The organism is Streptomyces sp. NPDC046900 (genome assembly GCF_040644975.1).
In the GTDB taxonomy this organism is placed as follows: Bacteria; Actinomycetota; Actinomycetes; order Streptomycetales; family Streptomycetaceae; genus Streptomyces.
Genome location: NZ_JBEYXD010000015.1, coordinates 1 through 104,281, shown reverse-complemented (window position 1 = coordinate 104,281; position 104,281 = coordinate 1). Strand labels below are relative to the sequence as shown.

Below are 104,281 nucleotides of genomic sequence, written 5' to 3'. Positions count from 1 at the left end.
TGCGACGCTCCCGCCCGTCCACATGCCCTGCCGAGCCGCTTCGCCCCACCGGGCTGATCCCCTGGCCTGTCCAGGGCCAGGGGCCAGGCAAGAACCGCCTGGCAGCGACGCTCCCGCCCGTCCACATGCCCTGCCGAGCCGCTTCGCCCCACCGGGCTGATCCCCTGGCCTGTCCAGGGCCAGGGGCCAGGCAAGAACCCCTGCCAGCGACCCTCCCGCCCACGTACAGCCCTTCCCCGCCGCCTCGACCCCGGCGGACTCACCCCGTGGCCCTGCCAGGGCAACCGCCCCGGTGGCCCCGCCCGAGGCGAGGAGCCACGGCTCAGGCCAAGAAGCCCCTGACGGCGACGCTCCCGCCCGCGCACAAGCCCTCGTGCCCGGTCCGCCTCGACCTCTTCGGGCTCGCCCCGCGGCCCCGCACGGGCACCCCCCGGCCCCGTCGGGAGCCAGGAAGCCTCGGCCCAGGGCAGGAGATCCCTGACAGCGACGCTCCGTCGCGCACAAGCCCTGTCCGGGCCGCCACGGGTCGTGCAACGGGTGCGCCGGGCCCGCCGGACTGGCATGGCTTACGGGGGGTCCCCCAGGGGCCCCTGCGGCCCCGAAGCCCAGGCCGTGCCCTCCGCTAGACCTTCGGCTGTGCGCTCGTCGCCAGGGTGCCGCACAGGGCCGTGGCGCTGCCTGTCGCGTAGGGGTTGGTGCCGGGCGGGCCGCCCCCCTTGGCCGTCTGGCCCGCGAGCAGCGGCTGGAGGTGGTCGGCGGCGTCCTGGGCGCAGGCGAGCGGACCGGCCTGGACGTAGGAGACCACCAGCACCGCCTGGTGCATACGGAGGTCGTCGCGGTCGAAGCGGAAGGTCATCTCGCGCCGCACGGTGAACAGCGAGGCCCGAGCCTTCGCGTCACCGCCGGTGGGCTTCAGCGCGTACACCAGGGTGTGGTCGGCGCTGACCTCGATCGTGTCGGAGTTGATCTCCGCTGCCTGCATGGTGCCCTGGACGCGGATGTTGCGTCCCGCCAGCTGGGCATGGGTCGGGTCGAAGCGGATCAGCCAGCCGGTGGCCGCGTGCCGCCCGTCCGTCGCCGGGTGGACGAAACTCTGGTCGAACTGGTCGAGCTGCTGGGGGTCGAGCAGGACCCGGACGGAGCGCACGGCGCCACCGGTGAGGACGGCGGGGTCGAGCGAGGACTCGACGAGGTAGTCCTTCGCGGTGGTGAGCGCGGCCACGACCTGGCTCTCGGAGAAGTGCGCGGTGCGCCGGGCGGCGGGAAGGGTGATGCCCTCGGCGCCGACGCGGAACTGGGCGGCGGGGCTGTGCGCGAAGAGCCTCTCCGCGTCGGGGGAGCCGGGGACGGCGGACTGGGGGGCGAGCGGGATGACCGTCATGTGCAGCGGCTCGGCGGCCTGCACCCTGGGGGCCGGGTAAGGGTGGCGTACACCCATGTAGACGGCGGTGCCGAAGGCGACGGCTATCAGCAGGACGAGGAGCAGCGCCTGCCGGGACAGGCCCCGGTGCAGCGCCGGGCGGCGCCGTACGGCCGGGGCGTGGTCGGCCATCCGCTCCCGCGCCGAGTACTCCTGGAGGCGGGCAGCCCGCACAAACGATTCGTCGAACACGACGGATCGGTACTCGTCCTCTCCACCACCGGGAGCGCCCTCGGGTGTCCCCTCAGGTGGGTCTCCAGGCCCGCCCATATCTTCAGAGTAGGTCTCCGGGAGCTCAGGTAAACGCCCTGGTACACGACAAGTTCTGACAGGTTCTCACCAGGTTTTCGAACGAAAGTCGAACACCGTTGTCCGGGGCGTCAGGGCGTCCGGGGAACCGCCGAGAACGCCGGGGGCGAGGGGTCCACGGAGGCCGAGGGAGCCGTGGCGGCGCTCGACTCCTGGCCCTGCTTCACACCGGTGGTGGCAGGGGGCGGGATCTGCTCCTGGCGGCCCGAGGACGCGCCCCGGTACACCGCGGTGAAGGCCAGGGCGACCATGCCTATGCCCATCACGAGGGCGAGCATCCAGGCGACCGGGCGATGCCAGCGCGCACCCTTGCCGTATCGCCTGCCGTACAGCCCCAGCGCGCCGTGGCGGCCCTCGAGGATCTCCGCGTCGTCCAGGTCGTCCAGATCCGGGCCGTGGCCGAAGCCGTCGTCGGGGCCGAAGCCGTCCTCATGGCGCTCGTCGTCGCCGCGAGCGCCGCGGGCGTGCGTCCGACGTGCCTCGGCCTCCTGGGCCTCGGCGCGGGCCTGGGCGGCGGCGAGGAGTCTCTCCACGGCCGTGAGCTCGTGGACCGCGGCCGACCGTACGAAGGCCTCGTCGAAGACCACGGAGGCGAACTCTTCGTCCATACCTCCGCGGTCGCGGTCGTCGTCGGGCTCCCGGCCGTCGTCGAACGGCGTGCCCCCCACGTCCTCCGGCACGGCTCCAGAGTAGACCTGGGGGGGCAATTTGGGCAGACGGTAAGGAAATTCATCCGCCTGCTGAGACGCGTTCACAGGTGGGTGTCAGGGAACGCCGGCCGACGCAGGACTGAGCGCCCGCTCAGCGCCGTACGTGCCCGTCGCCGGTGACGATGTACTTGGTGCTGGTCAGCTCGGGCAGGCCCATCGGTCCCCGCGCGTGCAGCTTCTGGGTGGAGATGCCGATCTCCGCGCCGAAGCCGAACTGCCCGCCGTCCGTGAAGCGCGTCGAGGCGTTCACGGCGACCGTGGTCGAATCGACCAACTGGGTGAAACGACGAGCGGCCTGCTGCGAGGTGGTCACGATCGCCTCGGTGTGGCCGGAGCTCCACAGCCGGATGTGCTGCACGGCCCGGTCCAGGGAGTCCACGACCGCGGCGGCGATGTCGTACGAGAGGTACTCGGTGTCCCAGTCCTCGGGCGTGGCCTCCACCACCGTCGCCCGGGAGTCCTTGGCGTAGGCCATCACCCGCTCGTCGGCGTGCACGGTGACCCCGGCGTCCGCGAGGGCGTCCAGGGCGCGCGGCAGGAACTGGGCCGCGATGTCCTGGTGGACGAGGAGCGTCTCGGCGGAGTTGCACACGCTCACCCGCTGGGCCTTGGAGTTGATCAGGATGTCGATCGCCATGTCGATGTCGGCCCGGGCGTCGACGTAGACATGGCAGTTGCCGGTGCCGGTCTCGATCACCGGGACCGTGGACTCCTCCACGACCGTCCGGATCAGGGACGCGCCGCCACGCGGGATGAGCACGTCGACCAGACCGCGGGCGCGCATCAGTTCGCGCACCGACTCACGGCCCTCGCCGGGGACGAGCTGGACCGCGTCGGCGGGCAGCCCGGCGCCGCCCACGGCGTCACGCAGGACCCGTACCAGGGCGGTGTTCGACTCGTACGCGGAGGAGGAGCCGCGCAGCAGGACCGCGTTCCCGGACTTCAGGCACAGCGCGGCGGCGTCCACGGTCACGTTCGGCCGGGCCTCGTAGATGATCCCCACGACGCCGAGCGGCACCCGTACCTGGCGCAGGTCGATGCCGTTGGGGAGGGTCGAGCCGCGCACGACCTCGCCGACCGGGTCGGGCAGGGCGGCCACGTCCCGGACGTCGGAGGCGATGGCCCGGATCCGCTCGGGCGTGAGTGTGAGCCGGTCGACGATCGCCTCGCTGGTGCCGGCCTCACGGGCCTTGGCGATGTCCTCGGCGTTGGCCTCGACGATCTCGCTCGTACGGACCTCCAGCGCGTCCGCGACGGCGAGCAGCGCGTCGTCCTTCTCGGCCCGCGGCAACGGCGCGAGGTCGGCGGCGGCCGCCTGGGCCCGATAGGCCGCCCGGGCGACCGGGGACATGGAGTCGTACGGCGAGAGCGTGGTCATGAAGGAAGCGTAGTGCGCCGGACGTACCGTCCACGGCTCGTCCCACACACCGAGACACCCTCAAAACGGGTGAACACCGACCGGTGTCGCCGGTGGCGGTCCGTACCCTTCGGCGACGCGCTGGTGGTAGGTCTCACGGTCGATGACCTCGAGACCGACGATCTCCCAGGGAGGCAGCCCCGCACTCTGCCGGTGCTCGCCCCACAGGCGCAGGGCGACCGCGGCGGCGTCGTGCAGGTCCCGGGCCTCCTCCCAGTACCGGATCTCCGCGTGGTCGCCCGCGTAGCGGCTGGTCAGCAGGAACGGGTGGTCGTGGGCGAGTTGCTCGAGCGCGCGCCGGACCTCCTTCAGCGGGGCCTCCTCGCCCGAGACGCTGAGGGTGACGTGCCACAGCCGGGGCAGGTCGCCCGGCTCCTCGTAGGCGTCCTGGGCCCCGACACCGACCAGGGTCCGCTCCTCCCCGGTCGCGCGGGAAGCGGCGCCGTCATGAGAGCCACCGGAGGTGCCGCGACCGCGGAACGCCGCCACCCCAGGGCGCACTCGTCTCACGACGGCCTCCTTACGCAGTACTCGTGCGGAATGTGTCCCCAAAACGCATCCCCGAGACAAAGTGGAGCAGGCCGCACGGCTCCATGGGGCGGTTTTACGGAACGTCCCCCGCCGGAAGACCCCGTCGCTCGGGCCTTTTCGGCCCGTTACGGGTGCAGGACGACCAGGTCGTCCCGGTGCACGACCTCGCGTTCGTACGCGGGTCCCAGATCGCGCGCCAGTTCCCGTGTCGAGCGGCCGATCAGCCGGGGGATCTCCCTGGCGTCGAAGTTGACGAGCCCGCGTGCCACCGCCCGCCCCTCGCTGTCGCGCAGTTCCACGGGGTCCCCCGCGACGAAGTCGCCCTCGACGGCCGCGATCCCGGCGGGCAGCAGCGACTTGCGGCGTTCGACGACCGCGCGCACGGCCCCGTCGTCGAGGGTGAGCGAGCCCTGCGGGGTGGAGGCGTGCTGAAGCCACAGCAGCCGGTCGGCGGAGCGCTTGCCGGTGGGGTGGAAGTACGTGCCGGTGTCCCGGCCCGCGAGGGCGTCGGCGGCGTGCACGGCGGAGGTGAGCACCACGGGGATGCCGGCGGCGGCCGCGATCCGGGCCGCCTCGACCTTGGTGACCATGCCGCCGGTGCCGACGCCGGCCTTGCCCGCGCTGCCGATCTCCACGTGCGCGAGGTCCTCGGGGCCGCGCACCTCCGCTATCCGCGAGGTGCCGGGTCTGCTCGGGTCCCCGTCGTAGACCCCGTCCACGTCCGACAGCAGCACCAGCAGATCGGCGTGGACCAGGTGGGCGACAAGCGCGGCGAGGCGGTCGTTGTCGCCGAAGCGGATCTCGTCCGTGGCCACCGTGTCGTTCTCGTTGACGACGGGCAGCGCGCCCATCGCCAGGAGCTTGTCGAGGGTGCGGGAGGCGTTGCGGTGGTGGACGCGGCGACTGGTGTCGTCGGAGGTGAGCAGCACCTGTCCGACCCGGATGCCGTGGCGGGCGCAGGAGGCGGTGTAGCGGGCCACCAGCAGACCCTGGCCGACGCTGGCCGCGGCCTGCTGACGGGCCAGGTCACGGGGGCGGCGGCGCAGACCGAGGGGAGCGAGACCGGCGGCGATGGCACCGGAGGAGACGAGGACGATCTCCCTCTCTCCCCCGCTGCGGTGCTTGGCGAGCACATCGATGAGGGCGTCGACGCGGTCGGCGTCGAGCCCGCCCGTCGCCGTGGTCAGCGAGGAGGAGCCCACCTTGACGACGATCCGATGGGCCTGCGCCACGGCCTGCCTTGCCCCTGCCACCCGCTGTGCTTCCCCTCACACGTTCCGGCTCCCGCCCGCAATCTACGCGAAGGGGCACGGGTGCCGCGCACCGGTCCAGCAGGCGGACCGGCCTCCCGCGACGAGTGGTTCACGCTCCAGGCGCGGCAGAAACAGGTGCATTGTTCCGGGGGCGCGCCTGCGCGGGCGTGCCCCCGGCGTACGCCCCCTCAGGCCATCCGTCGCACCTTCAGCACCCGCCGGGCCGCCTTGCGCAGCCGGCGGAAGTGGACCGCCGGCGGCACCGGCTTGAAGGCCTCGACCGTGACCGTCTCGGTGGTCGTCGGCACGAACCAGTCGTCCGGGAGCTCCGCGGCACGGTCGCGGAAGTGCGGGTAGCCGAGGTAGGCCTTGCCGGCTCGCGGGTCCATGAAGACCGTGGGCGCCTTCTTGGACTTGACGAACTCCAGTACGTCGGCCAGCAGGTCCCCGCGGCCCAGCGCCACCAGGTGGAACCGCAGCCGTTCGTTGACCTTGAGCCGCCGGGCGACGCCCTCGTGCCAGTACGCGTCCATCATCGGTGCGGCGAGCTCCAGCTTGTGGGCGCGCACCTCCTCGCTGTCCCTGAGGAAGACGGGCCCGAACTGCGGGAGGAGGGTGATCAGGAACGGGCGGACCATCAGGGTGTCCCGGCGCGGGCCCGCGGGCACCTGCTCCGAGATCAGCTTCATCAGGGCGCGGGCCGAGTCGAAGCGGAGGGTGTAGCTGCCGCTCTTGGTCACGTGCTTGCCGTCGTCCCGGCCGACCAGGTAGTAGCAGGTGTAGTCGGAGATCACGGAGACACCGTCCGCGCGGAGGTAGGCCTCCATCGTGAACAGTGCGTCCTCGCCGGTCTTCAGCGACTCGTCGAAGCTCATGCCGTGCCGCGTGAGCAGCTCACGCCGGAAGAGCTTCTGCGCGCTCAGCGTGAACTTGATGTTCGAGGAGAAGACGTCGGTCCGGGGCAGGGTCTTGCCCCACATCGACTTGGGGGCCGTGCGGTTGACGCCGACGACCTTGCCGAGCACGACGTCGGTCTTGTGTTCGTCCGCCATGGCGACCATGCGCTCCAGCGCCTCGGTGCCGAGCCGGTCGTCCGCGTCGAGGAAGAAGACGTAGCGCCCCTGGGCCTGGGCGAGGGCGACGTTGCGCGGACCGCTCGGTCCGCCCGAGTTCTCCTGGTGGATGACCTTGACGGTCATGGGTGCCCGCTTGGCGAACTCCTCCAGGTGGTCACCCGTCCCGTCCGTCGAACCGTCGTCGACGGCGACCACCTCGATACGCGACGGGTCCAGGGTCTGTGACTCGACGGACTCGAGGCAGTCGACCAGGTACGGCATCGCCTCGTACGCCCCGATGATCACAGTCACATCAGGCTGCGCAGCGGACACGCTTCCCCCCTTGTCACGGGATTTACCCGTATCTCATCAACGATTACTCATAAGAGGGCTGACGAGGTACGAGGGTTGCCTCCGCCGAGCGTATCGTGGCGCAGGTCACACGACTAACAGATAGTGAACCAGGGTAGGCGCCCCCGGTAAGAGCAAGGAAAGGGCCCGGTTCGCCGAGGATTGCTCCTCGGGCGCCCGGGCCCCTTTCGTCTGTGTCGTCTGTGCTGCGGCTCAGCCCTTGACCACGTCGTTCGTCTCGTCCGCGGGCGTGGTGCGCTGGGACGGCACCCCGCTCGCCGACCCGGCGGCCAGTGCTTGGGCCACGGACTCCTGGCCGCGGTTGCGGATCTCCGCCTTCTCCGCCAGATCGCGCACGGCGTTGTTGAACTGCTCGATCGAGGTCGGCTCGTCCGGGCCGAGCAGATAGCGCCTCAGCTCCTGGCGTTCGGCGGTCAGCGTGTCGGCCTCGGGGTCCCGGACGGCGGCCACGAGCTCGTCGAGCTCGCGCGCCGAGTTCGACAGGATCACTGCCGCGCGCACCGCCGTGTTCTGCCGCTTGAACTCCTCGGCGCCGAGCTCGGCGGAGTCGGTGACGGCGTACGGCTTGCCGCTCGCGATGAAGTCGGAGACCACGCTGGAGATGTCGGAGACCATCGCGTCGGAGACGTTGAAGCAGTCGTACAGGCGCGGCTGCGCCGCCGTGATGACGCGGTGCTCCGCGGCACCGAAGGAGCGCCAGTAGGCGTCGTTCCACTCGGCGCGCAGCCGGGCGACCTCCTCGTGCCTGGCCATGTCGACCAGACCGTCGCGGGTCGCCTCGGCCTCGTCGCTCTTGTCGCCGACGGGGCCGGCCAGCTGGGCCAGCCGCCCCTCGATCCGGACCAGCTCCTCCTTGGCCTTGCGCTGCGCTGCGGCGTCGGCCTGGAAGCGCGGGTCGGCGGCACGTTCGGCGGCGGCCTTCTCGACCAGGGCGGTGATCCGCCGGTGTGCGGCGGCCGCCTTGGCGCTGCGGGTGCCGGTGAAGGGGTGCGGCTTGTAGAGGACGCGGACGGGCCGGTCGGCGGCGATCAGCTTCTTCACGATGTTCTCGCCGGCCAGCAGGAGCGAGGTATTGCCCGGGCTGTCGTCCCAGCCCTCCCAGGTGGGCGCGTAGAGGACCGTGGGGATGCGCCCCTCGGGCACGCCCTGCCAGGACTGGATGGGCGCGAGCTGCGGGCGGCCGACCTCGACGATGTCCTCGTCGCGGACGCCGACGTCGGCGATGGCGTAGCGGTCGCGGCCCGCACGGCCTGCGGTCCACACCTCGTCGTAGACCTTGCTGAACGGGTTGACGCTGGCGAGCTTGTCGCTGTCACCGTGGCCGATGAAGACGTGCTTCATGGTCGGGACGCGCAGCATGTGGATGTTCTTGCCGACGTTCGCCGCGTACAGCGTGACCCGCACGGTGGACAGGTCCATGTTCATCAGGTGCACCCCTCCGGGCACGCAGACGACCGGGACCGTGGTGGGCGCCAGGTTCTGCATGATGACGCGCTCGCGGAGGATGATCAGCGGCCGGCTCTCCAGCTGCTCCATCGTCTCCAGCCACATGTTGACCTGGTACGCCGAGTCCTTGGAGCCCGAGAAGTACAGCACCGTCTCGGGGCGGTACTCGCGCAGCCAGCCTCTGAGGGCCTTGAGCACCGTCTCCGCGTTCGGCGGGATCCTCCGGCCGCGGACGAACGGGGCGAGCGCGACCACGTAGAGGAAGGCCGGCACCAGGGTGAGGCCGACGCCCGTGAAGCCGTAGACGGCCTTGTGGGTGGCCGCCGTGAGGAGCAGGCCGACGACCGCAGGCAGGTCGAGGTGGAGCATCTTCTCCGCGGCGCGGTCCATCAGCCGGCGCGGCGGCGCGTCGGGGATGCGGATCCGCGAGGCGAGGTCCACGTTGCGGGTGGCGACCGGCATCCTGCGTCGGTTGCGGATCAGGGTGACCAGAGCGCCGTGCGGGGCCTGGAAGGCGTAGAAGGCGAGGAAGCAGGCCACCGCCGCGTAGAAGACCGGGTCACCGGAGAGGGCGGACCGGGCCAGGAGCAGGACCAGCAGCAGCTGCCGGATCAGGAACCGGATGGAGAGACCGGCCCGCACCTTGCCGAGGCGGTTGATCAGATAGCTGCCGCGCCGGTGCAGATAGTGGTCCGCCAGGTACGTCACTGCGGCCGCGGCCGCGAAGGCACCGACGCTCGGGAGGAGCGCGGCCAGCATCAGCGCGGGGAAGCCCAGCATCATGAGGGCCGCCGCGGCCAGCTCGGTCGCACTGCCCACCCGGGCAACGCGTATAGCGGTGGAAATCACGGGAGGAACCTGCTCTTGGAGGGGAGTGCCGGTGATGGTACGGAGAAAAGTTTCGGAAATTCTTTGAAAAAGCTGTGGAAACTGGTTGGTGGGCGGGTCCGGAATTTCAAGGAGTCAGGCCCCTGCGCCCGCGCATTCGTCGCGCAATCACAGAGGCCTGAATTCCGAGGACAAGGGAAAGTCCGCTTATGCCGCGCTGTCCTCGCGGTCAAGGACACCTGCCAGGGCCGCCTCGAAACCGGACGCCCTGCCCGCGTCCGCCGTCGGGTCCTGCTGGCGCACATCGATGACGTGGCCGGTGAGTTCGGAGACGAGGACGTCGAGCGAGGTGCGCGCCACGGCCTCGGAGGACAGCAGCGTGCCGGAGGGCTCCTGGCCGAAGGCCTTGGTGCGCATCGGGGTGGCGGTGCGCTCCGGGTTGATGCAGTTGACGCGGATGCCGTCGGCGGCCCACTCGTCGGACAGGGCCTGGGTGAGGTTCACCATGGCGGCCTTGGTCGAGGAGTAGAGGCTGTACTCGGCGCGGCCGCGGGTGTAGCTGCTGGAGGTGTAGAGCAGCAGCTGACCCTTGGTCTCGGCCAGGTACTTGTACGAGGACCTGGCGATCTGCACCGGCGCCAGGTAGTTGACCTTCAGCGCTTCCTCGATGGTCGCGTTGTCGGTCTCGGCGAGCTTGCCGATGCGCAGCACACCGGCGGTGTTGACGACGTAGTCGATGCGCCCGGTCTCGGCGTACGCCTTGGACAGCGCGTCGTCGACCTCCTCCGGGTTCTCGACGTGCGTGCCGGTGGTGGAGCGGCCCAGCGCGTACACCGTGGCCCCGTAGGACTCGGCGAGCACGGCGATGTCCTGGCCGATGCCGTACGAGCCGCCGAAGACGACGACGGTCCTGCCGGCGAGGAGCTCGCGGTAGGCCTCCTCGCCGTTCTGCGCGGGCGCGGCGGTGGAGGCGAGCTGGAACAGCTTGTCGGCGATGAACACGTCGACGGGCTGCGTGACCTTCATGTTGTACTCGTCGCCCGCGACCACGTGGATCGGCACGTCGGGCAGGTACTTGAGCACGACTGAACAGTCGTCCGTGGCCTGGAAGTTGGGGTCGCTCGAGGCGATCTCGTAGGCCCGGCGGATCGTGGAGAGCTTGAAGGCCTGCGGGGTCTGACCGCGGCGCAGCCGGGAGCGGTCCGGGATCTCGGTGATGAACTCGCCGTCCTCGCCGTGCGTGCGGGTCACGATGATGGTGTCCGCGGACGGGATGGCGACGTCGACGGCCTGGTAGCGCTCCAGGGCCACGACGCAGTCGTCGATGACGCGCTGCGACAGCAGAGGGCGCACGGCGTCGTGGAACAGGACGTTGCGGTCCTCGCCCGCCGCCAGGCCCTCGCCGAGCAGGGCGATGGCGCGCTCGGTGGTCTCGTTGCGCGTGGCGCCGCCCTCGATGATGTGCGTCACCTTGGTGAAGCCCGCCTTCGCGACGATCTTCTCCACGTCCGGCACATAGCCCTGCGCCATCAGCACGATCACGTCGTCGATGGAGTCCGCGTTCTCGAAGGTGGTCAGCGTGTGCTCGATCACCGCCTTTCCGGCGATCTTCAGCAGCTGCTTCGGAATCGACAGACCCACACGCTGACCGGTGCCACCAGCCAGGATCACTGCGGTGGTACGGGGCTTGGCTATGCGCTCAGACACAGGTGACCTACCTCGGGCTTCAGGGAACCTTCGGATGGTCCCACTTTCGGTAAGCGAAGTGCAAGGTGAGCGCCGTCTGATGCATATGTAAGCGCAACCTCCTATTTACCTGACACCCTCGACGATTACCCGAGTCGTGCCCGACTTGTCCGGATTTGCCGTGAGTAACTCCACACGTTTCTCACGCGTTATCCTCCCGCTTTCCCTCGCGTTGCGTTCCGGTGATGAGGGCAGACGGCCGAGAGGCGCTCACCGACGGCGCAACGGCCTGAGCACTCGGTGACGGAGACAGGGGTGCGCACCTGATGCCCGTGGCGCCCGGCCGTACGACTGCGCGCCACGGAGAGGTGCCTCACACCCGGCGCACACCCGGCTTCCCCGCCTCGACCCGCAGCCGGGCGAAGGTGCGGGAGGCGGACCGGGGCCGCAGCACCGTCGACGGCACCCGCACCTGGGCGTCGATGCCGTCGTGGCGGATGTCGAACAGGTGGTAGCCGCGGTGGGTGTCGATCAGCTTCCAGTGGGGGTTGTCCGCCTTCCGCGGGTCCCAGTCGCGGTGGAAGGCCTTCAGGTCCGGGTCGCCACCGCTGGAGACGGAGGTGCCGACGAACTCGGCACCGACCACGGCGGAGCGCGGGTCGGCGAAGTCCCGCCTGAGGTCGCTGACCATCGTCATATGGCGGTCGCCGGAGAGCACCACCGGGTTGCGGACCGTCGCGAGCTCCTTCAGGAACGCGTTGCGTTCCGCCTGGTAGCCGTCCCAGGCGTCGTAGTACCAGAGCTTGCCGGGGCCCACCTGGAGGTCTGTCTCGGCCATCATGATCTGCGACGCGATCAGGTTCCACTGGGCCGGCGACCGGTGCAACCCGTCCAGCAGCCAGCGCTTCTGCCGGGCCCCGAGCATGGTCGCGGAGGGGTTGCGGGCCCCCTTCTGGCTGGTCGCCTGGTCCGTGCGGAACTGCCGGGTGTCCAGCACGTTGAGCCGGGCCAGGCGCCCGAACTCCAGACGCCGGTACATCTGGATGTGCGGCCCGTTGGGGACGGCGCTCGTACGGACCGGCATGTGTTCGTAGTACGCCTGGTAGGCAGCGGTCAGCCGGGCCACGAACGCCCGGTGGGACTGCTTGTCGGGGTCCTGCGGGACCTCGCCCGCGAAATCGTTGTCGACCTCGTGGTCGTCGAAGGTGACCACCCAGGGCGCGGCGGCGTGCATGGCGACCAGGAGCGGGTCGGTTCGGTACTGGGCATGGCGGTTGCGGTACTGGACAAGGGTGTACGGTTCGTCAGCGCTCTCGTGGCGGCGCACCGCGGTGCTCGAGGGCCGGCCCTCGTAGATGTAGTCCCCGACGAACAGCACGACGTCGGGTCCTGGTGGAGCATGTCGGCGTACGGCGTGAAGTAGCCGTGCTGCCAGTTCTGGCAGGAGGCCAGCGCGACACGCAGCCGCCCCCCGGATCGTTGCGGGTCGGGAGCCGTGCGGGTGCGCCCGACCGGCGAGATCTGCCCGCCGGTCCGGAACCGGTACCAGTACGCGCGGTCGGGGCGCAGCCCGCGCACATCGACGTGGACGCTGTGCGCGAGCCCCGGCACGGCCCGGGCGGTGCCGCGCCGCACGATGCCCTTGAACCGCTCGTCCTCCGCGACCTCCCACTGCACCGTCACGGCGCGGTCGGGCATACCGCCACCGCTCAGCGGCTTGGGGGCGAGCCGGGTCCACAGCACGATGCCGTCGGGCAACGGGTCGCCGGACGCCACGCCGAGGCTGAAGACGCCGTGGGGCAGCGGAGGTTCGATGGTCTGCGCGACCTGTGGCAGCCACAGCTGGGCGGCGGCGGTGGCCCCGAGCACCGCGGCACCGGTGGTGAGAAATCGGCGTCGATCGGTGGAGTTTGTTCGCTCCATCCCCGAACTCCCTTGCGTCGCGAGTCTCTTCGACCTGACGAGACTCACACGCCGTGGCGACCCCACCACTGAACGGAATGGAGCACGAGCATGACAAACGCATGACCAGAAGCGGGGGGACCGGGGCCGGTGGGTAGTGATCCGCCTGGCGGCGGGGCCCGGGGCAAGGCCGGGGGCCGGGCCCGGGGTCACGGCCGGGGGCCGGGGGCCCGTTGGCAGCGATCAGCCTGCCTGCGGAGGCCGGGGCCAGGCCGGCGCCGAGGCCGGAGCCGGGGGCAGGACCGGGAACCGAGGCCGGTTGGCAGTGATCAGCCTGGCGGCGAGGGCGAGGCCGGGGGACAAACCGGGGCCGGGGACCGAGGCCGGAGCCAAGGTCGGGACCGGAGGCCGAGCCGAGGGCTGAGGCCGACGGCCCAAGGCCGGGACCGGGCCCGGGGGTGGGAGCGGAGGCCGGAGCCGGAGGGCCGAGCCGAGGGCTGAGGCCGACGGCCGGGGGACAAAACCGGGCCCGGGGCCCGGAGGCCAGGCCAGAGCCGGGAGCGGCGGCCGGCGTCGGGGGCCAAGGCCGGGTATGAGGGCCGGGGGATGAGGCTCATCGGCCGATCAGGCCCGTCCGAGGACGACGCTGTCCGGCCGATCACGAGCTGTCCGTGCAACGGGCTGTCCCTGCCGCGGGCCGTCCGTGCATGGGCCGTCCCTGCCGCGGGCCGTCCGTGCCGCGGGCCGTCCGTGCCGCGGGCCGGCTGTGCACGGGCCGGCCGTGCCAGCAGCTGTCCGTGCAATGCACCGTCCGCTGGGGGCGACCCCCCAGCGGACGTCACCCCGGCTCCGAGCCCCGGCAACCCCCGGTCGCTCAGAACGGCTCGAAGCCGTCGAATTCCTGGTCGGCCTCGTCTCGTTCGGCCTCGCGCTCCCGGCGGCGCTGGGCGGCGGGCCGGACCCCCTCCATCCGGTGGTCCTCGCCGCGCCGGCCGAGCATCTCCGCACCCGCCGTCACCGAAGGCTCCCAGTCGAAGACGACCGCGTTCTCCTCGGGCCCGATGGCCACGCCGTCACCGGCCCGGGCACCCGCCTTCATCAACTCCTTCTCGACACCGAGGCGGTTGAGCCGGTCGGCGAGATAGCCGACGGCCTCGTCGTTGGTGAAGTCGGTCTGGCGGACCCACCGCTCGGGCTTCTCGCCGCGCACACGGAACAGCCCGTCGTCCTCGCGGGTGACGGTGAAGCCGGCGTCGTCCACGGCCTTGGGCCGGATGACGATCCGCGTCGCCTCTTCCTTCGGCCTGGCGGCACGTGCCCGCGCGACGAGGTCGGCGAGCGCGTACGACAGCTCCTTGAGGCCCAGGTGGGCCACCGCGGACACCGCGAAGACGCGATAACCGCGCGCCTCCAGATCCGGCCTGACCATCTCGGCCAGGTCCTTGCCGTCCGGTACGTCGGTCTTGTTCAGGACAACAATGCGGGGGCGGTTGTCCAGGCCGCCGTACTCGCGCAGTTCGGCCTCGATGACGTCGAGGTCGGAGACGGGGTCGCGGTCGGACTCGAGGGTGGCCGTGTCCAGCACGTGCACCAGCACGCTGCACCGCTCGACGTGCCGCAGGAACTCCAGACCGAGCCCCCTGCCCTGGCTCGCGCCCGGGATCAGCCCCGGCACGTCCGCGATCGTGTAGACGGTGTCGCCCGTGGTGACCACCCCGAGGTTCGGCACAAGGGTGGTGAACGGGTAGTCGGCGATCTTCGGCTTGGCGGCGGACAGCACGGAGATCAGCGAGGACTTGCCCGCGCTCGGGTAGCCGACGAGGGCCACGTCCGCGACCGTCTTCAGTTCGAGGACGACGTCCTGCAGGTCACCCGGCTCGCCGAGCAGCGCGAAACCGGGCGCCTTGCGGCGGGCGGAGGCCAGCGCCGCGTTGCCGAGGCCGCCGCGGCCGCCCTGGGAGGCGACGTACGACGTCCCGTGCCCGACCAGGTCGGCGAGCACATTGCCCGCCTTGTCGAGCACGACCGTTCCGTCCGGCACCGGCAGGACCAGGTCCTGGCCGTCCTTGCCGGCCCGGAAGCCGCCCTCGCCGGGCTTGCCGTTGGTGGCCTTGCGGTGCGGGGAGTGGTGGTAGTCGAGAAGCGTCGTGACGGACTGGTCGACGGTGAGGATCACATCGCCGCCCCTCCCGCCGTTGCCGCCGTCCGGGCCGCCGAGCGGCTTGAACTTCTCGCGGTGCACGGAGGCGCAGCCGTGGCCTCCGTTACCCGCGGCGACGTGCAGTTCGACGCGGTCCACGAAGGTGGTCATGGTGCAGTGCCTCCAAAGACGTTACGGGTACTAACAAGGGGTCAACACGCGAAAGGCGGACCCGCCTTCCCACTCGGGAAGTGAGGTCCGCCTCGCGAAAGGTTCGAACGAAGCGCTCGGGTCAGGCGACCGGAACGACGTTCACGACCTTGCGGCCACGGTAGGTGCCGAACTCCACCGCACCGGGCTGCAGCGCGAACAGCGTGTCGTCGCCGCCACGGCCGACGCCGGCGCCCGGGTGGAAGTGGGTGCCGCGCTGGCGGACCAGGATCTCACCCGCGTTGACGACCTGACCGCCGAAGCGCTTCACGCCGAGCCGCTGGGCGTTGGAGTCGCGACCGTTCCGGGTGGACGATGCGCCCTTCTTGTGTGCCATTTCTCCTCAGTCCCTTACTTCGCAGCCGCGGGGATCTCAGTGACCTTGATCGCCGTGTACTGCTGGCGGTGGCCCTGACGACGACGGTAGCCGGTCTTGTTCTTGTAGCGCAGAATGTCGATCTTCTGGCCCTTGTGGTGGTCCACGATCTCGGCCTGGACCTTGATGCCGGCCAGCACCCACGGGTCGCTGGTCACGGTGTCGCCGTCGACAACGAGCAGGGTCGAGAGCTCGACCGTGTCGCCAACCTTGGCAGTGGAAATCTTGTCAACCTCAACGATGTCGCCGACAGCAACCTTGTGCTGGCGACCACCGCTGCGCACGATGGCGTACACGCGGATCTCACTCTCTCGCTCGGGAACGGCACCCCCGCAGTCCAGCCGCCCGGGCATGAACACGGACGGCCTCTCCCGGTCACGAAGCGTTCCCGGAAGGAAGAGGTTTACGGGGATGTGGCGGGTCAGTCGACACGCCGACGGTCAAGACTACGGGGCCCGGCGCGCAGGGGTCAAACCGGGGCAGTCGTGCGTCGAGGCACGCAGCCGGCCGGGACAAAGACCGGCGGCCCCCCGGGTCGCAGCCCTGGAGATCCGCGACCTCCCCTGCCGGCGGCCGGCCCCGCGCATCACTCGGCGGGAAGCTCCGTCAGCACGGTCGAGCCCTCGACGCCGTCCGCCGTGCGCTCCGCATAGCGGGCACCCGTCTGCGGGCACTCCCACACGCCCGGCTCGCCCTCCCGCTCGACGAGCCGCACCCCGGCCCGGCCGACCCAGCCGACACGGCGGGCGGGAACACCGGCCACCAGCGCGAAGTCCGGAACGTCCTTGGTGACGACGGCCCCCGCCGCCACCAGCGCCCAGCGGCCGATGCGGACCGGGGCGACGCAGACCGAACGGGCGCCGAGCGAGGCCCCCTCGGCCACCTTGACGCCGACGGCCTCCCAGTCGCCGCCGCGCTTGAGCTTGCCCTCGGGGTCGACGGAGCGGGGGTACTGGTCATTGGTGAGGACGACGGCGGGGCCGACGAAGACACCGTCGCCGAGCTCGGCCGGCTCGTAGACCAGGGCGTAGTTCTGCAGCTTGACGTTGTCGCCGATCCGCACGCCCGTGCCGACGTAGGCTCCGCGGCCGATGACGCAGCCCGCGCCGAGACGTGCCTTCTCGCGGATCTGCGCGAGTTCCCACACGGTGGTCCCGTCGCCCAGCTCGGCGCTCTCGTCCACCTGGGCGGTGGGCTTGATGGTGTAGCTCACTGTTGAACCTTCCTGTGGCCGCCGAGCGGCAGCCGGTCGAAAACGTCGCGGACGACGGTCCGGTCCCAGGCGGAGATGCGTTGCGGCGGCCGCCTGGCCCGCCTTCAGCCAGGTCGGCCCCCTGCGGAGGCGCCGGCACAGGGTATCCCCGGCCCCCGCACCGGACGCGTGGCCCAGTGGCGGTCGACGATCAGGGGCAGACCCAGGACGACGGGCATCCACATCAGGACTCCGAGACGGTCGGCTTCCTGCACGAGTGGATGGGCGGTGACCAGGCAGGCCCCCGTGAGCGAGGTCGCGAGGGCGAGCCAGCCGAGCCCGTCACCGTATGTGGCCAGGGCCCAGGCCGCAACGGCGGTGAGCAGGAGGAAGTAGGGCATGGAGGCCTGATCGGCGGCCCAGTCCCGCCAGAACCGCCCGGCGAGGCCGAGCAGCGCCCGCCAGGGATCGGAGACCTCCGGGCCCGCGAAGTGATGGGTGAAGGTGTCCTGCAGAGTGGTCCGCGAGGACGGCAGGCCGAGGATCCGCATCGCCACGACGACACCCCCGGCGGCCGCCGCGGACAGAGCCGCGAACGCGGCGGTGCCCCGGTGGCGCAGCCGGCCGGAGAAGCAGAGGGCGGCGAGGGTGGCGGCGGCCAGCAGCCCCGCGAGCACCAGCACCGACGAATAGCGGGTGACCGCCGCCGCCGTGTACGACAGGACCGTCAGCGCCGCCGCTGTCGGCACGGACCGGCGCCGGATCAGCAGGAGTCCGCCCCACAGCACACCGAGCGTGCAGACGGTGAACAGCCCCTCCCCCAGCGCCTGGGCGCTCCACCAGCCGAGGGGGGTGGCCAGGAACGTCACCTGGCCGGCCGCGGCGGCCCGCCGGGTGAGCCCCGCGCCACGCAGCAGACCGAACACGATCAGCGAGCCCGCCGCGGCCGTGATCAGTCCCAGCACCCGCATGCCGCCGAGTACGCCGAAGGCTCCGACGAAGGGCGCCGCGAGCAGGGGGTAGCCGGGCCGGGTGGAAAAGATGTCCTGGTAGCGCGGGTCATTGGTGGTGATGTCGGGCGCGTCGGCCCAGCGGTCGAGGCACGCCTTCTCCTCGGTCTCCACGATGGCGCGCTCGCTCCGCCGGACCAGTGGCTGGAGCCGCTGGTCGTGGGCCGAGCGTTCGGCACGGCTCTCGCAGTAGGCGGCGAGGGCCGTACGGTGCGCGTCCTGGCGCGAGGCGCCGAGGTACTGCTCGGCCGCCCGCGCATAGCGGTAGGAGTCGGGGAAGAGGGTCCACTGCGGCCCCGCCGCGAGCTGGAGTACGGCGTACAGGACGCAGACCAGCAGCGGCAGGGCAGCCTTGCGGCGCACTCGGGCGGTGGTCCGCGCCACGGCCGGTGCGGTGGGGGCGGTGCGGGCGAGGGGCACGTCCGGTTCCTGAGCGTGGGGCGGCCCCGGCAGGCCGGGGCCGCGACGTACGGTCGCCGCGTCAGCCGCCGATGACGACCCGTCGGACGCCCTTCCAGGCCTCCGGGTCGGTCGTGCGGCGCCCGTCGACCAGGACGGTGACGTCCGGGAGGTCGGTGGGGGTCAGCGAACGGTACTCGGTGTGGTCGGCCTGCAGGATCGCCGCGGTGACCTTCTCACCGGCGTGCGGCGCCAGACCGAGCGCGGACAGTTCCTCGGCCGTGTACATCGGGTCCGAGACGTAGGGGACGGCGCCGCGCGCCTTGAGCGCCTCCACGGTCGGGAAGACGCCCGAGAACGCGGTCTCCTTCACGCCACCGCGGTAGGCCGCGCCCAGCACGAGGACGTTCACCCCGGTCAGGTCGCCGTACGCGGCCGCCAGCAGGTCCACGGCGTACTCCGGCATCGCGGCGTTCGCCTCGCGCGCGGAGCGCACGACGGTGGCCTGCGGGTCGTTCCACAGGTACATCCGCGGGTAGATCGGGATGCAGTGGCCGCCGACCGCGATGCCCGGCTGGTGGATGTGGCTGTACGGCTGCGAGTTGCAGGCCTCGATGACCTTCTTGACGTCGATGCCGTTGCTGTCCGCGAAGCGGGCGAACTGGTTGGCCAGGCCGATGTTGACGTCGCGGTAGGTGGTCTCGGCGAGCTTGGCGAGCTCCGAGGCCTCAGCCGTGCCCAGGTCCCAGACCCCGTTGGGCCGGGGCAGGTCCTCGCGGGTGTCGAAGTCGAGGACCGACTCGTAGAACTCCACGCCCCGGCGAGTCGAGGCCTCGTCGATGCCGCCGACCAGCTTGGGGTAGCGGCGCAGGTCGGCGAAGACCCGGCCGGTGAGGACCCGCTCCGGCGAGAAGACCAGGTGGAAGTCCTTGCCCGGGGTCAGGCCCGAGCCCTCGGCGAGCATCGGCGCCCAGCGGGTGCGGGTGGTGCCGACCGGCAGCGTGGTCTCGTAGGAGACGAGGGTGCCCGGCTTGAGGCCCTTGGCGATCGCCCGGGTGGCTGCGTCCATCCAGCCGAAGTCCGGCACGCCCTCGGCGTCGACGAACAGCGGGACGACCACGACGACGGCCTCGGCCTCGGCCACCGCGGCCGCCGTGTCCGTCGTCGCGCTCAGCAGCCCGGCGCCGACCGCCTGCTTCAGCTTGACGTCCAGGTCGTGCTCACCGGGGAACGGCTCGGTGCCGGCGTTGACCAGCTCGACGACCTTCTCGTTGACGTCCGCGCCGATGACCCGGTGGCCCTTGGAGGCGAACTGCACGGCGAGCGGAAGCCCGATCTTGCCGAGCGCTACTACACAGATGTTCATGGACGGTCGCTACTTCCTTCTGGAACCGTTCGGCTTCTTGGCTTCGTTCGGCTTCGAGCCGACCGGTCCGGGCTTCAGGCGCCGGGCGAGGGTCGCCTTCATCCGGGAGACGAGTGGCTGCCTGGGCGGGAACATCTGCGCCGTGGCGATCACCACACGCCCCTTGTCGTTCACCAGAGCGGCCGCCCGGTAGGGGTCCTCATGGTCGCCCCAGCGCCGGGCCAGCGGCATGGGCCTGCCCTTGCCGCGCACGGGGATCTCGTACGTCGAGCCGGCCACGTCCAGGTAGACGCGGACGCCCAGTTTGGCGGTGCGCCGCTCCAGCGGGAGGCGGGCGTGCAGCACGGTGGCGGCGCCGTCCTGAGCGGGCTCGGCCGTGAGGTGGCCCACCGGGGCCGGAAGGCCGTGATCGGCCGGCAGTTTCCGGGCTCCGGGCTTGTCCGCCGTGGCCGGCATGGCCTTGTTCGCCAGGCGCAGGACGGCGCCGTGGACATCGCCGAGGACGGGCACCCGGACGGAGGCCGTGTAGGCGATCCGGTCCTCCTCCTGCTCCCAGGCGGAGGCGAGGAGTTCGGTGCCCTTGGCGAGGCGGCCGGGCACGGCCTCCCCGACGAGCTCGAAGCAGCGGTCGGGCAGATCCACGCGGGGGTCGCGGAAGCCCGGGTAGCGGGCGTAGGCGCGGTCGTCCTCGAGGACGAACGGAGGCGCGCCGTTCGCCTTCTCCGAGGTGATCGCCTCGCACAGCTCGTCGATCGCGCCGGCGCGGGCCAGGCAGATGCGCACCCGCCGCTTCACGTCCATGGCGTCGCGGATGGCGTCCGTGAAGTAGGTGTCGGCGAGCCGCGCGATGCCCGAGCAGATCTCGCGCTGGACGGCGCGGTCCAGGTCCGGGAAGTCGTCCTGGACGAGCTTGGCCAGTTCCCAGGTGAAGTGCCGGCGCAGGACCGCGTCGCGGCGGGGGGCCTCCTCGATGAGCCCGGCCGTGAAGTCCATGATCTCCGTCGTGCACCGCAGCCGGGCCAGGTGGTCGGCACGGTAGGTGATGTTGCTGGCGTCGCCGCGCTTGACCGCGTAGTAGCAGGTGTAGTCGGCCACCACCGAGATCTTGCGTGCGCGCACGCAGGCCTCGATGGTGAACGGCTGGTCGCTGCCCACGGGCAGGTGCTCGGGGAAGCGCAGTTTGTACTGTTCGACCAGTTCACGACGGAACAGCTTGGTGTTGGCGAGAGTGAACGGCAGGGCGGAGTCGTAGAGGCTGACGTCCGGGTCGTTCTTCTTGTAGAGCGCCTGGTGGACGTACCGGCCGTTCGTACCGACCATCTTGCCGACGACGACGTCCGAGCCGTGCTCGTCGGCGCAGGCCACCATGCGCTCCAGCGCCTCCGGGCCCAGGTAGTCGTCAGAGCCGATGAAGTACACATAGCGGCCCGTGGCGACCTCCAGCGCGCGGTTGCTGGGGGCGGCCGGGCCACCGGAGTTGGCCTGGTGGATCACCTTGACGGTGCCTGGGTACAGCTCCGCGAAGCGGTCGAGCTCCCGCCCGCTTTCGTCGGTGGAACCGTCGTCGACCGCGACGATCTCCAGCTGGTCCAGGCCGATGCTCTGCCCGATCAGGGAGTTCAGGCACTCCGTCAGATAGGGCATGGTGTTGTAGACGGCGACGACGACGCTGACAGCGGGAGTGGCTCTCATGCCCGTGCCTCCACCGGTCTGCGGTCGGCCGCCGGGCGGGACTTGGCGGTGGGGAGCAGCTCTGCGTAGACCGCGTCCAGCCGTTCGGCCTGCGCCTCCCAGGTCCACTGGTCGAGGAGCCCGGTCTCGTCGTAGACGCTCCGGTAGCGCTCGCTGTCGCCCAGCACCGACTTCACAGCACGCACGTAATCCTCCACGTCCTCGGCCCGGAACACCTCGCCCTGACCGGTCTGCTCGACCATCGCGCCCATCGTCTTCACATCGCTGACCACGAGGGGCAGCCGGGCGTGGGAGTACTCGAAGAACTTGGTGATGAGCGCGATCTCGTGGTTCGGCCAGTGGTGGATCGGGATGACCCCGAGATCCGCCGCCGACAGGAAGCGCACCACCTGGTAGTGCGGCACGTACGGCAGGATGTGCAGCCGCTCGGCGACCCCCAGCTCCTCCGCGCGCTCCCGCAGGTCCTTCATGTAGTCGGACTCGGTGTTCAGGACGACGAAGGCGGTGTGCACCTCCGGCAGCCTCGGCAGGGACTCGACCATGATGTCGAGGCCGCGCTGCGGAGCGGCGGCGCCGCTGTAGACGGTGAGCGGGACGTCGTGCCCGATGCCGCACAGCTCGCGCAGGTCCGGAACGGGCTCGGCGGCCTGCTCGGGGGAGATCTCCGCGTCCGGGGCGTTGAGTACGACGGTGGGGCGGGCCGCGAGCCCGTGCCGCTCCTGCAGCATCCCCGCGAGGGTGTCCGACACCGTGGTCACCGCGTCGGCGTGACGCGCGTACTCGCGCTCGTGCGCGCACTGGGCGATGTGCCAGCGCGGATGCGAGTTCCACGGCTTGATGCCGGGCAGGAACTCATGGGCGTCCCAGAGGAGTTTGACGTTCCGGCCCTTGGCGCGGGCCCGCAGGGTCGCCCGGGCGCCGACGCCCAGCATGCGGAAGTCGTTGGCGTGGACGATGTCGGGACCGAGTTCGTCGATGACCTTCCCGTACGCCAGCTCGAAGTCCCACAGATGCGGGTCGAGCCTGCGCCAGCCGCGGTCGCCCATGGTCCGCTGCCAGAAGGCCGTGGTGAACCTGTCCAGCGCGGAGTCCATGTCCTTGCGCCGCTTCTCCAGCGCCTTGGTCCTGCGGTGCCGCATCGTCACCCAGGAGTCCAGGAGGCGGGCGGTCAGGCGGGGCACCAGCAGCCGCAGCCGGCCGAGGGCCGACCCTTCCTGCTTGGCGAGGATCAGCCGGATGTTGAGGTCGGCACGCCGGGCCTTGACCTTCTGCCGCCGGTAAGCGGCCAGCGGACCGGGCCGGTAGGCCAGCGGGGAACGCAGTACGGCGCGCCGGTACTCGTGACGGCGGCGGAACAGCGGGCCGGGGACGGGCAGCAGCCGCACCTCGGCGTCCCCGATCCGCCAGGTCTGCTCCTTCTTGTTCTTCGACCTGCCCAGCAGGACGACGTCCCAGCCTGCCTCGGCGGCCGAGCGGGCCTCCTTCTGCACGCGTGAGTCGCCGTTGACCCCGTTGTCGACGAGCATGACGATCCGTCCGCGCGCGGTACGGTCCGCCGACCCGTGGTTCTCAGCTGCCATGGATGGCCAGGTCCTCCGAGAGAAGTGAGACGCTGCGGTTGTCCAGCGCCGACTCGAGCACCGCCGCTGCCACTTCCACCGTCCGCGTGCCCTGGCGCAGGGTGCAGATGTCGGCGGACTTGCCCAGCACGGCGTCGCGGAACAGTTCGTGCTCGACGAGGAGCGGTTCGCGCTTCGGGATGGCGTAGCGGATCATGTCCCCCTCGGCGACACCCCGGAAGGCCTGCAGGGCCTCCCACTCGGTCGCCACCGCGGAGTTGGAGTGGAACGTCAGGTCCGCGGTGAGGGTGTCGGCGATGAAGCAGCCGCGCTCGCCGGTCACGGAGGTGAAGCGCTCCTTGAGCGGACTCAGCCAGTTGACCAGGTGGTTGACCATGGTGCCGTCGTCGAGACGGCCGACCGCGGAGACCATGTCCTCGTGCTCACGGCCGCTCTTGGAGACGGTGTGCGCGGCGATGGAGACGTACTTGCGTCCCGTCACCCAGCCGGTGAGGTCGATGTCGTGGGTGGCCAGGTCCTTGACCACGCCGACGTCCGCTATGCGGTGCGGGAAGGGGCCCTGGCGGCGGGTGACGACCTGGTAGACGTCGCCGAGTTCACCGGCCTCCAGACGGGCCCGCAGCGAGCGCAGCGCGGGGTTGCACCGCTCGATGTGCCCGACGCCCGCCACCAGGCCGCGCGACTCGAAGGCCTCGACGAGCCGGTGCGCACCTTCCACGGTGGCGGCGACCGGCTTCTCGACCAGCGCGCAGACACCGGCCTCGGCGAGCCGCAGACCGACCTCCTCGTGCAGGGCGGTCGGGCAGGCCACGACGGCGTAGTCGATGCCCAGGGCGATGAGTTCGTCGACGGTGTTCAGGACGGGCGCGCCCTGGACGGCCCCGTGCTTGTCGCCCATCGGGTCGACGGCCGCGACGAAGTCGACGCCCTCCAGACCGGACAGGACACGGGCGTGATGGCGCCCCATGGAACCCAGGCCGACGAGTCCGGCCCGCAGCGTTCTGGCGGCGCTCACAGCTGCTCCCCCAGGGCGTTCACGGCGGACGCGATGCGCTCCAGGTCCCCCGCGGACAGGGCGGGGTGCACCGGCAGCGAGACGACCTCGGCGGCGGCGCGCTCGGTCTCGGGCAGGTCCCAGGTGCGACCGGCCTTCTGGTCCGGTTCCCAGTACGGCTTCAGCCGGTGGATCGGCGTGGGGTAGTACACGGCGTTGCCGATGCCGGCCTCGGCGAGGCGCGCCATGGCGGCGTCCCGGTCGCCGCGCACGCGCACGGTGTACTGGTGGTAGACGTGCCGGGCGTTCTCGGCGACCCGCGGGGTGATCACGTTCGGCGCGGTGATGTGCTCCTTCAGGTACGCGGCGTTCGCGATGCGCTGCTCGGTCCAGCCCGCGAGCTTGGCGCGCTGGACCCGGCCGATCGCGGCGGAGACGTCCGTCATGCGCACGTTGGCGCCGACGATCTCGTTGGCGTAGCGCTGCTCCATGCCCTGGTTGCGCAGCAGGCGCAAGGTGCGGGCGATGTCCGCGTCGGCGGTGGTGACCATGCCGCCTTCGAGGCTGTGCATGTTCTTGGTCGGGTAGAAGCTGAACGTTCCGGCGGTGCCGAACGCGCCGACCGGCGTTCCGTGCAGCGCGGCCGCGTGCGCCTGGCAGGCGTCCTCCACCACGGCCAGGCCGTGCCGTTCGGCGATGGCCATGATCTGGTCCATGGCGGCGGGGTGGCCGTACAGGTGGACGGGCATGATCGCCGCGGTGCGCGGCGTGATGGCGGCCTCGACGGCCGCCGGGTCCAGGCAGAAGGTGTCGGGCTCGATGTCCGCGAAGACCACGTCGGCGCCCACGAGGCGCACGGCGTTGGCGGAGGCGGCGAAGGAGAACGACGGCACGATGACCTCGTCGCCCGGCCCGAGGCCGAGGGCGAGGAGCGTCAAGTGCAGCGCCGAGGTGCCGGAGTTGACCGCGACGCAGTGCCGCATGTCCACCAGTTCGGAGAACTCCGCCTCGAAGGCCGCGACCTCGGGTCCCTGTACGACCCGGCCGCTGCGCAGCACACGCACCGCGGCCTCGATCTCGTCCTCACCGATCACGGGTCGGGCGGCGGGTATCGGCTCGTGGGTGTCGGACATCGACATCCCCCCTCCTGTTCGGCGACCTCGAGGGCGCACCACGTTGTGCATGGGTCGGGAAGGGACGACGTCGACGCGCGTGTCCGCATACCCGGAGTTCGCCGATGTCTGCGGCGGCGAACGGCTTTCGCGGAAGACCCCCTGAGGTCCCTGCGTGAAAACAGCCGTCGCGGACGACACGAGTGTGCGTGCACGTCGGCTGCGACTCGACGCGCTGTCATCAGCGCCGAGCCGCAGTCACGTTACCAGCACTGGAACAAACTTTTTCCCCTGGGTTACGGCAGAGAGACCATGGTTTGACTCACGTTCGGCCGCAGCTCGCACACAGAGTGACGAGCCGGTGCGGAAACCGATGGTGCGGCGGAGCGGCGGGGCACAGAAGAAGCGCGGGACACCGTGGTTGTCACCGGTGTCCCGCGCTTCTTCGCTCGCGGCGCCGCGAGGGTGAGGGCCTGGTCAGTCCTCCGTGGTGACCGACACCGCCGGCTGAGCCTGCTGCTCGGCCGCCGCCGTCTTGGTCGCCGCCGCCTTCTTGGCGGTGGTCTTCTTCGCCGCGGTCTTCTTGGCGGCCGCCTTCTTGGCCGTCGTCTTCTTGGTGGCGGCCTTCTTCGCCGTCGCCTTCTTGGCCGTCTTGCGCGCCGCCTTCTTGGCGGGCGCCGACTCCTCGGCCTCGGGCGCCTCGGCCGGGGTCCCGGCCTCCGGTGCCTCGGCCGCCGGGAGGACCACGACGGCCGTCTCCTCGGACGAGGTGGGCGCGGTGGCCTTGCGCACGGCACGACGGCGCGGGCGGGCCGGGGCGGCGCTCTCGGCGGGCACCTCGGCCGGCTCGGCGGCCTGCTCGGGCGCGGGCGCGGCCGGCGCCTCGGCCTCCTGGACCGTCACCACGGTCTCCGCCGGCGCACCGGCGGGCGCCGACACCTTGCGGGTCGCCCGGCGGCGCGCCCGGCCCTTGGGCGCGGCCTCCTCCTCGGCCGGCGCGGACGGCGCCTCGACGACCGGCTCCTCGGCCGCCATCGGCTCGGCTTCCGCCTCCTGACGCGACTTCGGCGCACGCTCGTCCGTACGCGACCTCGGCGCACGCTCCTCGCGCGGCGCTCCCGCGGGGGCCGACGCCCTCCGGCCGGCCCGGCGGCGCGTACGGCCCCGGGACGCGGCCGCCTCGGCCTCGGCGACGCTGCCGTACAGCTCCTCGTCCGGGGCGAACGCGGGCTCCGGCATCGCGACGGGTGCCGCGGCCTCCGCGGCCACCTCGGCCTCGGTCTCCTCGACGGCCTCCTCGGTCTCCGCGACCACGGCCTCGTGCATCTCGTGCTCGTGCTCGGCACCGCCCCGGCCGCGCTTCCTGCGCTTGCCGCCGCCGGTGGAGACGGCCGCCTGGTCCATGTGGACGATCACGCCACGGCCGTTGCAGTGGACACAGGTCTCGGAGAACGACTCCAGCAGACCCTGTCCGACGCGCTTGCGCGTCATCTGCACGAGACCGAGCGAGGTCACCTCGGCGACCTGGTGCTTCGTACGGTCCCGGCCCAGGCACTCCAGCAGGCGCCGCAGCACCAGGTCCCGGTTGGACTCCAGCACCATGTCGATGAAGTCGATGACGATGATGCCGCCGAGGTCGCGCAGCCGCAGCTGACGGACGATCTCCTCGGCCGCCTCCAGGTTGTTCCTGGTGACGGTCTCCTCGAGGTTGCCGCCCTGACCGGTGAACTTGCCGGTGTTGACGTCGACGACGACCATCGCCTCGGTCCGGTCGATCACCAGCGAACCGCCGCTGGGCAGCCACACCTTGCGGTCCAGCGCCTTGGCGAGCTGCTCGTCGATCCGGTACGTGGCGAAGACATCGACCTCGGAGGTCCACTTCTGCAGGCGCTCCGCCAGGTCGGGGGCGACATGCGAGACATAACCGTGGACGGTCTCCCACGCGTCGCCGCCGCTGACGATGACCTTGGAGAAGTCCTCGTTGAAGATGTCGCGCACGACCCGGACGGTCATGTCCGGCTCGCCGTACAGCAGCGTCGGGGCGTTGCCGTTCTTCGACTTCTTCTGGATGTCCTCCCACTGCGTCTGCAGCCGCTCGACGTCCCGGCGCAGCTCGTCCTCGCTCGCGCCCTCGGCGGCGGTGCGCACGATGACGCCAGCGTCCTCGGGAACGATCTTCTTGAGGATGGTCTTCAGCCGGGCCCGCTCGGTGTCGGGCAGCTTGCGGCTGATGCCGGTCATCGAGCCCTCGGGCACGTAGACCAGGTAGCGGCCGGGCAGGGAGACCTGGCTGGTCAGACGGGCACCCTTGTGGCCGATCGGGTCCTTGGTGACCTGGACCAGCACGGACTGCCCGGACTTGAGGGCGGACTCGATACGGCGCGGCCCGTTCGCCATGCCCAGCGCCTCGAAGTTGACCTCGCCCGCGTACAGCACGGCGTTGCGGCCCTTGCCGATGTCGATGAAGGCGGCCTCCATCGACGGCAGGACGTTCTGCACCTTGCCCAGATAGACGTTGCCGACGTACGAGGTCGCCTGCTCCTTGTTGACGTAGTGCTCGACGAGCACGCCGTCCTCCAGCACGCCGATCTGCGTGCGCTCGCCGCTCTGGCGTACGACCATCACGCGCTCGACGGCCTCGCGGCGGGCCAGGAACTCGGCCTCGGTGATGATCGGCACACGGCGGCGGCCCTGCTCGCGCCCCTCACGGCGACGCTGCTTCTTGGCCTCCAGACGGGTCGAGCCCTTGATGGACTGCACCTCGTCGGTGCCGTCACCGGCCCGCTCGTCCTTCTTGCGGGGCTCGCGCACCTTGACCACCGTGCGCTCGGGGTCGTCCGAGGACGGCTCGGCGTCGGCGGCCGTGTCACCGGCCCGGCGGCGGCGACGGCGACGGCGCCGGCTGCTGCTGGAAGACGAGGGCTCCTCGGCGTCCTCGTCCGCCTCCTCGGCGTCCTCCTCGATCTGCTCCGCGGTGTCCTCGGCGTCCTGCGCGGCCTGCTCGGAGGCGAGCTCCTCGGAGTCCTCGGACTCCCCGGCCTCACCCTCGGCGGACTCGCCACGGCGACGGCGACGACCACCACGGCGACGGCGACGGCGCGAACCGGTCTCCTCCGCCTCCTCGGTGTCGTAGCCCTCGGCCGACTCCTCCGGCTCCTCCTGCTCCTCCGGCTCCTCTGCCTCGTCCGCCTCGTCGGTGGTCTCCGGCGTCACGGCGGCGTACTCCTCGTCACCGCCCCGGCGACGGCGGCGACGGCGCTGACCCGCGAGTTCCTCCTCGCCGGCCTCCTCCTGCTGCTCCACGGCCTCGGCGGCAGCGGCAGCGGCGGCCCGCTGCGGGGTCTGGAACATCGGCTCGGTGAAGACCGGCGCCTGGAACACGGCGACCGCGGGCCGCGCGGGCCGCTTCACGGTCTCGCCCGCCTCCTCCGCGGCAGGCCGCGCGGGCTCGGAGAACCCGGTGGCGGCCTTGCGGGAGACGCGACGGCGGGAACGGCGTGATGCGCCCTCCTCGGCGACCGGCTCGGACTCCGGCGCGGCGGCGGTCGGCTCAGCCTCCGCGGGGGCGCTCACGGGCGTCTCGACGGGTTCTTCGGCGACCTCCGCCGCAGGCGCACCGGCCGGCACGGAGACTCGGCGGCCGGCCCGGCGACGGGTGCGGCGCGAGGCGGCCTCTTCTGCCTCGGCAGCGGGTTCGGCCTGCTCGCCGACCGGCGCCTCGGCGGGCACGGCGACCGGCTCGGGCTCATGGGTCTCTACGGTCTCGGCGGCCTCCGGCGACGCGGCGGGCGCCGACACACGGCGCGTGGCACGACGACGCGCACGCGGCGGAGCAGCCTCCTCGGCGGCAGCCTCCGCGGTCACCGGCGTCTCGGCGGTCTCCGCGGTCTGTGCCTCCTCAGCCTCCTCAGCCTCGCCGGAAACGGAGGGCACCACGGCCTGAAGGGTCTCGGCGGCCTCCGGCGACGCGGCGGGCGCCGACACACGGCGCGTGGCACGACGACGGGCACGGGGCGGAGCCGCCTCCTCGGCGGCAGCCTCCGCGGTCACCGGCGTCTCGGCGCTCTCCGCCTCCTCAGCCTCGCCGGAAACGGCGGGCACCACGACCTCAAGGGTCTCGGCGGCCTCCGGCGACGCGGCGGGCGCCGACACACGGCGCGTGGCACGCCGACGCGCACGCGGCGGAGCAGCCTCCTCGGCGGGGGCCTCCTCCGGCTGCGCCTCAGGGGAAACGGCGACCTCGGCCACCGCCTCCGTCTCTTCGATCTCCTCTGCCCCGGGGGCCTCCGCGACCTCCGCCGCCTCGGCGGGCGGTTCGGTCTCGGCAGCGGCCGGTATGGCCGGTCCGGTCACGGTCTCGGTCGCCGCGGCGTCGGCCGCGGTCGACGGCGGTCCCGCCGGGCGCGACGCTGCACGGCGCCGGCGGCGCGGCGGCAGCGTGTCGCTGGGGGTGGTGTTCTCGGAACCCTCGGTGGGTTCGGTCGGTTCGAGCATGCGGGCGTATCTCCCGTCAGGCTCCCGGGCGCCGCACCTGGTCCGGCATGGGTGCCGGTGACGTCCGCGGCTCGCGCGATGCGCGGTGCCGCCGTCCGCGGTGCGGGCGCCGCACGGAAGCTGTCTGTGTCCTGTCTCGCCGGTTCCGTACACCATGTCGCGTACGGCCTGGCGAAAGTCTTCTGGTCGGTGCGCTGCCCGACCCAGGTGGCTCCCGAGTACGAGGGCGGCGCTACGACGTCCGTCCCTACGCGGAACCTTCCTTACTCCGGCGTCGCCGCGGCGGCAGTCACGGCGGCCGTGTGCGGCTCGGTCGCTACTGCCTCGCGGTCGGGCGCGAGTGGGTCGGTCACCGTGCCGGTCTCTTCATCGAACAGCCCCTGCGCCAGCCTGGTCACCGCTGCGGGGACCGGCGGCGCCAGGTCGGCCACGGCGCGGAGACCGGACAGGACGTCGTCGGGTCGTACGGCAGGCGTCACGTGCCGAACAACCAGCCGCAGTATCGCACAGGGCTGGTCGGCGGGCCTATCAGCCTGCGAACTCTGCGTTGTCACACTTTCCAGGGTCGCGACCGCGGCACGGGCGTCGAAGGTACGGACGCCGTTCTTGGTCATGCGCTGGACCTCCACGGCCCCGGCCCCGTTGAAGGCCTCGACCGCGCGTCCGGCCTCCGCCGGGTCCACGCCGTCCAGCCGCAGCTCCCACACGGAAGCCGTCAGCCGGTCGGCCAGTCCCGCCGTACGGGCCTCGACCGCGTCGACGATGTCGAGCCCGGTGGGCAGCGACTCGTCGAGGAGTTCGCGCAGCTTGTCCGGGTCACGCGCCTCGGTCAGCGCGATTTCCAGGTACTCCGCCTCACTGCCCGTGCCGGTGGGTGCGGCATTGGCGTACGACACCTTCGGATGCGGCGTGAACCCCGCCGAGTACGCCATCGGTACCTCGGCACGGCGCAACGCACGCTCGAAGGCGCGCTGGAAGTCACGGTGGCTGGTGAACCGGAGGCGGCCGCGCTTGGTGTAGCGCAGTCGGATGCGCTGCACCGCGGGTGCGGGCGGCGGGCCTTCGGGCTGTCGCTTGCCCAGTGTCGTTCAGTCCTTCGTGAGAGCGGTGGTACTGCTACCTAGAGTACGTGTCTCCGCCGCCTTCGGTTCCCGCCGGGAGATCGTTCGGGGCCCGCCCGGATCCCCGATGAGCATGCGCCGCAGGTCGGCGCGGGCCTGCCGCGCGGACTCGTGTGCGAGGGCCAGTGTCCGCCGCGCCGCCCGGCCCACGGCGTGCGCGGCCGCTGCGGCCGGCCGCAGCACCGCGTCCCGCAGCGCGTGCCCGATCGGCGTCAGCACCGTCCGGTACGCCCACCGCACCGGCTCCACGAAGATCCACCGGAAGAGGGTGCCCAGGAACCGGCCCACGAGGAGCGACACATGCCCGGCGACGCGCCAGGCATGGCCGAACGCGGCGCCGATCTCGCGTCCGAGGGCCCAGAGGACGCGCCCGACCGGGGCGAGGACCCACCGGCCGACGGCGAGCGCGGGAAGCACGAGGACCACGCGCACGATCCAGTAGAGGGCGACCCCGACACCGGTGCCGATCACGCGTACGGCCCGTACGGCACCGGCCGCGACCCAGGCGATCCCGTGTCCCAGCGGCGTCAGCACGTACCGGTACAGCCACCTGGCCGGAACCACGACCAGGTACCCCACGAGCCACGCCACCGCCGCGAACGCCCCGGCGCCGAGAGCGGCGAGGACGGACCCGGCGCCCTTCAGCAGCCAGGTGACCGCACGCCCCACGGGGGCCAGTACACGCGCGTACCCCCACGCGAACCCGGAACCGATCCCGCGCAGCACCCGGCCGAGCCCGGCACCGATCCGGCGCAGCAGCCGGGCGGCAGCGCGACCGAGCGGCGTGAGCACGTGCTCGTACAGCCACGCGGCCGGGACGACGACCAGGCGGTGCCCCAGCCAGGCCGCGGCCCTACCGAGGGGAACGAGGACGTAGCGCCACAGCGTCACCCATGGCCACACGAACGCCGCCCACGCCATCCACAGCAGGGCGCGGCCCACCGGCCTCAGTACGGCGTCGCGCAGGAGCCGTCCCCCGGCGACCAGCGCGTCCCACACCATGCGCACCGGAACGACCAGCACGAGCACGACGATCCGCACAGGCAGGCGGACGGCGACGGTGAGACACCCCTCGGCAGGGGGCCGCGGGGACGGTTTCTCCAGGTCCATGCCGACATAGACGCCTCAGCGGCCCGTACGGATGCGGAGACACGAGCCGCCGCGCTCCGGGGACGCGAACCCGGTGAGCCACTCGCTTATATGACGAGACCTCAGCAGCCGCACCGCCTGTCCCCCATGATGCCGCCCGGCCCCGCAGGTGCGACTGCGGGGCCGTGGCCGCAGGGTGGTGGCGGTCGGGTCAGACGCTGGTCAGCGCGGCCCGGCCCCGTTCGGCCTTCGCCGGTCCGGCTGGGGACGGCCGCACGTCGAAGTCGAAGATGGAGGTCGGCACGTAGAGCGAGCAACAGGCATTGGGAATGTCGACGATGCCGCTGATACGTCCCTCGACGGGGGCGGCGCCGAGCAGGAGGTAGGCCTGCTCACCGGTGTAGCCGAACCTCTTGAAGTACTCGACGGCGTTCAGGCAGGCCCGTCGGTAGGCCAGCGTCGCGTCCATGTAGTAGTTGGTGTCCGTGTCGTGGTCGACGGAGATCCCGATGAAGGTGAGGAACTCCGAGTAGCGCGGCTCGACATTGCCGGGCATGAACACCGGGTTGGTGGAGATTCCGTAGGTCTCCATGCCGCCCTTGATCAGGTCCACATGGAAATCGATGAATCCGCCCATCTCGATGGCACCGCAGAAGGTGATCTCTCCATCGCCCTGGCTGAAGTGCAGGTCGCCGCCGGAGAGTTTGGCGTCCTCCACGTATACGGGGCAGTAGGCCCGCGATCCGCGCGTGAAGTTCTTGATGTCCTGGTTGCCTCCGTTCTCACGGGCCGGCACCGTGCGTGCGCCCTCCGCGGCGATGCGTGTGGCGAGGTCTCCGGTGGCCTTGCCCGCGAGCGCATGGGAGGAGTCCGGGGGCACGGCGAGGGGCGGCACCCGGTCCGGGTCCGTGTCGATCAGCGCCTTCTCGCGCGCGTTCCACCGGGCGAGCATCTCGGCGGAGGGAGCGGTTCCGAACAGTCCGGGGTGGGTGATGCCCGTGAAGCGGATCCCGGGAAGATGACGGGAGACCGCCTGCTGCCCGTGGAAGTCCCATATCGCCTTGTACGCGTCCGGGAAGTAGTCGGTCAGGAAGCCACCGCCGTTGGCCTTGGCGAAGATGCCGGTGTATCCCCAGCCCTGGCCCGCCGCGTCCCCTGCCTGCTGGGGAACGGGGCCGAGGTCGAGCAGGTCGACCACCAGCAGGTCGCCTGGTTCCGCTCCTTCCACGCCTATCGGGCCACTGAGCATGTGGGGAATGGTCAGATCGATGTCCCGCACGTCGTTGGCGGAGTCGTTGTTGCCGATCTGGCAGTCGGTCCAGTCACGGCATTCGATCCGGAACTCGGCTCCGGGCTTCACCATGGCGACGGGGGGGATATCCGGGTGCCACCTGTTGTGTCCAGGCGGGTCCTGTTCGCGCATCGACTTGGTCTGGTCCACGCTGTAAATAACTTCCGGCATGACAGCCTCACTTTTCTGATCCGGTCAGGTCGGTGTGCCCGTGTTCCCGGCTGATCCGGGAGGTGCGGCCGACGGGGTTGTCCCGGTCGGCTGCCGTGATTTCCTGGTGAGCGGCCACAGTGCCCCGAACACCAGGAGGGCGAAGGCTCCTTGGGCTATGGCGATCTCCGTCGTGTGCTTCCAGTAACCGGAGAGCAACAGCGCAGCGGGGATCACACCGGTGATCCAGCCTTCGATCGCCGTCACCCAGCCCACATAGACGGTGAGTTTCGCCATCTTGAGGCCGAGCAACAGGAAGAAAAGGAACCACAGGAACGCCCAGTACAGCCAGATCACCCCGAACGGGTAGTCCTTGAAACGGTGGAAATTGACGAACGAATACCCCAGGGCAGCAATGGCCACAAACAGGGAGTAGTAGCCGACGCCCGAGGTGTCGAGACCGGCCAGCAGGCCGATTCCCACATAGAGATAGGTGAATGCGAACAAGTAGATGCCGGAAGCCGCCAGAATCTTGTCCTGGTCGCCGCCGGCCGTGAAGATGAGGTAGGTCGGCGTCACCGTCTGCAGTACACCTACGAACAGGTTGAACACCGCTCCCGACCGGGCCTCCACCATCTCCAGCAGCAACAGGCCGTTCATGAACAGCACCGCACCGACGAAGAGCAGTCCCACGTTGCCCACGGGGATGCACCTCCAAAGGCCGCGTGGGGACGGAACACCGTCGTCACGCCGGGGAATGACGGCACAGCAGGAGCGGCGTCGGTGTTCCGGCGCCGGAACCCGCCCGGGCAACTCCGCCTGGATCATCACCTTCAGGGCCGGGGCAATTGCGAGAGCGCGGGGTGCGGGCGCGGCGGCAGCCGCTTGCGCCGTGGCACCTCGGACACAACTGCCGGAGCCTCACGGGACTTTTCCTCCCGTTCACGGAAGGAGGAGATCTCGTGCGACGTCACGGCGAAGGCAGGTGACGAAAACACACGTCTGGCCGTGCCCGCGCAAACAGGGCAGCCGTAAGCCGTGGGAGCGGTGCCGATCGCGAGCTTGACGTCGAAAGACCCGCAGCGACTGCAAAGGTATTCGTAGGTTGCCATGAAGCCGCCTCCGAAGTCGGCGCACTGTGCTGGAACCCGACGTCTGTGACGCGCTCCGAGAAACGTGCGCCACTACTACCCCATCTCAAGGAGACGTCGCGAAAACCACCCTTGTCAAGGTCGTTCCGGACCACCCCGAGGAGACCGTGCAGGGGTTCGGGAACGCGCTTGCTCGGCGCGTGATCCGGAAGAGCGGCTCTACCCGCACGCTCCTCGTGGAACGGCGACAGCGGTTGACCGGCGGGAGCAGGAACACGCTCCCGGGCGACCGCCGGACCCGTCCCGTACGGTCCCCACGACAGGAGCCGTATGCCTGCTGTGAGCAGGTTCACGGGCTTTTTTTCTGGACGGATAAGGCTGACGGCTTTTAGCGTTCAGATTCATCTCTTTCCAGAGAATGTGGGCAATGCGCCGCGCATGTCGAAGGCGACAGCATTTCCCACGAACTTCCGCGGGACAGGGTCAACGCCGGAAAGGTGGAGCAGTGAGCATGGACGCCGTGTGGGTCCGGGGCGTGAACGGCATTCAGATGCATCACGTGACCGACCTCCAGGACGCCGGCAGGTTCCTGGGCAATGCAGCCATGGCGCTGCGGGCCGCCCACGTGAGGACCGGCACCGACCGGTACGCCGGTGTCGCCGCCGAGCTCAAGGCCCTGGCGACGCGGGTTCGGGAGCTCGAGGAGGAGGCCCGCTCCACCATGCACGAGCTGCACGCGACCGATCCGGAGCGGTTCGTCCGCTGCCGGGACGGTCACGAGCCATGGCCGGGCGAGATCCCGGCGGGGTTCATCCCGCGCCACACCTGCATGGACGAGTGTCTCTACCATGATCGCGGAGTACTCGAAGCGATCATGCAGTGCACCTGCGGCGGGCCGGTCTGCCAGGCGTGCGAGATCGGCGGCAAGCCCTGAGGGCTCGCTCGACCAGGGCCCAGTCCCTGACGCGCGGCAACACGTGACCGGCGACGGTCGCGGCACCGGCCGCGCACGGACAGCCGGAGCAGATCGGTCCTACCCGGCCGCCGGCCCGCTCGAGCTCGACCGCTCGTCGTGGCGGGTGTGTACCGCGATCCGGAGCAGTTCCTCGACCGCACCGGTCAACCTGCGGTCCTTCGGCCACACCGCGCGCAGTTGCCGATGCAGATCCACCCCCGCCACCGGGACCTCCACGATGCGCCCCTCGGCCAGGTCCTCCTGGACGGTGACCGCGCTGAGCACCGCCGGACCGGCGCCTTCGGCCACGGCGCTGCGCATCGCGGCGTTGGCGTCCAGCACCATCAGGGGTCTGACCGGCTCGACGCCAGCGCCGGCGAGTACCCGCTCGAGGGTCTCACGCGTACCTGAACCGACTTCGCGGACGATCAGGCGGGTCCGGGCCAGCTCCTCCAGATCCACCGGCTCCCGCCGTCGTGCCCAGGCATGCTGCGGCGCGCACACGACGACCAGCCGGTCGCTGCCCACCTGGCGTGAACTGAGTCCGGACGGCACGGAGGGCGCCTCGATAAAACCCAGGCTGATCCGGCCACTCGCGGCGAGCGCGCCGACCTGTTCGGAATTGGTCACCTTGAGGCTGACGTAGACGTCGGGCGATCGCCGCTGCAGCGCGCCGATCCAGCGCGGTACGAAGTGTTCGGCCAGCGTCATGCTGGACGCCAGGCGCAGATCGTCGGCGCGGTCGCCGCGCAGTGCCGCGGCGCCCGCCATCAGTGAGTCCACTTCGGCCAGCACACGCCCCGACCACTGGCACACCGCCTTGCCCTCGGTGGTGAGCACGGAGCCGCGGGTGTCGCGGTTCACCAGGGTCAGCCCCAGGCGCCGCTCCATCTGGGTCAGCCGCTTGCTCGCGGCGGGCTGGCTGATCCCCATCCGCTCGGCGGCCCGGCCGAGGCTGCCGAGCTCGGCCACCAAGGTCAGCAATTGGAGGCTGCCGAGGTCGGGAGGCGACGCGCTCATAACCACAGCCTATGAGGCCATGCCCAAGTGGGCATACCGGGTCGCCGCCCGCCCGGCGAACATGGAGCTGTCCGGAAGAACCGCGAGAGCGCCCGGACCCGACGCGATGAGGACGTCGACGCGATACCGGTTCCACCACCCGGTATTCCAGACGGTGTAGGGCCCACGGATTCGCCCGCCACCTTCTCCCAATGCGAGACCGAGAAGAGTAAGGACCAACCATGTCTCACCATCTCGACACTCCGCTGGCGGCCCAGAACGGTCAGCTGTTCATCGATGACCTGTATGTCTTCCCGGGCGAGCGCAGCACGGTGTTCGTCATGGACGTCAATTCCGACATCACCGGCGTCTACGCCCAGCCGGGATTCCACCCGGAGGCACGGTACGAATTCAAAGTCCATTTCGACGGCGCCGACTTCGAGACCCTGACCTATCGTGTCTCCTTCGGCGAGCCGGACCCGGAGGACAGTCAGTCCCTGCGGCTGCATGTCCTGACCGGGGACGAGGCGCGCGAGGACTCCGCCGACGGCGACCTGGTGCTCGAGGGCCGCACCGGTGAGACAGCAGTCGCGGACGGCACCCGCCTCTGGGCCGGGCGCATCTCCGACTCGTTCTACATCGACCTGTCGCTGCTGGCCGTCGTCAACGGGGCGGTGGCGAAGGGGACCGCGGTGGACCTGTCGGACTGGCGCCCGAAGGAGGCGCAGAACAGCTTCGCGGGCACCACCGTGGAGTCGATCGTGCTCGAGGTGTCCCATGAGCACGCGCTGCTGCGCCCCGGGACCCGCACCGGCGTGTGGTGTGCGACCAAGCTGGCCACCGACGCCGGCGGATGGCGGCAGATCAACCGCGGCGGGCACCCCATGATGTGGCCGATCTTCTGGCCCGGCGACACCGACTTCTCCAACCCCGCCAACACCCGGCACCCCTCCGAGGACTTCGCCGCCGCCGGCGAGCTCATCGCCGGGCAGGTCGCGGCCGTCGTCGCGGCCACCGGGACCTGCGCCGACCCGGAGGGGTACGGCCGGACCGTGGCCCGGCAACTGTTCCCCGACGTACTGCCCTACGTCGTCGGAACCCCCGCGACGTACGGCTTCGCCACCCGCAACGGCCGCACCCTGGCCGACAACGCGCCTGAGGCGATGCTGTCCCTTGTGACGAACACGGCCGTGCCGGCCAGGCTCATGCCGTCCGTCGCGGAGCACCTGCGGACCGCCGGCTTCCCCTACGTCGTGCCGGTCTGACCGTCCCCGCCCGCGCCACCGCGGGACGAGCTCACCGGAACGGGTCGGGTCGTACGAGCCACAAGGCACCGGTGAGCGCGAAGGGCTCCCGCGAGCAATGTGCTTGCGGGAGCCCTCCGGCGTGCCGCCTGCAGGTGAAAGATGAGAAGACGATCACGAGGAGGACGTACGGGGCGACCAGGTCGTCAGGGGCGGAGGAGCAGGCTGCCGCCGCGCTCCTTCGCGGCGGCGTAGCGCCCGGCCACGTCCTGCCAGTTGACGACCTGCCACATCGCCTCGATGAAGTCCACCTTCTGGTTCTCGTACTGCAGACAGAAGGCGCGCCGTCCTTGGGCGCGACGCCGCGGCCGGTCCTACTCGGCGCGGAGTTCGGCGGGTGCGGGCTGCGCGAGGCCCGCCGTCCACTTCTCCTCGATGCGGGCGACCTTCCACACCAGCAGGGCAATGCCCCAGGTGGCGAAGAACAGACCGACGATGACGTAGCCGATGATGTTGAGGTCGAGCCCGGCGACCCGGTCCCAGAACGCGCCGTGCAGGTGAGCCTTCTCGGCTACCAGGCCGAGGAGTTCGGCGGTACCGATGATCAAGGCGACGGCGACGGACAGGCCGGTCATGGTGAGGTTGTAGTAGACCTTGCGGACCGGCTTGGAGAACGCCCAGCCGTAGGCGAAGTTCATGAACGAGCCGTCGATGGTGTCGAGCAGGGACATGCCGGCCGCGAACAGGATCGGCAGACACAGGATCGCGTACCAGGGGAGGCCGGAGGCCGCGCCCGAACCGGCGAGGACGAGCAGCGCGATCTCGGTCGCCGTGTCGAAGCCGAGGCCGAAGAGGAGGCCCAGCGGGTACATCTGATGGGGCTTGGTGATCGACTTCATCAGGCGGCCCAGGAGGCGGTTCATGAAGCCGCGGTTGTTGAGCTGCTCCTCCAGGGCGGCCTCGTCGAAGTGGCCGGTGCGCATCTGCCGGAAGACCTTCCAGATCCCGGCCATGATGAGCAGGTTGATGAACGCGATGACGTAGAGGAACGTCCCGGAGACGGTCGTACCGATCCAGCCGGTGACGTTGTGCAGCTGGGAGTTGTCGTTCTCGACGGGTCCGGCCAGCGCCTTCACTCCCAGGGAGAGGAGGAAGGCGAGGGCGAAGACGATGCTGGAGTGGCCGAGGGAGAACCAGAAGCCGACCGACAGCGGGCGCCGGCCCTCGTTCATCAGCTTCCGGGTGGTGTTGTCGATGGCGGCGATGTGGTCGGCGTCGAAGGCGTGCCGCATGCCGAGGGTGTACGCGGTGACGCCGATGCCCATGCCGAAGGTCTTGGTGCCCAGGCTGTAGTGCTCGGGAGCGACGATCGCCACCAGGGTGAACCAGCCGATGACGTGCAGCGCCAGGATGAAGGCGGCCATCCCGCCGAGACTGGCCCACTCCTTGCGGGTCATCGAGGTACGGACGCGGCGCCACGAGATGCCGCGTCCGGAAGCCGGGGCGCCCGGCCGGACGGAAGCGGAATCGGGGGTGGTCATGGGAGCGTGGGCCTTACTGCTCGGCGGGAGGCTGTTTTCAGCCGCGCCTACCAGGTTTCTGCGAATGAGTCGCAACTACAAGCTGACCGCAGTAAAGCCCGGATCAGGTTTCGGTCAATGGCCCGAAAAAAAGGCAGAGAGGGCCGCGCGTCATACGGGCGGCAGAGGCTGCTCCGTCCACACGGTCTTGCCGTCGTGGGTGTAGCGGGTGCCCCATCGCTCCGTGAGCTGCGCGACCAGGAAGAGCCCGCGTCCGCCCTCGTCCGTGCTGAGGGCCCGCCGGAGGTGAGGGGACGTGTGGCTGGTGTCGGACACCTCGCAGATCAGGCACTGCGTACGGATGAGGCGCAGGGTGATCGGGCCAGCCGCGTACCGGTAGGCGTTGGTGACCAGCTCGCTGGCCACCAGCTCGGTGGTGAAGGCCAGGTCCGTCAGTCCCCATTGGGTCAGTTGCTCCGTCGTCAGCTCCCTGGCGCAGGCAGCGGCGGTCGCCTCCAGGGGCAGCTGCCACGAGGCGACATTCTGTGGCGGCAGCACCCGGGTACGGGCGATGAGCAGCGCGATGTCGTCGCTGGGCAGGTGGTCCGTGGGCAGCAGCGCTTCGACCACGGCGTGGCAGGTACGGTCCAGAGGATCGGCGGCGACGCTGAGACATTCGTGCAGATCCGCCAGCGCGGCGTCGACGTCGCCGTCGCGCGCCTCCAGGAGGCCGTTGGTGTAGAGCGTGAGCAGACTGCCCTCGGGAAGGTCGATGTCGCACGTTTCGAACGGCAGTCCCCCGAGGCCGAGCGGCGGCCCTGCGGGCAGGTCGAGCACGGTCACCTGGCCGTCCGGGGTGGACGCCATCGGTGCCGGGTGGCCGGCGCGCGCCATCGAGCAGCGCCGGGAGACCGGGTCGTAGACCGCGTAGAGGCAGGTGGCCCCGACCACCTGCTCCACCACTGACCCCTGGCCGTCGGCGTTGGCCTCCAGTTCGGTGGCCACCAGACTGACCAGATCGTCCAGCCGGGCCACGAGCTCGTCGGGTTCCAGGTCGAGGCTGGCCAGGGTGCGCACGGCGGCCCGCAGACGGCCCATCGAGGCCGCGGCGTGGATCCCGTGGCCGACCACGTCCCCCACGACGAGAGCGACCCGGGCCCCCGACAACGGGATCACGTCGAACCAGTCACCGCCGATACCCGGCTCGCCGCTCGCCGGGAGATATCGACAGGCCACGTCGACGGCAGGGAGGTCGGAGACCGCACTCGGCAGCAGACTGCGCTGAAGTGTCAGGGCGGCGCTCTGCTGCTGGGTGAAGCGGCGCGCGTTGTCGATGCAGACGGCCGCACGCGAGGAGAACTCCTGGGCCACCGCGGCGTCGTCGTCCTCGAAAGGCTCCGAATGGCGCGCTCGCCACAGACCCACGATGCCCAGGACCAGGCCGCGCGCCACCAGGGGCACCACGATCAGCGAATGGACGCCGAGACCCATGGCGATCTCGATCCGCCGCTGGTCCATGGCTTGCCACTCGGGGCGGAGGGACAGCAGCCGTTCGAGAATCGGGCGCTGCTCGGCCAGGCACCGCACTTGCGGGGATTCCGGAAGGAGCGGGACCGCCTCGCCCTCCTGGTACGGGACCCGGCGATCCGGGGGCGAGAGGGCCACCCGGACCAGCGGGACCGCCACACCGGGGGGTGGTTCGTCGCCGAGTGTCACGGGCTTCAGAAGGTCCACCGCGCAGTAGTCGGCCAGGCCTTGGGCGGCCACCTCGGCCAGCTCACGGGCGGTCTGGGTCACATCGAGCGAGGTTCCGATCCGGGCGCTCGCCTCGTTCAGCAGAGTGAGCCTGCGTCGGGCCCGATGGCGCTCGGTCACGTCCTCGATCGTCTCGGCCACACCGAGGACCCGGCCCGTGGCGTCCTCCATCCGGAACGCCGAGACGGACACGATCCGTTCCCGGCCCGGATCCAGCCGGGTCCGTGCGGACTGCTCCGTGAAGATCAACGGCTCGCCGGTCTCCAGCACGTGCCGTACCCGCTCCTCGGCCGGACCCGCGTCCTCGTCGACGAGGAATTCGCGGGGACGGTGTCCCACCGGCGCCTCGGCGGGGACGCCGCTCGCCTTTTCGACGGCGCGGTTGACCCGGAGCACCGTCCTCTCCGGGCTGTGGATGACCAGACCGATCGGGGAACGGTGATAGAGGCCGTCCAGCAGAGCACGGTCCCGCTGCCAGGCGACGATCTCCGCCACCGGGGCACCGACCAGAAACCACTCCTGGCTGTCCCCCTCCCGGGTGATCGCACGGGCCCGGAAACCGAGCTCCACACGCCGTCCGTCACGGTGCCGGACGGGCAAAGGCCCGAACCAGCTCCCCGTGCTCATGGCGTCCGCGGCGGCGGCCCGCGCGGCAGGCAGGTCACGGGCGTCGATCAGCAGGTCCCGCCACGCCCGCCCGATCACTTCCGTGGCCTTGTAACCCAGCAGCTCCTGGGCACGTGCGCTCCAGCCGACCACGGTGCCGTGCTCGTCGAGCACGGCCGAGGCACTGTGCCCGAGGGCGAACGGATCCTCCGGACTCTCGCTGAACAGCATCGACGGCGTCCCCATAGCCACCACCTTGCCTCCGTGACTCCGATCTTCCTCCCCCCGGTCTCCGTCCGCGACTCTCCCGGTCCTTTCGGCCCAGCGGTTCGGCAGGAGTGCTCGGCGGTGCCCACACGTGCGCGCTCAGGAGGCGAGGATGCCGATGCCGTCGCCCAGCAGCTTGAGTCCGAGGACGAACAAAAGGGCGGCCATCAGGGCTGCGTTGTGCTGTGCTGCCCAGTCCCGCCAGGAGCCAAGGATTCGCTCGGCCCGCTCCCCCATGAACAGGAAGACGGCCAGCGGTGCGAGGACCCCGAGCGAGGCGATGACGACGAAGACGGCGAGTGCCCCGATCTGCGCCGGCACCGGAATTCCGGCCGAGTTGATCGAGGCGCCCGCGGCAAGGGTCAGGGGTGCGTTCTTGGCGTTGGCCGCCGACAGCAGCAGCCCCAGCCCGAAGACCTTGCGCGGGGTGAAGCGGTCGATCGCGGCCATCCACTTCGGCAGCCGGGCCTGCGCGGGGTCGGTGGGCCGTCGGCGCCACTGCCGGACGGCGAAGAGGACGAGCAGCACGCCCAGGGCGAGCTTCAGAGCGCCGACCCAGGTGGCCGGGTGCTTGTTCGTGGACGCGCCGCCCGGGCCGCCCACCGCGAGCATGATCGCGCCGAGGAGTGCCAGACCCAGGAGCCAGCCCACGGCGAACAGGGCGCCGTTGAGGCGGCCGCGCCCAGTGGCCAGGAGGAGGATGATCGCCACGATGGGGAGCGGGCTGACCGCGACACCGGCCGCCAGGCCCAGCACCTCGCCTACGGCGTGTCCCAAGGTGGGCTCCTCGCGGGTAGAAGAGGTCGGGCCGGCCGGACAGCCGGGGTCCGGCTCAGTTCTTGATTCCGCTGATGGCGATCGGCAGATGGCGCGGACCTCGCAGAACTGCGTTGCGGCGGTAGGGAGGCGGGTCCTCGACCAGGCGTGGACCGTCGAGGCGGCGGGCGAACTCGGTCAGGGCGAGCCGGGCTTCCAGCCGGGCGAGGGTTCGCCGAAGCAGTATGCGAGGAACGCGCACGGCGCGCATCCCTGACACCGGTTGAGATCGACGACAAGCCCCATGAGCGTTCAGCTCCTTCGCGAGGTGGTCACGGGCGCCGTCGTCGTTCCACGCCGGCAGGCAGCCCGGACGCGAGCTGTCCCCTGCGCCCCAGCGTGTGCGAGCCCGTCCACGGGCGCACGTCCGCCAAGCCGACAGAGTGAGCCCGGCACCGGGACAGCCCACGGGCCTCGCGTTCCCATCAGGGATTCCCGGATCGTGCGGCGGCAGGTACCTGGGCGGTGCGGGCTCAGGAGGCCACTTCGACGGCGCTGAGCAGCCGGTGCCGGTCCAGGACATGGTCGAAGCCCGGGACGATGTGGGCGCTGTCGCGGGGGTCGGCGGCGAGCGCGGCATGGACCCCCGTACGTGTCGAGCCCCTCCGCCCGATCACATCGGGGAAAGGGCTCGACCATCCGCCCAAGTGCCGTCCGGTCCCCGGCCCTGCTCAAGCGAAGTGCCGGATACGAGCGGCCGTTTCGGGCGTGTACGGCGGCCAGTCGTCCACCGATCCGGTCCTCACGAACTCGGCGACCGCGCTCGCGAAGGTGCGTCCCAGGGCGCGCTGGGCGTCTCCTGGCCTGCCCAGCATCGGACTGTCCTGGTAGGCGTCGAAGGTGTTGAAGAGGAAAGGCAGTTCGCCGCAGTGGGTGGCGCCCAGGGCGAGCTCGTCCTCGGCCGGCCGGTAGTCGAACTGGTAGACGTAGGTCGCGGTGCCGCCGGCCGCGTGGTGGTCGGCGAGCTCCAGCGCGCCGTTGCGGAACACCTCGCCGGTCTCCACCGCGGTGAAGATCTGCGCCGGCGTCGCCTGCGGAAGCCGGGCCGCCTGCCGCTGGTAGACCTCCTGGGCCTGTGCGCCGATCTGACCGGTCAGGATGTCCAGCGCACCGGTGGGGGTGAGGTTCTGGATGTCCGGGTCGAGGGCGAAGAAGGCCGTCATCTCGTCCTGCGCGGTGCCGATCAGCAGAGGCTTGCCCTCCAGTGCGCCGTCCGCGACCGCTCGCTGCCAGGCGAGGGGAGCACCGGGGCCACCGAGCACCGGACACATCGGCGGGGCGACATCGCCCGGACGCACGAGTTGTGCCGCGAGCCGGCCGTAGGCGGACAGCAGTTGCTCAACGGGCAGTGCACGCAGTGCCTTTGCGGCGTCCGCGCCGCCCGGCACACCGAGCAGCCGCAGGTACGTCTCGGCGTTCTCGGCCGCGGTCTGCGGGTCCTGCGGCCGCAGTCCGAAGGGGCTGCTTTCCAGCAGCACCCGGGTGACGAGTCCCGTTGTCCGCGGATCGAGCGCCAGCGACAGGGCCGAGTACGCCCCGGCTGACTGCCCGCCGACCGTGACGCTGTGCGGGTCGCCGCCGAACGAGGCGATGTTGTCCTGCACCCAGCGCAGCACGGCGGCCTGGTCCTGGGAGCCAAGGTTGGCGGCACCGATCTCCGGCAGATACAGATAACCCAGCGGTCCCACCCGGTAGTTCGCGGTCACCACCACGATGTCACCCAGTGCGGCCAGACGGGTCCCGTCGTACCAGTCCCATCCGCCGGAGCCGCTGGAGAAGCCGCCCCCGTGCCACCAGACCAGGACCGGGCGGGGCGCCTCGCCCTCGAACGCCCGCAGCGGACTGAAGACGTTGACAGTCAGGCAGCCGTCCTCGTTCCAGTCCGGCACGCGGCGCCCCATCACCCGCTCCAGCCGTGAGGCCGCCTGCGGTACGGCCGGCCCGGCCTGCACCGCCTCCTTCACTCCCGACCATCCCGGGTGCGGCCGCGGCGGCGCGAAACGCAGCTCACCGACCGGCGACGCGGCATAGGGGATTCCCCGGAAGGAGATCGCCTCGCCTTCCGCGACCCCCCTGACCTTGCCCCGGTCCGTGTCCACGGTCCGGCCCTCGACACCCGTCATCGTGCTCTCCTCTCTCGTCGCGGCTGCTCTGAGTCCGTTTCTATCCGGGCGAGGGAATCCGAGCCAGAAAGAACCTCCTGAGGCGCCAACAAGCGACATAGGATCTTGCTGTATGAAGAAAGTGCGCCATCAGCTGGAGGAAACAGACCGCCGGATCGCGGCCGCGCTGCTGGCTGCCCCGCGGGCCTCCTGGCGCACGGTCGGCGGCGTCCTGGGCATCTCGGAGCGCACCGTGGTGCGGCGTGCGGCGCCTCTGTTCCACGACGGAACGCTGCGTGCCACAGCCGTGCGCAACCCCGCGTGCTTCCCCGATCTGATTCCGCTCGCACTGCGCATCCGGTGCCGGCCCAACCGGATCGGCGCCGTCGCCGCCACCCTGGCCCGCCGCCCCGACACCATCTGGGTGGATGTCCTCGGCGGCGGGGACGAAATCTGCACCATCCTGTTCCTGGACGGGCCGGAGGCACGCAACACGCTGCTGCTGCGCGACCTCCCCGCCACCCCCGCGGTCCAGTCGTGGACCTCTCATGTCCTCCTGCGGGTCTTCCCGGCCGCCTTCGACTGGAGCGGCGGCCTGCTGTCGGAAGCCGAGCTGACCGGTCTGCGCCCCGGCACGCCTGCGGCGCCCACCCGCTCCGCCCTGCTGCCCGTCGACGACCAGCTGATCGCCGCGCTGATCGAGGACGGGCGGGCCTCCTACGCCGACCTCGCGCGCCGCGCCGACACCACCGCTCTCACCGCCCGCCGCCGCCTGGAGGCACTGGTGGGCGGCCAGGTCCTCAGACTCGCGACCGAAGTCGATCTGGCCCGGCTGGGCATGCGCGCCGAGGCACTCCTGTGGATCACCGCCGCACCCGGCGGCCTGGAGGAGACGGGCCGCGTGCTCAGCCGCCACCCACAGGTCCGCTTCACCTCGGCCACCACCGGTCCGGCCAATCTCCTCGTGGCCGTGGCGGCAGCCGACCTCGACGCGCTCTACCTCTTCCTGAGCGAGACCATCGGCGCCCTCAAGCACATCTCCAGCCTTGAGGTCACCCCCATCCTGACCGGGGTCAAGCGGACCGGCCTGGTCCGTCCGGGCAGCCTCTGAGCCGATCACGTCCGGCGGGGTGCATACGCAGGCAAGACGCCGCCCGTATGACGAGAACGAGCCTCCTGATCGAGTTTCCTGATCGGCAGTGGGTGAGCGAGCGCTCGCAGGAGAGCCGTACGCCCCAGGCCACGACGAGCGGTACTACGTCCACAACGACGGCCGCGCCACCAAGGGCCGGGCGGCCCGATGAGTTCCGGAGCCCGCCGGGGTCTACCTCTGTACAAGCCAAAGCTGCGAGCTCTGTGAGGGGACCATGACCACCCACGCCCTACCCCCCGTCGTCGACGCCGCAACCTGGGAGCACCGGCTCGAGGCACTGCGGGCCCGGGAGAAGGCCGCGACGCGGGAGCTCGACTCCATCGCCGCCGAGCGCCGCCGCCTGCCGATGGTCGAGATGCCCGACTACACCCTCGAAGGCGAGGACGGGCCGGTCCGGCTGGCGGACGTCTTCGAAGGCAAGAGGCAACTGATCGTCTACAACCACATGTGGTTCGCCGGCAAGGAATGGCAGTGCCCGGGCTGCACGGGGTTCACCTCGCAGTACACCCGCCTGGAGTTCCTGGACAACTACGATGCGCGATTCGTCATCGTCACCCAGGGCCCGATCAAAGAGGCACTCGCCTACAAGCAGCGGGTCGGCAACCGGATGCCGTGGTACTCGACGGCGAACAGCTCGTTCGGGGCCGACGTCGGCGCACCACCCGACGGAGGATTCGCGGTCAACGTGTTCCTGCGCGACGGCGACACCGTCTACCGCACCTGGCACACCAACGGCAGGGGTACCGAGCAGCTCAGTCACTCCTTCGCGCTGATCGATCTCCTGCCGTACGGACGGCAGGAGGAATGGCAGGACTCGCCCGAGGGCTGGCCTCAGTCGCCCACCTACAGCCGGTGGGCGACGTCGAAGGACATCGCCGCGGCCTACGGCCCGGGCGCCGACGGCAGCTGAACGGGGCGACCGTTGCCCGGCGTCGCCGACGCCGGGCAAGCGGGTGCCGCACTGGTGCGGGTCCGGGTCGGCATGCGGCAGTCCGCTCGGAACGCCGCTGTCCACCCGCCTAAAGCAACCAATGGTTGCGCATTCCCGGGAAACGCTCTACCGTGATACGCAACCAAAGGTTGCGAGAGGGGAAATCCGGTGGAGTACGGCAGCATCGAGCGGGAGATCCACATCGAAGCCACGCCCGAGGTGGTCTACGAGGTCATCAGCAGGCCCGAACACCTGCGGGAGTGGTGGCCGGACGAAGCCGAACTCGAGCCGGTGCCCGGCGCCACCGGGGTCATCACGTTCGGCGACAGGACTGCGCCGGAGGCGACGGTCGTACCACTCACGGTCCTGGAGGCCGACCCGCCCCGGCGGTTCTCCTTCCGGTGGGTGTACGACGAGGGTGAGGCCGCGACATCGGCCAACTCCCTCCTGGTGACCTTCGAGTTGGTCCCGTCCGGTGCGGGCACACTGCTGCGCTTCACCGAGACGGGGTTCCGGGAGAAGGGCTGGGAGGCGGCTGTGCTCGAAGAGGAGTACCGCCAGCACGTCACCGGCTGGGACCACTTCCTGCCCCGCCTGGTCACCTACGTCGCCCGGCTGGTGGCGGCGCGATGAGCGTCACCATCGACGACGAGCTCTGGTCGGCGGTGGGGGACCCGACCCGTCGGCGGATGCTCGACCTGTTGTTGACCGACGGCGGCGGAACGGCGACCACGCTGAGCGAGCAGCTGCCGGTCACGCGGCAGGCGGTCGCCAAACACCTCGGCGTCCTCGACCGGGTCGGACTGGTTCACGTCACGCCGTCCGGGCGCGAGCGCCGCTACGACGTGGACGAGGCCCAGCTTGCCCGCGCGGTCGCGCAGCTGTCGGCGGTCGGGGCCACCTGGGACGCCCGGCTGCAGCGCATCAAGCGGATCGCCGAGGCAATCCAGCGCACCCGGGAGAGCTGACCGCTCACGAACGAACGCCGCACGTCCGTGGCGGCGCCGGCCAACCGCGCCCGAGTGCGGGCGCCTACACGAGAAAGAGGCAGCGAGATGGTGGACATCCTGCACAGGATCGGAGTCACGTCGTCTCCCGACGACGTCTACGCGGCCTTGACCACGGTCGAGGGGCTGGCGAGCTGGTGGACCGAGGACACGGACGGCGACGGCAAGGCCGGAGGAGTCCTCCGATTTCGCTTCGTGCCGGGCGGGTTCGACATGAAGGTCCTGGAGGCTCAGCCCGCCGACCGCGTGCTCTGGGAAGTCGTCGACGGGCCCGACGAGTGGATCGGCACGCGGATCCACTTCGAGCTGAAGCAGGAGGACGGCTTCACCATCGTGTTGTTCCGGCACGAGGGCTGGAAGGAGCCGGTGGAGTTCATGTACCACTGCAGCACCAAGTGGGCGACCTTCCTGATGAGCCTCAAGAAGCTGGTCGAAACGGGCAAGGGCGAACCCGCGCCGCACGATGTCAGGATCAGCAACTGGCACTAGACCGTGCCCGTCATGTCCGGGCAAGGCTCGACAAGCAGCGCGAACACAGCAGGGCAGAGGTGCCGAGTTGGCTCCCGCAGGAGCCAGTGCCAAGATGTCGCATGTGCTTGTTTTGGACCCTACGGCAACCGTTGCCGCACGTTCCCGAGCTTGGCTGAGGGTGGAGGCATGAACGTCCAGCTGCTGGTGGTACCGGACTGCGCCAACGAAGCTGCGGCACGCGACCTGCTGACTCGGGCTCTGTCCGATCTCGGACTCGCGGACGTGAACGTCGGCACCCGTATGATCGGCAGTCCGGAACTGGCTGCCGAGTTGAGGTTCTTGGGGTCGCCGACGTTCTTGATCAACGGGTGGGATCCGTTCGGCGAGCCGGATCGGGTTCCCGGGCTGACCTGCCGGGTCTATCGCGGCCCGGACGGTGCCCTGTCCGGCCTCCCGGAGATCCGCGAGCTGCGGCAGGCACTGCGGCAGGCAGCCGCGCAGGCTGAAGATGCCCGGACGAACCCGTCCCGGCCCGCGTGACCCGGTTCGTGTTCAGGGCTGAAGACCGTCGTCGAGCATGCGGTGCCGCATCCTGCTGACGGTCACCGCCAGTCCGAACCGAGGTCGCGCAGCGGGACAAGGCCCTCGACCCCGTCCGCGACCTGGACGAAGAAGCCGAAGGGGACCACCTTGGTCACTGGCCCGCGCAGTGTCCGGCCCACCGCGACGCCGTCGGCGAACACCATGAAGGGGTCCGGCTGAGTCGCCCGGAGGGACAGCCGGGCTTCCCCCCGATCGGCTCGTCAACCGGTCCGCTCATCAGCCGCCCCGCCAGGGAGCTTGGCCGCGGGTACGTTCACCGAGGTGATCGTGGGCGGTGCGCTGAACAGCTCGGCGCCGCGGGCCTCGATCTGTTGGCGCACCTTGCCTTGGTGATGCGCTTCGCGGTCCTCTTCTGTCTCGACGGCATCGAAGCTCCGGAAGGAGCTGGGTCCGAGCCGGAAGGAGAACCAGGCCAGAGTCCCCGGCTCCGCGTCGACCAGGGCCTTGGCGACGGCTGAGCGCGGACCACTGCCGCCCCGCCGGGAGTGCCACCGGGCTCTTCCCCGCTCCCGTTCCGTACCGGAGCTTCGAGATCACCACAGATCCGGGCTGCCTGATCTTCATGTACACGAACGGCCTCACCGATGGAGACGCAGCCGAGCCGATCGGGACGCCACGAGCGGCAGGGTTCAGAGCCCGCTGATCTCGATGTATTCGAAGGTCAGCAGCCCGTTCTCCGCGTAGGGAAGCCGTCCCAACTTGTCCTGCGCGTCCTGCAGGCTCTCGGCCTCCACCAGGAGGAATGCGCCGGGCCGGTCGTGGCGGCGGAACGCCGAGAGCACAACGCCGTCCGCCTTCAGCTCCCGCAGTACCCGGGCCTCGCCCTCCGCGTGAGCGGCCAGCCCGCTCGGGTCGGTAACCGTTCCTGTCACGTGCAGATACATCGACCACCTCCTGGTTCTCGTGTTGACATGGGAGACACCCCCGGCATGACGTACCCGAGCGGTTCGAGCTCGCTCCAACAGACGTCGCCGGCACCGGGAGCAGCTCACATCCGGGTCTTCGCCTCAGCCGCACTGCGCGCCGAGATCTCCCGGAAGTCCTCAAGCGTGTGGTGCTGGATCTCGTACTCCCGCCCATGCACCCAGCGAGCGGTGAGTTCGGCCAGGCGAGTGCCGTACCGTTCGGCGGTGACCATGTCGCCGTGCGCGCCGACCACGTCCGGGCCTTCGTCCACGTTGGTCTGCCCCATCACGCCGAGCCAGGAGCCCAGACGGTTGACGTCGTAGATCGTTCCGCCGGTCCAGTTGTTGCCGGCCGAGTCGCCGACCGAGATCCACTGCATGTTCATCTGTGCGGCGAAGACGGCGAGTTGCTGCAGAGAGAACAGCTTGTCCCCGTTCTGGGACGCGGAGTGCGTGAAGCCGCCGGCCAGCTTGTCCTTCCATTCCTGTCCGAGGAACGGATAGAACGCGCCCTCCAGAAACGCCTTGAACACCGCCGACAGACTGCCCATGTAGGTCGGCGCACCGAACACGATCGTGTCGGAATCCTTCAGCAGCTCCATCGTTGCCGCGTCCGACCATCGGCCTTCCGACACTTGGTCGCCACGGATCTCGATCAGATGCACGTCGACACCCGGCACACTCTTCACGCCACGTGCGATGTGCTCGGCCAGCGCACGGGTGTGTCCGTTCGGGGAGTGGTAGACAGCAGCGACTGTGGCCATGGGGACACCTTTCTGAACTGCGGTCGATGTCCGCACGTGCGGACGGGGTGGAGCGACCGGGGGGCCATACAGGTGACACGACGGCCGGATGAGGCAGCACAGGAAGCATGTGAGTGCCAGAAGGATGCGCACCGGCGCGTTCGGCACATGCCCGGGAGAGCTGCGCAATGGTGTGGGTCGTGGCCGCATCGGTGTCACCCCATGGGGGCACCGGCTGCCGCGATCAGAGGCAATGCGGCACAACAGTCCTGCAGGCGGAGGGCGTTGCCCGGACTTCTGCCGCCGGGTGGTGACACGGGGCCTGTTCGGCCCAGTGAGGTGGAGCCGTCACCCCGCCACGCCGGCCGGCGACCCGTCCGCCGCGGCCGCGGCGCTGGATCGTTGGTGTGTCGCCGGGCGGGTACGGGCCTGCGCCGGCCGATCGGGACGGTGAACGGCTGTCAGGCGGCCTTGGCGGGCTCGACGGCGGAAAGGAACGCGTCGATGGTGGCGACCTCGTGCCCGAAGGTCGGATAGGAGATTTCCAGCGCGGCACGGTGGGCTTCCTCAGTGAACTCAGCCACGGCATCCGTGAGGAAGGTGACGTGGTAGCCCGCTTCCAGCGCGTGCCGCCCCGTGCCCTCGATGCAGGTCTGCGAGGTGAGACCGGCCAGGACCACCTTCTCGATCCCATGGTTGCGGAGCTGCTCGTGGAGGTCGGTTCCGGCGAACGAGTCGAACATGTGGTGCCGGCCGACGACGACGTCACCGTCCTGCGGCCGCAGCGGCGGGTAGAAGTCGGCGCCGTAGCTGCCTTCCCAGAAGACCTGGTTGTCCACCGCGAACTGGAATCGCGGCAGGACGTGCTTGATGTCGGTAAAGGCGTCGGCGTTCAGGCCGTGCGGCGCGTAGAAGACCGTGACGCCCGCTTCGCGCGCACCTGCGATCAGGCGGTCCAGCTGGGCACGCAGGTCCAGCTTGTCCAGCATGGGTCCTATCTGCGCGCTGAGCTTTCCGTCCTCGGCGAGGAAGTCGTTGAGGGCGTCGACCACGACCAGTGCCGTCCGCTCAGGGGGGTAGCTGCGAGTGTTCACGGGTTTCCTCTCGTTGTGCGGGCCGCGGGCGCGGGCGGCGCCGCAGAGCTGTCGGGGTAGATCCCGAGGCTTTTACATGATGATCATCATGAATAATTTAATCATGATGATCGTCATGTAAAGTGTCAAGCGACAGCCGGCCCGGTCGGAGGTAGCCATGCGTGCATCCCGTGAGCAAGTGACCGCAAACCGTGAGAGCATCATCGTCAGCGCAGGTCAGCAGTTCAGGAAGCGCGGCTTCGACGATGTGACGATCTCCGATGTGATGAAGGCCGCAGGGCTCACCCACGGGGGTTTCTACGGCTACTTCGGCTCCAAGGACGCGCTGGAGGCGGCCGTCTGCGAACGCGGAGTGGCCGACAGCGTCGCCGCCGTCGAGGCCGTGGCGGCGGACGGCACCGGAGACCAGGGAGCGGACACGGCCCCTCTGCTGCAGCGATTCGTGCGGGACTATGTCTCGGCTGAGCACAGGGACAGGCCGGAGGACGGGTGTACCGTCGGGGCCTTGGCGCGTGACGCCAGCCGCAGCCCCGTCGAGCTCCAGCACATCTTCGCTTCCGGCATCACGGGGATGGCGGAGTCACTGGCGCGCCTCAGGAAGCTGGACGCGCCGGACCAGGAGCAGAGCTCCGCGCCCGACTTCGCCACTTTGTCCACCATGATCGGCGCCCTCACACTGGCGCGGGCCGTGGCGGATGCCGATCCGGTCCTCTCCGAGAGAATCCTCGAGTCGGCGCGTACACACATCGAATCGTCTGCATCCGCCTGACGGGCACGGCGCACTCAACGCCGGGCGGCTGCCGCCGTCCACTGTCGGCGGGGTGCGCGCTCAGGTCCCGTGGATACCGGCGAACAGGGCGCTCTCTATGGCATCGCCGGTCCGTCCGGGCCTGGCCAGCATGCACTCCTCCACCTGGTCGGCGGCGTCGGCCACGCTGAACAAGGCGTGCAGGGCTGCGGCGTCACCCTGGCTTGCGTGGGCGGCCAGAGCGGCGATCTTCTGTTCCCACACCCCACTGACGTCGACGGGCTGGCCGCGAAGCGGCCCGTCATCCTGTTCGACAACGCCGGCGTGGGAGCGTCGAGTGGCCGGACACCGGAGACCGCCGAAGGTTTCGCCGAGAACGTCGCAGATTTTCTGACGGCGCTCGAGATCGGCAAGGTCGACCTGCTGGGATTCTCAGTCGGCGGGTATGTCAGCCAGGCACTGGTACTCGCCCGTCCCGACCTGGTATGCCGCCTGGTCCTCGTCGGCACGAAGCCTCGCGCCGGCGAGATGACGGGTCTCGGGGAACGGGTCCCCGAGGTTGCGTCCCACGATGTGCTGACCGAAGAAGACTATCTCTACCTGTTCTTCGGCCCGTCGTCCGCGAGCCGCGACGCCGGCCGGGAATTCTGGATGCGCCGACACGAACGCACCGTCGATGTGGACCCGGAGTCGGGCCCCGACAGTGTCCGTGCCCAGAATGCGCTCCGGGCCGACTGGAACACCGCGCGTGGAGAACGGTTCGCCGAACTCCGGCGCATCGGTCAGCCAACGCTGGTCGTCAACGGGAACAACGACATCATGGTCCCCACGATCAACTCGTGGATTCTGGCACAGCACATTCCGCAATCCCAGCTGATCATCTACCCGGATTCCGGACATGGCTCGCTGTTCCAGTACCCGGAGCTCTTCTGCGCCCACGTCGCCCGATTCCTGGACTCCGAGATCCCGTTCACCTGACCACTTCTGAGATCACTCGGCCTTCCCGCAGGTGAGACGGATAGGACCTACGAGGCTCCGACTGCAAGGCTTTGCGGCCCCGGAGACGATGTCAGGAGCAGTGCAGCAGAATCATGAAGCCGAAGTCCATGTGGAGCTGCTGGTGACAGTGGAACAGGGACAGCCCCGGCTGGTCGGCGGTGAAGTCGAAGTCGAGGCTCTGGTAGCCGCCGAGCATGACGACGTCCTTGCGCAGGCCGTGGGTGGGAGTTCCGGCGATATGGGTGACCTCGAACGTGTGGCGGTGCAGGTGGAGGGGATGGATGTCGTCGGTGGCGTTGCGGAACCGAAGCCGGTATCGCTTGCCGCGCTCGACATCCATCACCGGCTCGTTGGTGTCCATGTTGAAAGGAACGCCGTTGAGGGTCCAGATGTTGAATCCCTTGTCGGCTGCGTTCTGTTTCTCCACCAGCAGGTCGATCGCCTGATCGGGTTGCCGGGTGGTACCGCCGGGATGGGCGAAAGTGCGGTAGTCCCAGGTGAATGCGGGTGGTGCGATCCACTGCGGGGATCCACCGCGGCCGGCGTACTCCACCACCGTGCCCATGCCGGCGTTCCGGTCGTCGTCAGAGAGATCTCCCAGCACCCACACACCCGGATGGTTCATCTCCACCAGGGCCGAGACGCGTTCGGCGGTGCCGATCCACAGCACCGGCACGTCGGCCTGCCGGGGTACCGGATTGCCGTCGAGCGCGACCACTTTGAAGGTGTGGCCGGGCAGGGCAAGGCTGCGGATCTCCGTGGCACTGGCATTGAGGACGTGGAGCAGCACGCGCTGCCCGGACTTGACCTTGATCGGCTCGCCGTGGCCGAGTTTGCGGCCGTTGACACTGAAGGCCCGGTAGCCGACTTCGTAGCCGTGCGGCATCCCCCGGGCCAGTGAGTCGGCCATCGCTTTCTCGCCCTGGCTCTTCAGGTCCGGCAGGGGGGAGCCGGCCAGGAAGTTCTGGGCCATGTCTCCGCCGTGACTGAGGGAGGGCTCGAACTCCTTCAGTGTCAGGAACACTTCCTGGTCGTAGGCCCCGGGGTTGGTTTTCGGCTCGATGTACACCGGGCCTGCCTGACCGGTGTACGTGCTGCGGGTCAGGTCACCCCGGGCTGCCACATGGGTGTGGTAGAAGCGGAAACCGGCCGGTCCGGGAGTGAAGGACAGGCGCCGCATCCCGTGCGCGGGGATGAACGGGGTGCCCTCCTCGGACGCGCCGTCCACTTCGGCGGGGACGAATTGGCCGTGCCAGTGCAGCAGTTCGGGGATGCCGGTGTCGTTGTGGACGTCGACCACGACCGGGCGGCCTTCCGCGAAGCGCAGGAGTGGGCCGGGGAACTGCCCGTTGTACGTCGTGGTGGAGACGATCGTGTCCGGCGCGAGTTCGACGCGGCCTTTCGCGATCCGCACCGTGTAGTCCGCTTTCCCCGCGGGAGCGGCCGCGCCGGACAACCCCGAGGAGTCGCACGCGGTGAGTGCGGGGGCACCCGCCCCGGCCAGCAGCGACACGCCGCCCAGTTTGAGGGCATCGCGACGAGAGATCGGCACGACTCTGCTCCCTTCCCCGCTCCCTGGGGCAATGCCGGCGGACACGGGTCGGTTACACATGCGCGGAAATCCGGCTATGTGCTGCCAATTTGGTACAGCAGAGAAATCTAGCCCGGCAGCGGCCCGGATGCGCCGAGGGCGCGACGACGCCGACTGGCACACCTGCTCGCAGCGACAGGGCACCGACGCCCTGAATGCGCGTGGACCGACCGCAGCACACTCCGACGTCGCAAGCCCTCGTCGACCGTCACCAACGGGGAAAGGGGCCCGCTCGTCCATGCCTGCGGCAACCTCGTCCTCGCTCGCCCCGCCGGCGCGCAGCGGAGCGAGGCCGGCTGAGGTCACCCGACTCGGGGTTGCCACCCGCGCGGGCGCCTCGTTCAGGACAGGCCGTGGTGCGACCTTCCATGGTGAGCGGATCCGGTGCGGGTCACCAACTGCTCTTGGTCACGCCGGGGAGCTCGCCCGCGTGGGCCAGCTCGCGTACGCGGATGCGGGACAGGCCGAAGGCACGAAGGTGGCCGCGGGGGCGCCCGTCCACCGCGTCGCGGTTCCGCAGGCGGGTGGCGCTGGCGTCGCGGGGCTGCCGGCGCAGTTCCCTCTGTGCGGCGGCGCGTTCGTCGTCGGATGTCCCGGGCGACGAGATGATCGCCTTCAGTTCAGCGCGGCGCGCGGCAAAGCGGGTCACGGTCCGGCGCCGCTGATCGTTTTTCGCGATCTTGCTCTTCTTCGCCATCAGACCTTCCCTCCCCGGGCGCGGATGCGGGCCACCGCGGCCTCGATGCCGATCATGTCGACCGTCTTGATGCCCTTGGCGGAGAGGAGGCGTGGATATGAGCGAGACCGTGGGCGGCCCCAGGAAGCCACCCTTGGCCTTCGCCGTCCGCGGCTCAGGTCATACCGCCGCCACCGGGCGGGTGAGGGACAGACCGCGCCACACGAGCTTCATCCCGGTCGGGCCGATTTGTATGGCCGCAGCGGGGTGAGCCTCTGACGGTTCGCCACCCAAGCCGGGGGCCTCGTCTCACGACGCCTGGACGAGGTCGCCCGGGTTGCTCGTCGTGGCGCCCGCCGCGGCCGCGGCACGCCGGCGGGCGAGCCTGCCGGAGAACCAGTAGCCCGCGACCAACAGAGCGACGAGGACAAGAGTTTCGACCGTCCCCCAGATCCACGTGGACGCGCCGACCTCCTTGGGCGGGAGCTTGGGCAGTTCGTCCGGAAGGACCGCGGAGTGCCTGGCCACATCGGCCTGGAAGGCCTGGTTGCGCGCCGAGCCGTGCAGGAACGGCGCGACGAACAACAACACCATCCCGAGGAGTGTCTCGACCGTCACCACGACGGGGAACTCCCGGACGCGGACCGTGCGCAGCGGGCGTACGTCGCCCGCGGCACGCAGGGCGTCGATCCTCGGGTGCAGCCAGAACTGGTTGAAGGCGCCGAGGAGCAGCAGGACGCCGAAAATGAGGATCTTCACGCCGAGCACGCGCCCGTACATGGTCGTGAGCAGCTGCGAGGGACCGTCGACATGCTCCCAGTACAGGAACAGACCCGAAAGGGCGATGGCGGCGACGCAGCTCATGGCGGCGGCGGAGAAGCGGCGTATCGACGGCGACCAGAACGCTTCCCGGTCGGCGGGGCCGACCGCGCCCGGCAGGGCGAGCAACGCCAGGCCCGCCAGTCCACCCAGCCAGACCGCACCGCCGAGCAGGTGCAGCATCCACATCAGCGTCTCGAAGATGGTGCGGCCCCAGTCCTCCGGTGCCTCGCCCGGGAACTTGGTGGTCCCCAAGGCCACCGCGCCGGCGCCCAGTGCGACGGCCAGCAACCAAGTCCGGGCCGCACCTGCCGCCACCCGGCGTGCGCAGAGCGGAGCGAGCACCACGGCACCGGCGAGGACGAGGGTGACCTCCAGCCCGGACAGACGCCCGGCGTTGCTGCCGTCGTACAGCGCGCTCCACGCCGCACCGTAGTCGTAACCGCCACCGTCCTCCGACGGACCATGGGCGAGCCCGGTGAGGACGGCAGGTACGGCCAGGAGCCCGAGCACCACCGCCGCGCGCGACAGACGGGCCGTCACCGCAGCGAGCGTGTCCGGTCCGGTCCGGCGGGCGGGCGGTCCCACGGCCACGAGCGCAAGCGCCGTCAGGCCGACGAAGCCCATCAACGTCACCCAGGCCGCCCACGCGACGGCGCTGTCCTCGAACGGGCCGAGGGGAGTCGAGGGCGGCGCCACGGCGAGCGGCAAGGCAGGCGGAAACGGGCTGAGCGGGGGCATGGTCGACCGTCCTTGGGAGGGAGGAACATCCAGAGTGAAGTTAGGTCAGGCGTTCCTAAGTTGAATGACCAATGGTTGCTCTTTCAAGGATTCTTCAAATCGGCGAGTCCAGGCGGACAGGGCGGGAGAGGGGTGGGCGGTGCCGTGCGCGCCCCCGGGGTGGATGCCGTGCGCGTCCCCCGGGGTGGGTGCCGTGCGCCCTTCAACGGCCCCAGGACGGCCAGGGAGTGCGCTCGGCGGCGAACAAACCCAACCGTCCTGGTTCGAAGCATTTCGACATGTCGATAGCCTGCGTCACCATGACGCGCGCCTGGATCCTGCCGATACTGCTTGTCCTCTGCGGCTCGGTCGTTGCGACCGGGCTGATCCGCAGTGAGAACCTCGCCGCAGCCGCCGTACTCCTGCTGGTGTTCGTGCTGCTCGCAGGCGTGAACTCACCCCTGATCTTCCCGAGGTCGATCGGTGCGCTGGAGGCGCAGAGCCGCAGCGCGGTCGACGGACGGCCGGTCGTCTTCTGGCGGCCGGGCTGCACGTACTGTCTGCGGCTGCGCATCCGGTTGGGCCGTAGCGCCCGCCAGTTGCATTGGGTCGACATCTGGCGTGACCCGGCTGGAGCGGCAGCGGTGAGGGCGGTCAACGAGGGCAATGAAACCGTGCCGACTGTCATCGTGGCGGGTCAGCCGTACGTCAACCCCGATCCTTCATGGGTGCGTGAACAGCTTTCCCGCTCGGTGTGATCAGGAGCGGTGTCGCCAGGGGCCGCACTTCAGAGCGCGTGCCCACGCGCAGCAGGAGCCGGTGCCGCGTTCTTGACCGTCGGCGGCAGCGGCTACTACCCCGTCGGTCCCGTGTCCGTCCGCCGATCCCCTTCGATGGAGAGACGGCTTCTTAAGCCGCCGCTCCGGTTTGCGTGCCGCTCCGAGGGAGTCGATTCTGTTGGTGAGGCATGCCAACAGATCGTGTGGACCGAGCGCAAGGGCTGCGGGAGCTTGTGGCGACCGCGGCCTGATCAGGGAGCGGGTTCCAGATGAGGCTTGTCGTCGATCTCAACCGGTGCCAGGGATTCGCGCAGTGCGTCTTCCTCGCCCCGGACGTCTTCTCCCTGCACGGGGACGAAGCGCTGCTGTTCTCCCCTCGCTTCGACGAGGCACAGCGCGACCGGGTGGAGAAGGCGGCTGCCGCCTGCCCGGTTCAGGCCATTCTCGTCGACTACTCGGACGAGCCGACGAAGGGTGTGGAGCCCCATGTCGGCTGACACGGACGTCGAGGTCCTGCGGCGCCAGGGCCACATCGTCGTCGTCGGAGCCTCGCTGGCCGGCCTGCGCGCGGCGGAGACCTTGCGCGACCAGGGCTTCACCGGATCGCTGACCATGATCGGCGACGAGCCGTACGAACCCTACGACCGGCCGCCGCTGTCCAAGCAGGCGCTGCTCGGACGGGCACGGCCCGAGGACACCGTGCTGCCGCGGCGGCGTGACATCGACGCCGAATGGCGTCTGGGTGTCGCCGCCGAAGGCCTGGACCGGGACGCCAAGCAGGTACGCCTGGCGAACGGCGACACCGTCCCCTACGACCGCCTGCTGATCACCACCGGGACCAGAGCGCGACCCTGGATCCACCCTGAAGAGGCCACGCTGGACGGGGTGTTCGTGCTGCGTACCCGCGACGACTCCGCACGCCTGCACCGGAAGCTGACCGGGGGCGTGTCCCGGGTGCTGGTGATCGGCGCCGGATTCACGGGCTCCGAAGTCGCCTCCGTCTGCCGGGAACTGGGCCTCGAGGTCACAGTCGCCGAACGCGGTCCCGCACCGCTGGTGGGCGCACTCGGCGGAGTGGTCGGCGCGGTCGCGGACGGGCTGCAGCGCAAGCACGGCGTCGACCTCCGCTGCGGCATCAGCGTCACTGCCCTGGAGGGCGACTACGTGGGACGACTCAGGCGCGCCCATCTGTCCGACGGTTCGGCGATCGACGTGGAGGTGGCGGTCGTCTCGCTCGGTGCCATGCGGAACACCGAATGGCTCGCCGGCTCGGGTGTGGCCGCGGGTCCCCGAGGGATCGCATGCGACGCCGGATGCCGGGTGTTCGACGTCAACGGCATCGTCACCGACGACATCTACGCCGCCGGAGACGTCGCACGCAGCCCCCACCCGCTGTTCGATTACCAGTTCCTGGCGTTGGAGCACTGGGGCAACGCGGTCGAACAGGCCGAGATCGCCGCCCACAACATGATCTGTGCAGGTCCGGACCGCCGTCCTCACCTGTGGCTGCCGATGTTCTGGTCGTCCCAGTTCGGTGTCAACATCAAGTCGGTGGGTGTTCCCCCGCTGGCCGACCAGCTGATCGTCGCCCAGGGGGCGCTCGCTGAAGCGCGGTTCGTGGCGGTGTACGGGTACCGCGGCCGCGTCATCGCCGCGGCGTCCTTCGACGGAGGCAAGTGGCTGGGGTTCTACGAGCAGCAGATCGCGGCCGGAGCGCCCTTCCCGCCGGAGTACCGCTCGGTCGACCGCCGAACCGAGACGCTGCAGCCGGTCGACCCGGCCTTCCCCGACCCCCACCTGCCCACCCACGGGCCCACCGTCACGCTGACGGGTCACTCACCGAGCGAGCGGCGTGTCGAGTTCGTGCCGTCATATGCCTGATCACCGGCCCTGTGCCGCCCGGAGCCCCGAGGAGACGCCATGACGTCCGGCACCATCTCCGCGCAGATCACCGACTACGCCAATCGAGCCGATCCGTACCCGCTGTACGCGGAACTGCGCAAGACACCGGTCAGGCGCGAGGACGACGGCACCTACCTGGTCAGCACCTACTACGAAGTGCGGAGCCTGGCCAACGACCCGCGGCTGAGCAACGACACGAGGAACCGTCCATCCGGCTACGCCCGCACAGCGGAAGCGGAGGACACAGGCCTGCCGCCGAGCTTCATCTTCACCGACCCGCCGGTACACGACCGGCTGCGCGACACCATCAACCGGCCGTTCGGTCCCCCGCACAGCCCCAGGTTCCTCGACGACCTGCGCGGAGACCTGTCCAAGGTCGTCACCGAGCTGCTCGACTCCTTCGAAGGCAAGGACCAGGTCGACATCGTCGAGGACTTCGCCTACCCCCTGCCCGTCACCGCCATCTGCAAGGTCCTCGGCGTGCCGCGCGAGGACGAACCGCGCTTCCACGGCTGGGCCGATGCCCTGGCGTCGTCACTCGATCCACAAGCCGGCGAGGAAGGCCAGGCAAAGGGGCAGCAGGCGCGCCAGGACCTGGGCGCCTACCTGTCCGACCTGATCGAGGCCAAGCGCCGCCACCCCGGCCCCGGGATTCTCAGCGCGCTCGCCCCCGACATGACACCGGAAGACCTGGAGGCCACCGCGGTGCTGCTCCTGGTCGCCGGCCACGAGACCACCGTCAACGCGATCACCAATACGACCCTGACCCTGCTGCGCCACCCCGGCATCCTTGAGCGGTTCCAGAAGGAGCCGGAGCTGGCCGTCCCGCTCATCGAGGAAGTGCTGCGGTACGAGCCCCCGGTCCAGTTCGTCCCGTGGACCACCGCCCTGGCCGACATCGACGTCGCCGGCACCACGATCCCCAAGGGCTCGCCGGTCTGGCTCATGCTGGCCGCGGCCAACCGCGACCCCAAGCGTTTCAAGGACCCCGACCGGTTCGACCCCGACCGCAATGACAACGAGCACCTGGGCTTCTACACCGGCATCCACTACTGCTTCGGCGCCCCTCTCGCCCGGATAGAACTCCATCTGGCTGTGCCCGAACTGTTCCGCCGGGTCAAGTTCTCCCGGTTGCTCGAAGACCCGCCGCCGTACCGGGCCAACGCGGTGCTGCGCGGCCCCCGTCACCTTCCCGTGGCGATCGACGGCGTCACGGCCTGAGCGCCGCGGAATCTCTCATCCCGACCCTCGAAGATCGAGACGACCACGACCGGGGTGGGAGTCGCGCAACTCAGCCGGATCGTGAAAGAGCCGTGGCGTTGCCGGCGTTCAGCGGCTGCTGAGACCCGCAATCCCCGTCAGTGGACGGGAGAGGGACGCGATGTCATGTTCCCCTGCGTCTTCAGCCGGGCCGCCGGGCAGCGGAACGGCGCGGATGTGACCGCCCAGATCGGACACATAGGCGACGCCGGCGGCCGGGTCGACAGCCAGCCCGATCGTCTCGGCGAAGCCGCTCGCCAGGATCTGCGGGGGCTCGCCCGATGCTCCCGCTGCCGGGATCGAGGCCCTGTTGAGCGTGTTTCCGCCCGGCGGTGCGCCACGGTCGGTCCAGTAGAGCCAGTCGCCGTCGAGGTGCAGGTCGATCGGCTCGGGCAGGCCGGACCAGAGCAGTTCGATGTCCGTGCGCCGCTCCGGGCTCTCCCCCGTCGGCAGCTCCAGGCCGGCGCGGAAGATACGGCCTTTGGCGCCCTTGGCGGGGCCTTTCTGCGTCCAGTAGAGGTATCCGTGGACGGGATCCACCGCCACGCCCACGCACTCCTGGGAGATGTCGCCGGGCGGGTTGACCACCAGGTCGGTCAGGCCGCTGCCGTCTGTCCGCACCCCACCGACCCGGCGGCCCTCCCGGTCGCACCAGTACAAGAACCCGGCGCCGTCCGACGTCAGTTGCTTACCAGTGGTGATCGTGCCGGGCGGGACCACGTCCCGCCGGCCGGTACCGTCCAGGTGCATCGCGTGCAGGCCGCCGTTACGCCGGGAGAAGTCCTGCGCTGCCTCCCCGGAGCCCTTGGCGGGATCGACGGTCGGCGTGCCCATCGTCGTCCAGTAAACGGTCCCGGACTCGACCACGATCCCGTCCGGGAACGAGCCCGCATCCGCGACCAGCGTCTCCACCCGTCCGTCCGCGATGCCGACGCGCAGAATGCTCCCGGACACGGCCGCCAGCACCACCAGTTCGTCCCACACCTCGGCACCCCTCGCGTCTCTCCTCGGTGGCCTCCTTGCGCCTTCCATCGCAGTCCCATCCGCGCTGCCGCGCGACTCCCGTTGGGCCACCCGAGGAAGGGACCGGGCACAACGGAGAGGCGGAGAGCGGACCGGGCAGGCCTTCCCCGCAGGTGCTTCACGTCTGCCGCCCTCGTACGGCCCGCTCCAGTCGCTGTCCGACCAGGCCGCTGCCGAGACTGGGGTGGCCGGTGTGCGCCCTCACAGCAGCCGTCACGAAAGCAGGCATGATCATGGCCTTCGCCCTTCCCACCGACATGGAGAACCGTCCGGTCGCCGCATCGGCTCCGACCATGTGGACCTCGACGCGGCGATAGCACACGGGGTAACGGTCGCCGAAGTGACGTACTGCAACAGCATCAGCGTCGCCGAACATGTCGTCATGATGACGTTGTCCCTGGTCCGCGGGTGTGGGCGTATCGAGTGGAGGAGCCACACGGCTCGCACGGCTGGCGCCCCCACGGCGGCCCCTCCCACCGGTGGCGGGGAAGGGTCACCACCGAGTCCCGGAGCGAGGACGCCAAATTCGTCGCCGCCCTCGTCGTCACCGACCTTGTGACCGAGTGGAAGGTGAACGGCGTCAGCGAGCAGCACGTGCGCGTGATCGTGTGGGCGGGCGAAGAAGGCACCGGCCCCGAGGACGCGGTCTTCACGCTGGAGATCCAGCCCGACGTCGACGGAAAGTGACCAATCGCGGCCGGATCCGCGCACTGCCGGAATACCGGTCCGGTCGTCGAGTCGATCTCCTGGTGTCCGGCCAGTGCAGATCGACGCCCGACACCGCAGCGAGCTCAGACCCACTCCACCTCTGAGCGAATGCGCGAGCAGCCTGCCGACTCGGGCAGGGGCGTAGGGAGGCTCTGCTTCGGGACTGCCAGCCGACGTCCAGAAACGCCGACAGCAGCCAGCGCAGCCGCTACCTCCTCCTCACTCACCCCTGCCAGCGCCTCCACTACCCGATCAAGTGCCTCGCCCACCTCAGTGCGCGTGACCACTCGAAGCGGGCGCCGGACCAGCGTTCTTCACTGTGAGCGGCAGCAGCTTCTTGCCGGTTGGGCCTACTTGTACCCAAGTATCCATCTGCGGGCAGGTAGCCACCCGCATCCGCGCCACGGTGTTCAGTCAAGAACCGCGAGGTGGTCGGCGGCGCCTCCGCGCCACTCGATCATGAAAAGGGTGGCGTCGTCGCTGGTGTGCCCGCCGCGTTCCCTCTTCAGCATGTGGGAGAGCCGGCGCAGATCCGCCCGTGCCCCCTCTGACGGCTCCTTCCCCAGGCGATTGACGCAGCGGGTGAGGCGTTCCTCGCCGAACGGCTCCCCGCCAGCGACGTGCTCCTCGATGATGCCGTCGGTGTAGTACAGCACGCGGTCGCCTTGCTGGAGCGTGTGTTCTCTGATCCGGGGCACCTCACCGCCGAAGCCGACGGGCAGCGTCGTCGCGCACTCCAGTTGCCGCACCACCCGGCCGTTGCGGACCAGCAGTGGCGCGGGGTGGCCCGCGTTGACCAGCTCCATCGCACCGGTGGCGATGTTCATCTGCATCAGCTGCGCCGTGACGAAGTGGTCGGGGCCGAACTGCAGGGAGATGGCATCGTCCATGAACGCGTACTTCTCAGCCAGGCCGATGAACACACGCCGGGCATGCCGGTAGGCGCCGATGGCCACAGTCGCCATCGTGGCGGCGTCCAGACCGTGCCCCATCGCATCGATCAGGGCGACGTGCAGGATGTCGTCGTTGAGCGCGTAGTCGAAGCTGTCGCCGGCGACGCGGTAGGCGGGCTCCAGCATGCCGGCCACCTCGACCTGCGGCACGGACATCGACAGCGGCGGCAGCAGGCTCCACTGGATCTCCGCGGACACGCTCATCGGCTCCCGGCGCCGGGTCCGGAAGAACTCGTCGGTGTAGGCGTTCTTGGTGACCAGCAGGTCGGCGACCAGGCTGGCGAGCCGCCTCAGCAGGCGCCGGTCGTCTGCGCCGACGGCATTCAGGGTGAGGGCCATCACGCCCACCTGGTCGCTGCCGTCCAGCAGCGGCAGGTACATCCGGACACCATCGTGGGCCTGCGGCACCTCGACGGCCTGCCCGCGCAGAAAGGCCCGGCCGGCGGGGGAGTCAATCACCGGCTGGGGTTGGCTGACGTGAAGCTTTCTGCCCGGCAGCGGTACCAGCAGTTCCTGCGCGTAGTCCTGGAGCAGGATGGAGACATCACGGCCTCCGATCATGGCCACCTCCTCCGCGATCAGCGGGGCGATCAGCTGCGGAGGCAAATGCGGCGCTCTGTCCAGCAGCACACCGAGCAGCCGCTCGCCGAAACCCTCCGAGCGGTCCTCCGCGATCTCCTCGCCCATGGCCCCGTTCACCATCTCCTTCCTGCCCCTACCCCGGTCACCGCCTGCGCACAACGTGACCTGAGAAGCCCGCCCGAGCGGCTTATTGCTCCATGCGCGGCATGTCGGCCCAGGCCGATGCCAGGCTTCAGGCTGGGCGGAGCCATGAGCGCGGGCGCCGCCCGGCTCGGCCAGCCGAGACGGAGACAGCAACGAGCCCCCTCCCAATCTGGGAAGGGGCCCAACTGGTCGCGCACAGACTGGCGCAAGCCTGTCACGGCCTCAGACCCACTCCACTTCGGAGACGATCTGCGAAGCGCCTGCAGGGTCCGGCAGCGGCGTCTTGAGGGAAACCACCGACACCGACGAGCGAGGACGCGAAGCGCCGGCCGCAGCCAGCACAGTCGCCACCTCGTCCTCGCTCGCCCCCGCCAGCGCCTCAATCACCCGGTCGAGTGCCTCGCTCACGTCAGTGCGCGTGACCGCTCGTCGCCGGCGCCGCGTTCTTCACCGTCAGCGGCAGCAGCTTCTGTCCCGTCGGGCCGATCTGGATGTGCGTGTCCATCTGCGGACACACCCCGCAGTCGAAGCACGGCGTCCAGCGGCAGTCCTCGACCTCCGTCTCGTCGAGGGCGTCCTGCCAGTCCTCCCAGAGCCAGTCCTTGTCGAGGCCCGAGTCCAGGTGGTCCCAGGGGAGGACCTCCTCGTAGGTGCGCTCCCGGGTGGTGTACCAGTCGACGTCGACGCCGAAGTCCGCCAGCGCCTTGTCCGCGCAGCTCATCCAGCGGTCGTAGGAGAAGTGTTCGCGCCAGCCGTCGAAGCGGCCGCCGTCGTCGTAGACCGCGCGGATGACCGCGCCGATCCGGCGGTCGCCGCGGGACAGCAGGCCCTCGACGATGCCGGGCTTGCCGTCGTGGTAGCGGAAGCCGATCGAACGGCCGTACTTCTTGTCGCCGCGGATCTTGTCGCGGAGCTTCTCCAGACGGACGTCCGTCTCCTCCGCGGAGAGCTGCGGGGCCCACTGGAAGGGGGTGTGGGGCTTGGGGACGAAGCCGCCGATCGAGACCGTGCAGCGGATGTCGTTCGAGCCGGAGACCTCGCGGCCCTTCTGGATCACGTGCATGGCCATGTCGGCGATCTGGAGGACGTCGTCGTCCGTCTCGGTCGGCAGGCCGCACATGAAGTAGAGCTTCACCTGGCGCCAGCCGTTGCCGTAGGCGGTGGCGACCGTCCGGATCAGGTCGTCTTCCGAGACCATCTTGTTGATGACCTTGCGGATGCGTTCCGAGCCGCCCTCGGGGGCGAAGGTGAGGCCCGAACGCCGGCCGTTGCGGGTCAGTTCGTTCGCCAGGTCGATGTTGAAGGCGTCCACGCGGGTGGACGGGAGGGAGAGGCCGATCTTGTCTTCCTCATAGCGGTCCGCCAGACCCCTGGCGATGTCGCCGATCTCCGAGTGGTCGGCCGACGACAGCGACAGCAGGCCCACCTCCTCGAAGCCCGTCGCCTTCAGGCCCTTGTCCACCATCTCGCCGATGCCCGTGATGGAGCGCTCGCGCACCGGGCGGGTGATCATGCCCGCCTGGCAGAAGCGGCAGCCGCGGGTGCAGCCGCGGAAGATCTCGACGGACATGCGCTCGTGGACGGTCTCCGCGAGCGGGACGAGGGGCTGCTTGGGGTAGGGCCACTCGTCCAGGTCCATGACGGTGTGCTTGGACACACGCCATGGGACACCCGACTTGTTGGGGACGACGCGGGCGATACGGCCGTCGGAGAGGTACTCCACGTCGTAGAAGGCCGGGACGTAGACCCCGCCGGTCCTGGCCAGGCGGAAGAGGAGTTCCTCGCGGCCGCCGGGGCGGCCCTCCTCCTTCCAGGCGCGGATGATCTTCGTGACCTCCAGGACCGCCTGCTCACCGTCGCCGATCACGGCGCAGTCGATGAAGTCGGCGATGGGCTCGGGGTTGAAGGCCGCGTGGCCGCCCGCCATCACGATCGGGTCGTCCAGGGTGCGGTCCTTGGACTCCAGCGGGATGCCCGCGAGGTCCAGGGCCGTGAGCATGTTCGTGTAGCCGAGTTCGGTGGAGAAGGACAGGCCCAGTACGTCGAAGGCCTTCACCGGGCGGTGGCTGTCCACCGTGAACTGCGGGACGCCGTGCTCCCGCATCAGCTCCTCAAGGTCCGGCCACACGCTGTAGGTGCGCTCGGCGAGGACGCCCTCCTGCTCGTTCAGGACCTCGTAGAGGATCATGACGCCCTGGTTGGGCAGGCCGACCTCGTAGGCGTCGGGGTACATGAGGGCCCAGCGCACGTCACAGGCCTCCCACGGCTTGACCGTGGAGTTGAGCTCTCCGCCGACGTACTGGATCGGCTTCTGCACATGCGGAAGCAGGGCTTCGAGCTGCGGGAACACCGACTTGGCGGCTTCGGCAGACATCTCGCGACTTTCGTGAGCTGGACGGTACGGACAGGGGTGACCATCAAGCCTAACGCGATCGCGCCGCCTCTTCGGACGCCCGGACGGCTCAGGCGGCCGCGGGCGCTCGCCCACGAGCGCCCGGCGCGCTCGCGCACGCGCCCCCAGCGCCTCGGTCCGCTCAGAGGCGCGCGCCGTCCTCCGCCGTCCGCCAGGCCTCGGGCAGTGCCGCCTCCGCGGCCGCCGCGCGCTGCTCCTCGCGCCCGTACAGAACGCCGTAGGTGAAGGTGCTCTCCCCCGCCGCGTGCGCCAGGGCGGACAGTTCCAGCAGGGTCTCCCTGGCCATCACGCTGTCCTGGTGGTCGCCGAGCATGGTCTGCAGGGACTTCATCGACTTGACCAGGACCTCGGCGGGCTTGCCGAGCGCGGGCGCGGCGGCCTCGGCGGCGTACCGGGTGCGCTTGGCCTTCTTGCGGGCCTCGTGGATGGCCACGTCGCGGTCGGAGCCCGGCGGCAGGTCCAGGGCCTGGTCGACCAGGACGGCGACCTTGCCGAAGTCCTTGCGCACGGCTTTGGCGATCACCTTCGACGGATCCCCGGCGGCCGCTTCGAGCAGGGGCGGGTCGGCGATCAGGGCGTCCAGGGCGTTCAGCAGCCGCAGGTAGCGGTCGCCGTCCAGGACGGAGATCAGCCGCTTCCGGGAGCCGCCGCGCCGGGCCTCCGACCAGGTGCGCAGGCGGCCCTGGACCGGGCCGGAGACCAGGGAGCGGGGCAGCCCGGACAGTGCGGTCGTCAGGTGCTCGGTGAGGACTTCCCTGTCGCGGTCGATGCCCAGTTCGCCGGCCAGCCACTTCAGGTCGTCGGCGACCGGGTCGGTGATGCCGCGGTCCAGGACCTTGCCGAACGAGCGGAACGTACTGCGGAGCCGTCGGGTGGCCACGCGCATGGAGTGGACGGAGTCGAAGACGTCGCGGCGGACCGCGGGGTCCATTTCGAGGATCGCGTCGCGCTGGACGCGGACGTAGGCGAGTACGTGGTCGCCCGCGGTGGCCGGCGGCTCGGGTTCGGCGGCCGCGGCGGGTCCGGTGCCGTCCCCGGTCTCCTCCAGTGCCCTGGCCAGTTTGGAGGGGGCGGAGGAGCGGTTCACGCCTGCCTTGCGGAGCTTTTTGTCGACCTTGTCGAGGAAGGAGGGGTCACCGTCGTCCGCGAGCTCGACCTCGATCTCGGTCCATTCGGCGGTGCCCTTGTCCCCGCTGAGCCGCTCGGCGCGGACGCGGTCGAGGCTGACCTCGGCGAGCAGGGTGCCGTCGGCGTCGACCAGGTGGCGGATGTTCCGGGCGGAGCGCAGGCGGACGAGGGGGACGAGGGCGGCGTCGCGGACGCGGGAACGCACGAGGCCGGAGAGGTAGGCGGGGACGGAGTCGGAGAGCGGGGCGTGCACCTCGTCGCGGACGCCATCGGCGACCGGCAGCTTGAGGTGCCAGCCGGCGTCGCTCCCGCCCGTGCGGCGGCGCAGGGTCAGAGAGGCGCCGACCAGCCTTTCGTCGGCCGTGTCGTAGTAGGTGGCGTCGAGTTCGGCGACCCCCTTGTCGACGACGGCCGAGACACCGGCGATGCTGGTCAGATCCGGCAGTTCGTCCCCGGCCCCGACCTCGTACTTCCGCTCGATTTCCCGCTTTGTGTCCGCCATGCACTGAATCTAGTACCGACGGGGGCCGAAGGGGCAGAGCCTGCGGCCCCCGTCTCGAACCATGCCTCTCCCTCAGTGCTTCTCGGACACACGCCGCGCGTAGCGGGCCTCGGCACCCTCTCCGCGCTCTAGGCCGACAGCGGCCGCTGCACGCGGATGGACTGCAACAGGCCTACCGCTATCCAGACCGCGAACATCGACGAGCCGCCGTAGGAGACGAACGGTAGCGGCAGTCCGGCGACCGGCATGATGCCGAGGGTCATACCGATGTTCTCGAAGGACTGGAAGGCGAACCAGGCGATGATGCCGGCGGCGACGATCGTGCCGTAGAGCTCGGTCGTCTCGCGGGCGATCCGGCAGGCCCGCCACATCACGATGCCGAGCAGCACGATGATCAGTCCGGCGCCCAGGAAGCCCAACTCCTCACCCGCGACCGTGAAGACGAAGTCGGTCTGCTGTTCCGGCACGAACTGGCCCGTCGTCTGTGAGCCGTGGAAGAGGCCGGCCCCGGTGAGCCCGCCGGAGCCGATGGCGATGCGCGCCTGGTTGGTGTTGTAGCCGACGCCCGCCGGGTCCAGATCGGGGTTGGCGAAGGCGGCGAACCGGTTGATCTGGTACTCGTCCAGGATGTGCAGCTGCCATACGGCGATGGCGCCCAGGGCGCCCGCGCCGATGAGGCCGAACACCCAGCGGTTCGAGGCCCCGGAGGCGAGCAGCACGCCCAGCACGATGATCACCATGACCATGACCGAGCCCAGGTCGGGCATGAGCATGATGATCAGCATCGGCACGGCGGCCAGGCCGAGGGCCTGGGCCACCGTCCGGTGGTCCGGGTAGGGCTTGTCGCCCGCGTCGACTCTTGCGGCCAGCAGCATCGCCATGCCCAGGATGATCGTGATCTTCACGAACTCGGAGGGCTGGAGGGAGAAACCGCCGCCGAGCACGATCCAGGCGTGGGCGCCGTTGACCGTCGCGCCGAGGGGGGTGAGCACCATGAGGATCAGGAGCACCGAGATGCCGTACAGGATCGGCACGGCGGTGCGCAGGGTGCGGTGACCGAGCCACACCGTGCCGATCATCAGGACGAGCCCGATGCCGGTGTTCATCAGATGCCGGATCAGGAAGTAGTAGGGGTCGCCCTGGTTGATCTCGGTGCGGTTGCGGGTCGCCGAATAGACGAGGACCGTGCCGATCAGGGACAGCGCCATGGCCGACATCAGTATGGGCCAGTCGAGGCGGCGGGCCAGGCTGTCGCGGGCGAAGATCCGGGACCAGCCGGCCCTCTCGGGTCCGTACCGGGAGACGGAGAAGTTGTTCGCTCCGGTCACGTCAGGATCCTTCGCCTCTTCTTAGGGCGGGCCGTGCCCCTGCGGGTGGTGCGGTTGCTCGCGGTCGGTGAGGGGACGGTGGCCGACGGGGTGTCGGTGGGCGTTCCCCCCTGCTGGTCCTGTCCGCTCGCCTGGTCCGCTTTCGGGTCGTACTTCTCGATCTTCGGCGCCACGATCGACCCGTCGGGCTGGATCTTGGGCAGGTCCTTCTGCGGGGTGTACAGCAGCGCCTTCTTCTTGTCGATCGAGCCGTCCTTCTGGACGCCGTACAGGGCGTCGTAGATGTTGTGGACGGCTTCACCGGAGGCGCCGGAACCCGTACCGGCCTGAGCGATCGTCATGATGACCGCGTAGTCGCTGGAGTAGGTCGCCAGCCAGGACGTCGTCTGCTTGCCGTAGACCTCGGCGGTACCGGTCTTGGCGTGCAGCGGGATCTTGTCCTGCGGCCAGCCGCCGAACTTCCACGCGGCGGTACCACGGGTGACGACACCCGCGAGGGCCTCGTTCATGACGTCCCGTGTCTTCCCGTCGATCGGCAGCCTGCCGTGCGACTTCGGCTTGATCTCGGTCACGGTCTTGCCGTCGGGGCTGACGATCGCCTTGCCGATGGTCGGGTTCCACATCGTGCCGCCGTTGGAGATCGCCGAGTAGATGACGGCCTCCTGGACCGGGGTCAGAAGCGTGTCGCCCTGGCCGATGGAGTAGTTGATCGAGTCACCCTCGCGCATCTTGTTGCCCTCGAGGCAGTTCTCGTACGCGATCTTCTGGACGTAGTCGCCGTCCTTCTTGCCGGTCTTGCACCAGGCGTCCTTGTTGGCCTCCCAGTACTTCTGCTTCCACTGGCGGTCGGGGACGCGGCCGGAGACCTCGTTGGGCAGGTCGATGCCGGTGGGCTTACCGAGGCCGAACTGGTGGGCGGCCTTGTAGAAGTAGTCCTTGGGCTGGCCCTTCTTGGGGTTGATGCCGCCGTCCTTCTTCCACTCGTTGTCGGCGAGGCCGTAGAAGACGGTGTCGCAGGAGACCTCGAGGGCGCGGCCGAGCGAGATCGGGCCGAAGTTCTCGCCCTCGAAGTTCTTGAAGACCTGGCTACCGACCGAGTACGAGCTGGTGCACGGGTAGTTGCCGTCGAAGGGGTAGCCGGCCTCGATGGCGGCGGCCGTGGAGACCACCTTGAAGGTCGAGCCGGGCGCCGACTGCCCCTGGATGGCCCGGTTGAGCAGCGGGTAGTCGGAGTTCTTGCCGGTGAGCTGCTTGTAGTCCTTGGCGGAGATGCCGCCGACCCAGACGTTCGGGTCGTAGGTCGGGGCGGATGCCATGGCCACGATGCGGCCGGTCTTGGCCTCCATCACGACCACAGCGCCGGAGTCGGCCTTGTACTTCTCGCCGGTGACCTTGTCGAACTGGCTGCGGGCGATCTTCATCGCGTTGTCCAGCTCGTACTCGGCAACTCGCTGGACCCGGGCGTCGATGCTGGTGATGAGGTTGGAACCGGCTTCGGCGGCGTCGCTCTTGGCCTTCCCGATGACGCGGCCCAGGTTGTCCACCTCGTAGCGGGTGACGCCGGCCTTGCCGCGCAGCACCTTGTCGTACTGGCGCTCGAGACCGGAGCGGCCGACCATGTCGGAGCGCAGAAAGGGCGAGTCGGTGTCCTTGGCCTGCTGGATCTCGCCGTCGGTGACGGGCGAGAGGTAGCCGAGGACCTGGGCGGTGTTGGCCTCGCCCGGACTCGGGTAGCGGCGCAGGGCCTCGGGGTCGGCGGTGATGCCGGGGAAGTCCTCGGAGCGCTCGCGGATCTGCAGGGCCTGCTTGGGGGTGGCCTCGTCCGTGATGGGGATCGGCTGGTACGGCGAGCCGTTCCAGCAGGGCTGCGGCGTCGAGGAGTCACAGAGGCGGACCTTGTCCATGACCTCCTGGGGCTTCATGCCGAGGACGCCGGCCAGCTTGGTGAGGACCCCCTTGCCGTCATCCTTCATCTTCAGCAGGTCGGTGCGCGAGGCGGACACCACGAGCCGCGCCTCGTTGTCGGCGATCGGGACACCGCGCGCGTCCAGGATGTCGCCGCGTACGGCGGGCTGGACGACCTGCTGGACGTGGTTGCCGGAGGCCTCCCTGGCGTACTCGGCGCCGCTGCGGATCTGGAGGAACCACAGCCGGCCGCCGAGGGTGCCGAGGAGGGAGAGAACGAGGATCTGGATCACGACGAGCCGGATCTGGACGCGCGGGGTCCGGCCGGTCTCGGGGATGTTAGTCATGGGCGAGGCCCATTCCGTCGAAGGTGGTGGTGGGAGACGGCTGGATGTCGGTCACTGCTGCCGCCCCCTCTCCGTGCACGTACACGTCATACGAGTACACGGCCAACCTGTGCGACCAGGCGGCCGTCCAGCCGGTCCTCACAGCCTCTTGACCCCCTTGATGCGTCCCGCGCGGGACACCCGGGCCTTGGCCGCCTTGACCCGCAGTCCTCCGCGCTGGCTGCCGATGCGCAAGCCGGTGCCGGAGGACAGCCAGCCGGAAGCGACGTCCGTCGCCTTGGTGGAGCTGGAGTCGGCGAGCGGGTCGTTCTCGGCGCGGCGGGCCAGAGCCATGATCCCGGGCACGACGAACGGCGCGAGCAGCAGGTCGTACACCGCGGCCGTGAACAGCAGGCCGGCAAGGCCCACATGGCGGGCGGCGGTGTCGCCGACCAGGGCGCCCACGCCCGCGTACAGCAGGGTGGAGCCGATCGCGGCGGCGACCACCACGGCCATCGGGGCCGTCGCCGACTTCAGTCGGCCGTTGTCGGGCCGGGCGAGTCCGGCGAGGTAGCCGATGACGCAGAGCACGAGGGCGTAGCGGCCAGCGGCGTGGTCGGCGGGCGGGGCGAGGTCGGAGAGCAGGCCCGCGCCGAAGCCGATGAGGCAGCCGCCGACGTGGCCGTAGACCAGCGCGAGGGCGACGACGGTCAGCAGCACGAGGTCGGGCACGGCGCCCGGCAGGTGCAGACGGGCGAGGACGCACACCTGGATGACCAGGGCGACGATCACCAGAGTGGTGGAGAGCAGCATCCGGTTGAGGCGCATCTGGTTCAGCTCCTAAGGCGTCTGCTGCGGGCCGGTGGCCGGGGCCGAGGGCGTGACGGTGGCCGGGTCCGAGGGCGTGACGGTGACCGTCACGGTCGGCGTTGGCGTCGGCTTGGGCTTCGGGGGCAGAACGGTGTCCCGCGGGTCCTTCTTGGGCGTCTGGACGACGACACCGACGACGTCGAGCTTGCTGAAAGACGCGAAGGGCGTCACGTAGACCGTACGGGTCAGATCACCGCCGGAGGGGTCGACCCGGGAGACCACACCGACCGGGACACCGGGCACGAACGGTCTGTCGGCCTGCGAGCCGAAGGTGACCAGACGGTCGCCCTTCTTCACGTCGGCCTTGCCGTTGAGCAGTTGGACGCGCAGCGGACGGTCGCCCTGTCCGGAGGCGAAACCGAGCTCGTCGCTGCTCTCCATGCGCGTACCGACCGTGAAGTCCGGGTCGTTGGCCAGCAGCACGGTCGAGGTGTCGGGGCCGACCGTGGTGACGCGGCCGACCAGCCCGTCACCGTTGAGCACGGTCATGTCGCGCCTGATGCCGTCGTTCGCGCCCACGTCGATGGTGACGGTCCAGGAGAAGCCCTGGGCCGCTCCTATGGCGATGACCTCGGCGCCCTTGATCCCGTACTGTCCCTCACCTGCCATCCGGATCATCTTGTCGAGCTGCTTGAGGCGGCTGCGGTTGCGGTCGTCGCTGCCCAGCTTCGCTTTCAACAAGGCGTTGGAACGCTCCAGTTGGGCGATGCGATCGTGGCGGCTGCCGGAGTCGCGTACGGCCGCGATCGCGTTGCCCACGGGGTCGACGGCGGTCGACACCCCGTTCTCGATCGGGCCGAAGACCGTGGCAGCGGCCTGACGGGCACCTTCGATCGGCGAGTCCTGGCCGCCGCGGATGTCCACCGTGATCAGAGCGAACGCGATGGCAATCAGCAGCAGCAGAAGCAGCCGGCTCTCTCGTGTGTCCCTCACGTGCGGCGGCCGTGCCTTCCTCGTCGGATTGTGCAGGGCGGGCCCCGGGAGCGCGGTGCCCGGTGGGAACGTGGGCGGAACCCGGGGACGGTATGGGGGAGTTTATGCCTCTATATCAACGATCCGCCGCACGAGAGGCGAACGTCTCGTACGGCGGAATCGACGCGTCGCGTCATCTGCGGGGCTGGGCGTCCAGCACCTGCTGGAGTGCCTCGAACTCCTCGACGCACTTGCCGGAGCCCAGCGCCACGCTGTCCAGCGGGTCCTCGGCGATGTGGATCGGCATGCCGGTCTCCCGGCGCAGCCGCTCATCGAGCCCGCGCAGCAGGGCACCGCCGCCGGTGAGCACGATCCCTCGGTCCATGACGTCGCCGGACAGCTCCGGCGGGCACTTGTCGAGGGTCGTCTTCACAGCGTCCACGATCGCGTTGACCGGTTCCTCGATCGCCTTGCGGACCTCGGCCGCCGAGATGACCACGGTCTTGGGCAGCCCGGAGACCAGGTCCCGGCCGCGGATCTCGGTGTGCTCGTCGGCGTCGAGTTCGTACGCCGAACCGATCGTGATCTTGATCTGCTCGGCCGTCCGCTCACCGAGGAGGAGCGAGTACTCCTTTTTGATGTGCTGGATGATCGCGTTGTCCAGCTCGTCACCCGCGACGCGGATGGACTGGGCGGTGACGATGCCGCCGAGCGAGATGACCGCGACCTCCGTGGTGCCGCCGCCGATGTCCACCACCATGTTGCCCGTGGCCTCGTGGACCGGCAGGCCGGAGCCGATGGCGGCCGCCATGGGCTCCTCGATGATGTGCACCTGGCGCGCGCCGGCCTGGGAGGACGCCTCGATGACGGCACGGCGCTCAACGCCCGTGATGCCCGACGGCACACAGACGACGACCCGCGGACGAGCCAGATACCGCCGCTTGTGGATCTTCAGGATGAAGTAGCGGAGCATCCGCTCGGTGATCTCGAAGTCGGCGATCACACCGTCCTTGAGCGGGCGGACCGCGACGATGTTGCCCGGAGTCCGGCCGATCATCTTCTTCGCTTCCGCGCCGACCGCGAGGATGCCACCGGTGTTGGTGTTGATCGCGACGACGGACGGTTCGTTGAGTACGATCCCACGACCCCTGACGTACACCAGCGTGTTGGCGGTCCCGAGGTCGACAGCCATGTCACGGCCGATGAACGACATTGAGTTCCCCATCAGGATTCGTCTGGCCTTCCCAAGTTTGAGCGTTTCACGGCTTTTGTTGGGGCGGCGAAGTGGGTGCTGTGACGTGAAGGCTTACATCGTAGTCTCGCCTGCACGAAACACTGCGCGAGGGTCTTCGCCATTGTCAGCAGATGACGCGTCGCCTCGCTCCAGGAGACGGGCGTTCGGGGGTAGCCGTTCCCCCGAACGGGGCGCATATGCCAGGCGTTGGCGGGGTTTTGACGGCTGAATTTTTCAGCCGTCCCGTTCCGGCATCCGGGTGACGTGACAAACCCTCAGAAATATTCACAAGACGCGTTCAGAAGTTCATCGCCCGTACGCTCAGAAGCGGCCGGGGAAGAAGATCTTCAGCTCGCGTTCGGCGGACTCCTCCGAGTCGGAGGCGTGGATCAGGTTCTCGCGGACGATGACACCGAAGTCACCGCGGATGGAGCCGGGAGCGGCGGCGATCGGGTCGGTGGGCCCGGCGAGCGCGCGCAGCCCCTCGATGACCCGCTCGCCCTCGACGACGAGCGCGACGACCGGGCCGGACGCCATGAACTCCACCAGCGGCTCGTAGAACGGCTTGCCCTTGTGCTCGCCGTAGTGCAGCTCCAGGGTCTCCTGGTCCAGGGTGCGCAGCTCCAGCGCGCTGATGGTCCAGCCGGCCTTGCGCTCGATACGGCCGATGATCTCGCCGATCAGCCCGCGACGGACGGCGTCGGGCTTCAGGAGGACGAGGGTGCGCGAGGTCACGAGAGGACTCCTTTATCGGTGGTGCGGGAGGATGAGGCTACAGGGCGGTACTGGGAGGTTTTCACACAGCGTCAGGCGCACCCCATAAGGGGCCGGGGGCCACACGAGCGGCCGTCCCCGACCCGCGGTGGCGTACGGGCCGAGGCACCACGGCTCGGCCCTACAGAGCCGGCGGCGGGGCCCGTGACGGGCTCCCCGGGCGCCGGACGCCGCACCACTAGGCCGGGCTGTTCTCGCTGCTCTGGACGGCCGCGAAGCGGGCCTTCGCCTCGTCGATCTTCCGGCCGTAGTGGACCGACGCCCACCACAGCGCCGCGAAGATCGCGCCCAGCAGGAACATGGTCGGGACCACGAACCCCGAGGCGATCAGCGCGATCTGCAGCGCCCAGCCCAGCAGGACGCCGCCGGGACGGGTGATCACGCCGCACAGCACGACGCTGAGCGCCATGGCGACGCCGCTGACGGTCCAGACCGTGCCGGTGGACAGGTTCGGGTCCTTCATCGCGACCAGAGCGGCGAAACCGATGACGAAGAACTCGCCGATCAGGGTCGAAGAACAGAGTGTGCGCACGGAGAGTCAGCCCTTCCCCAGAAGCAGTCGGGCCTCGCCGACCGTGATGACGGAGCCGGTGACCACCACGCCACCGCCCGCGAACTCGCCCTCCTCCTCGGCCAGCGTGATCGCGGCCTCCAGGGCGTCCGGCAGCCGCGGCTCGACCTGCACGCGCTCTTCGCCGAAGACCTCGACGGCGATCGCGGCCAGCTCGTCCGCGTCCATCGCGCGATGGCTGGAGTTCTGGGTGATCACGACCTCGGCGAAGATCGGTTCGAACGCCTCCAGCAGACCCCGGACGTTCTTGTCGCCGCTCGCGCCGACGACGCCGATCAGCCGGCTGAAGTCGAAGGCCTCGCTCACGGCGTCGGCGGTGGCGCGGGCGCCCGCCGGGTTGTGGGCGGCGTCCAGGACGACCGTCGGGGAGCGCCGTACGACCTCCAGACGGCCCGGGGAGGACGCCGAGGCGAAGGCCTTGCGGACCGTGTCGGCGTCCAGCGGCTCGGGCCGCTGGGAGCCCACCCCGAAGAACGCCTCGACCGCGGCGAGCGCCACGGCGGCGTTGTGGGCCTGGTAGGCGCCGTGCAGCGGCAGGTACACCTCGTTGTACTCGCCGCCGAGGCCGCGCAGGGTGAGGAGCTGGCCGCCGACCGCCACCTGCCGGGAGACGACGCCGAACTCCAGGCCCTCGCGGGCCACGGTCGCGTCCACCTCCACGGCCTTCTTCAGCAGCACCTGGGCCGCGTCCACCGGCTGCTGGGCCAGGATGACGGTGGCGCCCTGCTTGATGATCCCGGCCTTCTCCTCGGCGATCTCGCCGGGCGTACCCCCGAGCCGGTCGGTGTGGTCCAGGTCGATGGGGGTCACCACCGCGACGTCCCCGTCGATCACGTTCGTCGCGTCCCAGCTGCCGCCCATGCCGACCTCGACGACCGCGACGTCGACGGGGGCGTCGGCGAAGGCCGCGTACGCCATGCCGGTGAGCACCTCGAAGAAGGAGAGCCGGTACTCCTGCTGCGAGTCGACCATCTCCACGTACGGCTTGATGTCGTCGTACGTCTCGATGAACCGCTCGGCGGAGACGGGCGCGCCGTCCAGGCTGATCCGCTCGGTGACGGACTGGACGTGCGGGCTCGTGTACCGGCCCGTGCGCAGCTCGAAGGCGCCGAGCAGGGCCTCGATCATGCGGGCGGTGGACGTCTTGCCGTTGGTCCCGGTGATGTGGATGGACGGATACGACCGCTGCGGCTCCCCCAGCACGTCCATCAGCGCCGAGATACGGCTGACGGACGGCTCCAGCTTGGTCTCGCCCCAGCGCGTGGCCAGTTCGGCCTCGACCGCCCGCAGCGCCTTGTCGACCTCGGGGTCGGTGGGCCGCGCGGGCACCTCGGCCTGCGGCGGGCCGCCCTGGGTGCGCAGGGTACGGCTGCCGGCCTCGATCACCGCGAGATCGGGGTCCCGGTCGGTCTCGGCCGAGACGATGTCTTCGAAGGGATCGCTCTCATTGGCGTCACGCGGGGGCAGGTCGCTCACAGGGCCAGTCTACGGAGCACGGGTGACAGGCGCGGTCGCGGGCAGCCATGCCGCCGGGGGGCGGCTGCCCGAGCGCCGCCGGGAGCCCGGAAAGAGGCCCCGCGCGGGCGGGCGAGTGTGTCCCGCCCGTCGAGGCGGGACCTATCCCGCCGAGGGATCGTCCAGGGTGATGTGGAAGGTGACCTGCCGCTCCGTTCCACCGGCCGCGACGGTGTGCACATACCCCCGGTCCGTGCTGTAGGCCCCGGAACCACCGGTGAGGGCGATGTCGACCGCGGTGCGGGCGTCGCCTGGCCCTTCAGGTGGAGGAGCGTCTGGGAGGTGATCTCGCCCTCGGGCAGAGCGAAGGTACCGACGCACTGCAGCTGGACATCGCCCGGCTGGACCCGGATATAGGTGCAGACCACACTGTGGTCGCCGATCTTCCTGCCGCCGCTGTAGAGGTCTTCGGCGATGACGAGCTCGTCGCCCAGGCTGAGCCCCTTCGTACCCAGATCAGGGGACTGGGACTGAGCCTGCCTCGCGGTCAACCGGATGGTCTCCGCGCGGTGGCCGTCGGCTTGCGCGCCGCCGGGGGGCGATGCGGCGGCGGACGCCGCGGAGACGACGGCCAGTGCGGCGGCCAGGCCGGCGGCCGTGCCGAGACGTAGGGCGGTTCAGCGCAGGGCGCGCCTCCCAAATGGCGTAGGTGTGCCCTCACGCCCCATGGTCCGGTTGGGCGGCCTTTCGCCCGATGTGCCGTACCGTTCGGGTGAATTCGCCGCCCCCGGCGCACTCGCCGGCCGTGCACGGGGAACGCCCGGCCGGGGTCTCCCGGGCCGGGCGTTCTACGCGGACTGTGCGCGGCGGGTCCACCTCACCGCACGGAACCCCTATGCCTGCGGCAGGCGCTCCAGCTGGGCCTGGATCCGGGCGATGTCCTCGTCCGCCTTGGCGAGCCGTGTGCGGATCTTCTCCACCACCTGGTCGGGGGCCTTGGCGAGGAACGCCTCGTTGCCGAGCTTCGCCGTGGCCTGGGCCTTCTCCTTCTCCGCTGCGGCCAGGTCCTTCGCGAGGCGCTTGCGCTCCGCCGCCACGTCGATCGTGCCGGACAGGTCCAGCGCGACCGTGGCGCCCGCGACCGGCAGGGTCGCGGTGGCGGTGAAGCCCTCGCCCTCCGGCTGCAGGCGCAGCAGCTGGCGGATGGCCGCCTCGTGCGGGGCGAGCGAGGTGCCGTCGAGGGTCAGCCGGGCCGGAACGCGCTGGCCGGGCTGCAGGCCCTGGTCGGCGCGGAAGCGGCGGACCTCGGTGATGACCGACTGGAGGGTCTCGATCTCCCGCTCGGCGGCCGCGTCACGGAAGCCGCCCGGGGCGTCGGCCCCAGGAACCGACACGGCCTTCGGCCACTCGGCGATGACGACCGACTCGCCACCCGTGAGGGTGGTCCACAGCGTCTCCGTCACGAACGGCACGATCGGGTGCAGCAGCTTCAGGGTGACGTCGAGGACCTCGCCCAGGACGCGCTTGCTGACCTCCGCGGCCTCGCCGCCCGCCTGGAACGTGGTCTTGGACAGCTCGACGTACCAGTCGAAGACCTCGTCCCACGCGAAGTGGAAGAGGGCGTCGGACAGCTTGGCGAACTGGAAGTCCTCGTACAGGGCGTCGACTTCGGCGACGACCGAGTTCAGACGGGACAGGATCCAGCGGTCGGTCGCCGACATCCGCTCGGACGCGGGCAGCGGGCCCTCGACCGTCGCACCGTTCATCAGGGCGAACCGCGTGGCGTTCCAGATCTTGTTGGCGAAGTTGCGCGAGCCCTGGACCCAGTCCTCGCCGATCGGGACGTCGACACCCGGGTTGGCGCCGCGGGCCAGGGTGAACCGGAGCGCGTCCGACCCGTACTTGTCCATCCAGTCCAGCGGGTTGACCGCGTTGCCGAAGGACTTCGACATCTTCTTGCCGAACTGGTCGCGGACCATGCCGTGCAGGGCGATGGTGTGGAACGGCGGGGTGCCGTCCATCGCGTACAGGCCGAACATCATCATCCGGGCGACCCAGAAGAAGAGGATGTCGTAGCCGGTGACCAGGACGGAGTTCGGGTAGAACTTCGCGAGGCTCTCCGTCTGCTCGGGCCAGCCCAGCGTGGAGAACGGCCACAGGCCGGAGGAGAACCAGGTGTCGAGGACGTCGGTGTCCTGACGCCAGCCCTCGCCGCTCGGGGCCTGCTCGTCCGGGCCGACGCAGACGACCTCGCCGTTCGGCCCGTACCAGACCGGGATGCGGTGGCCCCACCACAACTGCCGTGAGATGCACCAGTCGTGGAGGTTGTCCACCCAGTCGAAGTACCGCTTCTCCATCTCCTGCGGGTGAATCTTGACCTTGCCCTCGCGGACCGCGTCACCGGCGGCCTTGGCGAGCGGGCCGACCTTGACCCACCACTGCATGGACAGCCGCGGCTCGATGGTGGTCTTGCAGCGCGAGCAGTGGCCCACCGAGTGGACGTACGGCCGTTTCTCGGCGACGATCCGGCCCTCGGCGCGCAGAGCGGCGACGATGGCGGAGCGGGCCTCGAAGCGGTCCAGGCCCTGGAAGGGACCGTGCACGGTGATGACCGCGTGCTCGTCCATCACCGTGATGGCCGGCAGGTCGTGGCGCTGGCCGATCTCGAAGTCGTTCGGGTCGTGGGCCGGGGTCACCTTGACGGCGCCGGTACCGAACGCGGGGTCGACGTGCTCGTCCGCGACGACCGGGATGGAACGGTCGGTCAGCGGCAGCCTGATGAGCTTGCCGACCAGATGCTTGTAGCGCTCGTCGTCCGGGTGGACGGCGACCGCGGTGTCACCGAGCATGGTCTCGGCACGGGTCGTGGCGACGACGATCGTGTCGTCCCCCTCGCCGTACTTCATGGAGACGAGTTCGCCGTCGTCGTCCTGGTACTCCACCTCGATGTCGGAGATCGCGGTGAGGCAGCGCGGACACCAGTTGATGATCCGCTCGGCGCGGTAGATGAGCTCGTCGTCGTAGAGCCGCTTGAAGATGGTCTGGACGGCCTGGGACAGGCCCTCGTCCATCGTGAACCGCTCACGCGACCAGGCGACACCGTCACCCAGTCGGCGCATCTGCCCGGAGATCTGCCCGCCGGACTCGGCCTTCCACTGCCAGACGCGCTCGACGAACGCGTCACGGCCGAGGTCGTGACGGGACTTGCCCTCCTTGCCCAGCTCACGCTCCACGACGTTCTGCGTGGCGATGCCGGCGTGGTCCATGCCCGGCTGCCAGAGCGTCTCGAAGCCCTGCATGCGCTTGCGGCGGGTCAGGGCGTCGATGAGGGTGTGCTCGAAAGCGTGCCCGAGGTGCAGGCTGCCGGTGACGTTCGGCGGGGGGATGACGATGGTGTACGGAGGCTTCTCGCTCTTCTCGTCGGCCTCGAAGTAACCCCGCTCTACCCAGCGCTCGTACAGCGGCCCCTCTACGGCGGCCGGCGCGTACTGGGTCGGCAGTTCGGTGTCGGGCGCTGATGGCTGCTGCTGAGCGTTCTCGGTCACGGGGTCAGTTTAGGGGTGTCACCGGCCCGTCCCGAAACGCGATTCTTTCGTAACGGTGAGCATGGCCCGGCCGTGGCACTCTTCCGCTTGCGCCAGGATGTGAGGGATCCATAAGCGTCTCTGGAGGGGAACCCAGAAGATGAGCCACAACCAGCCGGGCCCGTACTCCGGACCGCCTCAGCAGCCCGGGCCGTACGGTCAGCCGGGCCCCTACGGCGGTCCACCGCAGGCACCCCAGCCCGGCTACGGCTACCCCCAGCAGACTCCGCAGGCACCCCAGCCCGGTTACGGCTACCCCCAGCAGGCACCCCAGGGCATCCCGCCCCAGCACAACCCGTACGGCCAGCAGCCCACCCCGCCGCCTTACGGCCAGGCGCCCCCCGAACAGCAGCCCTACGGACAGCAGCCGTACGGCGTTCCGCAGCCGCCGGCACCGGCCGGCGGCAAGAAGAAGACGGGCCTCATCGTCACCGGTGCGGTGGCGGTCGTGGCCGCGATCGCGGTGGTTGCGTACTTCGCGATCGGCGGGGGCGGCGGCTCCGCCCTCGCCGACGACGGCCCGCACAAGCTGACGACGCCGAGCAAGATCCTGGGCGACTACACCCGGGTCACCGGGGACGGCTCCGCCGCCAACGACTCGTCGACGGTGAAGAACCTCGAGGCCAGCGGCGTCCAGAACGGCACGGCCGTCTTCGGCATCTACTCCGCGGCCGACTTCAGCAAGTACAACCCCAAGGACCCGTCCACCGCGCCCGGCACGGCCGACCTCGCAGCGGCCAAGTCCATCACGTTCGTCGGCGGCTACGGCAAGATCGCCGACCCCGAGGCCGCCCTGGACAAGTTCTTCGCCTTGATCAAGAAGCAGACCGAGGAAAGCTCCACCGGCGGCAGCACCGGCCAGAAGGCAGAGCTGCTCGGTTCGCCGGAGTCGGCGGACCTGGACGGCGCGCTGATGAAGTGCCAGGCGGCCAAGGGCACGAACGCGGTGACCAAGAAGGAGAAGACCGACTGGTTCTGCGTGTGGGCGGACTACAGCACGCTCGCCATGGTCTCCCCCGGAGACAACACCACCGACGTCACCAAGGACACGGCGATCGACGTCACCACCAAGGTCCACGACCAGGTCCGCGTCAAGGGCTGACGCTGCGCTGAATCCCAGCGAAACGGGGCGCCCCGCTGTGGTGCGGGACGCCCCGTAGTTGCTTGGCGGCTCAGTCTCACCAGGGTCGACACACACAGAGGTGCCCGGTGCTGCATGCACCGGGCACCTCTGTGTGACATACCGAATGCCGGTTACGCCGTCTTCTGCTCCCCCGCTCCCCGGCCGCGCGCGTCACGCGGGATCAGGGTCGGGTTCACGTTCGAGAGGACCACATCGGCCGTGATGACCACGCGGGCCACGTCCTTGCGGGACGGGACCTCGTACATCACCGCCTGGAGGACCTCCTCCATGATGGCGCGCAGACCGCGGGCGCCCGTCTGGCGCAGGATCGCCTGGTCCGCGATGGCCTCCAGGGCCTCGCGCTCGAAGTCCAGCTCCACGCCGTCGAGTTCGAACAGGCGCTGGTACTGCTTCACAAGGGCGTTGCGCGGCTCCACCAGGATCTGCAGCAGCGCCTTGCGGTCGAGGTTGTGGACCGAGGTGATGACCGGGAGGCGGCCGATGAACTCCGGGATCATGCCGAACTTCACCAGGTCCTCGGGCATCACGTCCTCGAACTGGTCCTTCGACTCCAGCTCCCGCTTCGAGCGGATCGTCGCGCCGAAGCCGATGCCCTTCGCGCCGGCCCGGGATTCGATGATCTTCTCCAGGCCCGCGAACGCGCCGCCCACGATGAACAGCACGTTCGTCGTGTCGATCTGGATGAACTCCTGGTGGGGGTGCTTGCGGCCGCCCTGCGGAGGCACGGAGGCCGTCGTGCCCTCCAGGATCTTCAGCAGCGCCTGCTGCACGCCCTCACCCGAGACGTCCCGGGTGATCGACGGGTTCTCGCTCTTGCGGGCCACCTTGTCGATCTCGTCGATGTAGATGATGCCCGTCTCGGCCTTCTTGACGTCGTAGTCGGCCGCCTGGATGAGCTTGAGCAGGATGTTCTCGACGTCCTCGCCGACATACCCCGCCTCCGTCAGCGCCGTCGCGTCGGCGATGGCGAACGGGACGTTCAGCATGCGGGCGAGAGTCTGGGCCAGGAGTGTCTTGCCGGAGCCCGTCGGGCCCAGCAGCAGGATGTTGGACTTCGCCAACTCGATGGCGTCGTCGCGGCCTTGAGCGCCGCCGTTCTCACCCGCCTGCACCCGCTTGTAGTGGTTGTACACCGCGACGGACAGGGCCTTCTTCGCGGCCTCCTGGCCGACGACGTACCCCTCGAGGAACTCGTAGATCTCGCGGGGCTTGGGGAGTTCCTCCCAGCGCACCTCGCTCGTCTCCGCGAGCTCTTCCTCGATGATCTCGTTGCAGAGATCGATGCACTCGTCGCAGATGTACACACCGGGGCCTGCGATGAGCTTCTTGACCTGCTTCTGGCTCTTGCCACAGAACGAGCACTTGAGCAGATCGCCGCCGTCACCGATGCGTGCCACGGTGTGCTTCCCCTTCGCCTGGGAGACGCCTTACGTCCAGCGGCTCCTGGTGCTGCCTTATGTCCGACGGTACCTTGCCGGGCCCCCCGTTCGGGCCCCCCTTGGCACGGTTCACTTTGACGTGTACCGAGTCACACCGCGCCAAGGGGCGGCAGACGATACAGATCCGATGACGAATCCGGTGGATTCGCGTCAGCGGACAGATGCGTTGTTCATCTTGCGGGTCGAGATGATCTGGTCGATCAGGCCGTACGCGAGCGCGTCCTCGGCCGTCAGGATCTTGTCGCGCTCGATGTCCTCGCGGATCTTCTCGATCGGCGTGTTCGAGTGCTTGGCCAGCATCTCCTCCAGCTGCGAGCGCATCCGGAGGATCTCGTTGGCGGCGATCTCCAGGTCGGAGACCTGACCGCGGCCCGTCTCACTGTACGGCTGGTGGATCAGCACCCGGGCGTTCGGGAGCGCCATGCGCTTGCCCGGGGTGCCGGCGGCCAGCAGCACGGCGGCGGCGGAGGCGGCCTGGCCCATGCAGACCGTCTGGATGTCCGGCTTCACGAACTGCATCGTGTCGTAGATGGCCGTGAGCGCGGTGAAGGATCCGCCCGGGCTGTTGATGTAGACCGAGATGTCGCGGTCGGGGTCCATCGACTCCAGGCACAGCAGCTGTGCCATGACGTCGTTGGCGGAGGCGTCGTCGATCTGGACGCCGAGGAAGATCACGCGCTCCTCGAAGAGCTTCGCGTAAGGGTCGTACTCGCGGATGCCCTGCGAGGTGCGCTCCACGAAGCGCGGGATGACGTAGCGGGACTCGGCCACGGGGGCGGTGTACTCGGCACGCGCACGGTCATAGAGGCCGCTGCCGGGGAAGTCGTTCACGGTGTCTCCTGAAAAGGGCTGAGGCGGTGGCTGGGGGCTGAAGAGGCGCTGGGGCCCAGAGGCCCGGTGAGCCCGTAGGGGGCCTGACCGGGCGGTACGGGCCCGGTGGGAGCCCCGTCGGGGTCTACCGGCCGTACGGGCCCGGTGAGGCCTTACGAGCCCGCCCCGGTGCCTCCGCCGCCCGGCATGCCGGCAGCGGTGGTGATGACCTCGTCGATCAAGCCGTAGCCCTTCGCCTCCTCGGCGTCGAACCAGCGGTCGCGGTCCGAGTCACGGGTGATCTGCTCGACCGACTGGCCGGTGTGGAAGGAGGTGAGCTCGGCCATGCGCTTCTTGGTGTGCAGCAGCCGCTCGGCGTGGATCTTGATGTCGGACGCCGAACCGGCGAGGCCGGCCGAGGGCTGGTGGATCAGGATCTCGGCGTTGGGCAGGGCGAAGCGCTTGCCCCGGGTGCCCGCGCTGAGCAGGAACTGCCCCATCGACGCCGCCATGCCCATGGCGATGGTCACCACGTCGTTCTTGATGTACTGCATGGTGTCGTAGATAGCCATACCGGCCGTGATGGAGCCGCCGGGGCTGTTGATGTAGAGGTAAATGTCCTTGTCCGGGTCGGCGGCAAGGAGCAGCAGCTGTGCAGTGATCCGGTTGGCGATGTCGTCGTCCACCGGCTGGCCGAGGAAGATGATCCGCTCGTTGAGCAGCCGGCTGTAGACCTGGTCGCCGAGGCCGCCACCGATGGAAGGCTCGCCGGCGGCGGAGGGCATCAGATTCGTCACGTATCCACCTGCTCGTCTTACGACGGCGCGGAGCCGTCTCACGTGTTCTGCCGGGGCGTGGGACCCCGTGCGCCCCTCGCACGGGCGGCTTCGGGGACTCCCCTGCCCTCGTATTCATGGACCCTAACGCGCAGGCAGGCGGGTGCCATCCCGCTTCTGCGGGTGTTCGCTGTCAGCGCATGGGCGTTGGCCTTGCGGGACCCGGCGTCCGGGGCGCCGTGACGGGCTGTCGCCCCGGGCTCCGTGACCATTGTCGCCATGGGACGTGCGGCGGGCGCGCTGTGCGGGTCGTTCGGGGGCGCCCGTACGGGTCCGGGCCTCTTGCGAGGCTCCCGTCGCGGGCCCGGTCCCTTCCCCCCGGAGGGCGCGGGGCAGCCCACCGGCGCCGGTCTGCCGGGGTCGCGCGTGCGGTCCTCCGCGCCCCCTGGAGCGGCGCCCGCCCCTGACTCCTGCCGGGCGCCCCGGCCCTCCCCTGACGGCCGAAGAAGGCCGCCCCCCGGTTACGCCGTCCGCGTACGAGGACAGGCCCCAGGACGCATGGCGTCCCGGGGCCCGTGGTACGGCAGGTGTCCGTGAGGGTTACGCCTCCGGCTTCGCCTCGCCGGCCTCCGCGGCCTCGTCGGCGGCCTCCGTGGCCTCCGACTCGTCCTCGTCCTCGTCGTCCAGGTCGACGGGCTCACCGTTGGTGTCCTTGACCGTGGCGGCCTCGACCACCACCGCCAGGGCCTTGCCGCGGGCGACCTCACCGACGAGCATCGGGACCTGGCCGCCCTCGACGACCGCCTGGGCGAACTGGTCGGGGGACATACCGGAGGAGGCCGCACGCCGCATGAGGTGCTCGGTGAGCTCCTCCTGGCTGACGCTCAGCTTCTCCTTGTTGACCAGCTCGTCCAGGACGAACTGGGTCTTGATGCCCTTGATCGCGGCCTCGCGCGTCTCGGCCTCGTACTCCTCGGCGCTCTTGCCCTGGATCTCCAGGTACTTGTCGAGGGTCAGACCCATCTGGCCGAGCTGGTGGTGCTCGAGGTTGTGCTTACGGGTGTTGATCTCGTCCTCGAGGAGCTTCTCGGGGATCGGGACCTCGACCAGCTCGAGCAGCTTGTCCAGGACACGCTCCTGGGCCTGCGTGGCCTGGTCGTACTGCTTCATGTTCTCGAGGCGCTTGCGGCTGTCCGCCTTGAGCTCCTCCAGCGTGTCGAACTCGGAGGCGAGCTGAGCGAACTCGTCGTCCAGCTCGGGGAGTTCGCGGGAGGCGACCTGGGTGACCTTGACCGTCACCTCGGCCTCCTTGCCGGCGGCGGAGCCGCCCTTCAGCTCAGAGGTGAAGGTGGCCTCCTCGCCGGCCGACAGGCCCTTGACGGCGTCGTCGACGCCGTCGAGCAGCTCGCCGGAGCCGATGGTGTAGGAGACGCCGCTGGCGACGCCGTCCTCGAGGACCTCGCCGTCGACCTTGGCCTCGAGGTCGATCGTGACGACGTCACCGTCCTCGGCGGCGCGCTCGACCGGGCTCGTCGACGCGAAGCGGTCGCGCAGCTGCTCGACGGACTTCTCGATGTCCTCGTCCGTCACCTCGACGGCGTCGACCTCGACGTCGATGCCGGAGTAGTCCGGGATCTCGATGGCGGGGCGGACGTCGACCTCGGCGGTGAAGGACAGCACCTCGTTGTCCTTCAGCTCCTTGATGTCGACCTCGGGCTGGCCCAACGGGTTCAGCTCGGCCTCGTTGACCGCCTCGGTGTAGAACTTCGGAAGCGCGTCGTTGACGGCCTCCTCGAGCACGGCGCCGCGACCGAACCGCTGGTCGATGACCCGGGCCGGGATCTTGCCCTTGCGGAAGCCCTTCACCGTGACCTGCTGGTTGATCTTCTTGTACGCCGCGTCGAGGCTGTCCTTGAGCTCCTCGAAGGGCACCTCGACAGTGAGCCGAACCCGGGTCGGGTTCAGGGTCTCCACGGCGCTCTTCACGGTTCGGTCTCCTTGTGGCTGACTTCTTGGGGTTCTGCCGAGCTGCTCCGCCCGGGACGGGCGGGCCTTCGGCGGATTCGCGGGCCCCTGCCTGAGAGACTGGGCAGTGCAGACACACGGGCGCGCAGCTTGCATAGTAACCGCAGGCACTGGGCGTCCCAAAAGGCGATCAGTCGAGTCGTCGCCGAGTGACGCCGATCGGTGGTCGGGGTGGCGGGATTTGAACCCACGGCCTTCCGCTCCCAAAGCGGACGCGCTACCAAGCTGCGCCACACCCCGTGCTGGTGCGACACGTAGGGTACATGCCCGGACCGGTCACGTCGGCCGGATTGCAGATGGGTGAACGCACAGACCAACGCGTTGGCCTCCGGGGTGGGCGACCCGCTACGATGCCTTCTGTGCCGCGGTCACTGACCTGCGGCGCGTCCTGTTGCGGGCGTAGCTCAATGGTAGAGCCCTAGTCTTCCAAACTAGCTACGCGGGTTCGATTCCCGTCGCCCGCTCTTGTGACTCAGGGCCAGGTCGGAGGATCTTTCCTCGTCCTGGCCCTGATGCATTTTCGATCTTCGCCCGGCCCTACGTGCCCGTTGCGTGCCCGTGGGGTAGGCGGCCCTCTCGTCCCGTCGTGAGATGACGGCGCGGATATCGCCTCGGAGGCCGGGATGATCCGGGCCACCGAACGCCTGCTACGGTCGCCCCGTGGGGAGCCTGTGGGGGCGTGTGCTCGGCTGCGCGATCCTGCTGAGGACTGTCGGCTGTGCGGTACAGGCCGGCGCACCGGATTCGGTCGATGGACCGACCGCACCGCCGGTCGCACACTCGTCGGCCGCCACGTCGGCGCCGGTCGCATCGTCCTCGCCCTCCGGACGACCCGCCTCGCCACGGCCCGCGTCCGCGACGCCCTCGGCCGCCGTCAGCCCGCAGGTCGCCGCCGACCACACCTGTGCCGCCCGCGACCCGAGACTGCTGGTGATTACTGGTCGCGCACCTGTTGCCAACCGAGTGACAGGGGGCGGGCAGATGCCGGATCACGACGTCGTGGCCGAGCTCTGACCAGCAGCCCGGCAAGACGCCTGTCTTCCAGTCGCTGTCGGCGGGCAGGGCGATCAGGGTAATCGGGCAGGCGCGTCGTCGTTGTCGGGGACGGGCGTGCCCGGGACCGCTGGTGCTTCGATGCCCGGCCGCCGCGCGTCGTCGGAGCCTGGTGCATCGTCGACGGGAACCAGCCAGAACACGGTGAAGCTGATGGCCCAGTAGGCGATGTAGGCCACCAGCAGCACCACGCCGTGCCAACGCCTGAGGTGCCCGGTGAGAAGGGCGTAGGCGGCGAACCCGTTGATGGCCACGAGGGCCGGCAGGTGCCACCTGAAGACCTCCGGGGTGATCACGAGCGCGCCGCCGGCCAGGGCGATGATGCCCACCTTCGCGGTCACCGAGAACACGACGCTGCCGATGACGTTGCCGACACCGATCGCGGGCGCGCCCCGCCGGGGCCGGCTCCGCGGTCAGGAAGATGTCCTCCACGGAGAGCACCAGCGTCGCGATCGTCGCACCGAAGACAGTGCCGCTGATCGCGAAGTTCTCCAAGATGCCCTCGGTTCCCTTGGTCATGATCCAGGCGCCTACGACGATCCCGGCCAGCGCAAGAATCGCCGGCCCGAGCAGCAGCCATCCCGGCCGGTTGTTCGACTTCGCCGCCCCGACCTGGCCGGTCTCGTAGAGGCCACCGGTGCCAGGGTTCCATCCGCCGCGGGCGGGAGCAGGCGGTCGGCAGAGCCCGCACCCATGTCCGGCACAGCCGGGTCGGCGGCAGGCCGGCCGCTGTCGATCCGTACGGCGATACGTCGCTGAACGAGCAGGAGACCGTCACTGCTCTGCCCGAGGTCCCCGAGCTGCACCCGCACTGCGAAAGCGCGCGGCAGACCGCCGCAGCGCCGGCCTGGCGGCCAGGCTCGAGCGGCGCGCAACCTCGTTCGACAGCTGCCCGTGGTTCGTCGGCGACTGACCCACCAGTCCCGGTCGGCTTTTGTCGCGTATACGCCACACGCGGAGCACACTCGCGGCTACGGGGCGCAGCGGCGTTCGCATGCGTCACCGGTGCGGCGAAGGTACAGCTCGCCCGCCGGCGACCATCCGCTCCACCGGGAGCGCCGGGTCCGTCCGCCGGCGGGTGCGGTCACGAGAGCGGCCGCATCCGCGAACAACCCCATCCGCGTCCGCGTTCGCGTTCGCTCAGAAGTTGATCGAGTTGATGGTGTCGGCTATCGAGTTCAGGAACCGGTTTATGGACGGCGCCATACCGGTCGAGGCCAGGAAGAAGCCGAAGAGGATGGCCACGATCGCTGGGCCCGCCTTGATCGAGCCTCCTCGGATCAACACCACCAGGATGATCGCCAACAGCAGCACCACTGACAGCGAAATGGCCACAACTGATCACACCCTCGGTCGGTCCGCTCTCCCGGCCCGGGGGCCACCCTTACAGCGCACCCCCGCTGGAACCATCGTGCCACCAACCGGCCCACCCTATGCGGCCCGTGAGGCATCGTCGGCCACGTCAGCCGCGCGCAGCGCGTGCGCAGCGCCGGAACGTGACGATGAACACCGCCCGCCCGAAGGGCATTTAAGAGGATCCCTGCGGGCGAATCCACAGTGATCGTTTCCATGGCCACACATCACGCACGCAGGTAATTCGAATACGCTCGACCGATCCCTTCGGATCGGACATTCCGCCAGAGTCGCCCACCGGCACTATGCCCGCTTTAGTCCGGATGAATACGGACACAACACCCCTACGTGGTAGGTAAATCCGCATGTTCGGCAATGTGCGACGGAACACGCTCACACGACGTCGACTTTCCCGAATCGGGGGTATACGCAGGCGAAACCGGTATTCGCATCGAGGGTTTTACGGAAGCCCATGACAACGCTAGGGTGCCTCAGATGTTCCACGCTGCCTCATCCTCCGCAAGAGCGACAGGGCCGTCCCCGGCACCGCCGTCGCCACCCCCCTCGGCACAGTCACCGACCGAGGGAGTACCGGCTCCACGCGGTTCCCGGACCGCCGCCGAGCCGCCCGCCAAGCAGCGTGACGCCTTCTTCGACAACGCCAAGTACCTCGCGATCGTGCTCGTGGCGATGGGGCACTCCTGGGAGCCCCTCAAAGGCGGCCATCGCACCCTGGAAGCGGCGTACATGTTCGTCTACGCCTTCCACATGCCGGCGTTCATCCTCATCTCGGGCTACTTCTCGCGCAATTTCGACCTGCGCCCCGACCGGCTGAAGAGGCTGCTGACGGGGGTGGTCGTGCCGTATGTCGTGTTCGAGACGGCGTACGTGCTCTTCAAGCGTGCGATAGGCGGCGACCCTGATCTGGCGATCAGCCTGCTCGACCCCTGGTACCTGACATGGTTCCTGATCGCGTTGTTCATCTGGCGGCTGACGACCCCCATCTGGAAGCTGGTCCGCTACCCGATCCCGCTCGCGATCGCGGTCGCGATGCTCGCCTCCGTCTCCCCCGACATCGGCGACGACCTGGACCTTCAGCGGGTGCTGCAGTTCCTGCCGTTCTTCGTCATCGGCCTGTCGATGAAACCGGAGCACTTCCAGCTGTTCCGGCGCCGCGCGGTGCGCGTCCTGTCGGTCCCGGTGCTCGCCGGCGGGCTCGCCGTGGCCTGGTGGGCCGTGCCGCGGATGAACCCCGCCTGGTTCTACCACCGCGACAGCGCACACGAGTTGGGGGTGCCGTGGTGGTGCGGTCCGATCATGGTGCTCGCCCTGCTGGGCTGCTCCCTGCTGCTCACGGCCTGCTTCTTCTCGTGGGTACCGCGTCGGCAGATGTGGTTCACGACACTGGGCGCGGGCACGCTGTACGGCTACCTGCTGCACGGGTTCTTCGTGAAGGGCGCGGACTACCGGGGCTGGTACGACCACGGTTGGCTGCACCGGCCGCTCGGTGAACTGTTCGTGACCCTGCTCGCCGGGGCTGTCGTGACCGTGCTGTGCACCGCTCCGGTGCGGCGCGTGTTCCGGTACGTGATGGAGCCGAAGATGGAGTGGGCGTTCAAGCGGGACGCGTCCGCCCTCGCACACGAGCGGGCCGGGGCCTAGGCGATGCGCCGGGGCAGTGTCACCGCCTGGGTGACACTGCCGGCTCGATGAGATACCGCTTGGTCACCCGGCCGCCATACCACCCGTCGATCAGGCCCGCGATGCACGCCATCAGCCCGTCTCTGGCGGCTTCGGGAAGGGCCCGGTGACCGGAACAGGTCCGCAGCAGCTCCAGATAGTCCGATGTGCCGTACGTGAGGTCCTGCTCGTAGCGGCGGAAGACCGTGGGACCGAACCGGCCGCTTCGCGCCACCTCCTCGGCATGGTCGGAACCGTCGATGCCGGCCGCCGCGGGGGGCCGCAGCCCGGGCGGAGAGTCCGGATCCCAGCGCTCGTAGCAGCGCTGGACCTCGACGAAGAACTCCTCGGTGCCGCCCATCACATGCCGGCTGGGCACCACGGCGAGCGCTCCGCCCGGACGCGGCGCGTCGGCGGCCTTGGCCGTCCGCACCGCCGGATCGATCCAGTGGAACACCGTCGCCGAGACGACCGCGTCGAAGGGCTCCTCCGGCAGCGACCAGCTCTCGAAGTCCGCCGTCACCACCTCTACCGCCGCGGCCACGGCCGTCATGTGCGCACCCGCCTCGACAGCCGTGATCCGGCGGCCGCGTCCGGCCAGAGGCACCGTCGCCCGGCCGGTCCCGCAGCCCACCTCCCGTACGCGGCTGCCGGGGCAGGCACCCGCGAGTTCCACGAGGTCGTCGTACAGCTCCGGCGGATATCCGGGCCTGGCCCGGTCGTACAGCTCCGCGTCCTCGTCGAAGATCCGGCCCAGGCGCACCCGCCGGGATTCCTCGGGCCGTTCGTCGCGCTTCGCGTGCGCGGTGTCGTCGGACATGCGGAGCAGGCTAGGCGAAGTCCGCCCGCAAGGGGCGCACGGTGAGTGCCCGCGAGGCCCCGCGGGGGACGGCGAGTCGTTCGCGGCCCAAGGGGCGCCCTGGGGTCCTCTCCTTACGAAGTGCCCTTGAGGTGTCGCATCAGTCTCTCGAAGTCCTGCCATCCGGAGAGGTCCCCCGGATCCCCCGGCAGCGGGTAGTAGAGCGCCGGGCGCGTTCTGGGGCCGAGCGGGATCGGGGCCTCATACAGAGGAGTGCGGCGGGCCCTGTCACCCGGCATCGCACGGACCTCCTCGGCGCCCAGGACGAAGGCGAACGGTACGCCCGGGCCCTCGAAGCGCGGCGGTACGGACAGGTCGCGGCGGGCCTTGCGGATCTGGACCAGCATCGACTGGAGGTCGTGCCGGGTCGCCAGCGCCTCGGCTGCCGCGCGGACCGCGTCCGTCGGCACCTCCTCGCCTGGCCGGTAACCGAACGCCAGGGTGACGTCCTCCTCGACCCCGGCCTTCGTACGGCTGATGCGGACCGTCGCGAGCCCGGGGCGCTCCGGGGTGCCGACCACGACGAGCCAGGTCGGAGCGGGTGACCGCTCGTGCGCCGCGTCCGTCAACTGCCGCAGTGACCACGGCAGGTTGGCGGGCTCCTCGGTGCCCCACCCGGCCGGTGGCTCGCCGGTGATCTCGCGCCACACGGTTTCCAGCGCTCCGCCCAGAACGAGCCGGTCGTCCGCCGGGTGGACGGCCCGGAAGGAGATCGCGAGCTGCCGCTCCCCCATGGCCGCGTTCTCCGCGAGGTCCTGCTTGAAGGAGTCGGCGACCGGGGTGCGCGGGTCCTGTGGGGTGGCGTCCGGCGACTCCACCGTCACGAACAGGCCGTTCTTCCACTCCAGGACGGCCCCGGACAGCCCGTCGTAGTACCCGTCCTTCTCGTCCTGCACGACCCAGCGCGAGGGCCAGCCCGGCAGACTGTTGCGGACGGCGGGAGACAGGCGGGTGCCCGCGGGCGTCACGATCTGCAGGCCGAGTTCGGCTGCGGCCGCCGCGCGCAGGGCGTCCGAGAGCCAGGCCGTCATCGCGACGACCGGGCGGTCCTGGATGACGACGGCGACCTTGTCGGTGAGCACATCCACGGCGGGCTGGGCGGCGGCGGGCGTCGGCACCGCGCTCACTCCGTCGGTCTTCACCACGGCCAGGGAGGTCGCGGCCTGCGGCGGCCAGGCGGTGCCCCCGACGAGCGAGGCCAGACGGGCCGCGAAGGTGCCCGCCAGTTGCTCGGCCTCCGCGACGCCGGTGGTGGCCCGGGCCTCGGTCCACCAGTACGGCACCTCGGGCTCGCGCGCGCCGAGCAGCCGCTGCGCCTCACCCCTGACCTGGACCAGCAGCGGCGCCTCCACGGAGACGAGCGGGCGCCCCTGCTCGTCGCAGAGCTGCACCACCGCGCCCTCGCCCTCCGTGCCCACCAGCTTGTCCGGGCCGCCGGAGAGCAGACCCGCGATCACGCTCAGCGGGTCGGGCATCTTCTGGGTGAGGGCGATGACGTCCTTGGTCATGAGGTCGGCAGGTCCTTCGACGTGGTGGGTTCGGGTGTCGTACGGCTCCGGTCCCCTGGGCGCACCGCGGAGACCGCCCGGTTCACCGGTCCCCCGCGTACACGGTCTGGATCAGTCGGTTCGGCTCGCCCCGGCGCACCAGTACCCCGCGCCCCGACGGCTGCTGAGTGGCGTACACACCGGGGAAGAGCTGGCCCTCGCTGCGGTCGCCCGCCATCACCAGCGCCGAGGCGCCGGACTCGCGCAGGCCCTGGAGCAGCGGCTCGTACAGGCCACGGGCGGCGCCCGCGACCCGGCGGGTGACGACGAAGTGCAGGCCGATGTCGACGGCGGAGGGGATATACGGCAGGAAGGGGGCGAGGGGCTGCTGGCCCGCCGTGGTCAGCACGTCGTAGTCGTCGACCAGGATCACGATCCGGGGGCCCGTGCCCCAGCTGCCCGGCTCCAGGTCCTCGCTGTCCGCGCTCTCGTCGGGCAGCCGCTTCTCCAGCTCGCCGGCGATACCGGCCGACAGGGCTCCGGCCAGCTTGGAGTTGTAGGCGTAGCCGCCGCGGTACTCCTCGGGGATCGCGCCGCGCAGTCCGCGCCGCGGGTCCATGACGCCGAAGACCAGTTCGTCCTCGCTGTAGCGCTCGATGAGCCCGTTCGCGACGACCTTCAGCAGATTGGTCTTGCCGCACTCGCTGTCGCCCATGATCAGCAGATGCTGGTCGTGCGCGAAGAGGTCGAGCAGGACGGGCGCCAGCCGGTTCTGGTCCAGGCCGATCGGCACCCGGCGCGGCTCGGCCGACGGGCCGGGCAGCAGCCGGGGTTCCAGCACGTGCGGCAGCACGCGCACGGGCTGGGCGACGTCACCGGTCCAGGTGGCGCGGACCGTACGGGCGGTGCGTTCCAGGACGGCGCCGAGGTCCGCGGTGTCGGCGAGGCCGTCCGTGCGCGGCAGCGCGACCTGGGCGAAGAGCTTGCCGTCGGTGAGGACGCGGCCCTTCTCCTCCGGTGCGAGGGTCTCGGCGAGCTTGCGGTCCACGCTGGACTCGCTCGGGTCGTTCAGGCGCAGTTCGACGCGGGTGCCGAACTGGGACTGGGTGGCGATGCGCACGTCGTTCCAGCGGAGCATGCCGGCGACGACGTGGATGCCGTAGCCGCCGCCTCGTTTGAGGATGTCGACGACCGGGTCGTCCAGTTCCTCGAAGTCGTCACGCAGGGCGCCGAAGCCGTCGATGAGCAGCACGACCTCGGTGGAGGCCAGCTCCGGCAGACGGCCCGCCGCTCGCAGGGTGCGCAGCTGCTCCAGCGAGTCGATGTTGTGGATCCGGAACAGCTCCTCGCGCTGGTCGAGCATGCCGCGCACGGAGTCGATCGTGCGTGCGGCGCGCTCGCGGTCGGCGCGGCCCGCGACCCCGCCGACGTGCGGCAGCCCGGCGAGGGCCTGGAGACCGCCGCCGACCAGGTCGAGGCCGTAGATGCCGACTTCCTGCGGGGTGTGCGTGAGCGCCAGGGAGAGGCCGAGGGTGCGCATCAGCGTCGTCTTGCCGGACTGCGGCCCGCCGATGACCGCCACATGGCCGCCCGCGACCGTCAGGTCCAGGTACCACTGGCCCTGCCACTGCTTCGTCGGATCGTCCAGGATGCCCATCGGCACCCGGAGCGGACCCTTCCCGCCGGCGGCCCGGCCACTCCCGGCCGACGAGCGCTCCGCGCGCCCCCGTTGATCGGCGAGCTGCATACCGCGCGGCCCGACCTCGACGGGTCCGGCGACCTTGTCGAGCGCGATGGCGTCGGGCAGCGGAGGCAGCCAGATCTGGCGCACGGGCCGGGACCCGGCCCCGCGCTCGATCTGTTGGACCATGACGCCCATCTCGGTGGGACCGGTCTCGCGGCGCCGCATCTGCGGCTCCTCGGGGCCCGAACCCTCAGCCTGGCCCAGGGTGTTGTACGCCGCGTACTCCAGGGCGAGCGGTCCGGTGTCCTCCTCCTCGCGCTGGACGGGACCCCGGTAGCCGCCGGAGACGTAGCTCGCCTTGAACCGCTCGTAGTGGCTGGTGTCGACCTTGAGGTAGCCGAAGCCGGGCAGCGGCGGCAGATGGAAGGCGTCCGTGGTGTCCAGGACCGTACGGGATTCGTCGGCGGAGAAGGTGCGCAGACCGAGCCGGTAGGACAGATACGTGTCCAGGCCCTTGAGCTTGCCGCCCTCGATGCGCTGGCTGGACAGCAGCAGATGCACGCCGATGGAGCGGCCGATCCGGCCGATCGACAGAAACAGGTCGATGAAGTCCGGCTTGGCGGTGAGGAGTTCGCCGAACTCGTCGATGACGACGAACAGATGCGGCAGGGGCTCGAGGTCGGGGCGCTTCTCGGCGCGCAGGGCGGCGTAGTGACCTATGTCGGCGACGTTTCCGGCGTCCTTGAGGACCTGCTGGCGGCGCTTGACCTCGCCCGCCAGCGACGCGTGCACGCGCTCCACCAGGCCCGCCTGGTTCTCCAGGTTGGTGATCACTCCGGCCACGTGCGGGAGGTCCGCGAAGGGGGCGAAGGTGGCGCCGCCCTTGTAGTCGACCAGGACCAGCGCGAGGTCCTCCGGGGGGTGGGTTGCGACCAGCGCGAGGACCAGGGTGCGCAGCAGCTCGGACTTGCCGGAACCGGTGGCGCCGACACACAGACCGTGCGGGCCCATGCCCAGTTCCGAGGACTCCTTCAGGTCGAGCAGGACCGGCTCGCGGCTGTCGCTGATGCCGATCGGCACGCGCAGGAAGGCGCGTTCGCCGCGCGGCGCCCACAGCCGGTCGAGGTCGAGGTGGGCCACGTCGTCGATGCCGAGCAGCTCCGCGAAGTCGACCGGGCCGGTCAGCGGCGCGTCGACCATGGACTCGGCCGACAGCCTGAGCGGGGCGAGCATCCTGGCCAGGCCCTCGGCGAACGGGATGCCGACCTCGTCGACCGTGCCGTGTGCGCTGATCGGCTCGGCCTCGCGCAGGTCCTCGATGACGATCCGGTCGCCCTCCACCGTGATCCGGACCCCGACCTGGCCGGGCTCCTGGATCCGCTGGTCGAGCAGGTGCAGCACGGTGACGCCCATGTCGCGCAGGCCGACCGCGTCGTCGGGGCGGGGCAGGTCGACGGCGTCCTCGCCATGGCCGTCGGTGACCACGAGCAGCCGGGAGGTCATGGCGAGGGCGTCCTTGCCGGACAGACCGCGGCGCACCTCGGCCGCGTAGGAGGCACGGCGGCGCAGCTCGGGGCCGATCTGGCGGGACAGCTGGGGCAGTGAGGGGGCGATGCGGCGGGCGGCGACCGGGCCGTCGAACTGCTCGGAGTCGAGCAGATGCGGCAGCCACTTGGCCCACTCCCACTCCGCCAGCCGGTCCCCGGGGACGGCGAGCGCCATGGCGACGTCGTCCGGAGCGTGCGTCGCGGCGGCCTGGACGATCAGGGCGCGGGCCACCCGCAGAGTGTCCTCGCGGGGGCCGATGACACTGATGTTGCCGACCCGGTCCAGCGGGACGGTGAGCGGGAGTTCCGTGCCGGTGCCGAAGCGGGCCGTCAGCGCGGACGCCTCGTTCAGCATGAACTGGTCCGGTGGGGTGAGCACGGACGAGCTCTGCTGGCCGACCCTCAGATCCCGTACGGGCATCTCACCGGTGCCGACGCGCACGCGCAGGAAGTCGGCGTCCAGGCGCCGCCGCTCCCACAGGCGGGCCGGATCGCGGACTATGTCGTACAGCGCGTCCGGCGGCGGGTTGAGCACCTGCGCCGTCTCGCGCCGCTCCCGTTCCTCCTTGGACAGCTCCTCGCGCGTGTCCTCCAAGTACGCGAGATACGCCTCGCGTTGGGTGCGGCGGGTCCGCTGGGCCTTGCCGCGCTGGGAGAACACCAGCGCCATGGAACCGGCGATGGTGACCACCAGGATGATCGCGCCGAGCCCCGCGAACTGGCTGTTGCGCACGACGGTCATCATCACCACGGACGACATCACGCCGGCCACGGGCAGCAGCGAGGTCGCGATCGAACCGGCCTTGCCCTCGGGCAGGTTGGGCGGCGCCTCGATGGTGCGCGGCTCGGGGGCCGCCGGGGGCCGGGTGGTGCGGGCCGGCCGGTGGATCAGTCGGGTGCTCATGTGCCGTGTCCTCCCCCTTGCTTCAGCGGCGCTTCTGGGAGAGCTGGAAGACCTCCGCGGCCAGGCGTGTGGCGGCCAGCCGGGTGGCGTGTGCGAGGAGTTCGGTGCGGATCGCGCCGCCCGCCGCCAGGTGCCGGTCGTAGGGCAGTACGTGGACCCGGGCGCCGGTCGCGCGCAGCGTCTCCGCGGCCTTGGTGGCGTCGAGTCCGGTGTGCGGGACCATCTCGGTCAGCGTGACGACGGTCCCCTCGATGACATGGCGCGGCAGGCCGCGCATCCACTCCAGGACGGCGAAGGTGCTGGAGACGCCCTCCAGCGTGGCCGGCGCGGTCAGCACCCGCGCCTGGGAGGCGGACAGGGCGACACGGGCGACCTCGGCGGGCAGGGTCTCGCAGTCCACGACGGTGACGCCGAAGTAGCGCCGCAGGGACACCATGACCCGCTCGTACGCCTTGGTGTCCAGCATCGCGCCGATCTGGCCCTGGCTGCCGGGCAGCAGCCAGGCGTTGTCCGGGAGTTGGACGAGATAACCGGTGACGTCGAGCAGCGACATCTGCGGCTCCACGATGCCCGCGACATCGCCGGTGGTCCAGCGCAGTGTCTCGGCGCCGAGCCTGAGCGGCAGCGTGCCGAGGGCCGGGTCGGCCTCGATGATGAGGGTCGGGTCGTGCCGGTAGTGCGCGTACGTGGTGCCGAGCAGGGCGGCGACGGTCGTCTTGCCGGCTCCGCCGCGGATCGAGGTGACGGCGATCTGCCGCCCGGTGGTCACGGCCTGCTGGAGCACCTCGGCGGTGGCGGTGGCTCCGGCGACCTCACGGGCGGCGGAGGAGGAGACGGTACGGCGCACGGCGCGCAGGGCACGAGCGGAGAGCGGCTCGCCATGGCGGGGCTTGAGGCCGGCGCCGGCGAGCTGCTTGTCGACGACGGGGCGTGAGTCGGGGGTGCGGGGCTGCGGCCGAGGGCCGGCGGGCCGCTGGGCGGGCACCGGACGGTGCTGAGGCTGCGCGGCGGCGCCCTGCTGTCCGGCGTACGCCTGCTCGGGCACGGGCTGCTGGGAGTGCTCGTACGCCTGCCCCTGCGCGGGTGCGCCCTGCGGGTGCGGCTGTGCGGCACCGGGGACGGGCGTGCCCTGCGGGTGCGCCTCGGGGCCCTGCTGCCCGGATCCGCCCCTGAGGTTGCGCAGCACGTCGCTCTGCCAGTTCTCCCCGTTCGGCATGTCGCCCTTCTCTCCTGTCCGCCCCGCCCGGAGCGGCCGCACCATCTGTCAGAACTTGTTGAGCAGCTGCCCGTAGATGCCGAACACGCCGACGGCGAGCGGGAACAGCCCGATCACACCGATCGACTCGATCAGATCGCCGACGCGCCGCAGCCGTACCTGCACATGCTCCGGCGGCTGCACGGCAAGGACCAGCAGCGGCAGCACCGCGGCCGCGCACAGCACGGCGAGCGGTCCGGCGCCCGCGGCGTGGTCCATCCAGAGCACCACCAGGCGTACGACGAGCAGCGCGGCGGCGGCGAACAGCGCGACCACCTCGGCGACCAGCGGAAACGCCCGGGCCCTGGACAGCAGCACGACGGCGACCAGCGATGTGAGGGACACGGTCCACACGGTCGGCTCCGGCGCGGTGGTCAGCAGCCAGCCGCCGCCGGCGGCCGAGACGGCGGTGGCGATCGTCGCGAGGGCGAGCCCGCGGTGCGTGGCCGCCAGCGCGTTGCCGACCTCGTGCCGACTGACCGAGACGCCTCCCGACCTGCGGTCGTCGAGCCCGGTCAGACCGGAGGCCATCAGCGCGAAACGGGGCAGCAGCCCGAGCAGCACGACGGAGAGCACGGCCATCACGGCGCCGAGCCGGGCCGGTTGGCCCTGCACGGCGGCGACCGTCTCCCAGACGACGGCGATGACCGCCGCCGCGCCCGCCCCGATGAGCCCGCCGCGGCCGAGCGGCGAGAAGAAGGCGAGCAGCACGAGGGTGAGCACCAGCGCGGCCACGACACCGGCGAGCCGGGCCGTCCCGGGCCAGTCGTAGGCGTCGGCGGCGGTCCAGGCGGTGAGCGGCCCGAGCCCGCCGGAGGCGAGGAGCAGCGCGGTGGCCAGTCCCTGGTTGCCGTTCCCGACCTTGGCCACCAGGGCTCCGGCGAGGAGCAGGACGAGGGTGGCGGCCACCAGTCCCGTGGCGAGGGGGCGGAGGTCGAACTCGTGCCGGGCGAGGACGGCCGCGGTCACCGCGAAGACGAAGGTGGCCACGCCGGCGGTGACCCGGCGGGCGGCCGGGCGCCAGCGCCAGGCGCGCAGGTCGAGGTCGTCGGCGACCTGGTCCGTGACATCGTGCACGACCGGCGCGGGCGGGGCGGCGTGCGCCCGCACGAGCTGGAGCACGGCGCCGTCGGCGATCTCGGCCGAGGACAGCGTGGCGTCGTGCGGCAGCACCGAGCCGTCCGAGGTGACGAGTTGCCGTGTCATGGGGCGTGCGGCGGCCCGGTCGTCGAGCAACTGCAGGATGTCGGGGAGCAGTTGGCCGATCGGGGTGTCCGACGGCAGGACGATGTCGGCTCGCCGTCGCTCACCGACCAGGGTGACCCGGCTCAGCTGGGCCCGGGAAGTCGTTGCTGTGCTCACCACTTGGGGGAACCTATCATCGCGATGTCGTCCGAAACGGTGTGTCCGTACGGGGGTTCCGTGGAGGCATGCGACCTCCCTGGCAGGGCCATGCCCACCCGGCGAACCGGGTTCACCTCTTCGTACCTTGCTTCGTGCCGTCGGCGGTGGGCGTCTGGCCGCCGCTTCCGCCGGACGGGGCGTACAACTGCTCCTGCTGCTGCTCCTGCTTCTTCTGCTCGGCCTTCTGCTTGGCCAGGGTGGCCTGGAGGAAGGACCAGCCGACGCAACCGGCGCACAGTACGGCGGCGATCGCGATGCCCGCGAACATCTTGCCGAGCCGCTCGTCCACCGTGCGCCGGCCGCGCTGGGTGCCGAACAGCAGCGCGTCACGCATCCGCCGGCGGCGTACCGCCACCGACTCCAGCAACTGGCTGTCGTAGTCCCGTGCCATCAGCAGTCCCGTGCCGTTCCGTACCGTCCTGTGTCGGCCGCGGTCGCCGTCGGCCCGTCAGTCATCTGCACCGAGACCGAGGTACTCGCGCATGGCCGCGTACTTGCGGGTGAGCCGCTCGGCGGTGGGGGCGTCGAGGGCCGCGAGCCGGTGCGGGTCGGCGTTGTGCGCGAGGTCGGCCGCCTTGACGAGCCGGGCGCCCGGAGTGGCGAGGATGCGCCTGGCGTACGCGTCCGGCTCCTCTTCCGGGTGCTTGGTGACGGCTCGCACGACGTCTTTCGTCACCTGTGACAACGGGGCCGCCTCCAGCCACTCCTCGGTGAGGACGCCGTCCTCCACGGAGTCGTGCAGCCAGGCGGCGGCCACGAGTTCGTCGCCACCGCCCCGGGCCCGTACGCCCTCGGCGACGGCCTGAAGATGCTCCGCGTAAGGCCGCCCGGCCTTGTCCTTCTGCGCGGCGTGCGCGGCACGTGCGACGGCCTCGACCTCGGCCAGGCTCATATGTGCCTCTGACGACCGCGGTTCGTGCGGCATGAGCGGCATGACAAGCTCCCCCTAACTTTGCCCCTGCAACATAAGGCATGGACGAGCGGGGAGTACAGCCCAGTTGCGGTCGGGGGATGCGGGGGCGGTGGAGGCTCGGTGCCGCCCGAAGGTTCGACGTCTTGGGCAGTCGGCAATGCGTGACGCCTGGTCAGCCCCTGCTCACCAGGTCCCTGAGCGCTCCAAGAGTCCCCATCTCGGAGAGTGAACCGGGTACGACGTGACTCCTCTCGCTGTCACCCGCACCTTCCATCAGCTCGGCGAGTAGAGCGGTGGGCGCAAGGTCGCGAGCCTTGGCGTCCCGCAGCTTCCAGAGCCACGGAGCACCGGCATTGAGGTCCGCAGGACGAAGCCCTGGTGGCGTCAGCCAGCCGGCCGCCTCATCCGCGTCGTTGGCCCACACATATCCGATGACCGAGCCGGCCGCATTGGCGATGCTCGCGTACTGAACCGGGCCGTCGGTGGCACGGTTGTACCGCGGCGGTCCGCTGACCTCGTTGAACGGCAGATCTTCTGCGAAGCGCGGGTTGATCCGCTGTTCCCTACTCACCTTTGGCAAGGGCTTCGACTGCGGCGGCGTTCGGAGCGTCGGTCAAAGAACCGGGCACAGGCCGTCCCTTGCCACCTGGTTCCGGGTCGGCCAGCAACTCGGCGAGAGCCTGGGACGGTCGAATACCCCGTTCCTTGGCATTGCGCAACCGACGAATCCAGAAGCCGCTCTCGTTGACCCCCCGAGGTCCGGCGGCCTGCTGCGGTTCGTACGCAGCGGCATCGTCCTCGTCACCGGCCCACACATATCCAAGGACCGCGCCGCCCTGCTTGTCGATCACCGTGAAGTACTGCACCGGCTTGTCGGTCCAGTCCCTGTAGCGCGGCGGACCGCCCGGCCTTTCCACGAACCTCATGTCGTCGTCGAAACGCGGGTTGATCGGTCGTTCACTGCTCATGATGTCCACATTCCTTTACATCCACCTGATCCGCAACGAGGCTACGGCTTCGGTAGAACCTCCCCGTAGACGTGCCACTTGCCTGCCTCATCCATGAATACGCGCGTCACCTTGTAGTTCGTACCGCGCGCGAGGAGGAGTTCCCGTTCTCCGGGATTCGCGGAGATGTGGTCAATCCAGAGGGCAGGCGTGTCTTTTGGCACCCGCAAGTGCATGACCACTGGCTTGTGCCGGAAGGGCGGCGGCACCGTCTTTCCGAGCGCCGTGGAGGTGTACCCAGGGTCCCCGTAAGAGTGGCCCACCATCTCCATCGGCGACCTCAGGTTGAGGTGCTCGATCCCGGTGCCGCGCACGACGATGATGTTTTCCGGCACGGGGCGGCTTCCCATGACTCGGTCCATCTCATTGATGGTGTGCACGATGCCGGGGGACACATCGGGTTCGGCGCCCCGCAGGTGACCGTTGATCTGTGTGTAGTAGTGATCACTGTAGGTATGCAGTGCATCCTTGCCAGAGGGATCGAGGGTATCCAGGAAGTTGTTCCAGTAGGCGTCACCGTAGCCCTGCCCTGCTTCGTCGCTGGCGCTGGGCGCCGGATTTGTGCCGTGCTCCAGTTCCGCTGTGGCCACCGCGTGCTTCTCCGCGTCGGTGGCAAGGTTGTCGAAGTCGTCCCCCGACACGAGCGGCTTGTACTCGAACGGCTCCCCGGCCCCGCCGTGCCCCAGCGTGTCCGTGCCCGGGTGGCCCGGGGCGTCGGCGCCTTGGTGCGCGGCCACGTCCACGCCGTCGTGCCCGACCCCCGCGTCGTCACCGGCGTGCGCGGCATCGTGCCCGGCGCCGTCGTGACCCGTGCCGTCATGGCCCTGACCATCGTGGCCATGCCCGTCATGCCCCGCGCCGTGGGACCCGTCGTGCGTGTGGCCGCCCGGGGTGTCGTGCCCGGTGCTGTGCGGCGTGTGGTCGGTGCCGTGCTGGAAGTCGTGCCCCGGGTGGGGCGTGCCGGACGGGACGTCGTGCCCCGTGTGCGGCGGGACCGTAGGGGCCTCGTGCGGTGTCGTGGTCGGCGCGTGGTCGTACGACGCCGGCGTGCCGTCGAAGGTGCCGCTCGGCGTGTGACCGATGGTGCCGCCCGGCGCCGTGTCGTAGTGACCACCCAGTGCCGTGTCGTAATGACCGTCCGGCGGGATGTCGTAGTGGCCGCCCGTTGCCGCCGCGTCGGTCGTGTGTGTCACTCCGCCCGCCGCGCCGTCTCCCGCGCGTACCCCCGAGAGCGCCGGCTCCTGGATCGTCCAGTGGGCCGGGAGGCCCGGTGCCACCTCGTGCGGTACCGGTGTGGTGTCGATGGTGCCGTCATGGGCGATGAGGTTGCCGTTCGGGTCCAGCAGGCGGCCGTCCGGCAGATGGACGGAGCCGTCCGGGAGCTTGGGGATCTCGATGTTGCCGACGCCCTTCAGCGCCTTGCCGATGTCCCCGATCTTCGACAGACCGGCTCCGGCACCCTTGGCGATGTACGTCATCGGGTCGATGACCCTGCCCGCCTTGCCCGCCAGCGACAACGCCCTCGCAACCGCCCCCGCCTTGCCCGCACCCGACGCCGCACCCCCCGCACCACCCGTGAACACGGTCGTCAGCACATTGAAGGTGACCGCACCCGCGGCACGAGCCGG

The 104,281-nt window shown here is 70.1% G+C and carries 83 protein-coding genes, 2 tRNA genes and 7 pseudogenes; 20 read left to right on the top strand and 72 right to left on the bottom strand.

Translation table 11 applies throughout. The features are described from left to right. Positions 1-622: 622 nt before the first annotated feature. The 25 genes and pseudogenes from ABZ904_RS17790 to ABZ904_RS17670 all read right to left on the bottom strand — a co-directional run bounded on the left by ABZ904_RS17790 (position 623) and on the right by ABZ904_RS17670 (position 34,257). Positions 623-1,690 (bottom strand): hypothetical protein, encoded by a 1,068-nt coding sequence (locus ABZ904_RS17790; protein ID WP_360997667.1) that lies wholly within the window; start codon positions 1,688-1,690, stop codon positions 623-625. A 110-nt stretch (positions 1,691-1,800) separates the two neighbouring features. Then, positions 1,801-2,436 (bottom strand): hypothetical protein, encoded by a 636-nt coding sequence (locus ABZ904_RS17785; RefSeq protein WP_360997669.1) that lies wholly within the window; start codon positions 2,434-2,436, stop codon positions 1,801-1,803. 94 nt (positions 2,437-2,530) lie between these two features. Further along, positions 2,531-3,817 (bottom strand): glutamate-5-semialdehyde dehydrogenase, encoded by a 1,287-nt coding sequence (locus ABZ904_RS17780; protein WP_359390997.1) that lies wholly within the window; start codon positions 3,815-3,817, stop codon positions 2,531-2,533. A 60-nt stretch (positions 3,818-3,877) separates the two neighbouring features. Beyond that, positions 3,878-4,357: a hypothetical protein gene (locus ABZ904_RS17775; RefSeq protein ID WP_359391168.1), complete on the bottom strand. Its 480-nt coding sequence runs from the start codon at positions 4,355-4,357 to the stop codon at positions 3,878-3,880. Between the two features lie 155 nt (positions 4,358-4,512). Then, positions 4,513-5,640, bottom strand: a complete 1,128-nt coding sequence (gene proB, locus ABZ904_RS17770) for a glutamate 5-kinase (RefSeq protein WP_361824097.1) — start codon at positions 5,638-5,640, stop codon at positions 4,513-4,515. A gap of 188 nt (positions 5,641-5,828) precedes the next feature. Continuing rightward, a complete protein-coding gene (locus tag ABZ904_RS17765; RefSeq protein WP_359390991.1) occupies positions 5,829-7,028 on the bottom strand; it encodes a glycosyltransferase in 1,200 nt (399 codons plus the stop codon). A gap of 231 nt (positions 7,029-7,259) precedes the next feature. Continuing rightward, positions 7,260-9,332 (bottom strand): hypothetical protein, encoded by a 2,073-nt coding sequence (locus tag ABZ904_RS17760; protein ID WP_359391166.1) that lies wholly within the window; start codon positions 9,330-9,332, stop codon positions 7,260-7,262. 216 nt (positions 9,333-9,548) lie between these two features. Beyond that, the gene (locus ABZ904_RS17755) at positions 9,549-11,048 is read right to left on the bottom strand and encodes a bifunctional cytidylyltransferase/SDR family oxidoreductase (protein ID WP_359390988.1); all 1,500 of its coding nucleotides are present in this window, start codon (positions 11,046-11,048) and stop codon (positions 9,549-9,551) included. A 352-nt stretch (positions 11,049-11,400) separates the two neighbouring features. Further along, positions 11,401-12,950: pseudogene (locus ABZ904_RS17750) on the bottom strand (alkaline phosphatase D family protein). 853 nt (positions 12,951-13,803) lie between these two features. After that, the gene (obgE, locus tag ABZ904_RS17745) at positions 13,804-15,240 is read right to left on the bottom strand and encodes a GTPase ObgE (protein WP_360997676.1); all 1,437 of its coding nucleotides are present in this window, start codon (positions 15,238-15,240) and stop codon (positions 13,804-13,806) included. 121 nt (positions 15,241-15,361) lie between these two features. After that, a complete protein-coding gene (gene rpmA / locus ABZ904_RS17740) occupies positions 15,362-15,616 on the bottom strand; it encodes a 50S ribosomal protein L27 (protein WP_359390979.1) in 255 nt (84 codons plus the stop codon). A 14-nt stretch (positions 15,617-15,630) separates the two neighbouring features. Beyond that, positions 15,631-15,951, bottom strand: a complete 321-nt coding sequence (gene rplU, locus ABZ904_RS17735) for a 50S ribosomal protein L21 (RefSeq protein ID WP_359390976.1) — start codon at positions 15,949-15,951, stop codon at positions 15,631-15,633. Positions 15,952-16,241: 290 nt separating this feature from the next. Then, positions 16,242-16,868: an acyltransferase gene (locus ABZ904_RS17730; RefSeq protein WP_359390973.1), complete on the bottom strand. Its 627-nt coding sequence runs from the start codon at positions 16,866-16,868 to the stop codon at positions 16,242-16,244. 104 nt (positions 16,869-16,972) lie between these two features. Then, entirely contained in the window at positions 16,973-18,277 is a 1,305-nt protein-coding gene (locus ABZ904_RS17725; protein ID WP_359390969.1) for a hypothetical protein, read from the bottom strand. Between the two features lie 61 nt (positions 18,278-18,338). Continuing rightward, positions 18,339-19,622, bottom strand: a complete 1,284-nt coding sequence (locus ABZ904_RS17720) for a nucleotide sugar dehydrogenase (RefSeq protein WP_361824090.1) — start codon at positions 19,620-19,622, stop codon at positions 18,339-18,341. 9 nt (positions 19,623-19,631) lie between these two features. Beyond that, positions 19,632-21,314 carry a glycosyltransferase gene (locus ABZ904_RS17715; protein ID WP_360997682.1) on the bottom strand — a complete coding sequence of 561 codons (1,683 nt, stop codon included), beginning with the start codon at positions 21,312-21,314 and terminating at the stop codon, positions 19,632-19,634. After that, a complete protein-coding gene (locus ABZ904_RS17710) occupies positions 21,311-22,894 on the bottom strand; it encodes a glycosyltransferase family 4 protein (protein WP_359390960.1) in 1,584 nt (527 codons plus the stop codon). The genes ABZ904_RS17715 and ABZ904_RS17710 overlap by 4 nt, the downstream gene beginning before the upstream one ends. Then, entirely contained in the window at positions 22,884-23,909 is a 1,026-nt protein-coding gene (locus ABZ904_RS17705) for a Gfo/Idh/MocA family oxidoreductase (RefSeq protein WP_359390957.1), read from the bottom strand. Before ABZ904_RS17705 ends, ABZ904_RS17710 begins: the two co-directional genes overlap by 11 nt. Continuing rightward, complete coding sequence (locus ABZ904_RS17700) at positions 23,906-25,027, bottom strand: DegT/DnrJ/EryC1/StrS family aminotransferase (protein ID WP_361824086.1); 1,122 nt, start codon at positions 25,025-25,027, stop codon at positions 23,906-23,908. The genes ABZ904_RS17705 and ABZ904_RS17700 overlap by 4 nt, the downstream gene beginning before the upstream one ends. A 450-nt stretch (positions 25,028-25,477) precedes the next feature. Next, positions 25,478-29,494 carry an Rne/Rng family ribonuclease gene (locus ABZ904_RS17695; RefSeq protein WP_361824083.1) on the bottom strand — a complete coding sequence of 1,339 codons (4,017 nt, stop codon included), beginning with the start codon at positions 29,492-29,494 and terminating at the stop codon, positions 25,478-25,480. 263 nt (positions 29,495-29,757) lie between these two features. Further along, positions 29,758-30,534, bottom strand: a complete 777-nt coding sequence (locus tag ABZ904_RS17690; protein ID WP_359390948.1) for a TIGR03936 family radical SAM-associated protein — start codon at positions 30,532-30,534, stop codon at positions 29,758-29,760. Between the two features lie 48 nt (positions 30,535-30,582). After that, positions 30,583-31,725 carry a hypothetical protein gene (locus ABZ904_RS17685; RefSeq protein ID WP_361824080.1) on the bottom strand — a complete coding sequence of 381 codons (1,143 nt, stop codon included), beginning with the start codon at positions 31,723-31,725 and terminating at the stop codon, positions 30,583-30,585. Between the two features lie 190 nt (positions 31,726-31,915). Beyond that, on the bottom strand, positions 31,916-33,166 hold the full coding sequence (gene fmdA / locus ABZ904_RS17680; RefSeq protein WP_359390941.1) for a formamidase: 1,251 nt from the start codon (positions 33,164-33,166) through the stop codon (positions 31,916-31,918). A gap of 24 nt (positions 33,167-33,190) precedes the next feature. Then, the gene (locus ABZ904_RS17675; protein ID WP_361824077.1) at positions 33,191-33,847 is read right to left on the bottom strand and encodes an AmiS/UreI family transporter; all 657 of its coding nucleotides are present in this window, start codon (positions 33,845-33,847) and stop codon (positions 33,191-33,193) included. A gap of 131 nt (positions 33,848-33,978) precedes the next feature. Beyond that, positions 33,979-34,257: an FmdB family zinc ribbon protein gene (locus ABZ904_RS17670; protein WP_359390936.1), complete on the bottom strand. Its 279-nt coding sequence runs from the start codon at positions 34,255-34,257 to the stop codon at positions 33,979-33,981. Positions 34,258-34,747: 490 nt separating this feature from the next. Here ABZ904_RS17670 and ABZ904_RS17665 point away from each other — a divergent pair, with 490 nt between their 5' ends. After that, positions 34,748-35,170: a hypothetical protein gene (locus tag ABZ904_RS17665; protein WP_359391161.1), complete on the top strand. Its 423-nt coding sequence runs from the start codon at positions 34,748-34,750 to the stop codon at positions 35,168-35,170. Positions 35,171-35,269: 99 nt separating this feature from the next. On the opposite strand, the gene ABZ904_RS17660 is transcribed toward ABZ904_RS17665, so the two are convergent. Further along, on the bottom strand, positions 35,270-36,211 hold the full coding sequence (locus tag ABZ904_RS17660) for a LysR family transcriptional regulator (protein ID WP_360997694.1): 942 nt from the start codon (positions 36,209-36,211) through the stop codon (positions 35,270-35,272). Between the two features lie 221 nt (positions 36,212-36,432). Here ABZ904_RS17660 and ABZ904_RS17655 point away from each other — a divergent pair, with 221 nt between their 5' ends. Then, positions 36,433-37,455: a DUF4331 family protein gene (locus tag ABZ904_RS17655; protein WP_361824074.1), complete on the top strand. Its 1,023-nt coding sequence runs from the start codon at positions 36,433-36,435 to the stop codon at positions 37,453-37,455. Positions 37,456-37,640: 185 nt separating this feature from the next. Here the strand turns inward: ABZ904_RS17655 and ABZ904_RS17650 are convergent. The 7 genes and pseudogenes from ABZ904_RS17650 to ABZ904_RS17620 form a co-directional block, all read right to left on the bottom strand. After that, positions 37,641-37,775: pseudogene (locus tag ABZ904_RS17650) on the bottom strand (Fe-Mn family superoxide dismutase); the annotation flags it as partial. 33 nt (positions 37,776-37,808) lie between these two features. Continuing rightward, positions 37,809-38,891, bottom strand: coding sequence for a HoxN/HupN/NixA family nickel/cobalt transporter (locus ABZ904_RS17645; protein ID WP_360997740.1), 1,083 nt, complete (start codon positions 38,889-38,891; stop codon positions 37,809-37,811). Positions 38,892-39,125: 234 nt separating this feature from the next. Then, positions 39,126-41,561 carry a SpoIIE family protein phosphatase gene (locus ABZ904_RS17640; RefSeq protein WP_361824071.1) on the bottom strand — a complete coding sequence of 812 codons (2,436 nt, stop codon included), beginning with the start codon at positions 41,559-41,561 and terminating at the stop codon, positions 39,126-39,128. Positions 41,562-41,681: 120 nt separating this feature from the next. After that, the gene (locus ABZ904_RS17635) at positions 41,682-42,359 is read right to left on the bottom strand and encodes a GAP family protein (protein WP_359390921.1); all 678 of its coding nucleotides are present in this window, start codon (positions 42,357-42,359) and stop codon (positions 41,682-41,684) included. A gap of 55 nt (positions 42,360-42,414) precedes the next feature. Further along, a pseudogene (locus tag ABZ904_RS17630) lies at positions 42,415-42,567 on the bottom strand (cytochrome P450); the annotation flags it as partial. Between the two features lie 304 nt (positions 42,568-42,871). Further along, the gene (locus tag ABZ904_RS17625; RefSeq protein WP_361824068.1) at positions 42,872-43,015 is read right to left on the bottom strand and encodes a hypothetical protein; all 144 of its coding nucleotides are present in this window, start codon (positions 43,013-43,015) and stop codon (positions 42,872-42,874) included. Positions 43,016-43,069: 54 nt separating this feature from the next. Next, positions 43,070-44,521 carry a carboxylesterase family protein gene (locus ABZ904_RS17620; protein ID WP_361824065.1) on the bottom strand — a complete coding sequence of 484 codons (1,452 nt, stop codon included), beginning with the start codon at positions 44,519-44,521 and terminating at the stop codon, positions 43,070-43,072. 112 nt (positions 44,522-44,633) lie between these two features. Here ABZ904_RS17620 and ABZ904_RS17615 point away from each other — a divergent pair, with 112 nt between their 5' ends. From ABZ904_RS17615 to ABZ904_RS17590, 6 genes are all read left to right on the top strand, one after another. Next, positions 44,634-45,611 (top strand): Lrp/AsnC family transcriptional regulator, encoded by a 978-nt coding sequence (locus ABZ904_RS17615; RefSeq protein WP_361824063.1) that lies wholly within the window; start codon positions 44,634-44,636, stop codon positions 45,609-45,611. 256 nt (positions 45,612-45,867) lie between these two features. Further along, positions 45,868-46,563, top strand: coding sequence for a DUF899 family protein (locus ABZ904_RS17610; protein WP_359390908.1), 696 nt, complete (start codon positions 45,868-45,870; stop codon positions 46,561-46,563). Positions 46,564-46,752: 189 nt separating this feature from the next. Beyond that, positions 46,753-47,217, top strand: a complete 465-nt coding sequence (locus tag ABZ904_RS17605; protein ID WP_360997702.1) for an SRPBCC family protein — start codon at positions 46,753-46,755, stop codon at positions 47,215-47,217. Continuing rightward, the gene (locus tag ABZ904_RS17600; protein ID WP_359390902.1) at positions 47,214-47,552 is read left to right on the top strand and encodes a metalloregulator ArsR/SmtB family transcription factor; all 339 of its coding nucleotides are present in this window, start codon (positions 47,214-47,216) and stop codon (positions 47,550-47,552) included. The genes ABZ904_RS17605 and ABZ904_RS17600 overlap by 4 nt, the downstream gene beginning before the upstream one ends. A gap of 87 nt (positions 47,553-47,639) precedes the next feature. Then, positions 47,640-48,080 carry an SRPBCC domain-containing protein gene (locus tag ABZ904_RS17595; protein WP_360997705.1) on the top strand — a complete coding sequence of 147 codons (441 nt, stop codon included), beginning with the start codon at positions 47,640-47,642 and terminating at the stop codon, positions 48,078-48,080. 168 nt (positions 48,081-48,248) lie between these two features. Beyond that, the gene (locus tag ABZ904_RS17590) at positions 48,249-48,602 is read left to right on the top strand and encodes a hypothetical protein (RefSeq protein ID WP_359390896.1); all 354 of its coding nucleotides are present in this window, start codon (positions 48,249-48,251) and stop codon (positions 48,600-48,602) included. Positions 48,603-48,682: 80 nt separating this feature from the next. Here the strand turns inward: ABZ904_RS17590 and ABZ904_RS17585 are convergent. The 4 genes and pseudogenes from ABZ904_RS17585 to ABZ904_RS17570 form a co-directional block, all read right to left on the bottom strand. Then, positions 48,683-48,853, bottom strand: a pseudogene (locus ABZ904_RS17585) (S1 RNA-binding domain-containing protein); the annotation flags it as partial. Between the two features lie 441 nt (positions 48,854-49,294). Further along, positions 49,295-49,549, bottom strand: coding sequence for a hypothetical protein (locus ABZ904_RS17580; RefSeq protein ID WP_359390893.1), 255 nt, complete (start codon positions 49,547-49,549; stop codon positions 49,295-49,297). A 104-nt stretch (positions 49,550-49,653) separates the two neighbouring features. Then, positions 49,654-50,334, bottom strand: coding sequence for a flavodoxin family protein (locus ABZ904_RS17575; RefSeq protein WP_359390890.1), 681 nt, complete (start codon positions 50,332-50,334; stop codon positions 49,654-49,656). Positions 50,335-50,774: 440 nt separating this feature from the next. Beyond that, on the bottom strand, positions 50,775-51,407 hold the full coding sequence (locus ABZ904_RS17570) for an isochorismatase family cysteine hydrolase (protein ID WP_361824057.1): 633 nt from the start codon (positions 51,405-51,407) through the stop codon (positions 50,775-50,777). A 178-nt stretch (positions 51,408-51,585) separates the two neighbouring features. Here ABZ904_RS17570 and ABZ904_RS17565 point away from each other — a divergent pair, with 178 nt between their 5' ends. Beyond that, positions 51,586-52,176, top strand: a complete 591-nt coding sequence (locus ABZ904_RS17565) for a TetR/AcrR family transcriptional regulator (protein WP_361824054.1) — start codon at positions 51,586-51,588, stop codon at positions 52,174-52,176. Positions 52,177-52,245: 69 nt separating this feature from the next. Continuing rightward, the gene (locus ABZ904_RS17560; RefSeq protein ID WP_360997712.1) at positions 52,246-53,133 is read left to right on the top strand and encodes an alpha/beta hydrolase; all 888 of its coding nucleotides are present in this window, start codon (positions 52,246-52,248) and stop codon (positions 53,131-53,133) included. 91 nt (positions 53,134-53,224) lie between these two features. Here the strand turns inward: ABZ904_RS17560 and ABZ904_RS17555 are convergent, their stop codons facing one another. The 4 genes and pseudogenes from ABZ904_RS17555 to ABZ904_RS17540 form a co-directional block, all read right to left on the bottom strand. Beyond that, on the bottom strand, positions 53,225-54,706 hold the full coding sequence (locus ABZ904_RS17555; RefSeq protein WP_359390881.1) for a multicopper oxidase domain-containing protein: 1,482 nt from the start codon (positions 54,704-54,706) through the stop codon (positions 53,225-53,227). A gap of 430 nt (positions 54,707-55,136) precedes the next feature. Continuing rightward, on the bottom strand, positions 55,137-55,442 hold the full coding sequence (gene rpsN / locus ABZ904_RS17550) for a 30S ribosomal protein S14 (protein WP_359390878.1): 306 nt from the start codon (positions 55,440-55,442) through the stop codon (positions 55,137-55,139). Continuing rightward, positions 55,442-55,528: pseudogene (locus ABZ904_RS17545) on the bottom strand (50S ribosomal protein L28); the annotation flags it as partial. The gene rpsN and the pseudogene ABZ904_RS17545, both read right to left, overlap by 1 nt. A gap of 202 nt (positions 55,529-55,730) precedes the next feature. Beyond that, positions 55,731-56,981 (bottom strand): CopD family protein, encoded by a 1,251-nt coding sequence (locus ABZ904_RS17540; RefSeq protein WP_361824049.1) that lies wholly within the window; start codon positions 56,979-56,981, stop codon positions 55,731-55,733. A 299-nt stretch (positions 56,982-57,280) separates the two neighbouring features. Between ABZ904_RS17540 and ABZ904_RS17535 the strand changes: the two genes are divergently transcribed. From ABZ904_RS17535 to ABZ904_RS17520, 4 genes are all read left to right on the top strand, one after another. Continuing rightward, positions 57,281-57,718, top strand: coding sequence for a glutaredoxin domain-containing protein (locus tag ABZ904_RS17535; protein ID WP_360997742.1), 438 nt, complete (start codon positions 57,281-57,283; stop codon positions 57,716-57,718). A gap of 290 nt (positions 57,719-58,008) precedes the next feature. Beyond that, on the top strand, positions 58,009-58,236 hold the full coding sequence (locus ABZ904_RS17530; RefSeq protein ID WP_086722359.1) for a ferredoxin: 228 nt from the start codon (positions 58,009-58,011) through the stop codon (positions 58,234-58,236). Continuing rightward, positions 58,226-59,620, top strand: a complete 1,395-nt coding sequence (locus tag ABZ904_RS17525; protein ID WP_360997719.1) for an FAD-dependent oxidoreductase — start codon at positions 58,226-58,228, stop codon at positions 59,618-59,620. The genes ABZ904_RS17530 and ABZ904_RS17525 overlap by 11 nt, the downstream gene beginning before the upstream one ends. Before the next feature lie 39 nt (positions 59,621-59,659). Further along, complete coding sequence (locus ABZ904_RS17520) at positions 59,660-60,862, top strand: cytochrome P450 (protein ID WP_361824046.1); 1,203 nt, start codon at positions 59,660-59,662, stop codon at positions 60,860-60,862. A gap of 108 nt (positions 60,863-60,970) precedes the next feature. On the opposite strand, the gene ABZ904_RS17515 is transcribed toward ABZ904_RS17520, so the two are convergent. After that, positions 60,971-61,885 carry a hypothetical protein gene (locus ABZ904_RS17515; protein WP_360997723.1) on the bottom strand — a complete coding sequence of 305 codons (915 nt, stop codon included), beginning with the start codon at positions 61,883-61,885 and terminating at the stop codon, positions 60,971-60,973. 307 nt (positions 61,886-62,192) lie between these two features. Between ABZ904_RS17515 and ABZ904_RS17510 the strand changes: the two are divergent. Then, positions 62,193-62,330, top strand: a pseudogene (locus tag ABZ904_RS17510) (NAD-dependent formate dehydrogenase); the annotation flags it as partial. Between the two features lie 17 nt (positions 62,331-62,347). Beyond that, the gene (locus ABZ904_RS17505) at positions 62,348-62,611 is read left to right on the top strand and encodes a hypothetical protein (protein WP_359391185.1); all 264 of its coding nucleotides are present in this window, start codon (positions 62,348-62,350) and stop codon (positions 62,609-62,611) included. 431 nt (positions 62,612-63,042) lie between these two features. On the opposite strand, the gene ABZ904_RS17500 is transcribed toward ABZ904_RS17505, so the two are convergent. The 13 genes from ABZ904_RS17500 to ABZ904_RS17440 form a co-directional block, all read right to left on the bottom strand. Further along, positions 63,043-64,287, bottom strand: a complete 1,245-nt coding sequence (locus ABZ904_RS17500) for a PP2C family protein-serine/threonine phosphatase (RefSeq protein WP_360997725.1) — start codon at positions 64,285-64,287, stop codon at positions 63,043-63,045. Positions 64,288-64,533: 246 nt separating this feature from the next. After that, complete coding sequence (locus ABZ904_RS17495; protein ID WP_359390846.1) at positions 64,534-64,719, bottom strand: hypothetical protein; 186 nt, start codon at positions 64,717-64,719, stop codon at positions 64,534-64,536. A gap of 1 nt (position 64,720) precedes the next feature. Further along, a complete protein-coding gene (locus tag ABZ904_RS17490; RefSeq protein WP_360997728.1) occupies positions 64,721-66,685 on the bottom strand; it encodes a TIGR03960 family B12-binding radical SAM protein in 1,965 nt (654 codons plus the stop codon). Positions 66,686-66,845: 160 nt separating this feature from the next. Further along, on the bottom strand, positions 66,846-68,354 hold the full coding sequence (locus ABZ904_RS17485) for a CYTH and CHAD domain-containing protein (protein WP_359390840.1): 1,509 nt from the start codon (positions 68,352-68,354) through the stop codon (positions 66,846-66,848). A gap of 128 nt (positions 68,355-68,482) precedes the next feature. After that, a complete protein-coding gene (gene rodA, locus ABZ904_RS17480; RefSeq protein WP_359390837.1) occupies positions 68,483-69,682 on the bottom strand; it encodes a rod shape-determining protein RodA in 1,200 nt (399 codons plus the stop codon). Then, entirely contained in the window at positions 69,679-71,934 is a 2,256-nt protein-coding gene (gene mrdA, locus ABZ904_RS17475) for a penicillin-binding protein 2 (RefSeq protein WP_360997732.1), read from the bottom strand. Before mrdA ends, rodA begins: the two co-directional genes overlap by 4 nt. Before the next feature lie 138 nt (positions 71,935-72,072). Continuing rightward, the gene (gene mreD / locus ABZ904_RS17470) at positions 72,073-72,741 is read right to left on the bottom strand and encodes a rod shape-determining protein MreD (RefSeq protein ID WP_359390832.1); all 669 of its coding nucleotides are present in this window, start codon (positions 72,739-72,741) and stop codon (positions 72,073-72,075) included. Between the two features lie 12 nt (positions 72,742-72,753). Beyond that, positions 72,754-73,716 (bottom strand): rod shape-determining protein MreC, encoded by a 963-nt coding sequence (gene mreC, locus ABZ904_RS17465; protein WP_359390828.1) that lies wholly within the window; start codon positions 73,714-73,716, stop codon positions 72,754-72,756. Between the two features lie 172 nt (positions 73,717-73,888). Further along, positions 73,889-74,908, bottom strand: coding sequence for a rod shape-determining protein (locus ABZ904_RS17460; protein WP_359390825.1), 1,020 nt, complete (start codon positions 74,906-74,908; stop codon positions 73,889-73,891). 342 nt (positions 74,909-75,250) lie between these two features. Further along, the gene (gene ndk, locus ABZ904_RS17455; RefSeq protein WP_359390822.1) at positions 75,251-75,664 is read right to left on the bottom strand and encodes a nucleoside-diphosphate kinase; all 414 of its coding nucleotides are present in this window, start codon (positions 75,662-75,664) and stop codon (positions 75,251-75,253) included. A 217-nt stretch (positions 75,665-75,881) separates the two neighbouring features. After that, positions 75,882-76,235 carry a DUF4233 domain-containing protein gene (locus tag ABZ904_RS17450; RefSeq protein ID WP_359390818.1) on the bottom strand — a complete coding sequence of 118 codons (354 nt, stop codon included), beginning with the start codon at positions 76,233-76,235 and terminating at the stop codon, positions 75,882-75,884. A 6-nt stretch (positions 76,236-76,241) separates the two neighbouring features. After that, positions 76,242-77,750 carry a folylpolyglutamate synthase/dihydrofolate synthase family protein gene (locus tag ABZ904_RS17445; protein WP_359390815.1) on the bottom strand — a complete coding sequence of 503 codons (1,509 nt, stop codon included), beginning with the start codon at positions 77,748-77,750 and terminating at the stop codon, positions 76,242-76,244. Positions 77,751-78,622: 872 nt separating this feature from the next. After that, positions 78,623-81,274 carry a valine--tRNA ligase gene (locus ABZ904_RS17440; RefSeq protein ID WP_361824036.1) on the bottom strand — a complete coding sequence of 884 codons (2,652 nt, stop codon included), beginning with the start codon at positions 81,272-81,274 and terminating at the stop codon, positions 78,623-78,625. Positions 81,275-81,413: 139 nt separating this feature from the next. Between ABZ904_RS17440 and ABZ904_RS17435 the strand changes: the two genes are divergently transcribed. Next, the gene (locus ABZ904_RS17435) at positions 81,414-82,415 is read left to right on the top strand and encodes a hypothetical protein (RefSeq protein WP_361824033.1); all 1,002 of its coding nucleotides are present in this window, start codon (positions 81,414-81,416) and stop codon (positions 82,413-82,415) included. Positions 82,416-82,567: 152 nt separating this feature from the next. On the opposite strand, the gene clpX is transcribed toward ABZ904_RS17435, so the two are convergent. The 5 genes from clpX to ABZ904_RS17410 all read right to left on the bottom strand — a co-directional run bounded on the left by clpX (position 82,568) and on the right by ABZ904_RS17410 (position 87,747). Beyond that, positions 82,568-83,854: an ATP-dependent Clp protease ATP-binding subunit ClpX gene (gene clpX / locus ABZ904_RS17430; protein ID WP_359390802.1), complete on the bottom strand. Its 1,287-nt coding sequence runs from the start codon at positions 83,852-83,854 to the stop codon at positions 82,568-82,570. Between the two features lie 192 nt (positions 83,855-84,046). Beyond that, positions 84,047-84,727: an ATP-dependent Clp protease proteolytic subunit gene (locus ABZ904_RS17425; protein WP_359390799.1), complete on the bottom strand. Its 681-nt coding sequence runs from the start codon at positions 84,725-84,727 to the stop codon at positions 84,047-84,049. A gap of 152 nt (positions 84,728-84,879) precedes the next feature. After that, complete coding sequence (locus ABZ904_RS17420) at positions 84,880-85,491, bottom strand: ATP-dependent Clp protease proteolytic subunit (protein ID WP_359391153.1); 612 nt, start codon at positions 85,489-85,491, stop codon at positions 84,880-84,882. A gap of 591 nt (positions 85,492-86,082) precedes the next feature. Further along, positions 86,083-87,468 (bottom strand): trigger factor, encoded by a 1,386-nt coding sequence (gene tig, locus ABZ904_RS17415; protein ID WP_359390796.1) that lies wholly within the window; start codon positions 87,466-87,468, stop codon positions 86,083-86,085. A 202-nt stretch (positions 87,469-87,670) separates the two neighbouring features. After that, a tRNA-Pro gene (locus tag ABZ904_RS17410) sits at positions 87,671-87,747 on the bottom strand. 153 nt (positions 87,748-87,900) lie between these two features. On the opposite strand from ABZ904_RS17410, the gene ABZ904_RS17405 reads away from it, so the two are divergent. Further along, positions 87,901-87,971, top strand: a tRNA-Gly gene (locus tag ABZ904_RS17405). Positions 87,972-88,574: 603 nt separating this feature from the next. On the opposite strand, the pseudogene ABZ904_RS17400 reads toward ABZ904_RS17405, so the two are convergent. Then, positions 88,575-88,946: pseudogene (locus ABZ904_RS17400) on the bottom strand (hypothetical protein); the annotation flags it as partial. A 35-nt stretch (positions 88,947-88,981) separates the two neighbouring features. On the opposite strand from ABZ904_RS17400, the gene ABZ904_RS17395 reads away from it, so the two are divergent. Next, on the top strand, positions 88,982-89,188 hold the full coding sequence (locus ABZ904_RS17395) for a hypothetical protein (RefSeq protein WP_361003958.1): 207 nt from the start codon (positions 88,982-88,984) through the stop codon (positions 89,186-89,188). Positions 89,189-89,700: 512 nt separating this feature from the next. Here ABZ904_RS17395 and ABZ904_RS17390 read toward each other — a convergent pair. Further along, positions 89,701-89,895 (bottom strand): hypothetical protein, encoded by a 195-nt coding sequence (locus ABZ904_RS17390; protein WP_059131620.1) that lies wholly within the window; start codon positions 89,893-89,895, stop codon positions 89,701-89,703. Between the two features lie 513 nt (positions 89,896-90,408). On the opposite strand from ABZ904_RS17390, the gene ABZ904_RS17385 reads away from it, so the two are divergent. Beyond that, positions 90,409-91,575, top strand: a complete 1,167-nt coding sequence (locus tag ABZ904_RS17385) for an acyltransferase family protein (RefSeq protein WP_361824028.1) — start codon at positions 90,409-90,411, stop codon at positions 91,573-91,575. Between the two features lie 19 nt (positions 91,576-91,594). Here the strand turns inward: ABZ904_RS17385 and ABZ904_RS17380 are convergent, their stop codons facing one another. The 10 genes from ABZ904_RS17380 to ABZ904_RS17335 all read right to left on the bottom strand — a co-directional run. After that, on the bottom strand, positions 91,595-92,413 hold the full coding sequence (locus ABZ904_RS17380) for a class I SAM-dependent methyltransferase (protein ID WP_361824025.1): 819 nt from the start codon (positions 92,411-92,413) through the stop codon (positions 91,595-91,597). Between the two features lie 113 nt (positions 92,414-92,526). Next, a complete protein-coding gene (locus tag ABZ904_RS17375) occupies positions 92,527-93,960 on the bottom strand; it encodes a DUF6177 family protein (protein WP_361003949.1) in 1,434 nt (477 codons plus the stop codon). A gap of 82 nt (positions 93,961-94,042) precedes the next feature. Continuing rightward, a complete protein-coding gene (gene eccCa / locus ABZ904_RS17370; RefSeq protein WP_361824021.1) occupies positions 94,043-98,074 on the bottom strand; it encodes a type VII secretion protein EccCa in 4,032 nt (1,343 codons plus the stop codon). 22 nt (positions 98,075-98,096) lie between these two features. Next, positions 98,097-99,290: a MinD/ParA family protein gene (locus tag ABZ904_RS17365; RefSeq protein WP_361824019.1), complete on the bottom strand. Its 1,194-nt coding sequence runs from the start codon at positions 99,288-99,290 to the stop codon at positions 98,097-98,099. Positions 99,291-99,338: 48 nt separating this feature from the next. Next, positions 99,339-100,694, bottom strand: a complete 1,356-nt coding sequence (gene eccD / locus ABZ904_RS17360; RefSeq protein ID WP_361824016.1) for a type VII secretion integral membrane protein EccD — start codon at positions 100,692-100,694, stop codon at positions 99,339-99,341. A gap of 109 nt (positions 100,695-100,803) precedes the next feature. Further along, positions 100,804-101,124, bottom strand: a complete 321-nt coding sequence (locus ABZ904_RS17355; RefSeq protein WP_359390769.1) for a hypothetical protein — start codon at positions 101,122-101,124, stop codon at positions 100,804-100,806. 57 nt (positions 101,125-101,181) lie between these two features. Continuing rightward, positions 101,182-101,658 carry an HD domain-containing protein gene (locus tag ABZ904_RS17350; protein ID WP_361824013.1) on the bottom strand — a complete coding sequence of 159 codons (477 nt, stop codon included), beginning with the start codon at positions 101,656-101,658 and terminating at the stop codon, positions 101,182-101,184. Positions 101,659-101,818: 160 nt separating this feature from the next. After that, complete coding sequence (locus ABZ904_RS17345) at positions 101,819-102,217, bottom strand: hypothetical protein (RefSeq protein ID WP_361003934.1); 399 nt, start codon at positions 102,215-102,217, stop codon at positions 101,819-101,821. Further along, a complete protein-coding gene (locus tag ABZ904_RS17340; RefSeq protein ID WP_361003962.1) occupies positions 102,210-102,614 on the bottom strand; it encodes a hypothetical protein in 405 nt (134 codons plus the stop codon). Before ABZ904_RS17340 ends, ABZ904_RS17345 begins: the two co-directional genes overlap by 8 nt. A 41-nt stretch (positions 102,615-102,655) precedes the next feature. Continuing rightward, positions 102,656-104,281, bottom strand: a 1,626-nt coding sequence (locus tag ABZ904_RS17335; RefSeq protein ID WP_361824010.1) for an ADP-ribosyltransferase, incomplete at its 5' end; no start/stop codon positions are given.

What these genes read in the sequence shown, in the direction of transcription:
- ABZ904_RS17790 (WP_360997667.1), bottom strand. Translation starts at nt 1,690, where the DNA reads ATGGGCGGGCCTGGAGACCCACCTGAGGGGACACCCGAGGGCGCTCCC.
- ABZ904_RS17780 (WP_359390997.1), bottom strand. Translation starts at nt 3,817, where the DNA reads ATGACCACGCTCTCGCCGTACGACTCCATGTCCCCGGTCGCCCGGGCG.
- obgE (WP_360997676.1), bottom strand. Translation starts at nt 15,240, where the DNA reads ATGACCACCTTCGTGGACCGCGTCGAACTGCACGTCGCCGCGGGTAAC.
- rpmA (WP_359390979.1), bottom strand. Translation starts at nt 15,616, where the DNA reads ATGGCACACAAGAAGGGCGCATCGTCCACCCGGAACGGTCGCGACTCC.
- ABZ904_RS17720 (WP_361824090.1), bottom strand. Translation starts at nt 19,622, where the DNA reads ATGAACATCTGTGTAGTAGCGCTCGGCAAGATCGGGCTTCCGCTCGCC.
- ABZ904_RS17715 (WP_360997682.1), bottom strand. Translation starts at nt 21,314, where the DNA reads ATGAGAGCCACTCCCGCTGTCAGCGTCGTCGTCGCCGTCTACAACACC.
- ABZ904_RS17710 (WP_359390960.1), bottom strand. Translation starts at nt 22,894, where the DNA reads ATGGCAGCTGAGAACCACGGGTCGGCGGACCGTACCGCGCGCGGACGG.
- ABZ904_RS17700 (WP_361824086.1), bottom strand. Translation starts at nt 25,027, where the DNA reads ATGTCGATGTCCGACACCCACGAGCCGATACCCGCCGCCCGACCCGTG.
- ABZ904_RS17695 (WP_361824083.1), bottom strand. Translation starts at nt 29,494, where the DNA reads ATGCTCGAACCGACCGAACCCACCGAGGGTTCCGAGAACACCACCCCC.
- ABZ904_RS17685 (WP_361824080.1), bottom strand. Translation starts at nt 31,725, where the DNA reads ATGGACCTGGAGAAACCGTCCCCGCGGCCCCCTGCCGAGGGGTGTCTC.
- fmdA (WP_359390941.1), bottom strand. Translation starts at nt 33,166, where the DNA reads ATGCCGGAAGTTATTTACAGCGTGGACCAGACCAAGTCGATGCGCGAA.
- ABZ904_RS17670 (WP_359390936.1), bottom strand. Translation starts at nt 34,257, where the DNA reads ATGGCAACCTACGAATACCTTTGCAGTCGCTGCGGGTCTTTCGACGTC.
- ABZ904_RS17665 (WP_359391161.1), top strand. Translation starts at nt 34,748, where the DNA reads ATGGACGCCGTGTGGGTCCGGGGCGTGAACGGCATTCAGATGCATCAC.
- ABZ904_RS17660 (WP_360997694.1), bottom strand. Translation starts at nt 36,211, where the DNA reads ATGAGCGCGTCGCCTCCCGACCTCGGCAGCCTCCAATTGCTGACCTTG.
- ABZ904_RS17655 (WP_361824074.1), top strand. Translation starts at nt 36,433, where the DNA reads ATGTCTCACCATCTCGACACTCCGCTGGCGGCCCAGAACGGTCAGCTG.
- ABZ904_RS17645 (WP_360997740.1), bottom strand. Translation starts at nt 38,891, where the DNA reads ATGACCCGCAAGGAGTGGGCCAGTCTCGGCGGGATGGCCGCCTTCATC.
- ABZ904_RS17640 (WP_361824071.1), bottom strand. Translation starts at nt 41,561, where the DNA reads ATGGGGACGCCGTCGATGCTGTTCAGCGAGAGTCCGGAGGATCCGTTC.
- ABZ904_RS17620 (WP_361824065.1), bottom strand. Translation starts at nt 44,521, where the DNA reads ATGACGGGTGTCGAGGGCCGGACCGTGGACACGGACCGGGGCAAGGTC.
- ABZ904_RS17615 (WP_361824063.1), top strand. Translation starts at nt 44,634, where the DNA reads ATGAAGAAAGTGCGCCATCAGCTGGAGGAAACAGACCGCCGGATCGCG.
- ABZ904_RS17610 (WP_359390908.1), top strand. Translation starts at nt 45,868, where the DNA reads ATGACCACCCACGCCCTACCCCCCGTCGTCGACGCCGCAACCTGGGAG.
- ABZ904_RS17600 (WP_359390902.1), top strand. Translation starts at nt 47,214, where the DNA reads ATGAGCGTCACCATCGACGACGAGCTCTGGTCGGCGGTGGGGGACCCG.
- ABZ904_RS17595 (WP_360997705.1), top strand. Translation starts at nt 47,640, where the DNA reads ATGGTGGACATCCTGCACAGGATCGGAGTCACGTCGTCTCCCGACGAC.
- ABZ904_RS17590 (WP_359390896.1), top strand. Translation starts at nt 48,249, where the DNA reads ATGAACGTCCAGCTGCTGGTGGTACCGGACTGCGCCAACGAAGCTGCG.
- ABZ904_RS17580 (WP_359390893.1), bottom strand. Translation starts at nt 49,549, where the DNA reads ATGTATCTGCACGTGACAGGAACGGTTACCGACCCGAGCGGGCTGGCC.
- ABZ904_RS17575 (WP_359390890.1), bottom strand. Translation starts at nt 50,334, where the DNA reads ATGGCCACAGTCGCTGCTGTCTACCACTCCCCGAACGGACACACCCGT.
- rpsN (WP_359390878.1), bottom strand. Translation starts at nt 55,442, where the DNA reads ATGGCGAAGAAGAGCAAGATCGCGAAAAACGATCAGCGGCGCCGGACC.
- ABZ904_RS17540 (WP_361824049.1), bottom strand. Translation starts at nt 56,981, where the DNA reads ATGCCCCCGCTCAGCCCGTTTCCGCCTGCCTTGCCGCTCGCCGTGGCG.
- ABZ904_RS17535 (WP_360997742.1), top strand. Translation starts at nt 57,281, where the DNA reads ATGACGCGCGCCTGGATCCTGCCGATACTGCTTGTCCTCTGCGGCTCG.
- ABZ904_RS17530 (WP_086722359.1), top strand. Translation starts at nt 58,009, where the DNA reads ATGAGGCTTGTCGTCGATCTCAACCGGTGCCAGGGATTCGCGCAGTGC.
- ABZ904_RS17525 (WP_360997719.1), top strand. Translation starts at nt 58,226, where the DNA reads ATGTCGGCTGACACGGACGTCGAGGTCCTGCGGCGCCAGGGCCACATC.
- ABZ904_RS17520 (WP_361824046.1), top strand. Translation starts at nt 59,660, where the DNA reads ATGACGTCCGGCACCATCTCCGCGCAGATCACCGACTACGCCAATCGA.
- ABZ904_RS17500 (WP_360997725.1), bottom strand. Translation starts at nt 64,287, where the DNA reads ATGGTGAACGGGGCCATGGGCGAGGAGATCGCGGAGGACCGCTCGGAG.
- ABZ904_RS17490 (WP_360997728.1), bottom strand. Translation starts at nt 66,685, where the DNA reads ATGTCTGCCGAAGCCGCCAAGTCGGTGTTCCCGCAGCTCGAAGCCCTG.
- ABZ904_RS17485 (WP_359390840.1), bottom strand. Translation starts at nt 68,354, where the DNA reads ATGGCGGACACAAAGCGGGAAATCGAGCGGAAGTACGAGGTCGGGGCC.
- mrdA (WP_360997732.1), bottom strand. Translation starts at nt 71,934, where the DNA reads ATGACTAACATCCCCGAGACCGGCCGGACCCCGCGCGTCCAGATCCGG.
- mreD (WP_359390832.1), bottom strand. Translation starts at nt 72,741, where the DNA reads ATGCGCCTCAACCGGATGCTGCTCTCCACCACTCTGGTGATCGTCGCC.
- ABZ904_RS17460 (WP_359390825.1), bottom strand. Translation starts at nt 74,908, where the DNA reads ATGTCGTTCATCGGCCGTGACATGGCTGTCGACCTCGGGACCGCCAAC.
- ABZ904_RS17435 (WP_361824033.1), top strand. Translation starts at nt 81,414, where the DNA reads ATGAGCCACAACCAGCCGGGCCCGTACTCCGGACCGCCTCAGCAGCCC.
- ABZ904_RS17420 (WP_359391153.1), bottom strand. Translation starts at nt 85,491, where the DNA reads ATGCCCTCCGCCGCCGGCGAGCCTTCCATCGGTGGCGGCCTCGGCGAC.
- ABZ904_RS17395 (WP_361003958.1), top strand. Translation starts at nt 88,982, where the DNA reads ATGTCCTCCACGGAGAGCACCAGCGTCGCGATCGTCGCACCGAAGACA.
- ABZ904_RS17385 (WP_361824028.1), top strand. Translation starts at nt 90,409, where the DNA reads ATGTTCCACGCTGCCTCATCCTCCGCAAGAGCGACAGGGCCGTCCCCG.
- ABZ904_RS17380 (WP_361824025.1), bottom strand. Translation starts at nt 92,413, where the DNA reads ATGTCCGACGACACCGCGCACGCGAAGCGCGACGAACGGCCCGAGGAA.
- ABZ904_RS17375 (WP_361003949.1), bottom strand. Translation starts at nt 93,960, where the DNA reads ATGACCAAGGACGTCATCGCCCTCACCCAGAAGATGCCCGACCCGCTG.
- eccCa (WP_361824021.1), bottom strand. Translation starts at nt 98,074, where the DNA reads ATGAGCACCCGACTGATCCACCGGCCGGCCCGCACCACCCGGCCCCCG.
- ABZ904_RS17365 (WP_361824019.1), bottom strand. Translation starts at nt 99,290, where the DNA reads ATGCCGAACGGGGAGAACTGGCAGAGCGACGTGCTGCGCAACCTCAGG.
- ABZ904_RS17355 (WP_359390769.1), bottom strand. Translation starts at nt 101,124, where the DNA reads ATGGCACGGGACTACGACAGCCAGTTGCTGGAGTCGGTGGCGGTACGC.
- ABZ904_RS17350 (WP_361824013.1), bottom strand. Translation starts at nt 101,658, where the DNA reads ATGCCGCACGAACCGCGGTCGTCAGAGGCACATATGAGCCTGGCCGAG.
- ABZ904_RS17340 (WP_361003962.1), bottom strand. Translation starts at nt 102,614, where the DNA reads ATGAGCAGTGAACGACCGATCAACCCGCGTTTCGACGACGACATGAGG.